A 110,826-nucleotide genomic window follows, 5' to 3' on the forward strand; every position below is an offset into this window, starting at 1 on the left:
GCAAACCTGGCGGATCGGCTCTGGACCGCTGGGTCCACAACCGCTTTCCCGGACCCAGGCGCGAGGCCCTGCGCTTCGCCAAGACCCTGATGGACGACCTGGATCGGCGCTTTCCCGAGGCGGAGCAGACCATCGCGCCGACCAGGCGGCTTCAAGCCCGGCTGGCCGACTGACAGTAGAGAGACAACCATGAAGACCAGAGTTGGCATCAACGGTTTTGGGCGCATGGGCCGCCTGGCGCTACGCCTGGGCTGGGACAATCCCGACCTGGAATTCACCCATATCAACGAGCCCAAGGGCGGCGCGCGCGTCTCGGCCCACCTGACCAAGTTCGACTCCGTCCATGGTCGTTGGCCGCATCAGGTCGAGGCCGCCGAGAACGCCATCGTCATCAACGGCAAGTCCGTCACCTTCACTGAGTCGAGCACCGTGGAGGGCATCGGCTGGCGTGACGTCGATGTCGTCCTCGAATGCAGCGGCAAGTTCCGCACGCCCGCGACGTTGCAGCCGCACTTGGCCGGCGGCGTGCGCAAGGTGATCGTCTCCGCGCCGGTCAAGGAAGACGTGCTCAACATCGTCATGGGCATCAACGACCATCTCTACGACCCCGACGCCCATGACATCGTGACCGCCGCGTCCTGCACCACTAACTGCCTGGCCCCGATCGTCAAGGTGATCCACGAGAACCTTGGCATCCGCCACGGGGTGGTCACCACCATCCACGACATGACCAATACCCAGGCCGTGCACGATACGCCGCTCTCGGATCTGCGGCGCGCCCGCGCCGCCAGCCTGTCGCTGATCCCCACCACGACCGGCTCGGCGACCGCCATCGCGTTGATCTATCCCGAGCTTCAAGGCCGGCTGAACGGCTTGGCTGTCCGAGTGCCCCTGCTCAACGCCTCCCTGACCGACGCCGTCTTCGAGGTGGAAAAGCCGACGACGGTCACGGAGGTGAACGCCCTGTTCAAGACGGCTGCGCAAGGATCGCTGCAGGGCATCCTCGGCTACGAGGAGCTGCCGCTCGTCTCCGTCGACTTCAAGGGCGATACCCGGTCGACCATCATCGACGCGGACTCGACCATGGTCGTGGCCGGCACCCAGGTCAAAGTGTTGGGCTGGTACGACAACGAGATCGGCTACGTTTCCCGGATGATCGACCTCACCCGGAAAGTCGGCCACGCGTTGAGCCTCGACAGGCTGGCGGCGGAATAGCACCGCCGGGTCGGAGGGCGCGCTTTCAGACCTCCGTCGCCGGCTTGGCCTTCGATCCACGACGGATCGACAGCAGGCTGTTCTTCAGCGCGTCGTATCGTTCAAGGACGGCCGCTTCGCCGTATGCCCGCTCCAGCCGGCGCACGACGAAGTGACCTCGGGCCTTGCGTTCGAAATGGTCGGCGAAGGCGGAGTTGACGATCATGCCGGCGACGGCGCCGACCACGGCCACGCCCTGGCTCCCCAGCTTTGCGCTCACGAGAGGCGCGAACCGGCCCGAAACCCTCGCCGCGAGCGCCGGAACGATGTCGGCGATGGACTTCTCGACCAGCCGCGGCAGACCGGAGGCCAAGGCGACGCGCGTGGCGAAGTAGCCCTCGTTCTCCTCGTCGTCGCCCGAGCCCGGCCCACCGAAGGCGAACACCTTCAGGCACTCGAGCTTCGCCTCAGGCGTGGATAGGTCCTCCCCCTCGCTCGCCGCGATCTGGGCGATGCTTCGCATGAGGAGCGCCGTCGTGACGGGCAGCTCGACCAGTGTCCCCGGCAAACCGGCCAGACCGCCGCCGCCGCCGCTCAAGGCGACGCTGACGCGGGCAAACCAACTCGAAGAGGTCAGGCCCGATGGGTCCTGGTCCACCGTCAGCAGCACCTTGTCGAAGGTGAACTGCAGGATCTGGGCGAGCATGTCACCGAGGCCCTCACCGATCTTGGCGGGCACGATCGCGCTGACGCCCCTCATCCCGGCGCTGGCGGCGGCGCCGGCCATGCCCAGCAGGGTGTCGATGAACGTCTCCTTTTCCAGCAGCCCGACGGCCACGGCCAGCGACGTCTCGTCCTCAGCGGTCCACTCGCGCTCGGCCAAGCTCGTATCCTTCTGTTCGCGAGACATTCGCAGGCGCGATCCTAGCGCGGAAACAAGGCCTCCTGCGGCGCGATCTCCAGGCCCGCGCCGCCCAGTTCGCATGCCAACCGGAGGGTCGGCATCCTCAATGTAGCTCAGCAGGGTCTCGAGCGCGGCCAGCATGGCGACGCATCGAAAATCGCCGTCCGTCTTGCGCGCCCCGACGCCCACTCGCCGCGCGCTCAGGTCGACCTTGACCAGCCCACATCGCGCGAGCGCCTTTATGTTGAAGGTGACCGCGCTGCGTGTTGCGCCAGTCTCTCTGACGAGCTGGGCGCGATCCAACCCATCCGACCCCGCGACCAGCAAGGTCCTGAACATCTGTAGCCTATTGGGCTGGGCCAGGGCCGTAAGCTGCAGGACCGTGACGGCCAACCGAGGATCTTGCGAGCGATATCGGCGCCGCTTTACGGCGTCGAGAGCGCACTCCTCTTCATCGGCCTTCACGGGTCCTGCAGCCAGCGGCGGCGCCTCGACCCGGTTTCCGAGATGAACTCGAGCAAGACCCGTCGCCGCTCTGGCATGGTCGCGACCGGGAACGTCTTCACAACAAGGAGCAGCAGGTGGCCGGGCGGATCGGCGCGGCTGACGACCGTCGCTGACGAAGGCTTGAGGCCTAGGTTTCATCCCGCGGCTCCAAGCGCGCGGTCAGGAGGCGGCGGACACGCCGGTGAAACCGAATGGCTTCCACGAATGCCGCTTCGTGCGCCGCATCCGAGGCGCGCCATCGCCCTAGCGCCTCGGCGTCCCCGGGTGTAAACGCCCCCGACAGCAGCCGATTGACCCAGATTAGGCTCTCCTGTTCCAGCACGGAAAGCGACGGGGTGCTCGTGCTAGTCATCATCGCCTCCCAGCCCGGCCTCGCAAGCGGCGCGACCGCTCACGAAACGGGGCGCCAACGGGATCGCTTACCTAGCCGGCGCCGCCATGGGCGTCAGCTTGACGGCCGTCGTCTTGGTCGCCTGCTGCTGAGCCTGCGGCTCGGGCACCAGGCCGCGCGACTGCAGATAGCCGCCGCGGCCGATCGCGGCGTCGGATACGAATTCGGCCACGAACTCCCGCAAACCGGCGGTGATGCCGACATTGGCCTTCTTCACGTAGATGTAGAGCGGGCGAGACAGCGGGTAGGACCCGTCGATGATGCTCCGCGGGGTCGGCTTGACGCCATTGATCGCCGCGGCCTTCAGCTGCCGGCTGTGCTCGACGAGGAACGAATAGCCGAACACGCCCAGCGTGCCGGGGGTCTTCTGGATCGTGCCGACGATGTCCTCGTCATTCTCGCCGCCGTCGACCCAGCCACCGTCGGACCGCATCGGATCGACCCTGGCCTTGAAAGCGGCCGGATCCTGCGCGCGCAACGCCTCGTTGGTCGGAAACTTCCGGGCCCCCGGCTCGATCGCCAGGTCCAACCAGGCGTCGCGGGTGCCCGAACTGGCCGGCGGGCCATAGACGATGATCCTGCCGGCCGGCAGTTCAGCCCCGACCTCGTTCCACTGCTTATAGGGGTTCTTCACGACCTCGCCGTTGCGCAGGACGTTGGCGGAGAGGCCCAGATACAGGTGCTCCAGCTTGAAGGCGTAGTCCGGCGACTTGTCGTCGGTGGCGACCACGATGCCGTCCAGGCCGATTTTCAGCTCGACGATGTCCTTCACGCCAGCGGCCTGGCAGGCGGCGAACTCGGCCTTAGTCATCGGGCGCGAAGCATTGGCGATGTCGGGAAACTTGTCGCCGGCTCCGGCGCAGAAGCGCTTGAAGCCGCCACCGGTGCCCAGGCTCTCGATGCGGGGCGGCTTGCGGCCGGTCTTCTTGTGGAAGGCTTCGGCCACCCGGATGGACAGCGGATAGACCGTCGAGGACCCAACGGCCCAGACGGTGTCTCGGGCGGCGTGGGCGACCGAGGCGGTCATGGCCAGCGCCGAGGCGACGGCGAAGGCGAGAAGCTTGTTCATGGGACCTCTCCTAACGACAATGGAAAAGGGCGGCCCTTCCGGGCCGCCCTCCTTGCCTTGTTCTAGCTCTTGGGCGCGGCCATCGGCGGCAGCTTGCTCGCCGTGTCCTTGGCGGCCTGATGCTGGGCTGGCGGCAGCAGGATCAGGCCGCGGCCAGCCAGGTACCCGCCCCGGCCGGTGGCTGAATCGGAGACATACTCGCTGATGAAGTCCTTCAGGCCCGGCACGACGCCGACATTGGCCTTCTTGACGTAGATGTAGAGCGATCGCGACACCGGATAGGTCCCGTTGGCGATCGTCTGCGGGGTCGGCTTGACGCCGTTGACGCTGGCGCCCTTGATGCGATTGGCGTTTTCCTCAAGGAAGGAATAGCCGAACACGCCCAAGGCGCCGGGGGTCTTCTCGATGGTGCCGACGATGGCGTTGTCGTTCTCGCCCGCGTCGATCCAGCCGCCGTCGGTGCGCATCGGGTCGACCTTGGCCTTGAAGGCCTTCTCGTCGGCTTCCTGGAGCGACTTGGCGGTCGGGAATTTCTTGGCGCCGCCCTCGATGGCCAGTTCGACCCAGGCGTCGCGGGTGCCGGAGGTGGGCGGCGGGCCGTAGACGACGATGCGGTTGGCCGGCAGGTTCGCCCCGACCTCTTTCCAGGTCTTGTAGGGATTGGCCACGAACTGGCCGCTCTTGAGGGTGTTCTGGGCCAGGCCCAGATAGAGGTGCTCGAGCTTGAAGTTGTAGTCGGGCGCCTTCTTGTCCATGGCGATAACGATGCCGTCGAAGCCGATCTTGATCTCGACGATGTCCTTGACGCCCTTGGCCTTGCAGGCCTCGAACTCGGACTTCTTCATCGGCCGCGAGGCGTTGGCGACGTCGGGGAAACCCTCGCCCGTGCCGCCGCAGAACATCTTGAAGCCGCCGCCCGTGCCCAGGCTCTCGACCTTGGGCGTCTTCTTGCCGGTCTTCTTGGAGAAGTTCTCGGCCACGCGCGTGGTGAAGGGAAACACGGTGGAGGAGCCGGCCGCCCAGACATAGTCGCGGGCGGCGTGGGCGCTGGAGGCGCCGGCCAGCAGAACCAGGGACGCGGTGACACCGAGCAGAGTCTTCATAGCTTTGGTCCAGTCCTAGTTAGGGTTGGGCGGTCAAATGAACGACTTCGCCGTCTTCCTTGGTGAAGCTCTCGGGCTTGCGCTCGAGGAGTTCGAAGACGATTTCCGAGGGGCGGCAGAGCTTCACGCCCAGCGGCGTGACGACCAGCGGCCGGTTCACGAGGATCGGATGGGCGACCATGGCGTCGAGGATCTGGTCCTCGGAGACGCCGTCGCGCAGCAGGCCCAGTTCCTCGGCGGGCGTGCCCTTCTCGCGCATCAGCTGGCTTAGGGTCAGGCCGGCCTCGCCGGCCAGTTCGCGCAGCTGCTCGTGCGACCAGCCCGCTTGCAGGTACTCGATCACCTTGGGCTCGTAGCCCACCGACCGCACCATGGAGAGGACGTTGCGGGACGTGCCGCAGTTGGGGTTGTGGTAGATGACGACCGGAAAATCAGCGTCGCTCATGGGTCACCGGACTTCGGATTTGAGGGAAGAAACGTCGGCGGCGCGAGCATCGGCGACCTTGCGGACCGCCAGGCCGCGCTCGTACCAGGGCTTGGAAGCGTTCACGATGGCGACGATCGAGAGCATGACCGGCACCTCGATCAGCACGCCCACGACGGTGGCCAGCGCCGCGCCCGACTGGAAGCCGAAGACGCTGATGGCGGCCGCCACGGCCAACTCGAAGAAGTTGCTGGCGCCGATCAGGGCCGACGGACCGGCCACGCAGTGGGCTTCGCCGGTCACGCGATTGAGCAGATAGGCCAGGCCGGAGTTGAAATAGACCTGGATCAGGATCGGGACGGCCAGGATGGCGATGATCACCGGCTGCTTGAGAATCTGGTCGCCCTGGAAGCCGAACAGCATCACCAGGGTGGCGAGCAGGGCCAGCATCGACAGCGGCTGCAGCTTGGACAGCAGTCCGGTCAGCGCGGCCTGGCCGCCCGAGGCCAGCAGCGCCTTGCGGATCAGCTGGGCGGCGATCACCGGGACGAGGATATAAAGAACCACCGACAGGGTCAGGGTCGACCAGGGCACGGTGATGGACGACAGGCCCAGCAGAAGGCCTACGATCGGCGCGAAGGCCACGACCATGATGGTGTCGTTGAGCGCAACCTGGCTCAGGGTGAAATGCGGCTCGCCGTCGGTCAGATTGCTCCAGACGAACACCATCGCCGTGCAGGGCGCGGCCGCCAGCAGGATCAAGCCAGCCATGTAGCTGTCGATCTGATCGGCCGGCAGATAGGGTCGGAAGACGTGGGCGACGAACACCCAGCCCAGCGCCGCCATGCCGAACGGCTTGACCACCCAGTTGATGAACAGGGTGACGCCGATGCCGCGCCAGTGGTTCTTGACCTCGCCCAGGGCGGCGAAGTCGACCTTGATCAACATCGGGATGATCATCAGCCAGATCAGGCCCGCCATCGGCAGGTTGACCTGGGCGACCTCGAGCGCGGCGATGGCGTGGAAGGCCGGCGCGAAGAAGTGGCCCAGGGCGACGCCCACGACGATGCATAGCCCCACCCAGACGGTGAGGTAGCGTTCGAAAACAGACATGGAAAACCTTGGTCGAGTAAAGCCTTAGGCGGCGGATTCGTCGGGCGCTCTTGACTTGCCGATATCGTCCAGCCGCTTTTGCAGCGACAGACGATCAAACGAAGCCAGCGGCAGGGCGCAGAAGAGCGTGATGCGCGCGTTCAGCTGGCGATAGGCCTCGGCGAAAGCCAGGGCGACTTCCGCGTCGCTGCCCTCGGTGGAACCGGGATTGGGAATGCCCCAGTGGGCGCTCATCGGCTGGCCCGGCCAGATCGGGCAGACTTCCCCGGCCGCGTTGTCGCAGACGGTGAAGACGAAATCGAGTTCGGGGGCGTCCGGATTGTTCAGCGCGGCAAACTCGTCCCAGCCCTTGGACCGCAAATGATCGGTCTTGTAGTTGAGGTGCTGCAGCAGATTGATCGCGCGCGGATCCACGACGCCGCTCGGCATGGAGCCGGCCGAATAGGCCTTGAACCGCCCCGCCCCGACCCGGTTCATGATCGACTCGGCGATGACCGAGCGCGCCGAATTGTGCGTGCAGAGGAAAAGGACGTTCAGCGGGGGGCGTTGGGGGTCGGTCATGCCGTCTCCAATTCGGTAAGGCAGGTCCCATCGCACTCGGCAGCCCGGGTCACGATGGCGTTCAGCGGTGCGCAAATCTGCGGATTGCCGCCGCAGCAGTCTTCCATCAGGAAGCCGAGGAGATCGGTCATCACCCCGTACCCGGCCGAATAGATGATCGAGCGCCCTTCACGGCGCGACTCGATCAACCCGGCGTGGCTGAGGATGTTGAGGCTGGCCGACAGCGTATTGGGCAGGATGCCGGTCGCGCGGGCGATCTCGCCAGCCGCCATGCCCGTCGATCCTTGACGCACCAGCATCCGGAAGATGCCAAGGCGCCCCTCATGGGCCAGGGCGCTCAGCGCGGCTGCGGCGGCTTTCGATTCCATATTTCGACCTTACTAGAAATATGAGACACTCTTACGACGATTGGTCAGTGGCTGCAAGCTCAGCCTCGCCGACAATCTGGTTTCTAAGAGGGATTTCATGACCCAGCATCGCCACAGCTTCCTGGTCGGACTGGGCTTTTCGCTAGCCTACGTCGCGGCCATGACCGCCATGCTGGTCGTCGAGATGGGGCGACTGAATGCGCTGGCGCACGACCTTCTGCTGATGGCCTGCCTTCCAGCGTTCGTCGTTGGCGCGGCGCTTGTCCTAGTCGTCAAGCTGGTCCCGGTCCAGGATGACGGTTCAGCGGTTGTCACGCCGCGCTAGCGCCGGAGCGCCAGCAAGCACCCGAGGCCCAGGACGCACAGACCCGCGAACACGGCGATGGCCAAACTCGACGACGCCTGCATCAGCAGGGCGAAGGCGAATGGCGCCGCCGCCTGGGCGATCCGCCCAGGGATGGCGATCAGACCCAGGCGAGCGCCGTAGCCCGCCGGGCCAAACAGGGCGAGCGGAACACTGCCTCGCGCGATCGTAACGAGGCCGTTGCCGCAGCCGTAGAGAATCGCGAACGGCGCGGCGAATGCCGCGCCGCCGGCCAGCAGCAAAGCAGCGCCCACGGGAAAGAGCGCCAGGGCGATGCGGGCCGAGTCGAGCGGATGAATGCGCCGGACGATCACGAATTCCCCAAGTCGCGCGGCGACCTGTGCCGGCCCAACCAAGGTGGCGGCGGCCAGCGCGGCGAGCGGCGCAGCGCCTACGGCGATCAGCAGAGGCGGCAGATGGGCGGAGATCGCCGAGCCGACCGCCGCAGCGCTGGCGAAAGCCACGGAAAGCAGGATCATCGCGCGCATCTCGCCCGAGGCGGGCTGGGTACGGACGGGCCCCGGATCGTTGCCGCGGCGGGCGCCGCCGGGAGGCAGGCTTAGATGTAGCGGCAGGGCGATCAGCAGATGCGCTCCCGCCCAGAACAGGCACGCTCCTCGCCACCCCTGGTGGTCGGCGACCCAGCTGGTCAAGGGCCAGCCGATGGTGCTGGCGAAGCCGGCGATTAGAGTGACCCCGGTGATCGGCCGCCTCCCCTCCGCCGCGAACCAGTCGACGAGGGCGGCGAAGGCGATGTCGTAAAGACCCAGGGCCATGCCCAGCCCCATGATCATCCACGCCGCGCAGAAGGCGATCGGGCTGTCGCAGAGAGCCAAACCGGCCAGGCCCGCCGCGAACACCAGGCTGGACGCCACGAGCAAACCCCGGCCGCCGACCCGGTCGACGTGCCGACCCAGGGGCTGGCCAAGGAAGGCCAGCACCAGCAGAGCAGCGGAGAAGGCGCCGAAGACGAAGGCCGGAGAAACCTTCAGATCGGCCGCCATCCGCGTGGCGAGGATGGCCGGCAGATAGGTGCTGGCCGCGTAGGCGATCGTCTGGGTGACGCCGAGGGTCACGCCGGCCCGGCGCGACCCCCAGGCGAACAGATCCGTCACGCCGGCAGGGCGGCGCGCTCGTGGGACATCGCCGCCTCGCCCAGCGCGACGTGCTCGGGGATGCGGCCGGCCGCCTTGCGCTCGCTGTAGCGGTCGACGAGGTAGTCGGCGCGGTCGCGGGTCAGCAGGGTGAACTTGAAGAGTTCTTCCATCACGTCGACGACGCGGTCGTAATAGGCTGAGGGCTTCATGCGGTCGTGTTCGTCGAACTCCTTGTAGGCCATGGCCACCGACGACTGGTTGGGGATGGTGATCATCCGCATCCACCGGCCCAGCAAGCGCAGGGTGTTGACCGCATTGAACGACTGCGAGCCGCCGCTGACCTGCATCACCGCCAGGGTCCGGCCCTGGGTCGGGCGGACGCTGCCGATCTCCAGCGGGATCCAGTCGATCTGCGACTTCATGATGCCGGTGATGGCGCCATGGCGCTCCGGGCTGCACCAGACCTGCCCCTCCGACCATTCCGACAGGGCCCGCAGTTCCTGAACCTTGGGGTGGTCGGGGCCCGTCGCGTCCGGCAGCGGCAGGCCGGCAGGATCGAAGACGCGGGTTTCGGCGCCCATGCGCTCAAGGATGCGCTGGGCCTCGAAGGTCAGCAGCCGGCTGAAGGAACGCTCGCGCAGCGATCCATAGAGCAGGAGGATGCGCGGCGGATGCGTCGAGACTGTCGGCGGCTCCAGCTTCTGGAGGGTCGGACGGTCGGCATAGTCGGCGTTCAAGGCGGGCAGGTCGGACAAGTCGGCTCCTAACGGTATTCCCGATCGTGATGTCGGTGAGAGAAATGGGGTCAGGCCGCGGTCGTGACGCCGCACCCAAGGTCCAGGCCTACGCAACAGCTTTCGGTCAGATAGGCGGCCAGGGCGTTCACCCGCTCGTAGTCTGCGGTGCAGATGACTTCTCGGCCGCGCCGCGCCTGGCGGACCAGGCCGGCCCGCGAAAGGGCGGCCAGGTGGTGCGACAGGGTCGAAGCCGGCGCTTCCATCAGCCTAACCAGGTCGGTGACATTGGCCCCCGCCTCCCCGGCCCGCACCAGCAAGCGAAAGAGGCGCAGGCGCACCGGACTTCCCAGGGCGGCGAGGCCAGCGGCGGCGTCGGTTTCGATCAGCGTTGACATGAAATAACGATATTTCTAGTGATGTCGTTATGTCAACCTGAGCCGAAAGACGATCGCATGCCCGACACTCTCACCGTCAGACCCGCGACCCTCCAGGACGCATTGGGGATGACCGAGATCTACAACGAGGGGATCGCTGATCGCATCGCCACCTTCGAAACCAATCCCCGCTCGCTCGAGGATGTGGCGGCCTGGTCGTCGGGGTCAAAAACCGGCCGGACAAGCCAGTCCCGCCGCCGCCCCCGAAGATGCATACGGTTGGCGAGAGATTGATCGGTCGCAATGAGGGAAGGCGCTCTGGGATGCGTAGTGCCCAGCGTGTCTTAGCGCGCGGAAGGCAAGGCGGATGAGCGGTTCGAACTCGCACCAAGGCCATCATCCTGACCCCGTCGCCCCGGTTGGCGAGCATCGCGATCCCGTCTGCGGCATGAGCGTGGATCCGGCCACTGCCCCGGAGCACCGACTGCATGGGGGCCAGCATTATCACTTCTGTTCGGCCGGCTGCGCTCGCAAGTTCGACGGCGAGCCCGAACGTTACCTGCAAGACGTCGGCACGCCGACGGCCGCATCGTCCGAGGCCACGCCGGGCGCGATCTATACTTGCCCGATGCACCCAGAAATCCGGCGGTCCGGCCCGGGCAGCTGCCCGATCTGCGGCATGGCCTTGGAGCCGCTAACCGTCACAGCCGACAGCGGACCCAATCCCGAACTGCGCGATATGACGATCCGGTTCTGGATCGGTCTGGCCCTGGCCTTGCCCGTCTTCGCGCTGGAAATGGGCGGCCACGTCGGACTGATGGCGCTTCACCTGACGCCAGGGGTGTCCAATTGGGTCCAATTGGCCTTGGCCACACCCGTGGTGCTGGGCTGCGGCTGGCCCTTTTTCGAGCGTGGCGCGCGCTCGCTGGCGACGCGCCAGCTCAACATGTTCACGCTGATCGCCATGGGTATCGGCGTGGCCTGGACGTACAGCGTGGTCGCCACCCTCGCGCCCCAGTTCTTCCCGCCCGCCTTCCGCCGTCCAGACGGCTCAACACCGATCTATTTTGAGGCCGCCGCTGTGATCACGGTCCTTGTGCTGCTGGGCCAGGTGCTTGAGCTGCGCGCCCGCGAGAACACTTCGGGCGCGATCAAGGCCCTGCTGGACCTGTCGCCCAAGACCGCGCGCCGAATGTTCGACGGCGAGGATTTCGAAATTCCCGTCGAGGACATTCAGGTCGGCTTCCACCTGCGCGTCCGCCCCGGCGAGAAGATCCCCGTCGACGGCCGGGTGCTGATGGGCGAGGCCTCGGTCGACGAGTCCCTGGTGACCGGCGAGTCCATGCCTGTCCACAAAAAGCCCGGTGACAAGGTGATCGGCGGGGCCCTGAACAAGACCGGCTCTTTCCTGATGATCGCCGACAAGGTCGGCGCCGACACCCTGCTTTCGCAGATCGTGGCCATGGTGGCAGAGGCCCAGCGCAGCCGCGCGCCCATCCAGCGGATGGCCGACCGGGTATCGGGCTGGTTCGTGCCGGCCGTCATGCTTATCGCCCTGATCGCCTTCAGCGCCTGGGCGGCGTTCGGTCCGCCGCCGAGCATGGCCTTCGCGCTGGTGGCGGCGGTCTCGGTCTTGATCATCGCCTGTCCCTGCGCCCTGGGGCTAGCCACGCCGATCTCGATCATGGTCGGTGTCGGCCGCGGCGCGGCCGCCGGCGTGCTGATCAAGAACGCCGAGGCCCTGGAGCGCTTCGAGAAGATCGACACCCTCGTCGTCGACAAGACCGGCACGCTCACCGAAGGCCGACCGGCCGTCACGGCGATCCGCCCGGCGGCGGGCTTCACGGAGGAGGAGATCCTGCGTCTGGCCGCCAGCCTGGAGCGAGCCAGCGAGCACCCACTGGCCGACGCGATCGTTCGGGCCGCGGCGGCGCGGGAGATGCCGTTGTCGCATCCCGAAGACTTCGACTCGCCCGTGGGCAAGGGCGTGGTCGGCAAGGTCGAGGGACGCGCCCTGGCGATCGGTTCGGCCCGCTTCCTGGACGAGCAAGGCGTGTCGTCCGGACCGCTCGCCGACCAGGCCGAAGCCCTGCGCCAGGACGGCGCCACGGCGATCTATGTCGCCATCGACGGAGCGGTCGCCGCCGTGCTGGCCATCGCCGACCCGGTCAAGCCGACCACCCAGAAGGCCCTCGAAGCCCTGAAAGCCGATGGCGTGCGCGTGGTCATGCTGACCGGCGACAATCGCACGACCGCCCAGGCCGTGGCCAAGCGGCTGGGCATCGACGAGGTCGAGGCCGACGTCCTGCCCGACGAGAAGGCCGCCGTGATCAAGCGTCTGCGCGCCGAGGGCCGCAAGGTCGCCATGGCGGGCGATGGCGTCAACGACGCGCCGGCCCTGGCGGCGGCCGAGGTTGGCGTCGCCATGGGCGCGGGCTCGGACGTCGCTATCGAGAGCGCGGGGGTCACGCTGCTGCACGGGGATCTGGAGGGCCTCGTCAAGGCCCGGCGCCTCTCGCGAGCGGTGATGGACAACATCCGGCAGAACCTGTTCTTCGCGTTCGCTTACAATGTCGCGGGCGTGCCCATCGCGGCGGGGGTGCTCTTTCCCGTGTTCGGCTGGCTTTTGTCGCCCGCGATCGCGGCGGCGGCCATGGCCCTGTCCTCGGTCAGCGTCGTCGGCAACGCCCTGCGCCTCCGGGCGGTGCGGCTTTAGGCGCTGAATGGCGCGGGCGTTGTTGAGGGGTTGGCCCGCCGCCCGCGTAGGGACTTAGGACGAAGTCGCCCTTCAACAGGACCCGCCCCATGACCTATCGCGCTTTCCTCGCCACCGCCGTTCTGTCAGCCTCGATCCTGGCCGGCGGCCAGGCCAGCGCCCACGCCAAGCTGGTGGCCTCCGACCCCGCGGCCAACGCCACGGTCGCCGCGCCCAAGACCATCCGCCTGACCTTCAATGAAAAGCTCGCCCCGGCCTTCTCGAGTTTCGAGCTGGCCATGGCCGACGGCATGAAAATGTCGGTCAAGACCACCGTCTCGGCCGACCACAAGACCATCACCGGCATACCCAAGGGCCGGCTGATGGCGGGCGCCTACAAGCTCACCTGGCATGCGGCCGCCGCCGATGACGGCCACCGCATGGATGGGACCCTGACCTTCACGGTGAAGTAGCCGATGGAGACCGCGGTCGTCCTCGTTCGCTGGGCGCAATATGTGACGAGCTTCGTTCTGGCGGGCGGGGCGCTCTTCGCGCTCTACGCCCTGCCGGCCGCGGGTCCGTCCAGCGCCGTGGCGCTGGGCTGGCCGCGTCGACTCCTGGCGGGCTGCGCCGCGCTGCTGGTCGTGGCTAGCCTCCTGGGTCTTGTGCTGCAAACGGCCGTGGTCTCCGGGTCGTTTTCCGCGGCGCTGGATCCCTCGATCCTGACCTCGGTGATCAGCGAGATGGCGATGGGCGTGGCCTCACTCGCACGGGCCCTGGCCGCGGTCGTGGCGCTGCACGTGCTTCTGCTCGCGCCGCCCGGCCGGGCCGCCTGGATCACCGCGTCAGCGCTCGGCGCCGTCGCGGCGGCGAGCATGGCCTGGATGGGCCATGGCGCGGCCACCGAGGGTCCGGGCGGGGGGCTGCACTTAGCGGCCGACATCGCCCACCTCGCGGCGGCGGCCGTGTGGGTCGGCGCCCTGGTGTTCTTTCTGGGGCTGGCCCGGGTCAGTCGGCGTGACGCGCGACAGGCGCCGACCTTCCATGCCGCCTTGGCGGGCTTTTCGGGCATCGGCTCGGGCGTCGTCGGCGTGCTGGTCGCCACCGGCCTGGTCAACAGCTGGTTCCTCGTCGGCCCCATGGGCGTTGCGGCCCTGGTCCGCACGCCCTACGGGCTTCTTCTGCTTCTCAAGCTCGCTCTCTTCGGCGCCATGGTCGTGCTGGCCGCCGCCAACCGGTGTCGCCTGACCCCGGCCCTGCGCAGGGCTCTGGTCGAACCGTCCAGCCCCGGCGCGACGGTAAAGGCGCTGCGCCGCAGTCTCGTGCTGGAACTGAGCGCGGCGATGGCGCTTGTCGCGGTGGTCGCCTGGCTTGGGCGTCTCGCGCCGATCAGCGCGCAATAGCCGCAACGTTCAGAGCACCGGTTCGTGCGCCGGCTCGGGCGTGGGGCGCCGCGCGAAGGGATCGCGCCCCCGCAACCAGTTACGCGCCGGCCGTTCGACAAGATGGTAGGCGACCATCGCGGCCAGCTGACAGGCCACGAACGCTCCTGCCCAGGCCAAGGCGATCCCCGCGCCAGACAGGCCTGGCGCCAGCTTTTCCAGGGCGTGGAAATAGACGATGTCGACTGGAAGGTGGACCATGTAGAGGCTGTAGGAGACCTCGCCGAGGTAGACGAGCGCCGGCGCCGACATCGCTCGTGGCTTCGCGGCCTTGGACGTCTCGGCTAGGCAGAAGATCAGCATCGCCAGGCCCGGCCAGATATAGAGATCGCTCAGTCGCAGGCTGGCGGCGATCGCCACCCAGGCCGTCGCGGCGAGCGCGCCGAATCCGGCCATGGCGGCCGGCAGGCTCAGGCTCGATCCCAAGCGATGCAGGGCCGCGCCCATCAGGAAGGCCGGGATGATCCGCAAGGCGCCGATCTGGGCGCTCATGTCGGTGAACAGCACCCCGCGCTCCTGGGCCGTCAGGAACATGGCGACGAACAGGGCGAGTACGGCGAGGACGAAGAGGCGTGGCCGACGCCTCAGCGCCATCGAGGCGATGGCCGCGACCGGAAAGCCGAGGTAGGCGAACCACTCAGCCGAGATCGACCAGGAGGGGAAGTTCCACTGCACGGTGGGCGTCGTGCCCCAGGCATGCACCAGCAACAGGTGCTGGGGGAGCATGCGCGGATCGAACGCCTGGGGATCGAAACCGACGCCTAGCTTCAAGGCCGCGAGCCAGATGGCGATCGTCGCGGCCAGGGTGACCAAATGGACGGGATAGACCCGCGCCAGGCGCGCCCAAAGGAAGGAGCCGTAGTTGAACCGGCGCTCGGCCCAGGCCCGCGTATAGACGTGGCTGAGGATGAACCCCGACAGGATGAAGAAGAGGTCGACGCCCAGGTAGCCCTTGGCGACTAGGCCAAAGCGCTCGAGACCAAGATCCAGGTGGTTGCGGAAATGATAGACGAGCACCCACAGCGCCGCGCAGATGCGCAACGACGTGAGCGGACGGATGTCCGACGGATACATGGCCCCTCCCCCGAGGTGATGGTTGGGGCCGGCGAACGCCGGCCCGGTGGTCGCTAGAGCGCGGTCAGGCCGACGATGGTCTGGCCCTGTAGCTTGAAGCGCACCTTGATCCCGACGCTCAGGCCCTTCAGGAGGGCGGGATCAGAGACCTTGAAGGCCATGGTCATCGGCGGCCACTTCAGCGCCGGGATCGCTTCATGGGCCAGAGTGACCTTGGCGGCCTTGGCGTCGATGGCGCGCACGACGCCTACCGCCTCGACCGGCGCACTCGCCTCGGCCGCATGGCCTGCGTGGCCGGCATGATCGTCCATGCCGGCCATCTGCGCGGCGGCGGGCTGGCCGGCAAGCGCGAGCGTGGCGGTCGCGGCGGTGATGGTGAGTATCTTCATGAGCAGGCTCCTTGGGATCGTTGGCGGGCTAGAACCAGGCGCGCAGGCCGACAACCAGACTGGTGTCGGAAACGTCCCGCCCCAGGCCCCGCGCGTAGTCGACGCTCTGTCCGAAACGCTTGGCCCAGGTCACGCCGACATAGGGCGCCAAGTCGCGGCGGATCTCGTAGCGAAGGCGCAAGCCCAGCTCCGCGTCCGACAGGCCAGAGCCGGTCTGGGTCTCGGGGATGTCCTGGGCCGAGAGGTTGAGTTCGGCGCGCGGCTGCAGGATCAGGCGTTGGGTCAGGCGCCAGTCGATCGCCCCTTCGACCCGGCCTAGCACGTCGCCCTTGTTCGACAAAAACAGCGCGCCGCCGGCCTCGATCCAGTAGGGAAGCAGGGTCTCGAAACCGACCGTAGCGTAGCTGCGTGATTTGGGCTGGACGTCCTGGCGCACGCCGACCTGCACGTCGGTGTAAAGGCCCACGGCGCGGGAGTAGAGCGCCTGGACCTCGCCGGCCTCGACGCCATGGCGGTCGCCTTCGCCCTCGGACTTCAGGACCAAGCGGTTGAGATCGCCGCCGAACCAGGCCTCGCCATCCCAGTGATAACCGTCGCCGCCCGAGCGCGCCTGGTATTCGAGAAGATTGACCATCACCTGCGAGGCCTGGGCGCCGCCATGCTCCTGCCGAAGCACGGCGCGAGCCCGGTCCATGGCGGCCGGATCGAAGACCTTGTCGGCCAGGTGGTCGGCGGGCGGCTGGGGCGGGGCCGTTTCGTGATCAGGCAGAGGCGGCGGCCCCATCGCTTCGGCCTGGCTTCTCGACTGGCCGGGGACGCCCATGCCGGACATTGCGCCCATGTCATGGCCCGCGTGGGGATCAGCCACCGGCACGGTCTGCGTCTTGGCCATGGCCATGTCCGGCATGGCGCCCATGTCGTGTCCGGCATGGGGGTCGGCGGCCGGGGCCGGGCTCGCCGGCGCGGGTTTGGGGCTGGAACTCGGCGCGGCTGGCGCGGTGGTGTGACCAGCGTGCTGGGCCAGGGCCGGCGCCGCCCACAGGACCGGCAGGAGGGCGATCAGCGGGGCTTTCATCGCGCGCTCTCCGCTGGGGTGTCGCGCACGCTGAAGACCTGAAACATCCCCGCATGCATGTGGTAGAGCATGTGGCAGTGGAAGGCCCAGTCGCCGGTCTCGGGCGTGAAGTCGAAGCTGACGCGGCCACCTGGCAGCACGATGACCGTGTGCTTGCGCGGCATGTAGCCTGCCGGTCCGAACGCCAGCTCGAAGAAGTGGCCGTGCAGGTGGATGGGGTGGGCCATCATGGTGTCGTTGACCAGAGTGACCCGGACCCGCTCCCCGTGGCCGAAGGCGTAGGGAGGCGGCCGGTCGCTGAACTTGCGCCCGTCGAACCCCCACATGAACCGCTCCATGTTGCCGGTCAGGTGGATGTCGAGGGATCGCTGCGGGGCGCGGGTGTCGGGGTTCGGTTCGAGCGCCGCCAGATCGCGATAGACCAACACCCGGTGGCCGACGCTTTCGAGGCCCTGGCCGGGCTCACCGGTGCGATCCATCGGCATCGGGGCGATGGTCTGGACGCCCGGGCCAAGCTTGACCTGTGGCGCGTTGTCCGGATTGCGCATGGACATGTCCATGCCGCCCATGTCCATCTTGCCCATCACGTCGCTTCCGCGCTGGCGCGGCGGCGCCATGCCGGGCGCGGGGCTGGCGGCCTTGGCGCCGTGCCCCATGGCCGCGTGGTCCATGCCGGACATGTCCGTGGAGCCGTGGTCCATGGCGCCCATCTGCATGCCGCTCATATCCATGCCGCCCATATCCATGCCCATGTCACGCATGGTGGTCAGCGGCCGCTCCCGCAGCGGCGGAACCTCGGCGCTCATGCCCAGCCGCGGCGCCAGAGTGGCGCGGCCCAGTCCGGAGCGGTCGACTGACTCCGAGACGATGGTGAAAGCCTTGTCCTGCGTCGGTTGGACGATGACGTCATAGGTCTCGGCGTTGCCGATCTGGAACTCGTCGACCTCGACCGGCCGGACGTGCTGGCCGTCGGCGGCGACCACGGTCATGCGCAGGCCGGGAATCCGAACGTTGAAGACCGATTGGGCCGCGGCGTTGATGAACCTCAGGCGCACGCGCTCGCCCGGCGAGAACAGCGCCGTCCAGTTGTCCGCAGGGCCGTGGCCGTTGACCAGGAAGGTGTAGGCCGCGCCGGTGACGTCGGAGATGTCGGTCGGGTCCATCAGCATCTTGGCCCAGTCCAGGCGCTCGGCCAGGGTTTGATCCTTGCCGGCCATAAGCCCGCCGAGGGTCTGGCGCTGGTAGTTGAAGACTCCGCTCTGCTGCTTGAGCTTCTTGAAGATCTGATGGGGGTGCAGACGGCTGAAGTCCGACAGCACCACGACGTGCTCGCGGTCGAAGGCCACCGGATCAGGACCGGCCGGGTCGATGATGATGGGCCCATAGTGGCCCATCTGCTCCTGCAGACCCGAATGGCTGTGGTACCAGTAAGTCCCCGACTGGCGGACCTGGAATTCGTAGACGAAGGTCTCGCCCGGCTTGATCCCCGGGAAGCTGACGCCGGGCACGCCGTCCATCTGGAAGGGCACGAGCAGGCCGTGCCAGTGGATCGAGGTGTCCTCGTCAAGGTTGTTTGTCACCGAAAGGCGGACATTCTGGCCTTCCTTCAGCCGGATCAGCGGACCTGGAACCGTGCCATTTATCGTCACGGCGTGGGCGGCCTTGCCGTCTACCGTGACCGGCGTGTGGCCGATGGTCAGCTTGATGTCGTCGCCGGAAAGAGCGGCCGGCGCGCGGCCGGGATCGCCCGCCGCCTGCGCCCAGGACGGCAGGAGGCTCGCGAGCGTGGCGCCGCCGCCGAGTATGGCGAGCGATTGGAGGAAACGACGGCGATCGAAAGCCGCGCTGGATCGACGCATGACAGCCCTTTGACGATGACGCGCTGGCGCAGGCCATGACGGCCGCAACGCGATCTCAAGGGTGGCTACGCGCCGAAACTTCGCCCCCCTCATCGGCGGGCCAAAAAATCAGGAGTCGACCAGCCAGTCGGCCAGGCGCTTGCGGGCGCGGTAGGCGCGCGTTTCGATCGTCTTGACGCTGACGCCCAGGAACGCCGCGGCGTCCTGCTGCGAGTAGCCTTCCAGATAGGTGAGGATCAGGGGCTCCTTGAGCTGGTCGGGAAGACGCGCGATCGCCGCCTCCAGGCGCGACAATTGCTCGGCGCGCAGGCTCGCCGCCTCCGGGCCTGGCGTGGGGTCGGCAGGGTCGGGCGCGCCCGGCGCGTCGATCGACCGCTCGCCCAGGATCAGCCGGCGAACCAACAGGCGCCGCCCCCGGTCGCGGCACTTGTTGAGGACGATGGCCCGCATCCAGGCGCCGAACGGCCGGGCCGGATCATAGCGATCGAGCGCCTTCCAGGCGGCGACGAAGCTTTCCTGCACCACCTCATGGGCGGCTTCGGGTTCGCCGACATGGCGTCGGGCGAAGGCATGCAAGGGGCTCTTATGCCGGCGCATCAGCGTGCTGAAGGCGCGCTCGTCGCCCCGCGCCGCGCGCCTGGCCAGCGCGCCGTCTTCATCCTCGCCAAGACCGGCGGTCACGGCGTCTCGTTCGTGAGCGCCTCGCTGACGCGACGGTCGAACTTGGCCGCCTGCTCGGGGGTCAGTACTTTGCGCATCGCCAGGACGTGCTGGACCGTCTCCAACTGCAGCGCTCCCATGGCCGTATGGAAGCGCTCGACCGCGGCCTCGACCTCGGGCCCGTATTCGTGGCGCGCCTGGATGGCGGCGGCCAGTTGGGCGTTGGCCGCGCGCAGCTCGGCCTCCCGGGCGCGACGACGCACGGCGAAGTCCTGTTCGAGCGCCTCAAGCCGGCGATCCTGATCCGCGCTGAGCTTCAGCTCGTGGTGGACCATCTCATGCAGCGATTGGGCATGGGGCTTGGGCAGGAACCGGCCTGAGCCGAGCCAGCCTCCGGCGACCCCGGCCAGCAGGGCCAGGACGACGGTCAGCACGGCGCCGCGCGAGATCCGGCGCATGTCAGCGACCGCCCAACAGGGTCGATGGCGCTAAATGCGCGTCCACCGAAAACGCGGAGATCTCGGAGGGCGCGCGCGCGGCGGCGTTGGCCGCGAGGCTGCCGCCGACCATGCCCAGGCCCAGGGCCGCGACGATTGAGGCCGCGCGCAGCGGCACGAGTGCGTTCGCCGCGCGCCGGCCGTCGCGCCAGGTGTCGATCCTGGCCCAGACCTGACCTTCCAGGCCGTGCAGCTGAGCGTGCGGTTGTCGCCGCAACGCCTCGAAAAGTTCGTCGAGCTTGTCGCTCATCGCCGATCCCCTGACTCTACATCCATGCATACGCAGCCCGCGGTCCGATCCCTCGGGTGAAGGATGACGCGCCCCGACGCAGAGTGTGACCGACGGATGGCGGGCGGGAAACGCCCTATGCGCAAGGCGGTCGTGCAAAGCCACAAGAGTGCGGGCCTGCCGGTCCGGCGGGCCGCCAAGGATTAGCGGGCGCGCGCGAGCATGGCGCCCATCTGGTCGATCTCCTGCTGCTGGCCCTTGATGATCGTGGCGCAAAGGCGCCGGATCTCGGGGTCCTTCACAGGCGCGCGTCCGCACATCAGGATCGCGCCGGCGTGATGCGGGATCATCGAGCGCAGGAACTCGCGATCGCCGACCAGCCACTGGTGGCGGATGGCCGCGAAACACAAGACCCCGATGACGAGGCTGGACGCGACCAAGCCGCGATTGAGGCCCTTGCTCGGATACATCATGCCCATGAGAAGAAGTTCGAGCAGCACCATCGGCGCGGTCATCAAGCCGGCCATGTAGGCCTGGTTGAAGCTTGGATGGATGTTCGCGGCCCTGTCGACCATGGCGTACATCAGGACGTACATGGCCAGGAACGACAGGGCGGTCATGACCGCCAGGCGCAGGTAGGGCCTATGGTGTTGATGATTTTCAGGCGCGTGCTGCTCGGCCATGACTGTCTCCAGGAGACCCGAGCAGCCGCCGCCACGGTCGCGTCGCGCTGATGCCCAAACCGGGTCCGACGCTGCCAAAACCGGCGAACGGCGCCCCCGTTCCGCTTCTGAAAATATTCGCCACGATGGCGCGAAAGGGTCGAGGGATGATCCGGGCCAGCGCGTATTGGACCAGATCGGCGGCTTTCGGGGTTTGTCTCCAAGCCGTCACCAGTCCGCGCCGCGGTCGCGGCGAACCGCGTTCAGGAATTGTCCGTACATGACGACGCCGTGCGACTGCGCTAAGCTTACCCGATGCTAAGGCATGCGCTCGCTTTCCTGGCCGCCGTGGCCCTCGCGTTCAGTCCGCTGGCGGTCAACGCCGCGCGGGCCGATTGCGACATGGCTGGCATGGACGCGATGGCCATGGTCGCCATGGCCCCCGCCGGCGACGACGCGGCTCAGGCTGATCCTTGCTGTGACCACGGCAAGGCCATGTCGGCTAAGGATTGCGCCAAGGCTTGCGCGGTCAGTTGCGCCCTGTCCGTCGCCGCCCCCTGCGAGGGCTCGGCGATGCCGGTCGCCGTCAGCTATCGCGTCGAGACGAGCTGGTCGAACACCAGCGGTCGCACGCACCGGCTCATCCTCGAAGATCCGCCTCCACGAACGATCGCCTAGGACCGGCCCAAAGGCCGATCCACGTCCATCGCTCGTTTCATGCGCCCGCCCTGCCGGGCGCGTGTGATCGCCCGCGCTCTCGCGGGCTGGCTTTCCGATCTTCAAGGATGACCCTCATGTCTCCCCGCATCATCGCGCTGGCGCTCGTCGCCAGCCTTGCTTCCCTGGCGACGGCCTCGGCCGCCGCGCCACGCGCCTGCGGCCATCTGCAGGCCCTCCCCGCGCCCGCCAATCCCAAGGACGTCTTCCGGCGCGCCGCGTGGGTTTGCGACATGCCGGCCGATTGTATGCCGCACGCCGTCGCCGGCGTCGACGGCGCGTTCCAACCGGCCCGCTCGCCTCGCTAGCTCGGGTGGGACGGGCGGGGACCGATCCCCTGTCGTCGCCCGTCCCGTCCGGCCCCGGCGAGGCGGCTGCAAACGCCTCGCCGGGGCGCTGCCCCTTCACGGCTGCCTCCAGGATTTTCGTCCCCATGCGTATTCTTCCTCTTCTGGCCGGACTGAGCTTGGCCAGCGCCGCCCAGGCCGCGCCCCTCACCTACGCCCAGGCCCTCGACGCGGCCGCCGCCAACGCGCCGTCCCTGCGCGCCGCCGCCTTGCAGGTCGACGCCGCCAAGGCCTCGGCCAAGGCGGCCGGCGCCTTGCCGGATCCCAAGCTGGCCCTCGGCCTCGACAACTTCCCGGTCTCGGGTTCGCCGGCCGGGCGGTTCGGGGCCGACGAGATGACCATGGGCAGGGTCGGCTTCAGCCAGGAGATGCCCAGCGCCGCCAAGCGCCAGGCGCGTATCGGCCGGGCCGAGGCCGACATCGTCGCGGCCGGGGCCGAGGGCGCGGTCGAGGCCCGCCAGGTCCGTGTCGCCACGGCGCTCGCCTGGATCCAACTGCTCTATGCCCAGCGCAAGCTCGCCGCCCTGGATGGGGTGGTCGCCCAGCTGGCCCCGCTGTGGGACGCCGCGCCGTCCGGCGTCGCCTCCGGTCGCTCCAGACCCGCTCAGGCGCTGGAGGCCGCGCAGATGCGCGCCGCCCTGGAGGACCGCCGCAGCGAAGCGGTCTCCGAGCTGGAACGGGCCCGCGCCATGCTGAGCCGCTGGACGGGTGATGCTGATCCTCAGGCGATCGGCGAGACACCGGATCTGGACCTTGCCCCCGCCGGCCTCAGGACCGCGATCGACCGCAATCCCGCCCTGCTGGCCAAGGACGCCGCCGCCCGCCAGGCGCGGGCGGACGTCGCCCTGGCCAAGGCCGACAAGCGTCCCGACTGGAGCTGGGACGTGGCCTACCAGCGCCGCGACCCGATGTTCGGCGACATGGTCTCGGCCGGGGTCAGCATCAGCCTGCCGCTGTGGGGCAAGAGCCGCCAGGACCCGATGATCGCCGCCCGCGCCGCCAGCGCCAGCCGGGCCGACGCCCAGCGCGAGGATGCGCGCCGGGCGCTGGCCGCCCAGCTCGAAGCCGACCTCGCCGATCACGTCATGCACCACGAGCAATGGCTGCGGTCCCGCGACACCCTGCTGCCGCTGGCCAAGCAGAGGGCCCAGTTGGAGACCGCCGCCTATGGCGCCGGCACGGCCGCCCTGCCCAACGTGCTGGTCGCCTTCTCGGGCTTGGCCGACGCCCAGCTCACCACCCTCGATCGCGAGGCCGCCGTCGCCGTCGACGCCGCCCGCCTGACCCTGACCTACGGAAGCGACCAATGACCCCGTCCCCCTCGATGAAGGCGCTGCTCGCGGGCGCCGCCGCCCTGGTGGTGCTGGCCGGCGCCGGCGGCTATGGCCTCGCTCGCCTGACCGCCAAGCCGGCGATGTCGGAAGCCCCGGCCGACGGTCGCAAGGTGCTCTACTGGTACGACCCGATGGTCCCGGCCCAACACTTCGACAAGCCGGGCAAGTCGCCGTTCATGGACATGCAGCTGGTGCCCAAATACGCCGGCGAGGCCGAGGCGAGCGGTCCGGCGGCGGGCGTCCGCATCGATCCGTCGGCCGCGCAGAACCTCGGCTTCCGGCTGGCGACCGTGGAGGAAGGCGCGCTTTCCAGCGGCCTGACCGCCACCGGCATCGTCGATTTTAACCAGCGCGACATCGCTGTCGTCCAGGCCCGCAGCGGCGGGTTCGTGCAGCGCGTCTATGGCCGCGCGCCCGGCGACGTGATCGCTGCCGGCGCGCCGCTCGCCGACCTGCTAATTCCCGAGTGGGGCGGCGCCCAGACCGAATATCTGGCTGTGCGGAGGACCGGCGATGCAGCCCTGGTCGCCGCCGCCCGCCAGCGCTTGCGGCTGCTGGGCATGCCCGACGGCGTGGTCGCCGGTCTCGACCGCGACGGTCGGCCGCGCACCACGATCACCGTCACCGCCCCCTTGGGCGGGGTGATCTCCAAGCTCGACGTGCGGGCCGGCATGACCGTGGCCATGGGCCAGACCCTGGCCGAGATCAACGGCCTCTCGAAGGTCTGGGTCACGGCCGCCGTGCCCGAGGCGCAGGCCGGCCAGCTGCGGCCCGGTCAGGGCGTCGGCGTCACCCTGGCGGCCTATCCGGGCGAGACCCGGCGCGGAACGGTCCAGGCCGTGCTGCCCCAGGCCCAGGGCGACAGCCGCACCTTGCAGGCGCGGATCGAACTGGCCAACCGCGACGGCCGCCTCAAGCCCGGCCTGTTCGCCACCATCAGCTTCGACGCGGCGGCTCGCACCGCCCTGCTGGTCCCGTCCGAGGCAGTAATCCGCACCGGCGCGCGCGACGTGGTGCTGCTGGCCGCCGACGGCGGCCGCTACCAGGCCGTCGAGGTCCGGACCGGCCACGAAGCCGGTGGCCGGACGGAGATCCTGGCCGGGCTGGCTTCGGGCCAGAAGGTCATCGCCTCGGGCCAGTTCCTGGTCGACTCCGAGGCCAGCTTGGCGGGCCTGCAGGTCCGCCCCTTGCCGGCGTCAGGTCCTCAAGCACCCGCGGGCGACATGACCATGACCAAGCCCATGACGGCGGCCAAGCCGGCCCTGGTCGAAGCCACAGGCCGCATCGAGCAGGTGACCAAGGACGGCGTCACCCTGTCCCACGGCCCCGTGCCGGCGATCGGCTGGCCGGCCATGACCATGACCTTCCGCGCCGATCCGATGCTGCTGCGGGGCTTGAAGGTCGGCGACCAGGTCCGCTTCGCCTTCGATCCGCCGCCGGCCGACCCGACCGTCCGGCGCATCGCCAAGATCGGCGGTGGCGCATGATCGCCGCCCTGATCCGCTGGTCGGTCGCCAACCGCTTCTTCGTGCTGCTGGGGGCCCTGGCGCTGATCGTGGCCGGCGGCCTCGCCGTGCGCTCGACTTCGATCGACGCGCTGCCCGATCTCTCCGACACCCAGGTGATCATCCGCACCAGCTATCCGGGCCAAGCCCCGCAACTGGTCGAGAACCAGGTCACCTATCCGCTGGCCACCACCATGCTGTCGGTGCCCGGCGCCAAGACCGTGCGCGGCTACTCGTTCTTCGGCGACAGCTTCGTCTACGTGATCTTCGACGACAAGACCGACCTCTACTGGGCCCGCTCGCGGGTCCTGGAATATCTCAACCAGGTCCAGGGCCGTCTTCCGGAGAGCGCCCGTCCGGCCCTGGGCCCCGACGCCACCGGGGTCGGCTGGGTCTACGAATACGCCCTCGTCGACAGGACCGGCAGCCACGACCTCAGCCAGCTGCGATCCCTGCAGGACTGGTTCCTGCGCTATGAGCTCAAGACCCTGCCGGGCGTGGCCGAGGTCTCGGCGATCGGCGGCATGGTCCGTCAGTACCAGGTCGTGCTCGACCCACAGAAGCTGGCCAGCTTCGGGGTCACGCACCAACAGGTCGTCGCCGCGCTGAAGGGCGCCAACGCCGAGGCCGGCGGCTCGGTGCTGGAGCTGGGCGAGGCCGAATATATGGTCCGCGCCACCGGCTATCTGAAGACCCTCGAGGACTTCCAGGCCGTGCCGCTGAGGACGGCCGCCGGCGGCGTCCCGGTGCGCCTCGGTGACGTGGCGACGATTCAGGTCGGCCCGGAGATGCGGCGCGGCATCGCCGAGCTCAACGGCCAGGGCGAGGTGGCCGGCGGGGTGGTGATCCTGCGCTCGGGCGAGAACGCCCGCACGACCATCGCGGCGGTGAAGGCCAAGCTGGTGGAGCTGAAGAAGAGCCTGCCGCCCGGCGTCGAGGTGGTCAGCACCTACGACCGCTCGGGCTTGATCGACCGCGCCGTCCATAACCTGACCGGCAAGCTCCTGGAGGAGTTCCTGGTCGTGGCCCTGGTCTGCGCCCTCTTCCTGGGCCACCTGCGCTCGGCCCTGGTGGCGATCCTCTCGCTGCCGCTGGGCGTGCTGGCCGCGTTCCTGGTGATGAAGAGCCAGGGCGTGGACGCCAACATCATGTCCTTGGGCGGCATCGCCATCGCCATCGGGGCCATGGTCGACGCGGCCGTGGTGATGATCGAGAACGCCCACAAGAAGCTTGAGCGCTGGGCGCATGAGCATCCCGGCGAGACCCTGGCCAGCGAGACCCGCTGGACGGTGATCACCGAGGCCGCCGCCGAGGTCGGTCCGGCGCTGTTCTTCAGCCTCCTGATCATCACCCTGTCGTTCATCCCGGTGTTCACCCTGCAAGCGCAGGAAGGCCGGCTCTTCCGTCCCCTGGCCTTCACCAAGACCTACGCCATGGCGGCGGCGGCCATCCTGTCGGTGACCCTGATCCCGGTGCTGATGGGCTACCTGATCCGCGGCAAGATCCCCGACGAGGCGGCCAATCCGATCAACCGCGTGCTCACGGCGGCCTATCGCCCGCTGCTCGACCGGGTCATGCGTCGCCCCAGGACCACCCTGCTGGTCGCCCTGCTGGCCTTCGCCACCACGGCCTGGCCTCTGGCCCATCTGGGGGCTGAGTTCATGCCCAACATGGACGAAGGCGACCTGCTCTACATGCCCTCGGCCCTCCCGGGCTTGTCGGCGGCCAAGGCCGGCCAGTTGCTCCAGCAGACAGACCGGATGATCAAGACCGTGCCGGAAGTGCAGAGCGTGTTCGGCAAGGCCGGCCGGGCCGAGAGCGCCACCGATCCCGCGCCGCTGGAGATGTTCGAGACCACCATCCGCTTCAAGCCGCGCGACCAGTGGCGGGCGGGCATGACGCCCGACAAGCTGGTGGCCGAGCTCGACCAGCGCGTCCGCGTCCCCGGCCTGACCAATGTCTGGGTGCCGCCGATCCGCAATCGCATCGACATGCTGGCCACGGGCATCAAGAGCCCGATCGGGGTCAAGGTCTCGGGGGCCAACCTCGCCGAACTCGATCGCATCGCCCGCGAGGTCGAGGGCGTGGCCAAGGGCGTGCCGGGCGTCAGCTCGGCCCTGGCTGAACGGCTGACCGGCGGGCGCTATGTCGATGTTCGCATCGACCGCGCCGCCGCCGCGCGGTTCGGGCTCAATATCGACGACGTCCAGTCGATCGTCTCCGGGGCGATCGGCGGCGAGACCATCGGCCAGACGGTCGAGGGCCTGGCGCGCTATCCGATCAGCGTGCGCTATCCGCGCGAACTGCGGGGCAGTCTGGAAGGCCTGCGGACGCTGCCGATCCTGACCCCAGACGGCGCGCAGATCACCCTTGGCACGGTGGCGCAGGTCGAGATCGCCGACGGGCCGCCGATGCTCAAGAGCGAGAACGGCCGGCCCACGACCTGGGTCTATGTCGACGTGCGGGGCCGCGATCTCGCCTCGGTCGTCGGCGACCTGCGCCAGGCGGTCGGGCAGAAGGTCAGGCTCTCGCCCGGCGTCAGCGTCTCCTATTCGGGCCAGTTCGAATATCTGCAGCGGGCCGCCGACCGACTGAAGATCGTCGTGCCGGCCACTCTGCTGATCATCTTCGTCCTGCTGTACGTGATCTTCCGCCGCTTCGACGAGGCGGGGCTGATCATGGCCACCCTGCCGTTCGCCCTGACCGGCGGGATCTGGACGCTGTATCTGGCGGGGTTCCACCAGTCGGTGGCCACCGGCGTCGGCTTCATCGCCCTGGCCGGGGTCTCGGCCGAGTTCGGGGTGGTGATGCTGATCTATCTCAAGCACGCCATGGAGGCCCTGGGTCCCGATCCGTCGCCCGCCCAAGTCGAAGCCGCGGTGCGCGAAGGCGCCCTGCTGCGCGTGCGGCCCAAGGCCATGACCGTGGCGGTGATCCTGGCGGGCCTGGCCCCCATCCTCTGGGGCCACGGCGCGGGCTCCGAAGTGATGAGCCGCATCGCCGCGCCGATGATCGGCGGCATGCTCACCGCCCCGCTGCTGTCGATGTTCGTGATCCCGGCCGGCTACCTGCTGCTGCGCCGCCGGCAAGCCCGAACCGCACCTTCCGCTTTCCGCTCAGCCTAGGAGATCCCCCCATGAAGACCCTGTCCCTGACGCTCGCCGCCCTGCTGGCGACGACCGGCCTGGCCGCCTGCGACCGCAAGACCGAAGCCCCGGCCACCCCAGCGCCTCCCGCCGCCGCCGCCCCGGCCGCGAGCAACGCCATGGCCGGCATGGACATGGCGCCAGCCGACAAGATGGCCAAGGGCCTCGGCGTGGTGAAGGCGATCGACAAGACCGCCGCGATCACCCTCGATCACGAGGCCATTCCGGAAGCCGGCTGGCCGGCCATGACCATGGGCTTCAAGATCGCGCCGGCCCTGCTGGACGGGATCGCGGTCGGCGACAAGGTCGCCTTCGACCTGAAGCTCCACGACGGCGCGGGCGAAGTGATGGCGATCCGCAAGTCCTAGGCTTGGCCGGCTGAGGTGTTGATCGTTCTGCCCAACATCTCAGCTAGCGGAGGTTCGTCACGCTAGGGTCGCGCGGCGGCCTCGGATTGCTCTTGCCTGGCCGCGGTCCACACTTCGCGCGCCGCGTCGATGTTCATGGCCGCGATGCCAAGACCGACGACAACATCGGGCCAGAGTGATCGGGTCCACAGGGTCAGGCCGCCAGCCGCGATGATCGCCACATTGGCCAGCACGTCGTTGTGCGCCGAAAGGAAGGCGGCTTTGGCCAGGCTCCCGCCATGGCTTTTGAACCGCGCCAGCATGAAGGCGCAGGTCAGGTTGACAGCCAAGGCGCCGAGGCCGGTGACGGCAAGCTTCACCGGGTCAGGCGCGACGGGCGCGCCAAGCTTGCTCCCGCGCCCAGAGGAAGGCGAGCGCGAGCGCCAGGAGAACACAGGCCAGCGCCATGCCCACGCGCCCGCTGCGCTGCGCTCCAGGCCAGGGCCATGAAGATCAGGAAATTGACCGCCGCGTCCTCGAAGAAGTCGGCGCTATCGGCCAGCAAGGACACCGACCCGATATGCAGGGCCACGACGAACTCGACGAGGAAGCAGGCCAGGTTCAGCATCGCGGCCCATTGGACGGCGCGTCGGAAGTGTTGATCGTTCATCAAAGGCCCGTGGTGTTCGTCCGCGCGACGCCACGCGTCTTAGCGCACCGCCGCCGTGCCTGTCCCCGGCAGACCCGGTCGTCCGGTTTCAAGGCGCAGAGCCCACCCTCGCCCGTCTCGAACTGGAGCGTAGCGGGCTTACGTCAAAGCTTGTTCCCTCAACCTAAGTTGACGGCACCAACCATGGACGTGGCTTATGCGGCGCGCTAGAGCCGATAGGCTGGGTCGTTCAGCGGCCTAAGCGTGTCCGCAGTGTCTGCTTGCCCGCAAGACTATCACTATCGACTGGATTCTACATTTCGCGAATTCTGCTGGAGCAGTATTGCCTAGCCTTCGCCGATCATGCCGCCGTCGGCCCGCGTCTCAGTCTCGCTCTCGACGCCCTCGACGCTGGCCGCGCCCGCCTCACCCTCGCCGATCATTCCGCCGGGCTTGTCAACAACGGGAGGCGTGGCCTTGGGATCGCCGGGCGATGCGTCAGTAGGCGCGACCGGCTTGGCGCCTGCCGGCGCGGCGAGATCTTTGGAAGGTGCTGCGGGATTCATGAATGTGCTCCTTAGGCAAGGAAGGCCTCAACGCAGTCCAATGTTCCCCCGCCGTTCATCCACATTCATCCGCCGTGATGGCGGTGGCCGCCGTAGCCGACGACTTGGACTTTCTCCAAGGTCACCAGACCGATCTCGACGGACAGCTCAAGAGCTTCCACGAAGGCTTTCAGCTTGGGCTGAGCATCGACCAATTCGACGATGAGGTGCTGATCCGGCGCCAAGTCCCTCGCGTGAGCGCCATGGACGATCGCGGTGTCACCGTAGGCCTGCATGACCCGCAAAACCGCAGCGCTCGCGATCTTCATCTGGCGCGCTCTAGCGAGCAGCACGTCGTCATAGGCTTGGCCTTGAAATGTGAGCGCAGCGTCGAAATAGATCCGCAGTAGGTGCTGGCTGTCATTGGTCATTTGAATGAGCCTTGTCGTTGTGAGGCTGTCGCGGTGAGCAACCCTTAAATCCGGGTCCGCGGCCGCTTGCGCGCGCCGGTGGTGAGCGAAGCGTTGGTGGTCAGATAGCGGTCCAGGGCTTTGTCTGTGACGTCACTGGCCGTTCGCATATTGGCGACGAAGGGTTGGGCGAAGCGGAACAGGAACTCGGCCGGCCCCGTCATCTCGGTGCGATGGCGCAGCAAGGTGCCCCTTCGGCTTGGCGTCAGGAGATAAGACTCCGTATTTTTCAGCATCAGGTTGCCAGTGGCGAAGGCTATGGCCTCGCCTGGGATCAACGTGCTGATCCTGCCAGAATCCTTGCGTCGTCGCTCAAGGCTGGTCCTGACCAGCATCTTCACTTTTTCATTCAAGGCCAACTCACCCGACACCGTGCGGAATGGGTGCCACTTGGGATAACCAGGGAAGTCGGTAATAGCGCGCCAGACCTTCATGGGCGGCGCTGCGATATCGATCTCGGTTTCGATCATCATGGCGCAGTTCCTAAAAAATGCGCGAGGGCGGCGCGGCTTTCGAGGATGCCTCATCTAGCGGTTGGGCGGCAGGACACGGCCCCACAGTCCGTTGAGCGCACACGCGAGCGCTCTCGCCCGGACGCAGGTCACCGACGGTCGGCACGTCGAAGAACGTGCAACGGTGTTCATGTCCGCGCAGCCCTGACAGGGCGCGCGAGGTCGAACTCAGCAGCTGTCCCTTGGCGTCTACGCGATCGACCCGGATGCGTACTGGTGATGGCAATGATGATCTGCGGCAAGCTGCACCGTGGAACCGAACGCCGTTGGGCTCCTGGATCGCCTCGACCGATTTGAGAATGAAGCCTCGTGGCGCTGTGGCCTCAATCGGCGTCGAAAGCAACGCAGCCCCCGCATAGGCCACGCAGCCCCCCAGCCCGACCACCAAGCCGCCAGCCGCCAGCCACGCGGTAGGAACACGAAGAGGTTTGTGCGGACGGAAGATCATGTTCGATATCCAAGTTCGAGCGCAAGAAGGATGATCGCCAAGGCGAGGAAAAGCAGCGACACGATGATAGCGACTACGGCCCATGCCGAAGGCCGGTTGGCTTTGGACCTAGCGCGAGCCGACGGTGTGTGACGATTATGGCCGGTCATGACGCAAGCGTGCTCCAACCGCGGTCGAGATGGCGCAGTCGCTCATACGGTCTTGGCCCGATAGGCCAGCAAGCGCAGCGCGTTTGCCACGACCAGCAAGGTCGACCCTTCGTGGAAGATCACCGCCTCGCCGATCTTCAGACCCAGCAAAGTCGCTGGGATCAGGAAGGCGACCATTCCCAAGCTGACCCAGAGGTTCTGCTTGATGATGCCGCTGGTGCGGCGGCTCAGGCCAACGGCGAACGGCAGATGAGTCAGATCGTCGGCCATCAGCGCCACGTCGGCGGTCTCGAGCGCGACGTCCGATCCGGCCGCGCCCATGGCGATCCCAACCGTAGCGTTGGCCATGGCCGGGGCGTCATTGACGCCATCGCCGACCATGGCGGCCTTGCCAAACTTCTCCTTCAGGGCCTTGATCACCGCGACCTTGTCCTCGGGCATCAGGCCGCCCTTGGCCTCGTCCAGTTCCAGTTCCTTGGCAATGGCGCTGGCCACCGACTGGTTGTCACCCGACAGCATGATGATGTGCTTGATCCCCAAGGTGCGCAGACGCTGGATCACGACCTTGGCGGCTGGGCGCGCGGTGTCCATGAGGCCAAGGACGCCGAGATAGCGATCACCGTGTCGAACCACCACGACCGTGCGACCCGCAGCCTCCAATCGTTGAGCCTCGCTCCAGACCGCTGCGGGCGGCTTTGGCCCCTCCCCACTTTCGAAGAGGCCGGGCTTGCCGATCACCGCGGCCTTGCCGGACACGTCGGCCTGAACGCCTTGTCCGGTCAGGCTCTTGACAGCCTCGGCCTTCAGGCGAGGGGTCTGCCCCAGCTTTTCCTCGCCGTCGCGGACGACCGCGGCCGCCAGGGGGTGGTCGCTCAAGGCTTCGACGGCAACCGCCACGGCCAACAACTCGTGCTCCTCCACGCCATCGGCTGGCACCACATCGGTGAGCCTTGGCTTGCCCTGGGTCAAAGTGCCGGTCTTGTCGAACGCCAGGGCGGTCAGGGTGCCCAGATTTTCCAACGGGCCACCGCCCTTGACCAACACGCCGCCGCGACCGGCCCGAGCAACCCCGCTCAGCACGGCGCTGGGCACGGAAATGGCCAGGGCGCAGGGGCTGGCGGCGACCAGGACGGCCATGGCGCGATAGAAGCTGGCGCTGAACGGCTCGTCGATGACCAGGAACGCCAGCATCAACAGGCCAACGCCGACCAGGACCGCCGGCACGAAAATCCGTTCGAAGCGATCGGTGAACCTTTGGGTCGGCGATCGCTGAGCCTCCGCCTCGGCCACCATCTTGACCACTCGCGCCAGGGTGCTTTCCGAAGCTTTCTTGGCGACGCGGACATCGAGTGCGCCTGAGCCGTTGATCGTGCCGGCGAAGACACGATGCTCGCTGCTGGCTTTTGCAAAATCCAGATCGTGCTGCGCGGCGGCCCGCTTATCGACTGGGACGCTCTCCCCGGTCACCGGCGCCTGATTGACGCTGCTTTCCCCAACCACCACGACACCGTCCGCGGCGATCCGCTCGTTGGGGCGCACCAGCACGATATCGCCAATCTTGAGCGCTTCGACGGCGATGTCCTCGGTCTGATTGCCGCGTCGCACCGTAGCGCGTTCGGGCGCCAGTTGGGCCAAAGCCTCGATGGCGCGACGCGCCCGGCCCATGGCGTAGTGCTCCAGGGCATGGCCAATGCTGAATAGGAAGAGCAACAAGGCGCCTTCAGCCCATTGCCCTAGGGCGGCCGCGCCAGCGGCGGCCACCAGCATCAATGTGTCGATCTCGAACCGGCGCTTGCGCAGGTTCTCGAAGGCTTCCTTGAGGGTGAAATAGCCGCCGAACACATAGGCCGCGCCATAGAAGATCAACTGGACCACGCCGGGCAGCCGCTGGCCGATCAGCCAACCGGCCAAAAGCATTACACCGGAGAGAACCGCGAAGATCAGTTCGGTGCGTTCGCCAAAGACGCCGCCGTGGGCATGATCGTGGTCGCCCGCGGCGTGGTCGTGGCCTTCATGGCCCGTGGCGAGCTTGGCGGACGCACCGTGATCGTGTCTCTCGTGAGCTGGGTCGGGCACACGCGCCTTGTCGTGGACATGTCCGCTGCCGGAGCCGTGGTCGTGGTGCTCGTGCACCACGCCCTCGACATTGACGCCACTGGGTTGGCGATCCGTTGGAGCAGGGCGAACTAAGAGGCGAGCCCCTGCGGCGCGCACCGACGCGCGTAAGGCGTCTTCGTCGGTCTTGGCGCGATCGAATTCGACAAATCCGCGGCCAGTGGGTCCGACCTCGGCCGCTAACACGCCGACCTGCCCTCGAAGGCCATCGGCGATCCGGCGGGCGCTCCTGGCATGGACGCCGCCCGCCAGTTCGAAGGCGAAATGACCGAACCGGTCGTTGAGGGTCGCTCCGGCCTGCAGGGCGAAAGCCCGCAGTTGGCCCAGCCGGATTTGGCTCTCATCGTAGTGGATGCAGAGCGAGCCTTCGCCCGCCTCGCTCTTGTCGACGTGGGCTTCGGAAACGCCAGGACGCCCCTCAAGCACGGCGATCAGGCTCGTGACGCAGTGGTCGCAGGCGTCAGCGGCCTCGGGCAACAGGATCGGCAGTTCAAGTCGGAGCTTGTCGGTCATGGCGCGACTCCTGAAGTCTACTGATGGGGTTCGACGTGATGGCCGCCGTACCGGAGAACCTCGACCTTTTCGAAGGTGATGAGGCCTATGCCCTTGAGATCATCGAGAGACTTCAGGAAAACGCGCAAGCGCGCCTCCTCGTCGACAATCTCGATGACGACGGGGAGATTGTCGTTGAAGTCCAACGGCCTAGACTCGTGCATGCGCGCCGACTCGCCAAATCCCTTTCGGCCGCGCAGCACGGTCGCGCCGGCTAGCCGCTCCTGTCGAGCGCGCAGCACGATCACATCAATCAAGGCGCGGTCGCCAACCAGGGCGTTCTCATCGGTGTAGATACGAAGCAGGACAGCTTGCCCGGGGATTTGCATGGAAGTCTCCTTTGAGGCCGGTTCAGTGACGCGCGAAAACTTGTCGGCGGCCGCCCGAGAGCAGCAGCAGGGTGGAGTAGGCTTGGGGGACGACGCCGGGCACGGTCATGCCCGGCGAACCAATCGGCATGCCGGGCACGGCCAGGCCCACCGCCCGGAGGCCGCGCCGCAGCAGCGCCGCAACGTCTTGGGCCGGCACATGGCCTTCGATCGCGTAGCCGTGAATAACTGCGGTGTGGCAGGCGGCAAGATCCTCGGGAACGTTGAAGCGCCGTCGGACCGCCACCAGATCGTCGACCTCGACGCTCCTGGGGGCAAAACCTGCGGCGGCCATGTGCGCCATCCAGGCCTGGCAGCATCCGCACGCCGCCAAGCGATAGACGGTGAATGGCGTGGCCGCCGCCCTCCCTTGGCCCGCGATCGCGGTCAGGCCCGCCGTCAGGCCGGCCAGCGCTTGGCGGCGCGACCAGGGCGTCATCGGTGCGCCTCCGTGGGCGCGGGCTCGGAGACATTCAGGAGAAAGTCGTGCTGGTGATCGGCCTCGACGATGCTGAGCCTGGCGCCTTCGCGCGGCGCGGACTGCGCCGAGGTCGAGATCCACCCCCGGCCGTTGCGCCTGAAAATGATCGTCTCGCCGGCGGCGCTGAGCCCCACCCGTTGGGCGGTTCGCGGGGACACCGCATCACCGTTTGCGTCTAGAAACCGGATCATCAGACGCGGGTCGGCCGCCGCGCCGGTGCGTCGAAACTCCACGGTCATCCGCCGCGCCTTCGTCCGCCAGACCCCTGGAGCCGTCGGCTCCAAGACCAGGACGCGTTCGGCCCACGCGGCCTGGGCGAAACCCGCGCCAGCGACCCCGGAGACAACCAAGCCTGCGGCGATCATCGATCGCCGCAGGGGCGCCGGTCTCAAATCAGTGAGCCTAGGCGTCATCAGCTGCGCGCTCCGGGCTAGACTGGGGCCTGGCCAGTTGAAGATCGGCAACGGTGTCGGGTTTGGCCGTCAGGCTAAAGGCGGTGGACAGCAGGCCAGTGATGGCGCGCCAATTGAGCGCGAACAGCAATCCGGCCAGGATGAGGTAGCCCCAGGCCACAGACGTGAGCGCCGCGATATCGCGCGCTTCGTCTTGGCGCAGGGTCAGGGCGATCATCAGTTGGGCGACAAACAAGCCCAGCAAGGCGATCGCGCCGAACACCGAAAGCCGCAGCCGCAGCAGCAGGGCTAGGCCGAACAGAGACTGCGCGGCTGTGAGGAAAAATTCCTCATGCTGACGCGCGTCAAGCGGCAGCGCCGTCAGTTGCCCCGCACCCAGACTCATGGCCAGGGGCAGCATTCCGACCAGTAGCGTCCACTGGTTGATCTTGTCGCTGATCATGGCCACCAGACCCGCCGCCGCCCGCCCCGCAAGCACGAACAGCACCGCAATGACAACCGCTGGGGCCTCGCTGGCGATTGGCGCCAGCCACTGGATCAGCAAAAACTGGTCGATGCCGAGCGCGCGTCCGCCGTCGATCATCGACTCGGCGAACGGCTCGGCAACGGCCAAGATCACTCCGGCGGCGACCACGGTCATGCCGATCATCACCGTCCAGCGCGCCTTGGTCGACATCTTGGCGATGACTGCGCCGGGGCCAGGCTCTTCAGCCTCGTCTTCATCCTGCGCCTTGGGCAGCTTGCTGACACGCCAGAGGTAGAGGCCAAACAGCCCGACCAATACGATGGAGTCCCAGGCGCTGATCGTGTTCTTCAGGATGATGACAAAGGCGTAGGCGCTGGAGATGGCCAGCACGACGATCTCGATGGCGTTGACTGGCGCCAACTCAATGCCCGGTTGCCGGTTCTTCCACCAGTGCAAGAGGACCATGGCCGGCCAGGCCAGGCCGATCAGCAACCGGTTGGCGCCTGTCATGTTGGCGGCCGCGAAGGCGACATAGCCTTCACTGGGCGATCGCCCCGCCTGGAAGGCGTAGTAGATGTCGACGGCGTATTCGGGCAGCACCGTGACAAGAGCTACGGCCGCCAGGATCAGGCCTTGGGAGAGGTATTTTTCCGCCGCTTCCGCGCCCCAGGACAACAGGAAGCCCGCTGCCAGGATCGCGACGCCGAACACGGCGATATCCAGCACGGCATTGGGCCGCCAGCCTTCGATCCGCAGAGCAAGGGCGGGGATCATCACCGCGGCGGCCAGACCGACGGGTATCCAGAGTTGCCGTGCTTGAGAAGCCTTCAGGGACATCGCTTTTCTTTCGACAAGAGAGACACGCCGGCGTGGTGGGGGGACGGGCCACGCCGGCGCCCCGGATCAGTGCGTCGCCGGTGACGGCTCTGCCGGGCTAACATCTGGGACGGCCCGACCTCGGCCCAGTTGGAGGACCAGTTGAGCGATGGCCGGCAGCACGACGAGCGTGACCGCCGTCGCGGTGATCAGACCGCCGATAACCACCATCGCCAGCGGCTTTTGCACCTCCGCGCCAGTCCCATGCGCCAAGGCCATGGGAATAAAGCCGATCGCGGGCACCAGGCCCGTCATCAACACCGGACGGAAACGCTCGATCGAGCCCTCATAGATGGCTTGCGGGACCGGCATCCCCTCGTCGAGCCTCTGGCGGACGCTCGACATCACCACCAGGCCGTTGAGGACCGCTACCCCGGCCAGGACGATGAAGCCCACCGCCGCCGAGATCGAGAAGGTGATCCCGGTCAGGGCCAAGGCGAAGACCCCGCCCGACAACCCCAGCGGAATGGCCGCAAAGACCGAGGCGGCGGGCTTAACGCCTCCCAGCGCCATGTAGAGAATCAGGAAAATCAGCACAAAACAGAGCGGCACGACGAGCGCCAGGCGGGCGGTCGCGGCCTTCAGGTTTTCGAACTGTCCGCCCCAGGTTAGCCAGGAACCGGTCGGCAATGGCACGGCGTCGACCTTGGCCTTGGCCTCGTTGACGAACGAACCAATGTCGCGCCCCCGCACATTGACCTGGATGACCACCCGGCGCTTCCCGTCCTCGCGGCTGATCTGGTTGAGGCCGTCGGCGAACCGGAACTGCACCAGTTCGCGCAGCGGGACCGAGCGTTGAGCATTGCCGTTTTCGGACGGCAACATCACCGGCAAGGCGCCCATGGCGTCGAGATCGTCGCGCTGGGCCATCGGCACCCGCACGGTGATGTCGAAACGCTTGTCGCCTTCGAAGACATCGCCGGCCTGACGTCCGCCCATCGCGGCGGCCACCGTGTCGGCGACTTCCTCGACGGTCAGCCCGAAGCGCGCGATGGCGGCGCGGTCGAACCGCACGTCCAGGGTCGGGGCTCCAGCCGTCTGCTCGACCCGAACCCCGTCGGCGCCCGGGATGGCTTCCAGGACCGCGCCGATCTTGGCGGCCGATACGCCCATCTTGTCCAAATCATCGCCATAGAGCTTGATAGCGACGTCGCCGCGCACGCCGGCGATCAGTTCGTTGAACCGCATCTGGATTGGCTGGGTGACCTCGAAGCTGTTGCCCAGCAGCGGCGCGACCTTGGCCTCGATGCGCTCGACGACCTTGGCTTTGTTCTCCACGCCCTTGGGCCACTCCTTCTGCGGCTTGAGGATGATGAAGCCGTCCGAGACGTTGGGCGGCATGGGATCGGTGGCGACTTCGGCGGTGCCGGTCTTGGAGAACATCATCTCCACTTCCGGCAGCGAACTGACCGCCTTTTCCACCTGCTGCTGCATGGCGCGCGACTGTTCCAGCGCCGTGGAGGGAATCTTCAGCGACCCCATGGCGACGTTCTTCTCATCCAGCTGCGGGATGAACTCCTGGCCAAGGGTCGTGTAGACCACGCCTGCGACCAGGAAGAGGGCCAGGCCCCCGCCGATGAAAGGCCAGGGTTTGGCGATCGCGCGCTTGAGCACCGGGTCATAGTGACGCTTGGAGTAGGCGATCACCTTGACCTCCTTCTCCGACACCTTGCCGCGCATCAGGATGGCGACCATGGCCGGCACGAAGGTCAGCGATAGGATGAACGCCGCGCCCAGGGCCAGCATGATGGTAATGGCCATCGGCGAGAAGGTCTTGCCTTCCACACCGGTGAAGGTCAGCAGCGGCGCGAACACCAGGAAGATGATCGCCTGGCCAAAGACCGTGGGACGAATCATCTCCTGGGTCGCGTGCAGGACGGTCTCCAGGCGTTCAGGAAGATCCAGCAGCCGGCCGCGATGATGCTGTCGCTCGGCCAAGCGAAGCAGGCAGTTTTCGATGATAATCACCGTGCCGTCGACGATCAGACCAAAGTCCAGGGCGCCCAGGCTCATCAGATTGCCCGGCACCTTCAGCTCGTTCATGCCGATGGCCATCATCAGGAACGATAGCGGGATGATCAGCACGGCGATGAAGGCCGCACGAACATTCCCCAAGAGCAGGAAGAGTGTCGCGGCGACCAGGATCGCCCCTTCGGTCAGGTTGCGTTCGACGGTCGCGACCGTCGCGTTGACCAAGACCGAGCGGTCCAGCGTTGGGGTGACCTCCACGCCTGGCGGCAGCGACTTCTTGACCTCTGCCAGCTTCTCGCCGACCGCCTTGGCCACCGAGCGGCTGTTCTCGCCGATCAGCATCAAGGCGGTGCCGACGACCACTTCGTCGCCGTTCTTGCTGGCGGCGCCGGTGCGCAGGTCGCCGCCGACGCGAACTGTCGCGACATCCTTCACCGCGACAGGCACCGTCCGACGTGTGGCGATGATGGCGCTCTGGATTTCGTCGAGCGTGCGCACCCGCGCGTCGGCGCGGACCAGATAGGCCTCGCCGGCCCGCTGGATGAAGTTGGCGCCGACAGAGAGGTTGGCCGACTCCAAGGCCTTGGCCAGATCGGTGTACGACACGCCGTAGGCCGCCAGCTTGGCGGGGTCCGGCTCGACGACATATTGCTTCTCGTAGCCGCCGATCGAATCGATGCCGGCCACGCCCTTGACCGAGCGCAGTTGCGGCCGGATGACCCAGTCCTGCACGGTCCGCAGATAAGCGGCTTGGGAAATCTGATCGGTGAGCCGCTCGCCTTCGGGCGTCAGATAGGCGCCGTCGCTCTGCCAGCCGGGGCTGCCGTCGTGGGGCTTGGCGCCCTTCCCGCCGGGATTGGTGAACTCCACCGAGTACATGAAGACTTCGCCCAGGCCGGTGGTGACCGGCCCGATCTGCGGCTGGACAGACGCCGGCAGGGTGTCTCGCGCCTGGGTCAGGCGCTCGGCCACCTGTTGGCGGGCAAAATAAAGGTCCGTGCTTTCGGAGAAGATCGCCGAAACCTGAGAGAAACCGTTGCGCGAAATCGAGCGCGTGGTCTCCAGCCCCGGAATGCCGGCCAGGGCCGTCTCGACGGGAAAGGTCACCCGCTTTTCGATCTCGATCGGCGACAGCGCGCCGGCCACGGTGTTGATCTGCACCTGCTTGTTGGTGATGTCGGGAACCGCGTCGATCGGCAGCTTGGTCAGCTGCCACGCCCCGAACGCGGCGATGAGAACGGTGACGAGGAGGACGTACCAGCGTCCCTTCACCGACATAGAGAGAATGCGACCGATCATTTCGGCGTGTCTCCGGATTTAGGTGAGGGGATCATTCTTCTTCCGCGCTCTTGCCGAGCTCGGCCTTCAACAGGAAGGCGTTCTTGACCGCGAGCGTCTCGCCGCCCCTCAAACCCTGCGCGATGACCACGCGCCCGGCGCTGCGCTGGCCGACCGTCACCGGCTGGACCTTGAAGCCGGTTTTGGTGCGCACGAAGACCACGTCGCGCCCCTCCACCGTCTGCACCGCCTCCTCGGACACGACGAAGCCGCTGGACGTTGATTGGCGTGAGGTAATGCGCGCGCGGACCAATTGCCCAGGCTGCAGCACGCCCGCACCGCCCGTCAGGGTCAGGACCACGGTGGCCGACCGGGTCTCTTCGCTGACGCCCGGCGTCACGGCCCGAACGATTGCGGTGCGGGTCTCGCCGGTATTGGTCTCGATCACCGCCTGGTCGCCCGGCTGGATGCGACGCGCGTCGTTGGCGGTAACGGCCGCGTCCACCTGGATCTTGGCCGGATCGGAGATCCGGAAGAGCTCGGTCTCGGGTTGGACGAACGCCCCAAGGCTCGCCGCCATCGAGGTCACTCGGCCGCTGATCGGACTGATGACCGCCACATAGCGGCCGTCGCGTGACACCCCTGAGGCGCCGGCGGCTGTAGCCGCTCGTCGGGCCTCGGCTTCTGCCACCACCAGTTCGGACTGGGCGGTCTCGTAATCTTGGCGGGGGCTGACCTTTTGTTCGTAAAGGCGCTTCTCCCGAGCCAGGACCTTTCGCGCCAGATCGGCCTTGGCGGTCGCCACGCTACGATCGGCCGAAATCTGGGCCGCATCCCGACTGGAGACCAGGGCAAGCGTGTCGCCGGCCCTGACAGGGTCGCCGAGGCGCTTGGTGATTTGCGTGATCGAGCCAGCGGCGCGCGCTGTCAGTACTGCCTGGCCGGTCGGCTCGGCCTCGACCGTGGCCTGGGCGACGATCTCCGAAGCGAGGCCACCGGTCGTGACTGTCTGCAGTTGGACGCCTGACGCGGTGATCCGCTCCTGGCCCATGGTCAGGGTTTCGGCGGCATGAGCAGCCTCGGCGGGCGCGGCTGCTGGAGCTTCAGGGGCGGCGGGCTTGCCACTCGTGAATTTACCCGCTGAGAAGGCGACGACGGCGACAACGGCCAGGGCCGCGCCGGCCATCAACCATTGGCGATTGGCGGATGTGGTTTTGAGAGGCATCAACGGTCTCCGAAGAGGCGGCCTTGCAGGCGCGCCAGGCCCGCTTCGGCGCGCAGACGCGCCAGCTGGGCCTCGATGGTTTGGGCGCGCGCTTCGGCCAAAGACCGGCGCGCGTTGATGAGTTCGACGAGCGGCGACTTGCCCGCCTCATAGGCGATACGGGTCAGCCGGTAGGCCTCGGCCGCCGTCGTTTCGCCCTCCGTCGCGGCGCTCACCCGCGTCTGGGCCGCGTCGATCTGGAACAGGGCGGTGCGGGTGTCGGCTTCTGCGTCGAAGCGGGCGGCGTTGAGCCGGGCTTCGGCGGCCTGAAGTTCGCCTTGCGCCGCGGTTATGTTGCCGCGGTTCTGGTCGAACACCGGGATCGGGATCGAAAGCCCCGCCACCAGCGCGGTGGAGTCATCGCCACTGAACCGCCTAACGCCAGCCGAAACCGTTACATCGGGCACGGCTCGAATTTTCTCGATCCGGACGCGACGCGCTGCCGCCTCCCGTTCGGCTTGTGCCGCCAGGACGGCGGGTGTGGCCAGAACATCGATATCGCGCTGTTGGGATTTCACCTTGGAGCCGCTCAGCAGGCTTTCGGTCAACGAGGTGAATGGCGCCGCTGAGCCGGCCAGCGCCGTCAAGCGCGAGAAGGCTCCCGCCCGCTCGGCCCGCGCTTCATCGAGCGAGGCGCGCGCCGCCGTCAGGGCGGCTTGGGCCTGGAGGCTGCGAAGCTCGGCTTCCTTGCCGGCGTCAACCAGGGCGCGCGAGGCGCGGACGGTCTCATCCGACAGCGTCACCGCCTCCTGCGCCAAGCTCACCCGACGTTCGGCGGCTTCGGCCTGGGCGTACGCATCGGCCAAGGCGAAGGCGTAGTCAGCCTGTGATTGAACAAGGCGCGCCCGCGCCGCGTCCAAGTCGGCTCGGCCCGCCGCCATCCGCGCTCCGCGCTTCCCGCCCAGTTCCAGAGGCTGGCTCAGCGAGAAGGTGGTCTCCGCGTTATTGGAGCCGCTATAGACCCCGCTGCCACTGAAGTTCTCGACCCCAATATCCGCAGTGGGATTGGGACGAGCAGCGGCTTGCCGCGCTAAGCCTTCGGCCTGGCGCACTGAAGCGGCGGCCTCGGCGAGGCGCGGTGCATTGGCCTGGGCTCGAGCCAACAGGTCTTTGAAAGGCGGCGCCGGATCGGCGGCCGCGCCGCGTCCGGCCGCCAACGCGCCCAAGATCGCAGCCGCGCTGGCGGCCGCGTATCGCAGCCGTCCACGCATGATAAAAGTCATGAAGTTTAAAATCCCCAGAGTTTCGATGCAGTTTGGCGCGCCGTTCAGGGGCGCCGATAACGCATCAGACTCTGGGTGGGCGGTCCAAGAGGGCGGGACGCGACACCTGCAGCCACGGATCCTGGAACACAGACCAGACCGCGCGATGGACGAACGGGACGATTGCCAGGGCGGAGAAGGCGGGAAGCGTCAGAGTGTGGGCGACACAATGGCCCGTACAGAGGCCGGCGACGTCCTTCTTCTGTGGCGCTTTGTGATCGGTGGGTGTTTTTGCAAGGCTGTCGAGCGCTTGCAAGCTCACCATCGGTTCGCCCTCAAGCCACCGATGTGCGGCTGGGCTAGCCGCGATCGTCCCGAAAACGAACGCTAAAACAACGACCGCTGTCAGCAACTGGCGGATCGATATGGTTAGGCCACCGAAGAGAGCACGGCTCAGGCCCCGTCGAAGGTCGGCGAACGGCGCGGCGACGAGACCGCCCCGGAGACGCAAGCGTCCGGTGCTAGCGATCATGCCCAAAGGCCGATTTCGGAACGCCGTTCCTACCATGGTTGGCTCTATACCTGTCAGATTGGCCGATGGAAATGCGTTACAAGATCACGCAGCCCCGTCGGCCTCGGCGCTGCCCGCCCGCCGCGACCACCAGAAGCCCCCGACCAGGATGGCCAGCGTCACCGCCTGGGCGGCGACGCCCTCGATCGTCGGGAAGAAGCCCAGCAACTCGATGCGCGGTAGGGCCAGGGGGTGCAGGTCCAGAAGCCCCGCCTCCTGGAGGGCGGCCACGCCCTTGCCGGCCAGGACGACGGCGAGGATCGCCATCAGAATAGCGCTGTATTCGAAGAACTTGCCGATCGGCAGGCGCTTGGAGAACCGCAGCATGGCCCAGGCGATGGCGGCGAGGACGACGATGGCGCAGCCGACGCCGGCCAGCACGGCCCCTGCCCCGCCCTGCGTCCACAGGGCCGTCAGGAACAGGATGGTCTCGAACACCTCGCGATAGACGACGACGAAGGCCAGCAGGAACAGGAACCAGGCCGACTGCTTGGACAGGGCGTGCGACAGCTTCTCGCGGATGTAGACCTGCCAGGCGTCGGCCTGGGCCTTGCCGTGCATCCATAGGCCCACCGAGATCAGCACGGCGGCGGCGATGAGCGAGCCGAAGCCCTCGGTCAGTTCGCGGCTGGCGCCGCTGATCGAGATGAAGAAGGTCGCCGCCGCCCAGGTCAGGCCGCCGGCCGCCAGGGCCGCGATCCAGCCGCCGTGGACGTAAGGCAGCACGTCGGTCCGCTCGGCCTTGCGCAGAAAAGCGATCATGGCGACCACGATCAGCAGGGCCTCCAGGCCCTCGCGCAGCAGGATGGTGAAGGCGCCGGCGAAGCTCGACAGGCTGCTGGCCTTCTCCGGGGCCAGCGCCCGGCCGGCGGCGGCGAACAACGCGTCGAGGCGTTCGATCTGGGCGCGGACCTCGCTGGCCGGCGCGGCCTTGCCGATGGCGCCGCGCACATCGCCCATCGCACCCTCAATCCGACGCATCAGGGCCGGATCGCGCGCGCCCAGCGACGGCTCGACCGGTTCGAAGCCATCGAGATAGGCGGCCAGGGCCAGATCAGCGGCGGCCTTCCGATCGCCTGCCTCATAGGCCTTGAGGCTGGCGGCCAGCTTCTGGCGGGCGACATCGAGCGAGCCGCCGCCCGTGCGGGTGACGACCTCGGGATGGCGACGCAGATAGGCGGTCAGGGCGCGGGCCTTGGTCTCGCCCACGGCAGTCGCTAGGGCGGCGGGCGTGGTCTGGGTCAGGGTTTGCAGGTCGGGGAAACGGGCGCGGACGGCGGCGTCCTCGTTCCAGAGCTTTTCGCCGGCGGCGGCCTCGGCGTCGCTGAAGGCGAAGCGCCCGACATAGAAGGCCAGGTCCCATCGATCATCTGACGGCAGGTGGGCGTAGCTGGCCATGGCGGTGCCGTCGAGGCCCTGTTGGATGACCTGGTAGAGGCCAAACACGCTGCGCTGGCGGGCGCGATCGGCGTCGGCGAAGGCGATCGGCGGCGGGTCCAGGCCGGCGGCGTTCGGACCATCGGCCTTGCCCGTTTCGCCGTGGCAAGCCGCGCAGTTCTCTGCATAGAGGGCCGCGCCGCGCGCCAAGTCCGGCGTCCGCTTGGGGGCCAAGGGCGTGGGATAGGCGGCCAGCAGGTCGTTGGCCAGGGCGTGGGCCTTGGCCGAGACCACGGCTGGCTCTTGCTTGGCGGCGATCGTGGCCTGCAGTCTCTCGGCCTTGGCCAGTAGGTCCGGCTGGGCCTTGGTGGCCGGAAGGCCGGCGATGCGCTCGCGCACCTGGCCGGCGAACTCGTTCATCTCGGCATATTCGGACGGGCTGATGACCTTGCCGTCCTTCACCGCCCCAGCGTAGTCGACCGAGAGGTAGTCGAGCAGTCGCCAGGCGGTTTGCGAAGAACTGGCCTCTTGGGCCTGGACCGTCGGCGCGGCCGCCATGAGCACGACCGCCAACAGGCCGCCAACCATCGAGGCCAAGCGGCCCTTGAGAGCAGTAATCATTATCAATCCATGAGCGCGAAAAGGCGCTGCGGCAAGAGCTTGAGCATGTCAGGAGGTCTCGAGATCGGCGCGGTGTTCGTCGCGGGCCTGGCGGATGATCTGGTAGGCCGAACTCAGGAAGACCCCAGCCAGCAGCACGCCCACGATCAGGTCGGGCCAACGCGAGCCGGTCAGCCAGACGAGGACGCCGGTGGCGGCCACGCCCAGGCATTGGATCAGATCGTTGCGGGTGCAGAGCCAGACCGAGCGGACATTGGCGTCGCCGTCGCGGTAGCGGACCAGCAAGGCGGCGGCGGCGAGGTTGGCCAGGGCGCCAAACAGCCCCAGGGCCGAGATCGCCTCGCCGGAGGGCGCAGCCCCGCTCAAGGCCCGCCAGGTGGCGAAGCTCGCGACGGACAGCGCGACCGCGCCGAGGCTGAAACCCTTGAACAGAGCCGCGCCGGTGCGAACGCTCACCGACTTGCCGATGGCCCACAGGCTGATGGCGTAGGTGGCGCTGTCGGCCAGGAAGTCGAGCGCATTGGCCGACAAGGAGGCCGAGCCCTGGATCAGGCCACCGATCAGCACGACGACGAAGCCCACGAGATTGATCGCGATCACCCACGCCAGGGCGCGGCGATAGGCCGGGGTGGCGCCGTCGAACTTGACGTCGCTTCCACAGCCACAGCCCGAGGCGGCCGGCTTGCTCGAACAGGATTCGCTCATAGGGCCACCATGCATCCTCTAGCCACTTGAGGATCAAGGGCCTATTTGCGGGATCAAGGAGCGCCCTGCATGACCCTCTCCATCGGCCTGTTGGCCAAGGCCGCCGACGTCAAGGTCCCGACCATCCGCTTCTACGAGGAGATCGGACTGCTGCCCGAGCCGCAACGCGCCGCCAACGACCGCCGGGTCTATGATGTCGGCGCCGTCCGTCGGCTGGTCTTCATCCGCCACGCGCGTCAGCTCGGCTTCTCGGTCGAGGCGATCCGCAACCTGCTCGACCTCTCCGACAATCCCGAGCGCCCGTGCGGTGAGGCCAACGCCTTGGCCGCCCGCCAGCTCGACGACGTCGAGGCCAAGATCGCCCAGCTGGAAACCCTGCGCGGCGAGCTTCGGCGAATGGTCCAGGCCACCTGTGACGGACGGGCCGCCGATTGCCGGGTGATCGAGGCCCTGACCGGATAGGCGGCGAAACCAGTCAGCTCGCGGTTCGCCGCCCCAGCAAGATCACCGCCGCGCCCACCAGGCAGATCGCCGCGCCGGCGATGTCCCAGCGATCGGGTCGCACATGCTCGACGCGCCAGAGCCAGCCGATCGAGGCGATGATGTAGACGCCGCCATAGGCGGCATAGGACCGGCCGGCCGCTTCGCTGTCGACCTGGGTCAGCAGCCAGGCGAACAGCGCCAGGGAGGCCATGCCCGGGGCCAGCCACCAGATCGGCTTGCCCTCGCGTAGCCACATCCAGAAGCTGAAGCAGCCGGCGATCTCGGCGAGGGCCGCGCCGACATAGACAAAGGCGGTCTTGATCATGGTCCGGTCCGCAGGGTGCGCCTGGACACCGTGTAGCTTGCAGCGCCGCCCAAGTCCCCAAGGATCACGCAGTCCGGCCCCGGCCCGCCAGCGCAGGCGACGTCGCAGCTCGCGACCAGGGCGGCGATGCTCCGCTCGAGGGCTTTCAGCTCGATGAGCTTGACCTACCCAACGGCAACCCCGCGCCAGGTCCCAAGTTCGACTACAAGCTTGCCTGGTTCGAGCGCTTCATCGACCACGCCGCCGACCTGATGGCAAGTGGGGCTCCGGTGGTGTTAGCCGGCGACTACAACGTCATCCCCACCGACGCCGACATTTACCCAAAGCACTCCTACGCCGGCAACGCGCTGCTTCGGCCCGAGAGCCGCGTGGCCTTTCAGCGACTTCTAGGCCAAAGGTGGACCGACGCCTTGCGGGCGATGCACCCGGTCGGGCCGCTGTGGACCTTCTGGTCCTATCTTCGCAATCGCTGGGAGACCGATCACGGGATGCGGCTGGACCACTTGTTGGTGTCGACGAGCTTGGTCGATGACTTCGTGGCCGGCGGCGTGGATCGCTGGGTGCGGGCCGAAGAGAACGCCAGTGACCATGCTCCGGCCTGGATTGTGCTCGACCGGTGAACCAGATCCCCAAGACCCCAAGCACCTATCCAACGACGCCCGATGGTCGCTACTTCGTGGTCAAGGAGCGGCTGTGGCGGCTTTCCAATCCAAGGCTGGATGCGCAGGTTCGCGAAGGCCTGGTCAAGGCGTTGATGGACGCTCGACGCGAAGTGGGAGCGGCAGGGCGGCGCGGCGATGAAGAGGGCAAGGCGCTGGCGCGCTCCAGAGTGGATGAGGCCAAGCGAGGACTGGGCGAGCGAGGGCCTGTCTGGTGGTCGGATGGCGCGCCTGATTTCAATCGTCGGCTCGTGAAGAACACGCCTTATGCGCAGTGGTTTGATCGGTTAGGTCAGATGGGGGAGGCCTCCCCCTGAGCTTGAGCCGCAAGGCTCAATCTACCCCCTCTGCGGGGACACCCCGCAACGCCCCGTTCGTGACTGCATAGACGCCTAGACGACGTCTGGCGTCCCAAACAGCCTGACCACCAGGATGGCCTTGGGGTCACCGTCGTCGGCCAGTTCGAGCAGCTGGGGATAGCGGCGCTGCGGCGAGAAGATATCCAGGTGCGCCTCGTAGACGTCCGACCAGTCTTCGATGTCGCCGGGCATAATCACGCGCATGTCTGAATCAAACCGTTGCAGCTGGCCGATCAACGCGCCGACGGTCAGCGGGCCGTACGGCGGGCCGGCCCTCTCCCCTGTCGTCGAGCGACGCAGGTAGGCGACCAGGCGCCGCAGCCGGCCAAGAATGGGGCGCCTGGCCTTGCTCGGCGCGCCAGCCCGTAGGGCGATGGAGGTCATCGTGAGCTGCACAGGGGTGCTCCCGCGCCCGGCCGTGTCCCATCGCCCAGGGCCTCCACGGCAGTGGCGCTAAAGAGCGTCACCGCCGCCAGCGAGATCATCAAGGCGCGGTGCGGGCGGTCCGGCCGCAGGCGTTGAGCGGACCGCCCGGGCATGATCAGTGCGCGCTGCGTTGCAGGTAGGCTTGCACGGCATCAGCGCCGTTGCCGGCGGCCTTAACCGCCCGCTCGAGTTCTTCGCGCGAAACGCCGAACTTGTCGCTCCAGTAGCGGACCTCGTAGTCCTCGCTCAGGCTGATCTTGGAGGCGTCTTGCGGGCCGGTCTTGGTCTTGTCGTCGGTCATGGAAGTCTCCTTTCCACCCCAACCGGCGCGGGCGACTCCGGGTTCCCCTCGCGGGCGTCAGGTCAGGCTTTCAGCCGCAGCCCTGGCCCACCCTGTTGGCCGGCTTCCAGGAAGACGACGCCGGCCGCGTCCAGCGCCGCGCGAACGGCCTCGACGTTGGCGGCCGCGCGCTGGGCGGTTCCGATCTTGGGGTCTTCCATGCGCCGGATGCTCATCAGCGACAGGCCGCTGGCCTGCGCCAACTGGGGCTGGCTCCAGTCCAGTAGCGCCCGCGCCGCCCTGATCTGCCCGGCGGTCAGAAGCATGAAGAGAGCATAAAATGTTCAGGAAAGATCATTTGTAGTTATCCTGGCTATCGCGGTCGTGGTAGCAATCTGTTCTTAAGTGAACAGATGAGTTCAAGCCATGGCCTCACGTCGCAAGGCGGGAGACGCGGTCGCGCGCCTGCCTGCCCTGGCCCCCTGCGCTCCCCAATGCTATAATGGAGGGTGTTCAAAGGAGTTTAGCCATGAGCCGTTGGTCTTCATCCGACCCTGCGGACATAGCTTGGCGCCGCGAGCAGATGAGCGCGAGCAACGACATCGAAGGCGTGCGCCGCGATCCCCGGGGCGACCAGTTTATGGCGCGCCTGGACGCTCAGGGCAAAACTCCAGCCCAGAAGCGTGACGCACTGCGCGGTTATTTTGCCCAGAAGGCTTAGTGAGCGACCGCAAGGCGGACGAGCGTGCCGCGTTCGCGCGTCGTCTATTCTGACGGCCGTGTCCTGGTGAACGAGCTTGGCGCCCTGACGCGGCCGATTGCCTATCAACGATAGGCCGATCGAAGAAGACATGCCCCTCGCGCGGGCAGCCGGACTTATGCCGGGTTCAAAGCAATCCCGATCACCACCTCTTCTAGGGACCTCCATGCGTGGGGCGGACAGAAGCAGACTACGGCAAATCCTCGTTGACCGCCCCCGCCCGACCGAACTCCGCACACAGTTCGATGGAATCGGAAAGCTCGTTGCGAAGCCAGTCGCGCGACAGCCGGCATCATGCGGCTGTTGCGCATGCACGGCGGCTTAAGCGTTCACGGTAGTGCGACATCGCGCCATGGGAGGTGGAAGAGAGCAAAAAAGAACGTTGAAAAGCGAGTGCAGAAAATGCACACGAAACCCTATAAATATTTGATTATATTAGCAATTCACTCCAGTCCATCATAGGCGCCACGGCTAACCTATTGTTTTTATTATATTTTTTGGCGATGCGAATCATGGATGGGTTATGCTGTCTTTTCAGCTACTTAGCTGATCTCGTGTGCAGCCGAGGGCAATATCGCAGAAACGGCGGCGTTCAGCAAAGCGCTTCTGGCGTTGATTTTATTGACCTTTTCGAGTGCAGTCGGTCCCTTATCGGATTGGACGGATTGTCTCGCCTTTTCCGTGTCTTACCGAAATCCGTGTGCAATTGGTGTGGACGTGCACACACGTCCACGCGAATACGCGTGAACATGTCGCCGTGTGAACGCCCTGTCTAAGGGCCGTGTGAGCTTCGTTTTGGTGGAGCGTGCGCTGGGACGCCCCTGTCCGATGTCGACAATCGACGGCCAAGGTCGGCCCATGCCTCCAGGTCAGCCAGCGCGTAGACGACCCGGCCGCCGAGTTTCCGGTAGACCGGCCCGGTGCCATGGACCCGATGCTTCTCCAGTGTTCTCGGCGACAGGCCGAGGAAGGCGCCGGCTTCCCTGGTCATCATGAACGGGGCTGGACGCTCGCCAGGAATCAAAACCACGCCCGCAGCCCCACCACGAAGGCCGTTGACCGGACATCCTTGCCCGCGGCGCGGGCATAGTCCGCGGTCCGGCCGAAGCGGCGGTCGAACGAGACGCCGATGTAGGGCGCAAACTCGCGGCGGATCTCGTAGCGAAGGCGAAGGCCCAGTTCGGCGTTGGAGAGGCCGCTGCCTGTCCGGGTCTCGGCGGTGTCCTGGGCGGCGAAGTTGAGCTCGGCCCGGGGCTGCAACACCAGGCGCTGTGTCAGCCGAAGATCGTAGGTCCCTTCGACGCGGCCAAGGACCTCGCCCTTGGTGGAGAGGAAGGCGGCGGCCGACACATCGAACCAGTAAGGCATGAGCCCCTCGGTCCCGATCGTCAGGTAGGTCCGGTTCTTCGGCGCGAAGTCCTGGCGGACGCCGGCCTGCAGATCGAAGTAGGGCCCGATCGCCCGCGAATAGAGGCCCTGGACCTCCGCGGCGTCGACGCCGCCCTTGAATGAGCCCTCCCCTTCGCTCTTCAGCACAAAGCGGTTGATGTCGCCGCCCCAGAACGCCGCGCCCTCCCACCGGTAGCCGCCGCCGCCCCGGCGGGCCTGGTATTCGGCGAGGTTGCTCATCACCATCGAATAGCGGGCGCCGCCGTGCTCCTCGCGCAGCACGGCGCGTGCGGCGGCCATCCTGGCGGGATCGTAGAAGGTGTCCGCCGCGTGGTCGGTCGGCGCCGGCGGCGGCGTCAGGTGCGGGATCGGCGCTTCGTCTTCGCCGGCGGTCACCATCGCGTGGCCCGCGTGGTCGCCGCCCATGCCCTGCGACATATCCATGCCCGGCATGTTGTCTGGCGCCGGCGGCGAGGCGGGCGCGGCGGCGGGCTTGGGCGCGGCCTTGGGCGGGTCGGCCGGCATCGACATGCCGTGCATGGAGTGGTCCATCGTCTGGGCCAAGGTCGGCGAAGCGGCCAAGGCGGCGACAGCCGCTATCGCAATCAGGCGGCTCATGCGGCGGCTCCGTCCATGGGCCGTACGCTGAACACCTGAAACATGCCCGCGTGCATGTGGTAGAGCATGTGGCAGTGGAAGGCCCAGTCGCCAGGCTCGGCCGTGAAGTCCCAGGACACCTTGCCGCCCGGCAGCACCATCACCGTGTGCTTGCGCGGCCGATGCCCGGCCGGTCCCGTCACCAGCTCGAAGAAATGCCCGTGCAGGTGGATCGGGTGGGCCATCATGGTGTCGTTGACCAGGGTGACCCGCACCCGCTCGCCCTTCTCGAAGGCGTAGGGCTTGGTGGTCTCGCTGAACTTCTCGCCGTCGAAGCCCCACATGAACCGTTCCATGTTGCCGGTCAGGTGGATGTCCAGGGCGCGTGAGGGCGTGCGCGTGTCCGGGTTGGCATTCAGGGCGACGAGGTCGCGATAGACCAGCACCTTGTGGCCTGCGTTGGCGAGCCCCTGCCCCGGCTCGCCGGTGCGGTCGACCGGCATGGGTGCGATCATCTGCACGCCAGGTCCGAGCTTCACGCCGGGCGCGTTGGCCGGGTTCCGCATCGACATGTCCATGGCCGGCATCGCCACGTCTCCGCCGTGAGCGCCCATCCCGTGCATCGCGCCCATGTCCATGCCCATGCCCATGTCGCGCATGGTGGCGAGGGGGCGGGCGCGCAGCGGCGGCACGGGCGCGGTCATGCCGAGGCCCGGCGCCAGGGTCGCGCGGGCCATGCCCGAGCGGTCGACCGACTCCGCGACCAGGGTGAAGGCCTTGTCTTCCATCGGCTGTACGATGACGTCGAAGGTCTCGGCGTTGCCGATCTGAAACTCGTCCACCTCAACGGGCCGCACGTTCTGACCGTCGGCGGCGACCACGGTCATCTTCAGGCCGGGGATGCGCACGTCGAAGACGCTCTGGGTGCCGGCGTTGATGAACCGCAGCTTGACCCGCTCGCCGGGCTTGAACAGTCCCGTCCAGTTATCCGTTGGCCCATGACCGTTGATCAGGAAGGTGTAGGCCGCGCCGGTCACATCCGAGATGTCGGTCGGGTCCATCCGCATCCTGGCCCATTCGATCCGGTCCTTCAGCGACTGGTCCTTGCCGGCCAGCAGGCCCGCGACCGTCTGGCGCTGGTAGTTGAAGACGCCCGATTGCTGCTTCAGCTTCTCGAAGATCTTGTGGGCGTGGATGAAGCTGTAGTCCGACAGCATGACCACATAGTCGCGGTCGGCAGGCGCGGGCTCTGGCGCCGCCGGCTCGATGACGATCGGGCCGTAGAGGCCCTCCTGCTCCTGCAGCCCGGAGTGACTGTGATACCAATAGGTGCCGCTCTGTCGGACCGGGAACTCGTAGACGAAGGTCTCGCCCGGCGGGATGCCGGGGAAGGTCACACCCGGCACGCCGTCCATCTGGAAGGGCAACAGGATGCCGTGCCAATGGATGGAGGTGGTCTCGGCCAGCCGGTTGGTGACAGACAGCCTGACGGTCTGTCCTTCCTTGAGCCGGATGATCGGCCCCGGCAGCGATCCGTTGACGGTCACCGCATGACCGGATCGCCCGTCGATGGTCCAGGCCGCATGACCGATGGTCAGGGCGATGTCCGTGCCCGACACGACCGGGGGCTCTCCGGCGACCACCGCAGGCGCAGCCTGCGCCCAGGCCGGCAGCAAGGCGCTTGCCGCGAGGCCGCCTCCCAAGGCGACCGTCGATTGCAGCAACCGCCGCCTGTCCAAGTCCCGCATACTGACGTCCCAACTCCCGGCCGACTTCGATGTCCCGGCCTGTCCTTGCGTTACGCGCCGGCTCGAACCCGGCCCTCAAGTTCGAAGGCCGCTGGCGATCGAGGTCAGGTTGAGGGCGCGCCTGCTCCTGGCGCGTAACGCTTTCAACGGCCCATGCCGTCAGCGGAGTTTGAGCATGTCGAAGATCCTCGTTCGCGCCGGCCTCGGCGTCCTTCTGGCCGCGGCCCTGGCGGCCTCCCAGGCCTCGGCCCACGCCCACCTCGTCGCCTCCGAACCGGCGAACAACGCCATGGGCGCGGCCCCCAAGGCGATCGCCCTGCATTTCAGCGAAGCGCTGATGCCCAAGTTCTCGAAGGTCGAGGTCTCGATGGGCGACGCCGCCGTGCCGGTGAAGACGGAGATCGCCAAGGACACCATGACGGCGGTTCCCGCCGCGCCCTTCGCAACGGGAACCTACAAGGTGAAATGGCACGCGGTGACGGCCGACAGCCACAGCGTCGACGGGACCTTCAGCTTCATGGTCCACTGATCCGATGATGGACGTCGCCATCGTCGTCGTCCGCTTCGTCCAGTTCGTCGGCGCGGCGGTCCTGTTCGGGACGCCGCTCTTCTTCCTCTATGGGATCGAGCGCGGGACGCCCGCTCGGTGGCTCAGGCCGATGGCGGCCGCGGGCGCGGCGCTGGTCGCGGTCGCCGCGGTCGCCGGCTTCGGCCTGCAGACCGCCGCCATGGCGGGCGATCCCTCGGCGGTGTTCGACCGCGAGACCCTGTCCGCCGTAGCAACGGGCAGCGCGTTCGGCGCCGGAATCCTCGCGAGACTTGCCTCCGCCGCCGTCGCACTCTTCGCCTGCCTGGTCCTGCGGGGTGGCTCGCGCCTGTGGCTGATCCTGTCGGCGCTCGGCGCCGTCGCGATGGCGAGCTTCGCCTGGACCGGTCACGGCGCGGCCGAGGCCGGGGTCGCCGGCCACATCCATGCGGCGGCGGATGTCGCGCATCTGCTGGCCGCCGGCGTCTGGTTGGGCGCGCTCGCCGCTCTCGCCGGATTGCTCACCCCAGGCCGGGCCGAGCCGCCTGGGAACGCCGCGACGCTCCATCGCGCCCTGGCGGGCTTCGCCGGCGTCGGAACGGCGGCTGTCGCCGTCATTCTGGCGAGTGGCCTCGTCAACAGCTGGTTCCTGGTCGGCCCCTCCCATCTCCTGGACATCGGCGCATCGGCCTATGGCTGGCTGCTGCTGATCAAGATCGGCGCCTTCGTGCTGATGCTCGGCCTGGCGGCGACCAACCGCTTCCATCTGACGCCCGACCTCGAACGCGGCCTGGCGTCCGGCAATGCAGCGGTCGCCCTGGCGGCGCTGCGGCGCAGCGTCCTTGCCGAAACGCTTGTCGGCCTTTTGGTCCTGGCCCTCGTCAGCGTTCTGGGGACCTTGCCCCCGGTCGCCGCTCAGTAGGCTTGCGGGCCGATGGCTCGCCGAGGCGTATAGCGAGTGAGGATGTGGCGGAGGAGCAGCCGATGCAGGACGATCTGAATGAAGACCTCGCGGGGCTCGCCGCCGTCGGACCGGACCGTTCGATGGCCGGGTTCGAGGACGGCGTAATGCGCGGCATCGCCGAGCGGCGGGAAGCCGCGCGCCAGTCGCGCATCTCTTCGGCCTATCGGACCGCCACGGTCAGCGTGGCGTTGGCGATCGGGGTGACGGCCGGCGGCCTGGCCGCAGCGACGGCGGCGACGCAGCCTCGCGAGGTCAACCCGTTCTCGACGGCGGCCCACCTTGCGCCATCGAACCTGCTCGAAGGCCGCCCGTGAAGCCGTTGCGCAACCTGATCCTCACGGTGGCGCTGTCGGTCGTGGCTGCGACCGCCGGCGCTTGGGGCGTGGCCCACATGGTCCTGCACCGCGCCGAGCCGGCGACGGCGTTCCACCAGATGCTGCACAAAGACCTGCATCTGACCGCCGATCAGGATCGCCGGATCGAGGGGCTGGAGCAGGCCTACGCTATCCGTCGGCGAGCCCTCGAAGCCCAGATGCGCGGGGCCAACGCCGATCTGGCCGAGGCGCTGAAGCAGGGGCACGCCTACACGCCCGCCGTCCAGCAGGCCGTCGACCGCTCGCACGCCGCCATGGCCGAACTGCAGAAGGCGACGATCCTGCATGTGCTGGCGATGCGCCAGGTCCTGACACCGGACCAGGCCGCCCGGTTCGACGAGACCATGGCGAAGGCGCTCACCGAAGACACGCCGTGACCACATCCCCGGATCGCCCGGACGCCGAGCTGGCGCGCGCGGCGGCCAGCGGGGACGAGCGCGCCTATGCCGAACTGGTCCGGCGTCACAAGGATGGGCTCTACCGCCTGCTGCGCCGCTACGTCGGCGATCCCGACGACGCCTACGAGGCCGCCCATGAGGCGTTCATCGCCGCCTGGAGCGCCCTGCCTCGCTACGACCCGAACCGGCCCTTCGGCGCCTGGCTAAAGACGATCGCCATCAACAAGGCCCGCGACCGAGCCCGACGCCTCGCGGTCCGCCGCTTCTTCTTCGGCTCCAAGAGCCTGGAGGACAGCGGCGCTCTGGAGGTGGAGGATGGCGGCGAGGCCGCCGATGCGACGGTGATGGCGACCCAGCGCCGGGGCGCGCTCGACCAGGCGATCGCAGGCCTTCCCGACGGTTTGCGCGGGCCGCTGATCCTGACGGCGTTGGAGGGATGCTCGCACCAGGAGGCCGGCGACATCCTGGGGCTATCGGCCAAGACCGTCGAGATGCGCGCCTATCGGGCCCGCAAGCTCCTGGCCGAAACAGTTCCCGCCAATTACCGCGACGGCGATTAGTCGATGGGCCTGGCGCCGACCTCAGCTCTGAAACGCCGCGATGATCGGGCACGGGCCAGCAGAGCCGGCGCCGCAGGCCCGGGCCAGGCGCTCAAGCGACGTGCGGGCCGTCTGCAGCTCGGCGATCCTGGCGTCCAGGGCGGCGAGCCTCTCATGGGCCAGTTCGCGCGCCCGGGTCCGATCCTCGGTGGCGTCGAGTGCCAGGAGCTCGCCGATCTGCTCCAGGGTGAAGCCCGCGGTCTGCGCGGCCTTGATGAAGCGCAGCCGCCGGACCGCCTCGTCGTCGTAACGCCGAGCCCCACCTCCGAGCCCGCCGCTGTCTGGCCGGTCCGGCGTCTCCAGGAGGCCGCGGCGTTGATAATAGCGGACTGTCTCGACACCGACGCCGCCTTCGCGCGCCAGGGCCGCAATCGTTCGCGAGGCCATGCCTTGACTCCGTACTACGGTACGGAACCTACATGGGGCGGGTAGGATTGAAAGCAACAGGTGACGATCATGCCCAAAAGCCTTGCCAAGACAGCCACCCTCTATCGAATGGTGATGCCCGAGCACACCTGCCCCTATGGCCTGAAGGCCCGGGCCTTGCTGAAGCACAAGGGCTATGCGGTCGACGACCACTGGCTGAGAACACGTGCTGAGACGGACGCCTTCAAGGCGGAGCATGGGGTGAAGACCACGCCCCAGACCTTCATCGATGGCGAGCGGATCGGCGGCTACGACGACCTGCGCCGCCATTTCGGCCTGAAGGTTCGCGACCCCAAGACCGTGACCTATACGCCGGTGCTGGCGGTGTTCGCCGTCACCGCCTTGATGGGGCTGGCGCTGAGCTACGCGAGCTTCGGCTCGGCCCTGACCATGCGGGCCGGCGAGTGGTTCATCAGCCTGTCGATGATGGCCTTGGCGATGCTGAAACTGCAGAACGTGGAGAGTTTCTCGACCATGTTCCTAAACTACGACCTGCTGGCGCGGCGCTGGATCCCTTACGGCAAGATCTATCCCTTCGCCGAGCTTGGCGCAGGCGCGCTGATGACGGCCGGCGCCCTCACCTGGCTTTCGGCCCCGGTCGCGCTGTTCATCGGCGGGATCGGCGCGGTCTCAGTGGTCAAGGCGGTCTACATCGACAAGCGCGAGCTGAAATGCGCCTGCGTCGGCGGCGACAGCAACGTGCCGCTGGGCTTCCTGTCGCTGACCGAGAACCTGATGATGATCGCCATGGCGGTCTGGATGTTGGCGATGACGTTCGGATGAACCCGGCTGGATGCAGCTTCGCTTCGGCGTAAGCGTTGGTCTGCGAAGGCAAGCGGGGTCGAACCGCCCAGAACCGCTCTTGCTCGGACCAGCCCGAAGGAAAATCCATGACCAGACCCGCAAGCCGGCGCCAGCAAGCAGAAGCCAAAGCCGCCGCCGTCGCTGACGCCAAGTCGGTTTCGCCCGATGTGCCGGCGCGGATCGGCTCGACACCGGCCACGAAATTCCGTGGCAATCCGGCGATCTTCGGAAGACTGGTCGAGGATCATGACAAGCATCGGGCGCTTCTGGCGATGATCGAGGCGACGGGCCCCAAGGACCCCGCTCGAAAGACACTCTTCGAGGAATTCGTCCGCGACGTTCACGGCCATGCCGCGGCCGAGGAGCAGGCGCTTTGGTCCACCGTAATGCGCAACCCGGAGACCACCGAGTTCGCGCGCCATGCCGTCGGCGATCACCACAAGCTGGACAAGCTGGACAAGCTGATGGCTGACGCCGCCGCGCGCGACATCACCGGCGCGGGATGGCTGCGCCACTTCGCGGCGCTGAAGGCAGAGTATCTCGACCACATCCTCGAGGAGGAAACGGAGCAGTTCGTCGAAGCCGAAAAGACCCTATCGGACAGCGACCAGCGCTACATGCGAGGCGTGTTCAACCGGCGCAAAAAGGCCGAGAAGGCTGCCGCGGTGATAGAGAAGGAGATCGCGCTTACACCGATCGCCTGATGATCCGATAGAACCGCCCATCGCGATCTGGCTCAGCTTGCAAGTTATCGCGTTCGCCTATATATTGACCGTAATATCGGTCAAAGGAGCGGCAGATGACTCAAGCGGCGAAGGCGCCCCAGGGCCCGGCCCGAGCCCGTAAGACTGTCCGTCACGCCGCGACCGGGCGCTTCACCATCACCAGCCTGATGGACGAATGGGGCGCGGTGAAGGTCGATGACGTCGCTGAGGCCTTCAGCATGTCCAAGGCCCAACTCGCCGACACCGCCGGACTTGGCCGGGAGGTTTTCCAGAAATCGAGCCGCCGCGACGGCCCCAAGGCGCAGAGCCGGGTTCGCGAGATGCTGGAGATCATCAACCTCGTCCAGGGCTGGGCCGGCGGCGCCGCGCAGGCCATGGCTTGGTACCGCGCCGAGCCGATCCCGGCCTTCGGCGGCCGCACCGCCGAAGCCTTAGTGAAGTCTGGTGAGGCGACAGCCGTCCGCGACTATGTCGACCACCTGGCGACCGGCGGCTACGCTTAGACGCGCGCCTTCTATGCGGTTCAAAGGCGAGGCCTTCCGGGCGCACGACCCGAACTGGTCGTGGACGCCGCTTTCAGGCGCCGGCGCGGCGCTGAAGGGCCGACGCTTCAACTGGCCGGGCCTGGAGACTCTTTACCTCTCCCTGAGCTTCAAGACGGCCTTTCGCGAGGTCTCCGCCGGCTTCGCCCACAGGCTGACACCCTATGTCCTGTGCAGCTACGATGTGGACTGCGAGAACATCTGCGACCTGCGCACCGAAACGCTTCGCACCGACAACGCCGTGGCGCAGAGCGACCTTGCCTGCGCCTGGGGCGACGCTCTCATCGCCGGCCGCGAGCCCGCGTCCTGGGGCGTGGTCCGACGCCTGATGGCGAACGGCTCCGCCGGCATGCTTGTCCCCAGCTTCGCCAACGGCGCGACCGACGACGACCAGAACCTGATCCTATGGCGCTGGGGTTCCGTCCTGCCGCACAAGGTCACGGTCTACGACCCGACCGGAAAGCTGCCCAGGAACCAGCTATCTTGGTCGTAGCGAGCTTAATTTTGAACCTATAGGTTATCGGCGCGACGCGAAGACATAATCTCTGGGTTATCGCTTTGGGTTATCCTGCGGTCTCCAGTCGCGCCGGCAGCCCCACGCTTCAACCTCCCGTTCCAAGGCGCTTTCAAGTGCGTTCAGGCGCCTCCCGAGGCGCGCCAGCCGACGTAGGCGGCAGTGGCTAGCACCATGACCGCGAACACCCGCCGCGCAGCGTCGGCGTGGCCGGCCAGGGCCTTCGCCAAGGGCATGCCGGCGATTGCGCCAGCGACGCCGCCCACAACCAGCGCGCCCAGAACGGGGACATTCACGAAGCCGCCTGCAGCGTAGCTTACGCTGGTGGCGGCTCCGAACAGGACGACGGAGACGAGGGAGGACGCAGCCGCGTTAGCCAGGGTCATACCCGTCGCGGCCATTAGGCCCGGCACGATGAGAAAGCCGCCACCGATGCCGAAGAAACCTGCCGCCAGCCCGGTCAGGAGGCCTGCGGGCGCAAGCTTGAGCGTGAGGGATGACGTCAGATGGGCGTCCGGATTTCCCGCGACCTTTTTGGGGAGCATCATCGAGATGGCGACGATCGCCATGGCGCCGGCGAACCAGAACAGCAGTCGCTCCCCGTTCATCTGCTTGGCCAGATGCGCGCCCGCCAGCGACCCAGCGAGTCCCGCCCCGCCGAAGACGAGGGCGCACGGCCATTTCACTCGGCCCGCACGGGCCTGGACGGCCAAGCCGGCTGCGGCGTTGACCGCAACCGCTGCAGCCGCGGTGCCGATCGCCACATGGGGATCGCGGACGCCAACAACGTAGACTAGCAGAGGGGTGGCCAGGACCGAGCCGCCACCGCCGAACACCGTCAGCAGCAGTCCGATGCCAGCGCCGCCGGCGACCGCCGCGACGTATGACCAGACGGCGGGATCCATTGGTTTAGACCCGCGCCGGCCGGTTCCAAGGCATGATCTGCAGAACGCTCGCCATGCCGCAATGTCCAGTGACCCCGGCGAACATCAGGCCTGCCCCGACGAACGCTGAGACGCCGAAGAAGGCGGGGTGGACGGCAAAGCCGAGGCCGACGCCAGACAGGATAAGCACCCCGGCGGAGATCTGGACTTGGCGCATGATCTCCAGCGGCGCCTTGCGATCTTCGACTACAGGCAGGCCAGCGGCGGCCCAGCCATCGACGCCGCCCTCCAGAACATAGGCCTGACCCTCGACGAGCGCGGCAAGGCGATCATCATGGGCGCCGGTGCGCATTCCAGAGCGGCAGGTGAACACCACCTCGATGCCGTCACTCAGCGCGGGCGGCGCCGCGTTCAGATCGCCTAGGGGATGCGACCGGGCGCCCTTCACATGTCGACGGGCGAATTCGTCAGGCTCGCGGATGTCCACAAGGACGGCGCGCCCCGCCTTCAATCGTTCAGCGACGAGGCTTGGATTCAGGGCGAGGAGTTGGGTCATGGGGCGTCTTCATGTCTGGAGGACAGAAGATCTCGGCGAGCGTCGCCACCACCTTGATCGCGGCAGGGTCTGAGATTCGGTACCAGATCGTCTGGCTTTCGCGACGCGTGGCCACGACGCCTTCCTCCCGCAGCACCGCGAGGTGTTGCGACAGCGCGGACTGCGACAGACCGACGAGAGGCAAAAGCTCTCCCACCGAACGTTCGCCATCCGTCAGTTGGCACAAAATCATCAGCCGCCGTTCGTTGCCGAGCGCGCGAAGAAGCTTGGCGGCTTCTGCGGCGCTGGCCTCGAACCGGGTGATGTCGAAGTTCGCAAGATCGAACATGGGCCCCATATATTCAATATTGCTAATTTAGCAAGATTGCATATTATTAGGTCGGCAGAGGATGCTTCCGACATGAATCCCCAGATCCAGGCCTCCTTCGATCACGCGACATCGACCGTCACCTACCTGGTGTCCGATCCTAGCACCCGAACTGCAGCGGTCATCGACCCGGTGCTCGACTTCGAACCCCGGGCCGCCAAGCTGTCCACCACCTCGGCGGACACGCTACTTCGAGCCATCGCCGACCAAGGTCTGACGCTGGCCTATGTTCTCGAAACCCATGCTCACGCCGACCACCTGTCGGCCGCCGACCATCTGAGGCGAATGACAAAGGCCAAGGTCATCATCGGGGCTGAGATCACCAAGGTGCAGGCGGTGTTCGCGCCGCTGTTCGAAGACGAAGATGTGGCTCTGGATGGGCGCGCCTTCGATTGCCTGGTCAAAGAGAACGATGTCTTGCCCTTGGGCGAATTGAGCATCCGGGTCTTGCAGACCCCGGGCCACACTGTTGCCGACGTCACCTACTTGATCGGCGACGCGGCCTTCATCGGCGACACGCTGTTCATGCCCGACTATGGAACGGCGAGGGCCGATTTTCCAGGCGGGAGCGCACCGACGCTCTATCGATCCATCCGCAAGATCCTGGCGCTGCCCGACGAAACTCGCCTGTTCGTGGGGCATGACTACCTGCCCAGCGGCCGGTCATCGTTCCAGTGGGAGACGACGGTGGCGGAGCAGCGCGCCGCGAATGTCCACGTCCATGACGGCGTCAGCGAAGAGGCTTTTGTCACCATGCGGGAAGCCCGAGACCAGACCCTCGCGCCGCCCACGCTCATCTTCCCTTCTTTGCAAGTCAATATCCGAGCCGGTGGCCTGCCTGCCCCTTCCAAATCGGGAACGACATTTCTCAAAGTTCCGGTGACCATCACGTAGAGCCCGCCGTACCGGGGAAGCTACATCCGGCCTGGACATCAGCCGAGGAACTGCAGTGGCGTGGGCGCCTTGAGTCCCGGCCTCCAGGAACCACGCCATGCTCATCGAAAAGTTCGTCCACTCCTGCCTGCGGCTGACCGTCGGCACAGACGCCCTGCTCTTCGACCCGGGCAAGTTTGGTTTCATAGATGGCCGGGTCGATCCCAAGACGCTGGCGGGCGCCAACGTCGTGGTGATCACCCACGCACATCCGGATCACCTCGACCCGGCGGCCCTGAAGACCATCCTTGCCGGTGGCCGCCAGGTCGTCGGAAATGCTGAGGTTCGCGATAAGTTGGCCGGCGAAGGCATCACGGTCGAGGTGTTAGAAGAGGGTGTCCGGCGGTTCGGCGCCTTCGAGTTGCGCGCCATCCCTGTCCCTCACGAACCGATCCTGGCCAAGGAGACGCCGCAGGTGACTGCCTTCCTGATCAACGGCCGCCTGCTCAATTGCGGCGACTCCTTCGACGATGCGCTGCTCGCCCATGCCGGCGTCGAGGCGCTCGCCCTGCCCGTCATGGCCCCTTACCTGACGGAGCTGAAGGTCATGGCCTTCGCCAAGGCCATGCGGCCCAAGTTCGCCCTGCCCCTCCACGACGGCCACGCCCGCGATTTCTTCGTGGAGCAGCGCTACGACACCTACGAGCCCTTCTTCCGTGACGCCGGCATAGAGTTCGTGGGTCTGGCCAAGCCGGGCGACGCGTTCGAGCTAGCCGAGTGACCGGCCGCTAGCGCTGGATTTGCACCACCATCCCGAGTTCATCTGGCTTGCCTTCGGCGATCACCAGATAGCGGCGCGGCGCGGGCGTGTCGGCGCTGACCACATTGCGCAATGGTCCCACCGCGTTGACCACGGCCGACCCCGACGGGCTTGTCATGAAGCCGGCCAGGGGCTGTAGCTTTCCCTCACCTTTGGGATTGTCGGCGATCGCCAGCACATAGGCCGCCTTCGGCTTGAGGCCCACGGCTGCCGCCTGCAGGATCTGCACCTGGCCCTGGTCGAACAACGTCACCTGGGTGGGTGGTCCGCCCGCAGCGCCGGCGAGAGTGAGGCTGTCGGACTCAGCGGCCATCCCGAGTGGCTGCAGGTTAGCGGTGCCTGGACCAGTGGGAACGGCGTTGGGGACATAGGCCACGCCCTGAGGCGCCTGGCCGATCGGGATGGTGGCGATCACGGTATTGGTCGCCGTATCGATGGCCGCCACCGCGTCACCGTTCTCCAGGCCGACATAGACGCGCGAGCCGTCACCGGACGGCCAGAGGCCATGCGGCAGCGCGCCGACCTTGATCTCGGCCACCTGGGCGAAGCTGTCGGTCCGGAACACTTTCACCGCGTTCTGCGTGCCGACGGTGACGTAGGCAAACTGGCCGGCGCCGTTGCGCACGATGTTGACGTGGTTGGTGATCGGGCCGGTGTCGAGCGTCTTGAGAACCGCGAACGGCGGCTTGGCGTCGAACACCATCACCTTGCCGATGTCCTTTAGCGTCAACCAGACCTGCTTGCCGTCCGGCGTGGCGGCGATGTCCGGGCAGAACGGGCTCTCCTGTTTCACCCGGCCGACGATCGCCTTGGTCTTGGTGTCGATCACCACAGTCTCCGGGGTGAAGCTCGAGCACACATAGGCATACTGGCCATCGGGGGCGAAGATGGTCATGCCCGGGCCGTTGGGCACCTTGATCCGTCCGGTCTCCCTGTAGGTCGCGCCGTCGAGCACCTGCAGATAGTCCTCGCCGCGCACCGCGACCCAGACTTCCTTGCCGTCGGGGGTGAAGAAGGCCTCGTGCGGCGAGCGGCCGACATAGGCGGTGTGCTTCACCGCGTTGGTCGCCGTGTCGATGAAGGTCACTGAATTGGAGCCGATGGAGATCACCGCCAGGGTCTTGTGGTCCGGCGAGAACCCCATGCCATGGACCAGCAACTGGCCCTTGTAGAGCGGGCTCAAATTCATGGGCGTCTGGTCGCCCAGCTTGATGACGCCGAGCAGCTTGTTGGCGGCCGGGTCGATCACCGAGACGGTGTTTGAGAACTGGTCCGACGTATAGAAGCGGTCGCGGCTGCTCACCGCGATGTCGGGCGCACTCGCAGGTCCAGGCGCTTGCCCGGCGAAAGCCGGCGCGGCGCTGGCGAGCAACAGGATGAGGGCTAGACTGCGGGTCATTGCGGGTGTCCTTGCGGATGAGTGGCGGGGGTCTCGTCCAAAATCTGCTGCATCACGGCGACCTCCTGGGCCTGTTCGACGATGATGCCCTGGGCCAGCCGGCGCAGGCGCGGGTCCTTGCCGTACTGCAGCTGAAGCCGAGCCATATCGATGGCGCCCTGGTGATGCGGGATCATCATCCGGGCGAAGGCGCGGTCCACGTCGCCCGTCGGCGGCAGCATCATGGCGTGGTGCATCCGCTCCATCGCCTCGGTCATCGCGGTGTCGAAGGCGTTGGGCTGCGCCGCAGCCCATGACGCGGTCGCGACGAGCGTCGTCGCCAACGCGGCCACGCCGAGGCGTCGATATCCGATGCGGGTCATCCGAGGCTCCGGGTGTGAGATCGCGACGATCGTGCGCTGTCTACACCGGCGCCTCCAACGCAAATGCCTGACCGAACCGTTCGATCCAGCCGAATGGTCTCGACGCTTTGTCGAAGAGGCCTAAGTTGGGCGCATGACCCTGGAGCAGCTCCGCATCTTCATCGCCGTCGCCGAGCGCCAGCACGTCACGCGCGCAGCTCAGGCGTTGAACCTCACCCAGTCGGCGGTCAGCAGCGCCATCACCACCCTGGAGGGCCGCCATGGCGTCGCCCTCTTCGACAGGGTTGGGCGCAGCATCGTGCTCAACCGCGCCGGCGAGGTGTTCCTGGCCGAGGCGCGCAAGGTGCTGGGCCAGGCCGAGGCCGCCGAGGCTGCGCTCGCCGACCTCAGCGGCCTGGAGCGGGGCCGCCTGTCCATCCAGGCCAGCCAGACCATCGCCAGCTACTGGCTGCCGCCGAGGCTGGCCCGCTTCCACGATGCGCACCCAGGCATCGAACTGGAGGTCGCCATGGGCAATACCGCACAGGTCGCGCGCGCTGTCGCGGAGGGCGAGGCAGAGCTCGGCCTTGTCGAAGGCGAAATCGACGATCCGGGTCTGAGCCGCAGCGTGATCGACGCCGAGGCGCTCAGTCTGGTCGTCGCGCCCGACCATCCGTGGGCGAAGGCCAAGCCAGGGCCGGACCTCGATCTTCGCACCAGCCGCTGGGTGCTGCGCGAGCCCGGTTCCGGCACGCGAGCGGCTTTCGAACATGAACTCGAGCGGCGCGGCCTCAAACTCGACGACCTGACCATCGCCATGGTGCTTCCGGGCAACGAAGCGGTGCGATCAGCGGTCGAAGCCGGCGCGGGCGCGGGCGTCATGTCCCGCACGGTCGCGCGCCTCGGCGTCGCGCGGGGCGCCCTGGTCGAGATCGACCTGGCCCTGCCGGTTCGGCAGTTCTACCTGCTGCGCCACAAGCAGCGATACCGCAGCAAGGCCGGCGACGCCTTCCTGGCGATGGCGAAGACCGTCGAGGCGTCACGCTGAGCCCGCGGCGCAAAGCGCGGCGATGATGGCGGGGGCGACGCCGGGACTCGTGTTGACGAACGTCGGGCTCGGATGCGGGCACTCCAAGATCTTAAGCCTGGGCTTGATCCGCTCGATTGGACCGCGCGCCATCTGCGCGACGCGCCCCATCAAGACGACTGACTTGAGATCGTCGAACGCCGCGATCAGCTCGGGAAGTCGAGCAAGACCCGCCACGATGTCTGCTCGCGACGGTGGCTGATTGCGACTTCCTGGTGGCGCCAGGACCCACGGTACGGTGTTCCACAAGGTCACGGCGCTCCGGTCGATCTTGGCGGCTTCCAGGAACCGACGCAGGTTCCGTGCGGTGCCCGTGGGATTGTCCAGGGAAGCGAAACGGACAGCCGCCGCGCTGGGGCCGGGGTTCTGGAGCAGAATGAGTACTTCCGCGTCCGAACCTGCGCTGTTCGGGTCGAAATGCGGCGCCGCGAACGGACGATGGCCGAGGTTCAGGCGGTACGCCTCAAGCCCCGCGAAACGGGACGCACCAAGAGCCTCCAGTCGCGGATCGATCTCTTCGGCCAGGGTCGCACTCCCAAAATAGAAAATGTTCGATTTCATCGAACGAACAGTGCGGAAACTCGCGTTGGAGCGAAACGACGCTAGGCGCGATTGTGTTCACAAGGAGCGCGCCATTTCGGCCTCCACTCCAGATGGAGGATACCGTGCTCGCTTTCACCCCCACCACCGACTTCGTCCCCGCCCGTCGGGCCGGCCGCGCCGCCGCTGCGGCTGCTACCGCCATTCGCGCCACCGAACCTCGCAGCTTCGAAGAACTCCGTCGCGACGCCGCCGACCTTGGCGTCAGCGGCGTGCATCCGACAGCGGTCAAGGCGCTGATCGGCGCCTATGCGGCTTTGCTGCTGGTGTTCTGGCTGTTCTTCGGCGGCCCGGAAACGGCGCTCACTCTCGGCATCATCACCGTGCTGGGCGTCATGTTCTTCGGCGGCCTGGGCGGCGGCATCCTCCTGGCCGACAGCGTGCCACGGGGCGTCCGGGGCCGCAGCTTTGGTGACTTCCTCGAAGGCCGCGCCCTGATCGCCACCGGCTGGATCTCGGGCCGCGAAGCCTTCGCTCAGATCATCGCCCTGCCCCTGACCCTGCTTCTGGGCGGCGTCGTCTTCGGGACGATCTGGCGGCTCACCGCCGGCTGACGCAACGCCGCCGTCCCTTCACGCCTTTTCCTTCCAGCTTCGCCTTGGATCGCCCCCAATGACTGACCTCGCCCACACCCGCGCCGTCGCCTTCGGCCTCAAGCCGCTCGCCAGCCTTGCGAGCCCACGCGAGGTGGTGCGCCAGTTCACCCCCAACTGGTTCGCCGCCACCATGGGCACCGGCATCCTGGCGCTGGCCCTGGCGCAGTTCCCGGCCAAGGTCCCGGGCCTTCACGCCGTCGCCGAAGGCCTGTGGGTCTTCAACATCGGGCTCTTCAGCCTCTTCACCCTGCTCTACGCCGCCCGCTGGATCTTCTACTTCGACGGCGCGCGGCAGATTTTCGGCCACTCGGTGGTGTCGATGTTCTTCGGCTGCATCCCCATGGGGCTGGCCACCATCATCAACGGCTTCCTGGCCTTTGGCATCGGACGCTGGGGTCAGGCGGCGGTCGACATCGCCCAGGTGCTCTGGTGGGCGGACGCGGCCATGGCGCTGGCCTGCGGCGTCGCCATCCCCTTTATGATGTTCACCCGCCAGACGCACAGCATCGACCAGATGACCGCCGTCTGGCTGCTGCCAGTGGTCGCCGCCGAGGTGGCGGCGGTCAGCGGCGGCCTCCTGGCCCCGCATCTCGCCGACGCCCATCACCAGCTCACCGTCATCGTCGCGAGCTACGCGCTCTGGGCCTGCTCGGTGCCGCTGGCCATGAGCATCCTGGTGATCCTGGTGCTGCGCATGGCGGTCCATAAGCTGCCGCACGCCAGCATGGCGGCCTCCAGCTGGCTCGCGCTGGGGCCCATCGGAACCGGCGCGCTCGGCCTGATGGTGCTGGGCGGCGCGGCCCCCGCCGTCTTCACCGCCAACGGCCTTGGCGAATATGCCGCCGCCGCGCACGGCATCGGCCTCGTCGGCGGCCTGCTGCTCTGGGGCTACGGCTTCTGGTGGGCGGCGATGGCGGCCCTGATCACCGCCCGCTACCTGCGCGAGGGCCTGCCCTTCAACCTCGGCTGGTGGGGCTACACCTTCCCGCTCGGCGTCTACGCCGTCGCCACCCTGAAGCTCGCCACCCTTCTGCCCATCGGCGCCTTTGCGGTGTTCGGCGGTGGCCTGGTAATCCTGCTGGCCATCATGTGGCTGGTGGTCGGCGCCCGCACGCTGCGCGGCGCCTGGCGTGGCGAACTCTTCGTCGCGCCCTGCCTCAAGTCCGCTGCCTGATCCGCCCCGTTCGAAGGACAAATCTATGACCAAGTTCCCGCATCTCCTCGATATCGGGCGGCGCCGGTTCCTCTCCGGGGCTGGCTTGGTGGCGGCCTCCGCGCTCGCGCCCCGCGCCCTCGCGCAGGCCACCGTCGACCTTCGCCTGCCGGGCGGCCCGTCGTCGCGCCCGACGACCGACACCTTCCCGGGCAAGCGCGGGATGATCCTGCAGCGCACCCGGCCGCCGCTGCTGGAGACGCCGATGAGCGTCTTCGACCAGGGCGTCTTCACCCCGAACGATCAGTTCTTCGTCCGTTGGCACTGGGCCAACATCCCGACCGAGATCGACGCCACCACCTTCAAGCTCAACGTCCACGGCGCGGTGAACAAGCCGGTGTCCCTGTCGCTCGCCGACATCCTGGCCATGCCGCGGGTCCAGATGGCCGCCGTCAACCAGTGCTCGGGCAACTCGCGGGGCTTGTTCGTCCCGCGGGTCCCTGGCGCGCAATGGGGCCACGGCGCCATGGGCAACGCCAAGTGGCTCGGGGTCAGCCTGCGCCATATCCTCGATCTGGCCGGCGTGAAGGCCGGGGCGACCGCGGTGCGGTTCAACGGCCTCGACCAGCCGGTGGTCGATGGCGCGCCGGACTTCTCGAAGTCGCTCAGCCTCGACCATGCCCGGGACGGCGAGGTGATGATCGCCTTTGCCATGAACGGCGAGCAGCTCCCGCTGCTAAACGGCTTCCCGATCCGCCTGATCGTGCCGGGTTGGTTCTCCACCTACTGGGTCAAGATGCTCAGCGATATCGAGGTGCTGGCCGGGCCGGACGACAGTTACTGGATGGCCAAGGCCTACAAGATACCGACCACGCCGCTGGCCAATGTTGCGCCCGGCGCCAAGGATTTCCCGACCGAACCGATCAACCGCATGGTCCCACGCGCCTGGATCACCAGCCTGGCCGATGGCGCCAGCGTGGCCTACCAGCCGCAACTGCCCGTCGGCGGTATCGCAATGGGCGGCGACACCGGCGTCGCTCGGGTCGATCTCTCCGCCGATGGCGGCCGCACCTGGGCGCCGACGCGCCTCGGACCCGACGAGGGCAAGTACAGCTTCCGGCGCTTCGACGGCGCCGTGCCGCTGGCCGCCCGTGGACCCGTCGCTCTTATGGCCCGCTGCACTGGCGCCAACGGCGTCGTGCAGCCTCTGGCCGCCAACTGGAACCCCGGCGGCTTCATGCGCGCCGTCGTCGAGACAACCCACGTGGTGACGGCATGAGCGGCAACCCCAAGCCCACCTCCTACGGCAAGGCGCTGTTGCAGATCGCCGGCGCGGTTGGCGGCTTCGCCCTGGCGCTCGGTCTCGGCCGTTACGCCTTTGTGGAGAGCCTGAAGCCGCCACCGCCGCCCCCCGCTCCCGAAGCGCCGCCGCCACCGTCGGTATCCGGCGGCGGCTTCACCCTGACCTCGTCCAGCATCGCCCTGCCGGACGACGACCCGCCGTACCCTGACGGCGCCGGCGCCGACCTGATGAACGCCAACTGTACCGCCTGCCATTCCGCCGCCATGGCGCTCACACAGCCGGCGCTGTCGGAAGCCCAATGGACCGCCACGGTCGTCAAGATGCGCGACACCTACAAGGCCGCGATCGCCGACAAGGACGTCCCGGCCATCGTGCAGTACCTGACGAAAGTCAGCGCGCAGACCAAAGGCGGCGAGGCCCCAACGGCAGCGTCGTCCGACGCCGGCGGCGCCAGCGGGTGAGCCGCCCTTCGGCACTCGGCCTCGGCAAGGGCGTTGTCCTGTGCGGAGGCCGGCATGCGTATTGAAAAGTTCGTCCACTCCTGCTTGCGGATCACGGTTGGTGGCGAGAGCTTGCTGTTCGATCCCGGCAAGTTCTCGTTCGTCGATGGTCGCGTGGATCCCCACCAACTCGCCGGTCCGAGCCTTGTCGCCCTGACGCACGACCATCCCGACCACATCGACTTCGACGCCTTGCGGATCATCCTCGGTCAACGGCCCCCGACCATCCTGGCCAATGGCGAGGCGGCCAAGGCGCTACGCGAGAAGGGATTTTCGCCGACGATATTCGAACATGGTCAGCAAACCTTCGGCCCCTTCAGGCTGGTGGCCATTCCGACGCCGCATGCGCCGATCCTCGCCAAGGAGACGCCGATCGTCACCGCATTCAAGGTCAACGAGGGTCTGCTGAATGTGGGCGACTCGCTGGATCCGGGTCTCCACCGCTTCGCCGATACCGAAATCCTTGCGATGCCGGTCATGGCGCCCTTTCTGACCGAACTTGACGTCTTCGCCTTCGCCAAAGCGATGCGTCCCCGGACGCTCATTCCGCTGCACGACGGCTACGCGCGGGATTACTTTGTCGAGCAACGCTACGACACGTACGAGCCGTTCCTGAAAGGTGTCGGAATCCGGCTTTTGCGGATGTCTGACCCAGGCGCATCGGTCGAGGTCTGAGCGCGTCCGACTGAAGCCCACCCGAGGGTCAGAGCACGGGCCGGCCCTCTTCCGCATCTTCTTCCTCCTGCAACGCCCGCCGGTAGAAGTCGCCTCTGCTTTCATTAGCCGGAGGTGCGACGACGCGCGCGATCCAGTCGCCCGCCTTCGGATGGATCATCTTGCGAGCGACAAGCGTGTCCGGGGCAAGTTCGTAGACGAACAGGTCCCCGGTAGGCGCTTCCAGATTCTCCACGGCCTGTGGCGACAGCCCATCGAGCACCATCATCAAGGCGCGCAGGCTGTTGCCATGCGCCACGACCAGCACCGTGCGCGACTGCATCAGCCGCGGCAGGATCGACCGTAGATAGAACGGAAGCACCCTGGCCGTCGTGTCACGGAGGCTTTCGCCGCCAGGGGGCTGTTCAGCATAGGCGCGCCGCCATCGCGCGACCTTCGCCTCGCCCCACCGTTCTCGCGCCTGGTCCTTATCAAGACCTGAGAGCTGCCCATAATCGCGCTCGTTCAGCGCGGGATCGCTGAAAGCTTGGACGCCGTGCAGGTGAAGCTTATCGCGCACAACATCCGCGGATCGGATGGCGCGCTGCAGGCTTGAACTGAAGATATCGTCCACCTTCACATTCGATTGGCGCAAGACCTCAGCCGCCGCTTCCGCCTCTGCGACGCCAGCGTCGGTCAGCGGCGGATCATGGAGCCCCGTGAAGCGGTTGGCGGCGTTGTAGGCGCTCTGCCCGTGGCGCATCAGGATGAGGCGGCGATGCGGATGACTGAACAGGCTCACGGCTCGCTCCGATGGCTTGTGGATGGCGGCGGCTTCATGCTTTCAACGCGACGAGGATCGCGCCGCCGCCGATCATGGCGATCCCCAGCCAGTTGCGGCCCGACAGCCGCTCGCCCAGGAAGGCGACTGCAAACAGGGCGACCAGCACCACGCTCAGCTTGTCGATCGGCGCGACCATCGATGCTGGGCCAAGCTTCAGCGCCCGATAGTAGCAAAGCCATGAGGCGCCCGTGGCGAGGCCGGACAACACCAGGAAGGCGTAGGTTTTCCCCGTGATCGTGTTGATCGGCTGGAAGGCGCCTGTAGCGGTCACGATCGCGACGAGGACGACGAGGATGACGACTGTCCGGATCAGGGTCGCATAGTCGGAGTTGACCCCTTCCACGCCGACCTTGCCGAAGATCGCGGTCAGCGCTGCGAAGCTAGCGGAGAGGACCGCCCAGAAGGTCCAGTTGGCGAGAAGGCTGCGCATCATCCGACAGGCTCCTGGCCGGGAATGATCTCACAGGCTTCCACCGCGCTGGCCTCCAGCCGCCATCGCTCCAGATGCTTATAGATGATGACCTTGTTGGTGAGCATCGCGCCTTGCGCTTTGCAAAACATCTCCAGCTGACCGCGCTCCCCGATCAGCTCCACGCACATCGTCAGTTCTGGATTGGCGATCTCGACGCCCTCGTCCTGGATGCGGCCGTGGTTGCTGTATCCGTAGTGCCCATGGTGAGCCACGGCATTCAGAAGGCCCGCGGCTTTCGCGGCCTGCACGATCTGGCGGTAGAGCTGTGGCCGTCCAGCGAAGAGCGATTTCACGCCACTTCCGCGGCCCCGCTCGCCAGGTTTCATGTAGATGCGGACCATGCCGACCTCGTCGGCGCTCATGGTGTGTGAGGAGGTCATGGGCGGGCTTTCTTTTTGTCGGGCTGACTGACAGGACGCGGCTGCCTGGTGGATGCTCGGAGTTCACGGATCTGTCGCAAGGCGAGATCCGCCGGCGGTTGGGCGGCGGAGGTCTTGGGGACGCCCAGCCTTTGGGAGAGGTAAATCCCCGAATGTCCGCTGCAGAGGTAAGCGGTGAAGCAGGCGACAGCGATGTAGGCCGTGTGCTCACCGCCGAAGAGCTCGATCCCCATGAGGGTGCAGGCCAGCGGCGTATTGGCCGCGCCTGCGAAGACCGCCACGAAGCCCAGGGCGGCGAACAGATCGGTCGGGCCGCCGAGCGGGGCCGAGAGCGCATTACCCAGCGCCGCGCCGATGAAGAACAACGGCGTCACCTCGCCGCCCTTGAAGCCGGCGCTGAGCGTCACGACCGTGAAGAGAATCTTCAACAGCCAGCTCCAGCTGTCGATCCGGTCGGCGGCGAAGAAGCCAAGGATTGTCGGGTCGGCCGGGTTGGGAGACCAGACGCCGAGACCCAGGTAGCCCCGGGTCTGGAAGAGGTAAACCATGCCGACGATCGCCAGGCCGCCCAAGAAGGGGCGCAGCGGGCCGTAGGGCACAAGGCGCTTCAGGGTGGCGCTCAGGCGATGTTGCGCCTCGGAGAACAGCAGGCTGACCAGCCCGAACGCCACGCCAGCGACCGCGACCTTGGCCAGCAGGACGGGGTCGAGGCCGTACTTGCCGCCAGGCGCCTGGAAGTGAACCGCATACAGGGTGTGCTCGATGCCCCAGGCATGACACGTCCAATCGCCGATAAGGGCGGCGATGAGGCAAGGGATCAAGGCCTCGTAGTTGACCCGTCCAACAGTGAGCACCTCAAGCGCAAAGACCGCGCCCGCCACCGGCGTTCCGAACACCGCGCCGAAGCCGGCGGCGATGCCTGCCATCAACAGGATGCGCAGCCTGGCCGCCTCCAGGCGGAACAGCTTGGCGAAAGCGCTGGCCAGGCTGCCGCCCAATTGGACCGCCGTGCCTTCGCGTCCGGCCGAACCGCCGAACAGGTGGGTGACGACGGTGGAGACCAGAATCAAGGGCGCCATGCGCAAGGGCACGCCGCCGCCTGGTTCGTGGATCTGGTCGACGATCAGGTTGTTGCCCGCTTCGGCTGAGCGGCCTTTCCAGTGGTAAACCAACCCCACCAGAAAGCCGGCCACCGGCAGGCCGAACAGCAGCCAGGGGTGCGCGAACCGCGCACGGGTGGCCAGATCAAGGCTCCAGAGGAACAGGGCGCAGAGCGAGCCGATCGCTGCCGAGGTGGGCGCAAGGATCGCCGCCCACAGAGCCGCAGCCTTCAGGTGAGACAGGCGCGCCTGAACGAACGGCCGGACATCGGCCAAGGTAAAACGGGGCGGCTTTGACACGACTCCTCTTTCTCGCGGCAAGCCGCGCCAAAGTAGGAATCATCGGCTCCTTCCTGAGGAGCGGTTCGGCATGACGCCAGGCGGAAATCCATCGCCAGCGGCGCTTCTAGGTGCGGCTCCTGCGACTGTCAAACGGGGCGACATCAGCCTGCCTCTGACTTCCTCAACGAAGCGCGCGCGGTCCGAGCAAAATGATGCCGGCGCCGACAAGACAGACGACGGCGCCTAGTGTGTCCCAACGGTCGGGCTTCACGCCTTCGACGGCCCAAAGCCACGCCAACGATGCACCGATGTAAATCCCGCCATATGCGGCGTAGGCGCGCCCGGCGTTGTCAGCATCTACCAGCGTCAGGAGCCAGGCGAACAGGGCCAAGGAGACCATGCCGGGCGCGAGCCACCACAGAGGTTTGCCCTCTCGCAGCCACATCCAGAAACTGAAGCAGCCTCCGATCTCCGCCAGGGCTGCGAACGCATAGACCAAAATCGATTTCGTCACGCCGCCCCCTTCGCCAGCCTCCTCGTAGCGTCTGCGGCGGCGACCTCGCAAATTCGGAAAGCCCTTCGGATTTCACCGCATCGATTGGGGTCACAGAGGACGCGAAAGCACGAACGAAAACGAAAGAAAACACGAACGTGAGTGCACGGAATTTGCACCGGAGTCCGTATAAGTCACTGAAAATACACGACTATCTATCCAGTCCATCATCGGCGCGACAGAAAACCTATGCGGTCGAAATTGCTGCATCTTTTTCGTAGTTTCAACGAGTTCGGTCATGCCGAAACGTTCCTAAAATTGCGCACGTTTTCGCCGTTTGTTCCCGTGGTTTCCTTCCTGAGCGCACACACAGAGCACACGAAATTGGCCACGTTCACGAGACTCCCATCGGGCTCCTGGAGAGCCCAGGTTCGCCGGAAGGGTCGCTATATAGGCGAGACCTTCGCGTACCGCGAGGACGCGCGTCGATGGGCCACCGAAGCCGAGCGGACCATCGACCAGGGCAAGGCGCCCAAAACCACGAGGATTGCCGACAAAACCACCTTCGGTCATCTGATCGATCTGCACATCGATGAGCGGAAGGACGTAACCAAGCCTATCGGCCGGACCGAGCTCGAAGCCCTTAGCTGATCGAGGAACAGCGCGCCTTCCGGTTGCCCGGCAGAGGTCAGATCAGCCGGCGAGCGCGTGGTCTTTCGGTACGGTAGCCAGGGTCTCAGCGATGGCGGCGAAGAGGACAGCGACGTCGATCGGCTTGCTGACATGGGCATCCAGGCCCGCGGCAAGATAGTCGTGCCTCTGGTGGTCCATGGCGTTTGCGGTCAGAGCGATGATCGGCGTTCGGACGCGCGCGCTGTCGCGCTCTTCGGTCCGGATGGCGCGCGTGGCGCTGACCCCATCCATGACCGGCATATTGATGTCCATCAGGATCAGATCGAAGGTGCGCTGGCGCCAGGCTTCCAGCGCCAGGCGACCGTCCTCGACGACCTCAAGGTCGATTCCCGCGCCGCCGAGCAGGCTGCGAAGCACCAGTTGGTTAGTGGGATTGTCCTCGGCGACCAGGATGGCGAGGCGTTCCTCCGCGACGGTAACCGAGCGTGCGGCCCCTGGCGTCGCCGATGACGCAAGAACCGGCGAGCCGGCGCGCGCCAAGGGCAAGGCGACGCGAAAAGTGGATCCGGCTCCCAGACGGCTTTCGACCGTGATGTCGCCGCGCATCAATCGGGCTAGGTCGCGCGAGATCGGCAGGCCAAGGCCCGTGCCGCCAAACCGCCGGGTCGTGGTGGCGTCTCCCTGGCTGAACTTCTCGAAGAGGCTGGCCCGGGAGGCCTCGGAGAAGCCTACTCCGGTGTCTTCAATCGTGAAGGCAAACCCCGCCGCCTCATAAGCCAGCAGCACATCGATGCGCCCCCGATCCGTGAATTTCACGGCGTTGCCAATAAGATTGTAGAGAATCTGTCTCACGCGCGTGGGGTCGCCCCGGTAGAGGCTATGCGTCCCCCGCGCCACGAACGCCAGGACAAGACCCTTTTCCGCCGCGATGACGCCGAATGCATCGCACGCGTCGCGGCCGAGCGCCTCGGGGTCGAAGTCGAGGACCTCGAGCTCGATCTTGCCGGCCTCAATCTTGGCCATGTCCAGCATGTCATTGAGCAACGTCAGCAGGGTCGCGCCCGACTGTTGCAGCACCCCAAGGCGCTCCTGTTGGTGACGGCTCATCGGCTCGCGCGCCATAGCCTGGGCCATGCCCAGGATGCCGTTGAGCGGCGTGCGGATCTCGTGAGAGACCGTGGCCAGGAAGGCGCTTTTGGCCTGGTTGGCCGCTTCGGCGTTGAGTTGGTCCTGGATCACGTCGTCATAGGACTCGGCGTTGGCGAGCTGCAAGTCACGAGCGTTGACCGCAAAACAAGCAGCCAGCGCCGCAAGGATCCAAACCTCCACGCCCGACTGCATTCGGGTGGCGCTGTAGAGAAGCGCGATGGCTGGGGCCGGCGCGGTCCACAGGATCATGCTGCGCGTCAGCGTGTGCTGAGCCGCGCAGGTCATCAGAATCCCTGCGCTGACGAGCACAAGGGTCACGACCGCCGTGCTGGTGGTCGGATGAGCCAGAAGAAGGGGCGCCGCGGAGGTCGACGTCAGCAGGGTGGTTATGGCGATCAGCTGGTTCTGAAAGATCCGGAACTCTTCCTGCGTCGCTGTCGCCAAGCGGGGCGCCACCCGCCGCCACCAAGCCATGGTCGCCACCTCGGACGACACATAGGCGGCGACCCAGCCCAGCGCGATCCACACCGACATCGCCTTCAAGAAGAGCAGCACCATCGCCACCAACGCGATGCTGCCGATCCGCATGGAAACGTGACCAGAGTAGGTTCGAGCGTAGTACGTCTCGAACGCCTGCTGTGAATAGGGCCTCTCGGGGCGCGAAGTCATAGCAACACCTTGAGTGCATGAGGCTTTACAGGCTAATGGTCGATCGCCTCATGGGGTTGCGACATGGCGCCACAGGGTCCAACGAACCGGGGCGCCAGAACCTCCAAGCCTCGCCGCAGCGAAGACATCTTAGCGACCAGAAGTCGATTTCCCCCTTACATGCCGCTGGCGCGGAGGAACTTTCGAGGTTGCGCCAGGAGCGGCCTCTCAGGTCGTGCCAGGAACACCCCCGTCACATCGGCCTGGACGCCCTCCGCTGCTGATCCCGGCGCCCCCTCGCCGTCAGGGCCCGAAACGCCAGCAAGGGCATGGGTCCCTTTCCTACCTGCCCCGCGCAACTCCGATCCCGGCCACGCATTACGTATGTCCCCCATACAAGTGGGTCCTACTCGGTCGGCCGCTTCGGTCGTGCGCTCTATCGGCCCCGCCGCCGAGCCAATTCCTCTGAGTGCGGGATGTCCCTGCTTAGGCGCCGCAACCCCGCGGTCACATCTGGAGACACGCATGCAACTTCCCAAGGGCGCCACCGTCGCCGTCGCTGATGGCGAAAAGTTCAATCTCTTTCGCAACGCTGGCGATGAAGCCGAGCTGAAGCTCACGGCCGTCGATCACGCGGCCGTCGATGCCGACCACCAAGGCGCGACGCCGGGTCGCCACGGCAGTTCCGCCAATCCCGACGGTGGGCAGGATGATGAGGACGGCTTCTCGGCGGGCGTCATCAGCCTGCTCAACAAACAGGTCCTGGATGGAAAGATCACCGCCCTGTTGATCATCGCCGCGCCGCGAGCCCTGGGCGCTATCCGACCTCAGTACCACGCCAAACTCAGCGCGATCCTCGTGGGCGAAATCGCCAAGGACCTGACGGGCCACGCATTGCACGACGTCGAGAAGGCGATCGCGGCAGCCTGACGCTGGGCGCGCCGGGCGGGCAAACGCCCGCTCGACGCAGCGCGTCGCTCAAGGCTTCGGGCACGCCCAGCAAGGCGACCTTGAAAAGCGATGGCGGCGTTGCGCCAGGACGGGCCTGCTCGCGGAGCGACTGGGGCGGTTCGATCGACACGGCAGGAGTCAGGCGCCTAAGCCTGCGTGTTGCGCGGCGGGTCCTGCACGAGGGCCAAAGCATAGCGGCGGCAGTGCTCGAGATAGGCCGCCTCGTGCACCGCTGTCAGATCCACAACGCTCGACCATAGCCACGAGGGCGCATCAAGCGTCCCGGTTCGATTGCGGGCTAGGTCCGCAATCCAGGCCTTGCGCGTGGCCCCGTCCATCTGGCGGCCATGGGCGTGACCCACGACCCGGGCCAGAGCCTTGGCCGCGTGCATCGCCTCGGTGGGCGACAGCCCGACGATTTCCAGTTTCATGTCCTGCGGCATCAACTCGCGCACGAAGACGGCCTTGTCGAGGAGCCGTCCGGCGGCCATGCGCTGGCCAAGATTAGGCGACAGGGCCAGCGCTCCGGCCACGACTCGCTCGGCGTTGTCGCGCGGCATAGCGGCCTTGGGCTCGCGCGGCGCTGCGGCCTTGATCGCCTCCTTAAGGTCTAGGAAGCAGATATCGGGCGCGCCCTCCCCGCCGTCCACCTCCAGCAAGACGGCGAACCGCAGTCGACCCAGCGAGCTGCAACCCTTGACCCAATAGGCCGCATCCAGGACGCGGATGTCGTCCTTGCGTCCCCGCGACTTGAGGCTCGTGACGAGATCGCGCACCGTCTCGCTCTGGCATATCGCCTCGATCTCGTGGCGCTCCGTGCGGGTGATCGGCCAGAAGCGTCGGCCGATCGGAATCTCGGGCCGCACGCCGCGCAGCCGCTCGCCGGCCAGATGTTTCCAGGTCCGCCGCTCGGCCTCGCGCACGACCGCGCCGATCATCGGCGGATGCGGCGGCTCGATGTTAAAATCGCCAGCGAGCGCGTCCTCGTAGCCCTCGATCATCGCCTCCAGCATCTGGGCGGTGATAACGCCGGGCAGGTCCGAGCCGCGCGCGGCGGAGGCCAACGACAGGCCCAGGCGGATCAGGTCATGGGCCGGGTTGCCGACCACGGTCTGGTCAAGATCGCGGATCTGAATGTCGACCTGGCCTTCGGCGCTGGCCAAAGGCCCAAGATTGCCCAGGTGGCAATCGCCGCAGATCCAGACCGGGGGACCGCTAGGCAGACTCGTTCGCCGGCCCTCCAGCCACTCGTAGAACTTGACGGTGCTGCCCCGCACATAGGCGTGGGCCGAGCGCGCCATCTTGAGGTTCCGCGTCCGCAACAATACGGGCGCACGCATGGCAGGCCGCGCGGCCAGCGCCTCGCGCGCGGCGCTCTTGGCGCGGTCGTTACGGTCATCCTTGGCCATCAGGACAGCGCCTCGTCGGGACGGATGCGTCGGAAGGCCGCTTCGACGAAGCCGAATAGGCCGAAGGCGACGAGACCCAGGGCCAGCAGGGCCAGCACCCACGACCCGAATGGTTGGCTCTCCACCGCCTGCAGCGCTCCACCCCAACTGTGGGCGTCGCCGCTGCGCGCGTCCAGTCCCGCCTCGATCAGGAAGACGCCCGCCGGCAAGGTCGCCAAGCCTCGCGCGCCGTAGCCGATCTTGGCCATGGGCACGACCCAGCGACAGACCGTTTCATCGCAAGACAGCCGCTTGGCGAAATCCTGTTTGAGGCCCTGAATGATGTTTCCGAGCGCCACGCCGACCAGCGCCGCCCCGGCGAGCAGCAGAAGGATCTCCCCGTGGGGCAGGGCCAGGACTGTGGCCGCTGCGCCGTGCGCGGCCTGCTCCTCGTCCGCCTCACCGACGTCCTCGACCTCGTCGAGCAGTTCCAGCGCCCACAGGCCGAGACCACCATAGATCAGCCCGCTGATCGCCTGGCCGATCCGCACGGCGATGGCCTTGGGCGAGCTCCCATGGCGGTCGGCGTCAAACACCGCCTGCAACGCCCGCCATAGCGCGAAACCCAGAAGGCCGACCGCGACGAGCGCCACCAGGACCAGCCCGAGGGGCCAGTCGGCCCAGGCCGCCAGCATGGCCTTGGCTCCGCGCGCCCTCGGCGTCAGATCCGCGGCGGCCAACAGCACGATCGCGCCGAGGCCGAGATAGACCACGCCCCGCGCCGCGTAACCCAGGCGCGAGGCCCACTCGAGCAGTCGCGCCAGATCGGGCCGCATCACCCAACTCGGCAATTTCAGTCCTGCCACAACGGCCCTGCTGCGCCCCACGACCCCGTCCTCATGCAACCAGCAGCGGCCAAGCGCTGCGGTCGGGCAAGCTGAACGGCGCCCTGGCCTTCAACGTTCCGCGAACCACGCTGCGCTTCTCAAAAGATCGCCGAAAGCGCTCGCATCACCCAGAGGCCCAGGTCGCCCAAGCCGGTCTGCAACTTCCCTGGCCATCGGGTGTTTTGGCCCTGCTCGCGGTTGAGCGAGCGTCTGACCTCCGAAGAGTTGCGCATGTCCGAGGCCGTCATCCCGCCCCCGACCGTCGGCGAGACCCTGGCACCGGGGGCGCGGCCCCACCGCGACGACAAGCCGGCCAGCGTCCAGGCGCCGGCCTCGGCCGCGGCCCTGGCCTTGGCGCGCAAGGTCGGCGCCGGGCGCGGCGCGCCACTCGTCCACCTGGCGTCGAGCGAGCGTCGCGCCGAGGAGATCGGCCGGGCGCTCGCTGGCTTCGCGCCCGCGCTCAAGGTCCTGGTCCTGCCCCCCTGGGACTGCCTGCCCTATGATCGCGCCTCGCCCTCGCGCGACGTCATGGGCCGGCGCATGCGCGTGCTGCAGCAACTGGCCGGGAGCTGCGGACCGCGCGTCCTGATCACCTCGCCCGAGGCGCTGGTACAGAAGCTGCCGCCGCAAGAGACACTCGCGGCCGCCTTCCAGGACCTTGAGCGCGGCCAGACTGTCGATCGCGAGGCCCTGGCTGCCTTCGCCTCGGCTGTCGGTTACGTCGCCGACGATCGGATAGACGAGCCTGGCGAGATCGCGTTCCTGGGTGAGGTCATCGATGTTTTTCCGGCAGACGCGGCCCGTCCCGTGCGCATCGTGATCGACCAGGATCGCATCGCCGAGATGCGGACCTACGATCCCCTGACTCAACGGTCCGAAGGCGAGATCGAGATCCTGCATCTGGGTCCGGCCAGCGAACTGATCCTCACGCCAGGCACGGACGGCGCGTCGTCCGAACGCCCGCCTGGCGCCGAGCATGCCATGGGCGAGCACTATGGCGCGCTGGTATCGCTGTTCGATCTACTGCCGAAGGCGCGCCTGTCGACCGACGCCAAGGCGCTGGCGCGGCTGACCGAGGTCGAAGAGCATGTGCTGGACGCCTTCGAAGCGCGAAGGAGCCTGGGCGGCGGTGTGGAGCCGCCCTCGCCCGAAATGCTCAACGTGCTTGGCGCAGACTTGAAGAGCGCCATGTCAGCGTGGTCGAACGCGCGCCTGGACCTTCGCGGGTTCGAGCCTGTCACCAATCTGGCCCTGCAGCGCAATCCTGGGCGGGCGTTCTGCGATCTGGTCGACAGTCATCGCCAAGCCCACCGCCGCGTGGTGCTGACCGGACTTCGCCAGGAGCTTCGCCCCCTGGCGCGGGCCCTGGCGCGGGGCCTGGATCTCAAGCCCGAGCCGGTCGCCGACTGGTCGGCGGCGCTTTCGGCAGAACGCGGCGCCGTGGTCAGCCTTGAGCTGGACCTCGACACGGGCTTTGTCGAGCCCGCCAGCGATCTGGTGGTCATCGCCGCCAGCGACGTGGCCGGCGGCCGGACGGCGGCTCGCGCGGCCACCAGCGTCCAGGACCTGCTGGCCGAACCAGACCTGCGGCCGGGAGACGTCGTTCTGCACGAGGACCACGGAGTCGGCGTCCTGCGCGAGCTGGCCCGCATCGAGATCGACGGAGTCGGCCGAGATACGCTTCAGCTGGAATATCACGGCGGCGACATCCTGCAGGCGCCGGTCGAGGAGATCGGCCGGATCTGGCGCTATGGGGCCGAGGAGAGCGCAGTGACCCTCGACCGCCTGAAGGGAGACGGCTGGGCCAAGCGTCGGGCCGAGGTCCATCGCCATCTCGATGCCGCCGCCGAACAGCTGGTGGCCCTGGCCAAGGCCCGTCAGGAGCGCCAATGCGCGCCGATCGTCCCGCCCAAGACGGCCTACGCCAGGTTCGCCGCCCGCTTCGCCTATCCCGAGACCCCCGACCAATCGGCGGCCATTGAGGCTGTGCTGACCGATCTTGCCTCGGGTCGCCCGATGGACCGGCTGGTGTGCGGCGATGTCGGCTTCGGCAAGACCGAGGTGGCGTTGCGCGCGGCCGCGGCCGTGGCGCTGAGCGGCCGCCAGGTCGCCGTGGCCGCCCCAACCACGGTGCTGGCCCGCCAGCACGTGGAGACCTTCAAGCGCCGGTTCGCCGGCACGGGAATCGGCGTTTCGCACCTGTCGCGACTCGTCACGTCCGCCGAGGCCCGGGCCGTCAAGCAAGGCCTGGAAAGCGGCGAGATCCATATCGTCATCGGCACCCAGGCCTTGGGTGGCAAGGACATCGCCTTCGACAATCTTGGCCTGATGATCATCGACGAGGAACAGAAGTTCGGCGCGGCGATGAAGACCCAGCTGCGCGACCTGGCTGAGGATGGCCACAGGCTCACCCTGACAGCCACGCCCATCCCGCGCACGCTGCAAGCGGCCATGGTCGGCGTGCAGGATGTCTCGGTGATCGCCAGCCCCCCGGCCCGCCGCCGGCCGATCCGAACCTTCCTGGCCCCCTTCGACGCGGCCAGCCTGCGCATGGCTCTACGTCGGGAAAAGCGTCGCGGTGGCCAGAGCTTCCTGGTCGTGCCGCGCATCGAGGACATCACACCGATCGCCGAACAGCTGGCCAGCCTCGTCCCGGACCTACACATCCGCGTAGCGCATGGGGGGCTGGCCGCCGATGCGGCCGATGCGGTGATGGTCGGGTTCGCCGATGGCGAAGGCGACGTGCTCTTGGCCACCAACATCATCGAGAGCGGGCTCGACGTGCCGCGCGCCAACACCATGATCGTCTGGCGGCCCGACCGCTTTGGGCTCTCACAGCTGCACCAATTGCGGGGCCGGGTTGGTCGGGGACGCATCCAGGGCGTGGCCTATCTGCTGTCCGACCCGCAGGACGATCTGTCCGAAGCCACGCGCGCGCGCCTGTCAACCCTGGAGGCCTTCGATCGACTTGGCTCGGGCTTGGCGATCAGCGCTCGCGATCTCGACTTGCGCGGCGGCGGCGACCTGGTGGGCGAGGACCAGGCCGGGCACGTGCGGATGATCGGCGCGGGCCTCTACCAGCGCCTGCTGACGCGTGCCGTGCAGGTCGCGCGCGGCGAGGCCGAGATCGCCGACTGGATGCCCGACATAAGCTTGGGGCGTCCCGGCGCGATCCCGGCCGACTACGTCCCCGACGCTGTCACCCGGATCAATCTATATGCCCGGCTGGCCAGGCTCGAAGATCTCGCAAACATCGACGCCTTCGAGGAGGAGCTGGAAGACCGCTTCGGAAACCTTCCTGTGCCGCTGACGGACCTTATCGACCAGGCGCGCTTGCTGCATCTCGCCAAGGCGACGGGCGTTCGCCAGCTGCGGGCGGGTCCTAAAGGGCTCTCGCTCGCCATGCCCGAGGCCTTGATGTCCTCCGCCAAAAAGAGATTGGCCAAATGGGCGGATCGGATTTCGCAGCGAGAAGACAAGCTCATTGTCAGTGTCGCGACACACACCGACGAAGAAAGGCGCGATCTGATTCAGGGCGTGCTCTCGGCGCTCGCCTGACCGCGTCTTACATGAGTGAGCGCCAGGACCGACGGTCAAGGCGCCCGGTCGTCGATCCAGAAACCCGCCAAATGGCTCCTGTTAGCGCCGCCAGAACCTAGACCCTATTGGCCTCGCCTATGGACGAGATCGAAGGTCGCCGACCTCGGAAGGCTGCTCCCATCTCGGGTTGAGGCCGGATCACCCACCCGTTGGCGGCGCCCCACCAGTAGGTCAGTCCGCCTTCCTCGTCCAAAGCCGCCAGACTGATCCAGCCGTTGGAGAACCAGGCCTTCAGGTCGGGGTGGCGGTCGAGGATGGTGGTCAGCGCCTGCCGGGGCGCGTCGGCGACAACGACCAGTCGGCGCGGCTGGTGGATGTCCTTTTCCGCCCGGAGCGATTGCCACGGAATCCCCGGCCTCGGATCAAGACGCCGCCCTTCGCCGACGGCGAAGCCCCCGACCACATTGTGCAGGAGCTTGTCGCCGCCGCCGTAGATCTCGGGGGCCAGCTGAGCGCCGAAATAGGCGAGATTGATCCAGCTGGCGACCACCACCGGCGCGGTGAGGATCGCCTCCAGCTGCGCGAAGTCCGGGTCGCGCTTCGCGTCGTAGTCGTGGAGGAAGACCGCGCCGTCGAGGTCCAGGCCCCGCGTGCGTGCGCGCGGCGCGGCGATGAAGCCGTGACAGCCCGCTAGCCCCCATTCAGGCCGGACCTCCGCGAAATGGCGCGCCGCATCGGTCGACTGGACGACGGCCGCGGCGCCAGGCCTGCGGCGCGCGCGCTCTTGCCGCGCGGCTCGCGACGCGGCCTCCAGCCAGGCCTTGGCCTGGTCCAGTCCCGGCGCCGCGCCTGCGTCAAGGAGGGTGACGGAGTCGCTGGCGGTGTCATGCAGGGCGGCCACGAAGCGCGTGTCGTCCGGAATGACCAGACCCCGCTCCGCCAGACCCTGGCGGATCGCAACGTCGTTCAAGAGATTGGCCAGCAGCCGGGCGTTGATGTCCCCGGCGTGGCCGCCGCATGCGCCACATTGCAGGCCCGCAGCGTGAGGATTGTTGCGCACATGCGCGCCGTGCCCCACCAGCAGCACGATCGGCGCGAAGTCGCGATCCAGCGTCATCCCTTTGAGCGCGCCGTAAGCGATGTCGATGCGCGTCTCCAGCGACACCTGGGCGTCAAGCACCGGAGCGGCCGAGGCTGGACGCGCGGCGCTCCCGCCGAGCAGGCCGGTGAGCGCGGTGAAGCCCAGCGACTCGACATAGGCAAAGGCGGCGACGGCCCCGGACTTGAAGCGCTCGACCGCGCGTGCTGCGCGGGCGTCCAAGCGCGACGTTTGCATGGCTTCCGACCCTAGATCGGCGGCGCGGCCGTGGACCTGCGGCCGTAGCAGAACCGGCAGGCGATGCTCGACGACGCCATCCGACGCCGAGGCATAGCCGACGCCGACGCCGAAGAAGCCGGCGAACCCCAGCGTCGCCACGCCGGCGTCCTGGGCTTCGAGGTGGCGGCGCAGAACCTCCGAACGTACGTCGATGCAGAAGACCGCCTGCAGGGCCGGGCGCGTGGGCACGGCGGGCGGGGGCTCCGGGCGGGCGGCTAGCGCGCCCGCGAGCCGGCGGCGCTGGGCGTGCTCATAGGCCTGATGCAACAAGGCGTCGGTCTGCGCTTCAAGATCGGGCGCGAAGACCCGGCTGTAGGATTCGTGAACGATCGGCCAGTCCACAAGCTTTCCGCCGTGGCCGCGCATCTGGAAGAAGAGCTCCCAGGCCAGGCGCACCGCGAGCAGACCTTCCAGCGTGGCGTCCCCGCGCCCGTCCCGGCGCGCGGTCCAGCGAGCATGGGACGCGACTTGGCTCCACCCGTTCATGGCGTGGAGGAGGCGCAGGAAATAGGCCCGTTGCGCCTCAACGCTCAGGCCCAGTTTTTCGACAGCTGTGCGGATCAAGGCCGCCGGCTCACCGGGCAAATCGGCAATGAAGCCGCGGAAGCTCCTCAGTCCCACCAGCTCTGTCGCTAGATCATGGCCGGCGAAAGCGCGCCAGTCGGCGAACGCCGTCACGGCGTGCGCCGGAGCCCATAGCGCCTGGCCGTGATCAAAATAGCCCGCCGCCCAGACGTCGATCCGGTCGGCGACAAAGGCGCTCCAGTCGGGTTCGCCGGGAGCGCGCGCCAAGTCGGTGACCAGCGGCAGCGGCCGCGGAGCGGGTCGATCCGCGCGCGCGGCGACCCGCAGGCTCTCCACCGCGCCGAGCGCGATCTCGCCCGCGCCCTCCGCGATAGCCACGACGAGGTCGTGCGTGGTGATTTCACCGTCCGCGATCCGCTGGCCATACCACGTGCGGGGTGCGGTCAGTCTGGCCCCCCCGGTCTTGTCCAGGATCGCCGTCGTTTGCGCCAAATCCTGGCAAGCGAAGCCCAGCACGGGATTGACCGCCACGCTGGCGGCGAGCGGAAACGCCGGGGGGATGGCGTCCAGCGCCCAGGTCAGGGCGGCCTGGTCGAGCCCCACGATGGGATATGAACCGTCCATGTTCAAGCCTCCTTGGCCAGCGCGCGACGCGCCAGGCGATTGAAGATCAGGTCGAGATAGAGCCCGCTGGCGAAATGCACGCGCAGCCTCGAAATCCAGGGGTGGTTTCGCCATCGCGGCAGGGCGGCCTGGAAGACGACGAGGGCCGCGAAGGTGATGATCGAGAGGGCCAGAATGGCGATCTGCAGCGGCCCGGGAGCCGGCGGCCGCGCGAAGGCGTCCACGGTCAGGCGCCAGGCCAGGGTCTGCAGCGCGAAATAGGCGACGAAGGTCGCAAGGCTGACGCTCACCAGACGTAGCGTTAGCCCCGCCGGCGCGGCGTCGGCCAGGCCTTGCGCCAGAAGATAGCCTACCCCCAAGACCAGGATCATGCCCATGACATGCGCCTGAAGCGGGCGCTCGGCGGCCCCCATCAAGGCGTCGGCGAGGCCATAGGCCGCCATCGCGATCGCCAGTGCCCCGAGGATCGCGCGGGGACCCGGCGCGGCCACAGGACCAAGGCGGCGCTGGGTGGATACGAGGTCGACGGCGTTGGACGCCCAAAGGAACGCCTTGGCCTTGTAGAGGCCGTGCGCGAGGATATGCAGCAGGGCTAGCGGATAAAGGCCAAGTCCGCACTCCAGCAGCATGAAGCCCATCTGGGCGATCGTGGACCAGACCAGGGCGGTCTTGGCTGCGGGCTGGGCGGTCTGGACCAGCCCAGCAAGGAGCGCGCTCGCGCCTCCGACCAGCGCCAGCGCGGCCATGACCAGCGGCGCTTCGCCCATCACCGAAGATAGGCGCATCAGCAGTAGTCCGCCCGCGCTGATCAGGCCCGCGTGCAGGATGGCCGACACCGGGGTCGGGGCCTCCAGCAGCTCAAGAAGCCAGCCCTGGAAAGGAAGCTGCGCGGAGCGCAGGATCACCGCCCCGGCGACTAGCCCAGCCACCCAAGGCGTCCACGGGCCGAGGTTTGCGGCCTGGCTGCCGATCGCGCCGAAGCGCCCATCACCGACCTTGGCCAGCAGGATGACGATCGCGGTCGCCAACAGGCCCTCGGCGATCCGGTCGATCCAGAACTTGCGCTGCGCGGCGAGGCGGCTGGCGGCGCGCGTGGCGCGGAAACGGATCGGCGCGTGCAGGCTAAGGCTCGCCAGCACCCAGCCCAGCAGGGTCAGCACGATGTGGTCGGAGAACGCGCTCAAGAGACCGCCTGCGAGGGCCAGCAGCAGCCATCCCGAAAACGCACGCGCACCGGGCTCGCCGCGCAGCTGGACGCGAGCGAACCGGAGGCTGGCCCATCCGACGATCGTCACGAGCAGCCCGACCGCCGTCGCCACCAGGTCAATACGAAGCCAGAGCCCGGTCCGAGGCGAAGCCGGCCAGGCCAACGCGCTAAGGCCAGCGCCGACCACCATGATCGCGCTGACCGCCGCGATCCATTCGGCGCAGCGCTGTTCTGTCTTGCTGTCGGACTGGCGCGTCAGCACAGCCCACAATCCGCCCGTCACCGTCACGGCGATCGCCGCCGTCGCGCCAAGCCAAGGCTCCAACCCCATCGGTAACTCCCGCAATGGATTTGGCAGGAGACCTATAGCGGCGCTTTTGTTTCACATAATTGATTGTCTAGATCAGACTCTTTTATAAAAGCGATATGTCAAGCCTCAACTACAACCACCTTCGCTATTTCTGGGTCGTCGCGCAGGAAGGGGCCATGGTCAGGGCCGCACGCAGGCTCAACGTGTCTCAGTCCGCCCTTTCGGTGCAGTTGCAGAAGCTTGAACACCAGCTGGGCGTGGCGCTTTTCGATCGGGCCGGGCGCCGGCTCGTCCTGACCGAAGCGGGCCAGATCGCCCTGGATTACGCCAACACGGTGTTCGGCGCCGGCGAGGAACTTTTCGACACCCTGAAGGGCAGAAGCAGCGCGGCCCACAAGCGCCTGCGTGTCGGCGCGCTGACCACCCTGTCCCGGAACTTCCAGCTCACCTTCCTGCGGCCGCTGCTGGCCCGATCGGATGTGGAGCTGATGGTGCAATCGGGCGGCACGCGCGAACTCTTGTCGCGACTGGAAGATCGAAGCCTGGACCTCGTGCTGGCGAACTCCCCCGCTCCGCTCGACGCGCGCAGCGCCCTGCGAAGTCACCTCATCGCCCAGCAGGTCGTCAGCCTGGTGTCGCGGCCGGGTCAGGCCAGCACGCCATTCGCCTACCCTGACGATCTGCGGAGCAGTGCGCTGATCCTACCCGGACCCGAAAGCGAAATTCGCCGCGCCTTTGACCGCGCCATGCACGAAGCGGGCATCGCGCCTAACATCCACGCGGAGGTCGATGACATGGCGATGCTGCGTCTCTTCGCGCGCGAGCACGACGGCCTGACCCTGGTCCCGCCCATTGTCGTCCGCGACGAGCTGGTGCGGGGAGATCTCATCGAGCGCTGCCAGGTCCCCGGCCTAGGCGAGACCTTCTACGCCATCGTCCAAAATCGCCGATTTCCAAACCCTCTACTGTCGATCCTTCTAGAAAGCGCCGCACAGGGACATTACGCGCCCGTGTAGGACGCCTCAGCCGAAACTGCTCCGGCAGCGTGGATGGGCGCCCCTCAAATAGGCTGTGGCGAGTCCCTGGGAGCCACCACACGCCGTACTGTCGGTGCTCAACGATATCAGTTTGCCTCTACGGTCCGAGATGCGTCCATGTCATCGACCCGACTCCAAGTGAGCATCATCACTGGCGCTTGGCCAATAAGGCCAGCGCAGAGCCTATCCGGACCTCGTTCGCTCCGCTGATGACTAGCCGCTAGAGCGTGCGAGCCATGTCGCGTCCAACCGTCCTTTCGAGCTTGGCGAGCAACCGATTGTACGTCGATTGCCGTATCGGTCTCCCATCGCGCAGAGACCGCCAAGTCGTCTCGCTCACGCCCAGCACTTCCTGGAGCCAGACCTTGGTCACCGCCGGCAGCGCGCGGCGAAGGACCAGGACCTTCTCTTGATCGACGAGCACCATGTTCATGTTTCAGGTTCCACGAATGAGTCTCTAGGCGCATGCCGGCGGCCGGCCGCGAGCGGGGACATCAGGGTTTCAGGGTCGCGCCCTTGAGGTCGGCGGCGCCCTTTAGGGCCAGATCGTCGGAGGCCGCGCCGACCGCGACCTGGTAGCTGCCCCTGTCGATCACCCAGCGATTGGTCTTGACGTCGAAGCGGCCCAGCAGCCGCTCATCGGCGGCAAGCGTGACGCGGCGGGTCTCGCCGGGTTTGAGATCGATCTTGTCGAAGCCGATCAGGCGCTGCAGCGCCTTGCCGCCCGCACCGGTCAGATAGACCTGCGGCGCCGCCTTGCCGGCTCGCGCGCCCGTGTTGGCGACGTCGAAGCTGACCGTCAGGGTGTCGCCGCCAGCGACCTTCAGGTTCGAGAAGGCGAACGTCGTGTAGGAAAGACCGTGGCCGAAGGCGAAGAGCGGCTTGTCACCCGTCTTGGCGAAACGGCGATAGCCGACCTCGGCGCCCTCGACATAGTCGACGTCGAAGCGGGTCTTTTCGGGCGCGCCCAGGCCCGGGAGGCGCTCGCGCGGATATTGGGCTAGCGAGGCTGGGAAGGTCACGGGCAGGCGGCCGGAGGCGTCGACCTGGCCAAACAGCACGTCGGCGATGGCGTCACCACCCCGCGCGCCCGAGTACCAAGCCTCGACAACCGCCCCGGCCTGCTTCAGCCAAGGCATCGCCACGGCCCCGCCGGTCTGCAGCACGACCACGGCCCGGGGATTGGTGGCCGTCACCGCGGCGATCAGCGCGTCCTGGCCATCGGGCAGAGACAGATCGACGGCGTCCTCGCCCTCGCCCATCCACTGGTTGCCGAACACCACCACCACGTCGGCGGCCTTCGCCGCGGCCACCGCCGAGGCGACATAGCGGCCGTCGTCGAAGGTCACCTTGGCTTGCGGCGCCATCTTGCGGATGGCGGCCAGCGGCGAGGACGGGTGGAAGTACTGGCTGCGGAACTGGGCCATCATCCCCTCCCCGCCCAGGGGAATGATCGTCTTGGCGCCGCCGGGCGGCACAACCTGGGAGGAGCCGCCGCCTGACAACACGCCAGCGTCGGCGTGGCCGCCGATCACGGCGATCGACCGGGCGGTCTTGGCCAGCGGCAGCAGGCCTTCGGTGTTCTTGAGGAGCACGATGCCTTCTCGCGCGGCCTCAAGGCTTACTGCGCCATTGGCGGCGTAATCGATCTCGGACTTGGCGGCGGGGCGGTCGAAGAGGCCGGCGGCGAACATCGAGCGCAAGATCCGACGGCTCATATCCGAAACACGCGCCGCGGAGATTTCCCCCTTCTCGACGGCCGCCTTCAGCGGTTCGCCGAACCAGGTGGTCCCGTCCAGTTGCTCGCCGGACTGCTGGTCCAGGCCCTTGATGGCGTAGTCGGTGGCGTGGACCGCGCCCCAGTCCGACATCACCCAGCCCTTGTAGCCCCAGTCTCGCTTGAGCACGGTGTTGAGCAGGTGGCTGTTGCCGCAGCTATAGTCGCCATTGACCAGATTGTAGGCGCACATCACCGAGCCGGGCTGGCCCTTCTCGATGGCGATCTCGAACGCCAGGAGGTCGCTCTCGCGGTGGGCGCCTTCCTCGATCACCGAGTTGGCGGTCATGCGGCCAGTCTCCTGACCGTTCAGCGCGAAATGCTTGATCGTCGATATGACGCCCTGGTCCTGAATGCCCTTGATCGCCGAGCCAGCCAGAGAGCCGGCGAGCCACGGGTCCTCGCCCAGATATTCGAAGTTGCGGCCATTGCGCGGATCGCGCGCCAGGTTGACGCCGCCGGCCAGCTGCACATTGAACCCCTTGGCTCGGGCCTCGCGGCCAACAACCGCGCCGCCTTCGTAGATCAGGCGGGCATTGAAGGTCGCCGCCTGCGCCAAGCCGGAAGGCAGGGCGGTCGCGCCGTCTCCTGGCCGCACGTTCAAGGGATTGGTCACACCGAGGCTCGCGTCGCTCTCCTGCAGGGCTGGAACGCCCAGGCGCGGGACGCCAGGGATATAGCCGGCCGAACCGATCGCGCCGTGCGGAACCTGGAAGCCCATGACCGGCATAGCCATCGGCCCATGCAGCAGGCTGATCCGCTCATCCAGCGTCAGTTCCTTGTCGAGGAGCGCCGCGCGTTGGTCAGCCGAAAGCTTAGCGTCAGCCCACGGACGGTCGGAAGGCGCGGCGGCTTGAGCGGCGAAGGCGAATGCCAGAACGGCGAAGCTTGAGGCAAGTGTCAGGGAGCGATGCAGGGTCATGATCCTTCGGCGTTCAGGGGACGAGTCCGACAGGGCGGCGCGCGCCGCGGACCTGACAAGCCTGGGCGCAGGCAAAGAGGCCTGACCAATTTTTGCTGGATGTCGTGCGCTTGGCATGAATCCCCTCGTTTCCCCCGGGCCCTCCGATGAAGGCCTCGTGTTTCATCGCTTCTGTGGCGGCGACGCGTTGTTGTAGCGCTGTACGAAAACGTTTTCTACAATAATCGAAATTGGTCAGGCCTCTTTTTGGCGATCGATGCCTAGACGCGTGTGAAAACGGGAACTTAGTCGCCGGGTGGCGCGGCGGACTGACGGGAAACCAGTCGATAGTCGAGCTTGCGCTCCAGGATCCGCGCGCGGAATCTCTTGTCGCCAAAGCCCGCGATAAGCATGTCCACCGCCGCCTCGGCCATCTCCGCGATGGGCTGGTGAACCGTCGTCAGCGGCGGCCAGGACGTTTGCGCCGCCATCGAATTGTCGAAGCCGACGACCGACATGCGCTCGGGCACGCCGATACCGTGCTTGGTCAACGCCGCCAGGACGCCGATGGCCATTTCATCATTGCCAGCGAAGATGGCCGTAGGCGGCGGATCCAAGGCCAAAAGTGCTTCCGCCGCGCTGAAGCCCGACATGCCGAAGAAGTCGCCGAGGACGATCCACTCATCGGGAACCGTGACGCCACAGTCTCGCATGGCGGCGAGATAGCCCTCCCGTCGCTGTACGGCGGCGCGGTGATCGGAGGGGCCACCGATGAAAGCGATGCGGCGATGCCCCATTTCCCACAGGCCCAGGGTCTGCTCGCGTGCGGCTTCCTGATCGTCGATCCAAACATAGGGCGAGCGCTCCACATCGCTATTGGGCGCCAGGCGAATGTAGGGGATGCCTGCATCTTCGACCGCGGACAGCAGCTGCGGATCGTCACAGAGCGGGGGGGTCAGGACGAGGCCGTCAAAAGCCGCGTCGCGCAGGATCATGCCCAAGGCTTCAGGCGTGGTGACCCCTTCGGGCGTTTCGACCTGCTCGACGACGAGATGGTAGCCGGCGCGACGACAGGCGTTCATCGCGCCGAGCTGAACCTCCCCGACATAGTGGTAGGCGCCCATACGAAGAAACATGACGCCGATGAGGTAGCTGCGCCGCCCCGACAGCGCGCGCGCGGAAACGTTCGGTCGGTAGCCCAATCGTTCGACGATTTCGAGGACCCGGGCGCGAACCTCTGGCCCGGCGCCTTCTCCGCGATTGAGAACGCGAGAAACCGTGGCGATCGAGACACCGGCTTCGCGCGCGATGTCGATGATCGTGACACCCTTGTTGTTGTTTTTCGCCATCGCTGACCGTCTAGCAGGAATCGCCGCAGGGAGGAGTCCCGGCCACGCCAAGCGCCCGCAGCGACAAAAAAAGCGGCGCGCCATTCAGGCGCGCCGCCGGTCGCAGAGGCGACGAGGATCCCAGGAAGAGGGAGGAAATCCCGGGAGGGCGCGGTGCAATCGACCGCGCTAAGATTCGCGCCTAGAAGCCCATCCGCGCGCGGATGCCGACATAGCGCTTGGAGTTTCGCGGCAGCAATTGAGCGACCGCGCCGGCGTTGGACGAGCCGGTATAGCCGAGAGAGCTGGCATAGTGCTGGTCGAACAGATTGTTGACGAACAGAGCCACCCGGTAGTTGCCCTCGTCGCGGCCGGCGACGCCGATGCTGGCATTGACCACGCCATAGGCCTTCTGACGCGAGATCGGTGTCCCCAGGAGGTCAAGCATGACCGCGCTCTGATGCGTGTACTCGGCCGTCACGAAGCCGTCGAAGGGCAGGCTCGGCAACGCGACATCGTACGCGCCAGCCAGCGAGTACTTGAACTTCGGCGAGTTGGCCAAGGACTTGCCCGACAGGTCCTGGAAGTTCGAAGCGCCCACGGGCCGGCAACCCAGCGCGAGCGTCTGATTGGTGTAGCAAGGCGCATTGGCGAATTCACGGATCGTCGCGTCGGTATAGGCGGCCGAGGCGTCGATGCGCAGGGCGCGCACCGGCTTGGCCGAGATCTCGACCTCGACGCCCTTGCTGCGCAGCGAACCGACATTGCTCAGCTGGGGCACGATCGTGCCGTCGGGCTGGGTGACACCGCCCTGGGCCTGGAAGTCGGTGAAGTCGGTCAGGAACCCCGTGACATTAAGCTGGACGCGGTTTTCCAGGACCCGGCTTTTAAGGCCTAGCTCGTAAGCCTTGCTCGTCTCGGGACGCACCGGCTTGGCCGCCCGCCCAGGATTGAAGCCGGTGGAGATGTCGAAACCCTGGCCCTTGTAGCCCGTCGACAGCGAGGCATAGGCCATGACGTTTTCAGCCAGGTCCTGGCGCAGCGCCACCTTGTAGGTGACGTGGTCGTCCTTGGCCTTGCCCGAACAGACCGACAGACATGAGGCGTTGTTGGCCGGCGGCGTCGCCGTCGGCGTGCTGTTGACGAATGTCGCCGCGATGACCTCGTGGTTGAAGCGCACACCGCCGTCCAGGTGGGTCTTCTCACCGATGTGGTAGGTCATCTGGGTGAAGGCGGCCATGGTCTTGGTGCTCGCGGTCGCCGCCCAGCTCGTCGCTGCGTTCGGGCCGCGCGCGTAGGAACGATCGGAGTCCCCGTCGGCGTAGAACAAGGCGAACAGGTAGTCGAGCTTGCGCGCGCCGCTCGAAACCAACCGCAGTTCCTGCGTGAAGTTCGTCGAGTGGAACGGGCCGCCGGCCGTGGAGCCGCTAGGCAGGATGCTCGTCGGGTCGGCCGCGTTCAGCAGCGTCGGCGAGCCGAGCGTGTCCAGGTCCTCCAGGAAGCGGAAGCGCCAGTCCTGGTAGCTGGTAATCGACACCAGGTTGGCGCCGCCCAGATCGAGGCTGGCGCGACCGTTCAGCATGGTCTGCTTGCTGGTGTTCTTCGGCTCGGTGTCGATGCGGATCTTGTAGTTGTCGTCTCCTGGCGTCAGGCCCACGGCCGACAGGGCGAGCGGCGCGCCGAAGGCGACGGCGCCCGGATTGATGCTCCGGAACGTGCGGACCTGGCCATCGGTCTTGGTGTTCGTGTGCGAAGCCGTCAGGGCGATGTTGAGATTGTCGGTCGGGTCCAGCTCGAGACGGCCGCGCACGCCGTAGGACCGGTCGCCGTTCAGCTTGTGGCCGGTGTTGAGGTTGCGGATATAGCCGTCACGATCACCATAGAAGGCGTTGAGGCGGAAGCCGGCCTTGTCGGAGATCGGGCCCGAAACCATCCCTTCCACGCGCTTTTCGCCATCGCTGGTCAGGGTTCCGCCGACCGAGCCGGTCAGGGTCTTGGTCGGCTTCTGGGTGACGATGTTGATGACGCCGGCGGCGGCGTTCTTGCCAAACAGCGTGCCCTGCGGGCCGCGCAGGACTTCAAGTCGGGCGATGTCGTTGAGGCCGGAGAAGGCCTGAGCCTGCTGCAGCAAGGCGACGTCATCGACCACGACCGCGACGCTGGGTTCGATGCCGATGCTGAACGAGAAGGTGCCGATTCCGCGCAGGTTGATGCTGTTGCCGGTGGCGTTGGTGTTTTCCGTGACCGTCAGGCTGGGCGAGACGCGGACCACATCCGTCACTTGGACGACGTTCCGCGCTTCCAGTTGCTCGCTGCTGACGGCGCTGACGGCGGCGGGCACGTCCTGCAGGTTCTGTTCGCGCTTTTGCGCGGTGACGATGATCTCGTCGAGCGCCACGGCCTGGTTGGCCGGCTGTTGCGCGGTCTGCGCCAGAGCCTGGCCGGAAGCCGCGATCATGGCGGCGCTCGCCATCCAAAGAAGACGCCTGTTCATTTCCCCTCCTGTTTTTTAGCGAACGGTCTATCCGATCGATCGCGCTTAATCTGTCTTACCAATTCTTGGGGTTACGGATGAGCGTCAACCTCTTTTTGCCTGACAACTGGGGCGATCCAGACCACTATTGGTGGGCGCGCCGACCGGCTGACTGCTCGGACGCGCCCAAGCAACGCTGACGATGACGGGGGAGACACGGGATGATGGCTCGCGCAAAGGGGGGCGCCGAAAGGACGATCCTCGCCGCTGACAGCGCCGCGAGCGGAGATCGCATCTACCAAAGATTGGCCCGGCGCATCTTCGATGAGCTGATCGCTGGGCGTTACGAGGTCGGCAGCCGGCTGCCCGCCGAGCGCGAGCTCTGCGCTGAGTACGGCGCCAGTCGCCCCGCGGTGCGCGAGGCGCTGATTGCGCTAGAGGTCCAGGGCTACATCGATATTCGCGTGGGCTCAGGCGCCTATGTTCGCCGCCTGCCCGGCCGGGAAGATCACCCTGGCTTCGCGATCACCGCCTTCGAGCTCACCGAGACGCGCCTGGCGTTCGAGGGGGAAGCGGCGGCCCTGGCCGCCAATCACATCAACGACGACGAGATCGCCCATCTTGACGCGCTGCTGGATGACATGGCGGCCGAAAACCTCCGCCCCAAGGTGACCGAGGACGCCGACCGGGCGTTCCACATGACCATCGCCCGGGCCACCCGCAATGCGGGGATCGTCCTGACCATCGAGGAATTGTGGCGCCTGCGCTCGACCTCGCCGGCTTGCGCGCTGCTCCACAACAAGGCCCGCAGCGCCAAGATCCGCCCCGTCGTGGCCGAGCACCGCCGCATCGTCGAGGCGCTCAAGGCCCGGGATCCGCAAGCCGCCAGGGCCGCCATGCGCGCCCACCTCGCCGCCGTGATGGATCACCTGCTTTTCACCACCGAGGAGCTGGCGCTGGAGGAAGCGCGCCGGACGGCCGCTGGCGTACGAGCGCGCTTTTCGGCCACCACCCAAGAAACCTGACTGACCAATTTCCAAAATTGATCTGGCAGATTTAATCGCAGGCGCTAAGCTCGACCCAACGCCTCCATGAAGGTGGCGACTGGGAGGGCGTGCCGATGAAACGACTGCTGCTGGCCACGGCGATGCTGGGCCTCATCACGCCGGCGATCGTCCGGGCCGAGTCGCCCGCTCCCCCGCGCGCACCGTGACCGCCCTGACCGAGAACTGGCGCTTTCGCCAGGACGACGCCCTGAGCGGCGCGGAAAATCCGGCCTTCGACGATCATGACTGGCAGTCCGTCGCCGTGCCGCACACCTGGAACCGGGTCGGCCTCTATCTGCCCGGTCCGACCGAGCGCACGCACAAGGCCGAGACCATCAACAAGACCCAGGGCGTGGGCTGGTACCGGCTAGCGTTCGCCGCGCCCAAGCTGGAGGGCCGCCGCGCCTACCTGCAGTTCGACGCGGCCAGCCGGGCCGCCAAGGTCTGGCTGAATGGGGTGTATCTGGGCGAACATCAGGGCGGCTTCTCGCGCTTCCGCCTCGACGCCACCGACGCCCTGCGCGGCGAGGGCCAGAACCTCCTGGTCGTGCGCACCGACAACAGCAAGCCCGCGCCGGGGGCCTCGACGGCCGACAACCTGCCCCTGACCGGCGACTTCTTCCTGCACGGCGGCCTCTACCGACCCGTCAGCCTGGTCCTCACCAACGCCGCCCATTTCGACATGCTCGATTTCGGCGGCGCCGGCGTCTATGCGAGCACCATCAAGCTTTCGCCCGCGAAGGCCGAAATCCAGGTTCGCGCCAAACTCAGAAACGAGATGGCGGGGACCTTGGCCGCCCGCGTGATCACCAAGCTGTATGACGCCGCGGGTAGGGTGGCCGCTCAGGCCAGCGCCACCGCGGCCCTCCCCGGCAAGGGCGCCCAAGAGGTCCCCGTCACCCTGTCGCTGACCAATCCGCATCTGTGGAACGGCGTGGCCGATCCCTACCTCTACCGATTGGAGACCGATCTGGTCGCCGCCGACGGCAAGGTGCTCGACCGGGTGTCGACGCCGTTCGGCGTGCGCCAGATGGCGTTCGACCACGATCGCGGCTTTCTGTTGAATGGAAAGCCCTATCGGCTGCACGGAGTCGGCTACCACCAGGACCGCGAGGGCAAGGGCTGGGCGATCAGCCCCGCCGATGTCGAGGACGACATGGCCACCCTGCGCGAGATGGGCGCCAACACCCTTCGCCTGACGCACTACCAGCACGGCCAGGTCATCCACGACCTGGCGGACAAGTATGGCTTCGTGCTTTGGGACGAAATCCCGCTGGTCTCGGCCTGGACGCTGGGCGGGGCGCTCGAGCCGACCCCTGCCCTGATCGAGAACGCGCGCCAGCAGCTCAAGGAACTGATCCGGCAGAACTACAATCACGCCTCGGTCGCCACCTGGGGCATCGCCAACGAAGTCGACTTCGGCAACTCCTTCCCCGCCTTCCTGACCGGCTACAAGGACGGCAAGGCGCCCGATCCGATGCCCCTGCTGAAATCGCTGAACGCCCTGGCCCATGAGGAAGACCCTGGCCGCCCCACGGCGCTGGCGACGTGTTGCGAGGGCCGGGTCTTCGCCGCCGGTGTCGACGTCCCGACCACCGCCGAGGCCGCCGACCTGGGCGGCGCCAATCGCTATTTCGGCTGGTACTTCGGCGCGCCCGATGACCTGGGTCCCCACCTGGACGCCCTCCGCGCCAAGCGTCCGCGCCAGCCGCTGTCGGTGACCGAGTATGGCGCCGGCGGCGGCGTGACCATCCATACCGACGACGTTCTGGGCGGCCCGATCGATTCCCGCGGTCGAGCGCAGCCCGAGGAGTATGAAAGCTACATTCACGAGACCGCCTGGGCGGCCCTGTCGCAACGCCCCTATCTTTGGGGAACATGGCTTTGGAACGCCTTCGACTTCGCCACCACGATCCGTCACGAGGGCGACGCCGACGACATCAACACCAAGGGCCTGGTCACCTACGACCGTAAGATCCGCAAGGACGCCTGGTACTTCTACAAGGCCAATTGGGCGACAACGCCCACGGTGCACATCAACGGCCGGCGCTATGTCGATCGCGCCTATCCCGTCGCCGATGTGCGGGTCTACTCGAACGGCGTGGCGACCGAGCTGACGCTGAACGGCCGCTCGCTGGGATCGCTTCGCGACTGTCCGCAGCGGATCTGCGTCTGGCCGGCCGTGCGCCTGGCGCCGGGCGACAACGTCCTGACCGCCCGCGCCGATTTCGGCGGCCGCTCCGTCGAGGACCGCATCACCTGGAAGCGCCCCGCCGACACCGCTGCGCCTTTCCGCATTGACGCCGGCGCGATCGTCGGCGCGGGCAAGTCCGCGACCTTCGGCTCAGACGCGTTCTTCAAGGGCGGCGAGGCTCAGTCGGCCAACGCCCCGGCCGACTACGGACGTCCCGCCGCGCGAGCCCAGATCAGCGGCGCCGACGAGATCGACGTGGCTGCCAGCTATCGCCAGGGCCGCTTCGCCTATGCGATCCCGGTCGCGCCGGGCCGCTATCGCGTGAGCCTGACCTTCGTTGAGCCCAAGCTGGCGAGCGACGAGCGGCGCTTCGACGTCGTCGCCAACGGCGCGCCGATGCTGAGCGATCTTGACGTCTCCGCGCAGGCCGGTGGTCCGCTCAAGGCGCTGATCAAGACGTTCGAGACCAACGCCGGCGACCAGGGCCTGACACTGGCGTTCAACCCCACCAAGGGCGAGGCGATCGTCTCGGCGATCGAGGTCACCCCCCTTCCCGCCTCCAAGCCATAGGAAGCCCTGACGTATCGATGACGCAAACCATGCGCTGGTCCGGGTCCCGCCGATCCGGTCTAGCTGGCCGGTATCCGACAGGCTGCGCCACGGTGGTCACGGCCCTGCACGAGATCCCTAACCACGCTGCGTGGCCCGCGCCTGATCGCGAGCGCCGCGCCATGATCGAGGCCGCCGGGCTGGGCTGGGCGGTGCTCGAGAGCCCGCCAGCCCATGAGGACCTCAAGACCGGCGCTCCCCGATGGGACGAACTTGTCGAGAACTACAAGAGTCCGTCGCAGGATCGCTATCTGGCCGAGACCTTCACCCGTGCAAGGACGCGGAAGCCTGGTCGATCTCGTAAGTCGCGCGCGCCGGGCAACGATCGGCTCGTGAGAACGCTATCCCTCGCGCGACGCGGCGGCCCAGGTTGTTGGGGCGGCCCGGACGCCAGCCGACGGAGGATCGACCATGGAAAAGACCGAAGCCAAGAGTTCCGAGATCCTCGGAATGGACCTGACGGGTCTGAAAGGCGTGAAGCTGGGAACGGTGCGGGAGTTCTTCATCGAACCGTCCATAGGCCAGATCACGTTCCTGATCGTCGAACGCTCCAGCTTCATGGGCGGATCGGGCAAGTATCACCCCGTGCCCTGGTCGGTTGTCCGCCATGACCCGATCGCCAAGGCGTTCCAGGCCGAACTTTCGAAGGACCAGTTCAAGGCCTCTCCCAGCTACGACCGCGCCCAACTGGCCGCTGACGGCTACGGCTGGGACGACCAGTCAGCCAAATACTTCGAAGCGGCGCTGAATCCCGACCCTGCTGTGGCCATGGCGCCCAGCTAGGCGACCTTTACGACCTTCGACTTTGACCACTGGGACAAGTTCTAGAACCAGTAGCCGGCCGTCGAACTGTCGTCGGACTGTCATACCCGCTCGCTAAGGAAACCTCGGCTTTGAGCCGCGCGCCCTCCCGCTTGGCATGTCCCCGACCTTACTCCCTTGCACGATCGGGCTCGCCCTGCTGGCTGCGTCGAGTGGGGCGCAGGCCGCGCAGAGCGGGCTTGGCGACAGCCTGAACAGGCTGGCCGCCGAAAGGAACGTGCAGATCCTCTTTCCGCCTGATCTTGTCGTCGACCGCGCGGGGCGAAAGCCGCCGCGCTTCGTCTCGACGCGCCGGGCGATCGAACTGCTGCTGGCCGACGCGCCGGCCCGCGTGCGCGAGGTCCGTCGAGGCGTCTTCGTGGTCGAGCGCTCGGCGGCCGTCGAAGCCGTTCGCCCGAAGCTCCCGGAACCTCAAACCCAGACCGAGGTCGAGGCCGTCACGGTGGTCGCGGCCTATGCCGCCAGCCTCGACCGGTCGCTGGCCCTCAAGAGGACCGCCACTTACGGGCTGGACGCGGTCAGCGCCGAGGATATCGCCCGCCTGCCCGCCGGCAACGCCGCTGAGGCGCTGCAGCTGGCGCCCGGCGTCAGCCTGGAGCGCCATCGCGGCGTGGGCCTCTATGTCAGCGTCCGAGGCCTGGGGCCGCAGTTCCAGAACGTGCTGCTGAACGGTCGGCCCATCGCGCTCAATGATCTCGTCGAGAACGGCGGCTTCCGGGGGCGTCAGTTCCGCTTCGAGGTTCTGCCCGCCGACGTCATCGACCAGATCGAGGTGGTCAAGACCACCACCGCCGACATGGACGAAGGCGCGCTGGGCGGCGACATCGACGTGCGCACGTTCAAGCCGCTGGATCGCGGCAAGCGCTCGGTGATGTCGGTGCGCGCCTCCGAGGGGCGCGTCGGCAAGGTCGATCCGTCGGTGTCGGGGGTCTGGAGCTGGGTCGACGCGAGCGGCCGCCTGGGCGTGCTGGCCAGCGGTGTCGTCGATCGACGGCGAATCCGCAACGACCGGCTCTATCAGACCGGCTGGAACCTGGACCGCTTCACGTCCGTGCTGGGTCCCGGACTCTACACCCCGACCCGCACGCGCCCGACCGTCGAGCTGGAGGACCGGCGCATGGCGTCGGGCGACTTCACCCTGCAGTGGCGGCCGACGAACAGCGTCAGCCTCGATATCGATCTGCTGGCCACGCGGCTGGACGCCCACTACGACGAGTACGGTCTGGACATCTATCCGGACGATCCGTCGGTCTCGAGCCCGCGCTTCGTGGCCGGCAGCCAGACGATCAAGGGCGACACCGTCCAGGCGGGGACGATCGAGAACGTCCGCTGGATGGCCTCGCACGAGATCAGCCTGAACCGCCACGACCTGGTCGCCCTCGGCGGCCATCTGCGCTTGACGCCCGGCGCCTGGACGGTCGATGGCGACTGGGGCTATTCGCGGGCGCGCAGCTACCACCCCGACGGTCGCGGCACGGTCCGCGCGCGCGTCGCCTTCTTCGCGCCCCTGACCTACGACTTCAGCCACGGCCTGGCGGGCGGCCCGGACCTGCGAACCTCGGTCGACTACGCCAACCCCGCCAACTTCGTCGGCCAGTCTTTCGACTACACCTTCAAGGACTCCCGCGACGTCGACGAAACCGTCAAGCTGGACCTCGCCCGGCCCATCGGCGCCTTCGACCTGAGGCTTGGCGTCGAGCACCACCGGCGGGCCCGCGACTATCGCCGACGCGACTGGACCCTGGACACCCTTCTGGGTCAGCCGCTGACCAGCCTGGGCCCCGCCGCCTACGGCCCGACGCCGTTCTCGAGCTTCCTGGCGGATGTCGGGTCCGACCTGCCGCGCGGCTGGGTCGCGCCGAACGCCCAGGCCTTCTATGACCGGCTGTACACGCCGGACGTCGCCGCCCGCCCGCCCTCCACCGCCGACTTGCGCAACTCCTTCGTGGTCGAGGAGAAAATCCGCTCGGCCTATGCCCGGCTCGACTTCCAGGCCGCCGCGTTCGGCTGGCCGATCGACGGCAATCTGGGCGTACGCTACGCCGCCACGCGCCAGGTCTCCCGGGGCGTGCTGTCCAGCGGCTCCGATCCCCTGCCCGCCGAATGGCGCAAGGCCTATGGCGACTGGCTGCCCAGCGCCAATCTGAAGATCGAACTGTCGCCGCGCCTCTATCTGCGCCTGGCCGCCTCGCGGGTGGTCAGCCGGCCCAACGTCATCGACAACGCCCCGCGCATCACCGTCGCCCGCGACACCCCAACGGCCAATGGCGGCAATCCCGAGCTGGACCCGTTCCTGGCCACCCAGTTGGACGCATCGGTCGAGTGGTATTTCCCGGCGGGCGGGGCCCTGTCCCTCGCGGCCTTCGACCGGCGGCTGGACGACTACATCACCGCCCAGAACACCTTCATCGAGGTGCCCGGACGCGGCCAGGTGCTGCTATCGACCAACGTCAACGGCGGCCAGGCGCGGATCCAGGGTCTGGAGTTGACGTTCAGCCGGGTGTTTCGCGACCTGCCCCAGCCCTGGGATGGCCTGGGCGTGCAGGGCGCGGCGACGCTGGTGCGCAGCCAGGCCAACTACTTCGCCGGCGACCGCGTGATCAGCAACGCGCTGCTGGGCCTGTCGCGCGCCACCTGGAGCGCCCTGGTGTTCTACGAGAAGGGTCGGGGCTCGGTGCGGTTCGGCTACAACTGGCGCGGATCGTACCTGACCTCGATCGGCAGCTCGATCACGGCGCCGGCCACCACGGCGGCGTTCGGATCGCTGGACGGGGCGGCCTCGTGGCGGCTGAACCACCGCGCCACCCTTTCCCTGGAGGGCGTCAACCTGACCGACGCCCGCCGCTACGTCTATGGCGAGACCCGCGACCAGCCGATGGAGATCCATCACTGGGGCCGGTACCTGTCCGCGAGGATGAGATGGGCGTTCTGACCTTCCGTGGCGCGGGCACGCGCGCCGATCCGCCCGATGGGCCCAGCGAGTCGGCCCGGGCCAATCCGCCGCTGGAAGCGCCGCGCTTCGAGGCGCTGGTGTCGCGCTATCGTCGTCCGTTGCTGCGCTTCTTCCAGCGCCGGTCGGTCGGGGTCGAGGACGCCGAGGACCTGACGCAGGAGGTCTTCATGCGACTGTCGCAGCGGTTCTCGCGCCTGCACTGGGGCAATCCGGACGGGCTGGTGTTCACGGTCGCGGCCAACGCCCTGGTCGACCACGAACGCCATCAGCGCTCACGCCAGCGCGGACGTCACGTCGAGGTCGATCCCGCCCTCCCAACCGACGAGCCCACGGCCGAGGCGGCCCTGGCCGGACGCCAGCGGCTGGCCAAGCTGGTGGCGGCCCTGGACGATCTTCACCCGAACGCGCGCGCGGTCTTCGTGCTGTGCCGCTTCGAGAACCTGACCCAAGCCGAGGCGGCGGCGCGCCTGAACCTGTCGATCAGCGCCGTCGAGAAGCACATGATGAACGCCCTGACGCGCCTGCGCGAAGCCATCGAGACCGCGCATGACGCCTGACGACGACATGGATCCTCGCCGCCTGGCGGCCGCCAGCCTGACCCGGCCGCTGAGCGCCGCCGAACAGGCCGCGCTGGACGCCTGGTCGGCCTCTTCCGCCGAGGCGCGCGAAGAAATCGCCCGCACGCGCGAGGTGTGGCTGGCCATGGGCCTGGCGGCCGAGGATCCGACCGTCCGCGCCCTGCGCCGCGAGGTTCGCCGCGAAGCCCGCCTGGATCGTCCGGCCGGGCCGGACCGTCGCCCGCTGATCGCCGGCCTGGCCCTGCTGGCCGCCGCCCTGGTCGTCGGCGTGGTCCTGAAGGCCCCTGCGCGGGTCGAGACCTACGCCGCCCCCGCCCACGCCTCGGCCCGACTGACCCTGGCCGACGGCAGCCACGTGGTGCTCAGTCCGGGCGGCCGGCTGACCACGCGCTTCAAGGCGCGCGCTCGAGACGTTTCGCTGGACGCCGGCGACGCCTTCTTCGAGGTCGCGCACGACAGGACCCGACCGTTCGAAGTGGCGACGGCGGGCCGGACGCTTACGGTGCTGGGCACCCGCTTCAACGTGGCTGGCGGCGGTCACCTGACCGTTTCGCTTGTCGAGGGCTCACTACGCGTCAGCCAGGCCGGCGCGGCCAGCGTGCTGCTGCGCCCAGGTCAGCGGTATATCGGGGCGGACGGGGTCGGTGGCGACGCCCAGGCCGGCGACGTGAAGGGCGATGCGGCATGGACCGACGGCCGCGTGGTGCTGGCCGATGTCAGCCTGTCCGAAGCGGCCGAGCGGCTGTCGCGTGCGTCCGGCCGCCGCGTGTCGCTGACCGATCCTACTCTGGCCCATCTGCGCCTGTCGGGCTCGCTGGACATCGGCCGGATGGATGATGTTGGCGCCGCCCTGGAGGCCCTGCTGCCCGTGCGAGCGCGGCTCACGTCCAGCGGAGACCTGACGCTGTCTCCCGCCGCCAGTTCGTCTCGGCACGGATAAAATCCAGACTTTTCAACAGGATCGTCGCAAATATTTCACCGGCGCCGGACTGAGGTTCGGCGTCGCCCCCTCCGTTCTTCTGCCCTGACCCGCGCCTCCCCGCGGGCCCAGCAAAGACCGGGGGATACCATGTCCAACTCGAAGTTCCTGTCCGCGCCGTGCGCGGGCGCCGTCGCCGTCCTCGCCTTCGCCGCCCTTGGCGCGGGCCAGGCCCAGGCCGCCGACACCGCTGCGGCTGCGCCGGCCGCGCCAGCCGCCGCAGAACCGGCTGACGCCGTCGACGCCGTCGTCATCACCTCGTACGGCAAGAGCCTGCAGGCCGCCGCCGCCCTGAAGCGCTCGGCCGCCTACGGCCTGGACGCCGTCAACGCCGAGGACATCGGCAAATTCCCGACCCGCAACGCCGCCGAGGCGCTGCAGCTGGTCACCGGCGTCACCATCGACCGCCAGCGCGGCGCGGGTCTGTATGTCAGCGTCCGGGGCCTGGGCCCGCAGTTCCAGTACACCGAGCTGAACGGCCGCTCGATCGCCGTCAACGACCTGATCGAGAACGGCGGCGCCAAGGGCCGTCAGTTCCGCTTCGAGGTGCTGCCCGCCGAACTGATCTCGCAGATCGAGGTCGTGAAGACCCCGACCGCCGACATGGACGAGGGCGCCCTGGGCGGCAATATCAACATCAAGACCTTCAAGCCCCTCGACCTGGGCAAGAAGGCGGCCTTCTCGGTGCGCGAGACCTATAGCGACGTGCGCAAGAAGGCCGACCCGTCGGTCTCGGGCCTCTACAGCTGGACCAACGCCGACAAGACCCTGGGCCTGCTGGCCTCGGGCCTCTACGACGAGCGCCACGTGCGCAACGACCGCCTCTACATGGTCGGCTGGAACCTCGATAAGTTCAAATCGGTGCTGGGCTCGGGCCTCTACACGCCCACCCGCACGCGTCCGACCGTCGAGACCGAGCACCGCAAGCTCTATTCCGGCGCCATCTCGGGTCAGTGGAAGCCCAACAGCGACTTCCAGACCGACGTCGACCTGCTCGTGACGCGCCTGGACGTCGGCTACGACGAGTTCGGCCTCGACATCTATCCGGACGACAGCACCTTCGCGACGCCGCAGTTCGTGGCCGGCAGCCAGAAGGTCGTCGGCGACACCGTCATGGCCGGCACGATCAACAACGTGCGCTGGATGGCCTCGCGCGAGACCAGCATGAACCGCCACGATCTGACGGTCTTCGGCATCAAGCAGGCCTGGACGCCGGGCGCCTGGGCGTTCAACGCCGAGTACGGCTATTCGCGCGCCCGCAGCTACCATCCGGACGGCAAGGCCACCACGCGCGACCGCATCGCCTTCTTCGCGCCGCTGAGCTTCGACTTCTCGCGTGGCTCCACGGCGATCCCGCAACTGACCACCAATGTCGACTACACCAACCCGGCCAACTACGTGGGCCAGGCGTTCGACTATACCTGGAAGGACTCGCGCGACAGCGACGAGACCTTCCGCCTGGACGGCTCGCGCGTCTTCTCGGGCTGGTTCACCAAGATCGCGTTCGGCGCCGAACAGCACAACATGAACCGCACCTTCCTGCGTCGCGACTGGGTGCTGAACGATATCCTGAATGTGCCGCTGACCACCTTGGGCGCCAGCTTCTACGAGACCATGCCCTATACGGGCTTCCTGAAGGACTTCGCCGGCAACACGCCGCGCACCTGGGTCACCCCGACCAGCGACGCCTACTACAACAAGATGTACACCTCGGCCGTGGCGGCTCAGCCGTGGTCGGCGGCCGACCTGCGCAACTCGTTCATCGTCGACCAGAAGATCCACAGCGCCTACGTGCGCGGCGACTTCAAGTTCGACCTGGGCGGCGTGCCGGTCAGCGGCAATCTGGGCGTCCGCTACGCCGAGACCAAGCAACTGGCGAGCGGCACGCTGACCAGCGGCTCGACGCCGGTGCCGGTGGGCTATCTGAAGGAATACAAGAACTGGCTGCCCAGCCTGAACGTCAAGCTCGACCTGCGTGACGACCTGGTCGGCCGCCTGTCGGCCTCGCGTGTCGTCAACCGTCCCAACGTCACCGACAGCGCCCCGCGCATCACCGTCAGCCGCGACTCGCCGACGGCCTCGGGCGGCAACCCGGACCTGGATCCGTTCCTGGCCGACCAGTACGACGCCTCGCTGGAATGGTATCCGGCCCCGACCACGGCCGTGACCGCCGCGGTGTTCATCAAGACGATGGACAACTACATCACCGCCCAGAACACCACGATCCAGGTGCCCGGCCGCGGCGATGTGCTGCTGTCGGCCAGCGTCAACGGCGGCGACGCCGAGGTGCGCGGCTTCGAAGCCGCCTACAACCAGTCGCTGTCGTTCCTGCCCGGCCCCTTCGACGGCTTCGGCGTCCAGGCCTCGGTGACCCTGGTGGACAGCAAGGCGAACTATTTCGCCGGCAACCGCCAGATCAAGGACGACCTCGTGGGCCTGTCCAAGCAGAGCTACAACCTGGTCGGCTACTATGAGAAGGGCCCGATCAGCGCCCGCCTCGGCTGGTTCTGGCGCTCGCGGTATCTGCAGTCGATCGGCAGCACCACCACCGCCCAATCCTATATCGCCCCCTACGGCTCGCTCGACGGCTCGCTCTCCTACCAGATCACCCCGCAATACGCGGTGACCCTGGAAGGTTCGAACCTGACCGACGAGGTCCGCTTCACCTACGGCAAGACCAAGGACCAGCCGATGGAGATCTATCACTGGGGCCGCACGGTCTCGCTGACGCTCCGCGGCAAGTTCTGATCCCTCCCCTGAACGCCCTCTCCTTTTAGAGGTCGTCACCTCGCGCGGACCGGTCCAACACCGGCCGGTCCGCGCCTTTTCCTTCCCATGAGGTCGCCATGCGCCCGCTGTTTCTCGCCGCCGCCCTGGCCGTCGTCGCCTTCGCAAGCCAGGCGGCCGAAGCGCCGAAGATCAACAGCCTGCATTGGCTGGGCTCGCACAACAGCTACCGCCCAGAGCTCGATCCCGCCGCACTCGCGCACCAGCGCCAGGTGATGGGCGAGCGCTCGCGCGGCGTCGAATACGGCCATCCGCCGATCGCCGCCCAGCTGGACCTGGGCGTCCGACAGCTGGAATTCGATCCCTATGCCGACACCGGCGGCGGCCTCTACGCCGCCCCCTACGCCAACGACCCGGCCAAGCTCGCGATCATGACGGCGCCCGGCGCCAAGGTGCTGCACGCCCCGGTCGTCGACGCCCGCACCCTGTGCCTGCGCCTCTCGGACTGCTTCGCGCAGGTGGCGACCTGGTCCAAGGCTCACCCCGATCACCAGCCGATCGTGATCTTCGTCAACACCAAGGAAGAGCCGTTCAACAACCCGGCCATCCCGAACCCGCCGCTCTGGACGGAGGCTGACTTCGCCGGCCTGGACGCCGACGCGATCAAGGCGTTCGGCCGTGACCGGATCATCGCGCCGGACGACGTCCGGGGCGCGCGCGCCACCCTGCGCGACGGCGTGACGGGCGGCGGCTGGCCCTCGGTCGACGGCGCGCGCGGCAAGGTCCTGCTGGTGCTGGACGCCAATCCCCGCATCGAGGAGGCCTATCGCGCCGGCCACCCGTCCCTGAAGAACCGGATGCTGTTCGGCCTCTATGCCGACGACCAGGCCGAGGCGGCGGTGTTCAACATCCAGGACCCGCGCCCGGCCCAGGCGATGATCAAGGCCCTGGTCGCCCAGGGCTTTCTGGTCCGCACCCGCAGCGACGCCGACACGACCGAGGCCCGCAACCACGATCTGGGCCGTCTCGAGGCTTCGGTCAGCTCGGGCGCCCAGATCATCAGCACCGACTACTATCCCGGCGCGCCTGACCCGCTGGGTCTGGGTTTCGTGATCCGCCCGGCGTGGTTCGACGCCGGGCATTGAGGGCCGCGCCGGCCCGCGCCTTGAGGAGAACGTCGGCGGCCAGCGTTCGCCGCCGACGGGATCCGGGGCCTCAGCTCGCCGTCGAGGGCGTGTTCAGGAAGCTCTTGCGACGGCCGTAGAGCAGGTAGACGACGATGCCGACCACGTTCCACACCAGGAACCGGCCCAGCGTCGCCGGCGGCAGACTGATCATGAAGTAGAGGCAGCCGACCACCGCCAGCGGACCGACGACCCACACCGCCGGGCAGCGGAACAGGCGCGGCAGGTCGGGCTTGGTCACCCGCAGCACCATCACGCAGACGGCCACGCAGATGAAGGCCAGCAGGGTGCCAGCGTTCGACAGCTCGGCGATCTCGTCCAGCCGGAACAGGCCCGCGACCACCGCCACAAAGGCGCCGACCATCAGGGTCAGCGCCACCGGCGTCCCGCGACGGGGATGCAGTTTGCTGAGGCCGTGCGGCAGCAGGCCGTCACGCGACATCACGAAGAACACCCGCGTCTGGCCGAACATCATCACCAGGATGACGCTGGGCAGGGCGATGACCGCCGCCGCCGCGATGGCGACCGCCGCCCAGGGGTGGTTCAGGCTGCGCAGGATGAAGGCCAGCGGCTCTCCGCTGCGCGCGAACTCGCTATAGGCCCAGGCCCCGACCGCGCAGGTGGCGACCAGCATGTAGATCAAGGTGCTGACGACCATCGAGCCGACGATGCCGATGGTCAGGTCGCGCTTGGGGTTCTTGACCTCCTCCGCCGAGGTCGAGACGGCGTCGAAGCCGAAGAAGGCGAAGAATACGATCGCCGCCGCCGCCATCACGCCGCGCGTATGGCCGTTCACGGTCTCGGAGGCGAAGCCGTAGGGCATGAACGGCTGGAAGTTCTCGGGCTTCAGTACCGTGATGGTCAGGAACACGAAGACGGCCAGGGCCAGGATCTTGATGGCCACCAGGACGATGTTGACCACCGCGCTGTCCTTGGCGCCGCGGATCAGCAGGGCGGTGACCGCCAGCACGATCAACACCGCCGGCAGGTTGACGATACCGCCGCCGTGCGGTCCGGCCAGCAGGGCCGCCGGCAGGACGATGCCAGCGCTCTTGAGCAACCCGACCATGTAACCCGACCAGCCCACCGCCACGGCGCTGCAGGTCACCGAATATTCCAGGATGAGGCTCCAGCCGACGATCCAGGCCAGCCCTTCGCCGAGCACGGCATAGGCGTAGGTGTAGGCGCTGCCGGCCGCCGGGATCATGGTCGCCATCTCGGCATAGGTCAGGGCGGCGAACACGCAGAGCACGCCGCAGGCCGCGAAAGCCAGGATCACGGCGGGACCGGCGCGCTCGGCGCCGATGCCGGTCAGGGTGTAGATGCCCGTGCCGATGATCGCGCCGATGCCCAGGGCGATCAGGTGCGGCCAACTGAGCGTCGGCTTGAGGCGGCGGCTTTCCTCGACCCGGAGCACCGCGTCCAGCGCCTTGCGGCGCGTCCAGAAGGTCATCAGTCCAGTCCCCTGTTGTTGGCGCGCCCGGCCCCCTCGCCGGTTCGCGCTTTACGAAAACGGCCTGTCGATCGAGGCCGAAGGCTTGGTGAACCAGGCCGCGCCGTCGGGCGTGACGTGGAAATGGTCTTCGAGCCGGACGCCGAACTGGTCAGGCAGCACGATCATCGGCTCGTTGGAAAAGCACATGCCGACCGCCAGCGGGGTCGTGTCGCCGCGCACCAGGTACGGGCCTTCGTGGATCGAGAGACCGATGCCGTGGCCGGTGCGATGGGGCAGGCCCGGCAAGGCGTAGTCGGGCCCCAGGCCGTGGCGCTGAAGCACGTCGCGCGCCACCTGGTCGATCACCTCGCACGGCACGCCCGGCTTCACCGCCGCGAAGGCGGCCGCCTGGGCCTCGTGTTCGATCGCCCAGATCCGGCGATGCTCGGCGCTGGGCGTGCCGAAGACATAGGTGCGGGTGATGTCGGAGTTGTAGCCGTCGATCTGGCAGCCGGTGTCGATCAAAACGAGGTCGCCTTCGGCCAGGCTCTGCTCGCCCGGCACGCCGTGCGGATAGGCGCTGGCGACGCCGAACTGCACCGCGCAGAAGGTCGAGCCGTTGTCGGCCCCGCAAGCGCGGTGGGCCGCGTCGATGAAGCGCTTGACCTCACCGGTGGTAATCCCCGGACGCAGGATCGCGGCGGCGCGACGGTGGACCTCCAGGGTCAGGCTCTTGGCGTATTGCAGCAAGGCCAGCTCGGCCGGCGACTTGATCCCCCGGCAACCATCGACGACCGGCGCGGCGTTGAGCACGGTGAGATCGGGCGCGGCCTTTCGGACATCGTCGAAGGCCTGGAACGACAGGGCCGGGTCGAAGGCCAGGGTCGTGACCCCCAGCGCCTTCAGCATCTTGGCGACCAAAGCGCCGGGCGCCTCGTCTTCTTGCCAGAGGCGGATCTCGGCCTCGAGCCCTAGGCTGGCCTGCAGCGAACCCAGCTCGAAGGCCGGGCAGATCATGATCGGCTCGCCCTCGACGGGCAGCAGCATGGCGACAAGGCGCTCGGTCGCGCCCCAGGCCACGCCGGCGAAATAGCGCAGGCTGGCGCCGGCCCCGATCAGCAGCGCCTGGGCGCCCAGGGCGCGCGTCAGGTCGCGCGCCTTGGCCAGGCGCGCTAGGCGCTCGGCGGCGTCGATCGGCGCGGGCCGGCCGGGCGGCGGCGAAAGGCCGGCGAGTTCCTGTTCGGCGGAGGACCCGCCAATGTCGGTCGTCATGCCGCGATCTCCTTGGCGCGCCGCGTGGCGCCGGGCGCGAAACGGTCCAGGTCGAAGGGCGTCAGGTCAACCGGCGTCGCACCGCCGCCCGCTAGGGCGGTGACGATCTCGCCGGTCGTCGCCGCCAGGGTCAGGCCCAGATGCTGATGTCCGAAGGCGTAGATCAGGTTGGACGCGCGACGGCTGACGCCGATGGCCGGCAGATAGTCGGGCAAGGTCGGGCGCGCGCCCATCCACTGGCTGCGCGGCGCCGCCATCGGCAGGCCCAATTCGTCGACATGCCGGTGCAGCCGCGCCCACTTGCGCGGGTCGGCCGGCGAATCCTGGCGGGCGAACTCGACGAAGCTGGCCGCCCGCAGCCGGTCTCCGAAGCGGGTGACGATCATCGAGCGGTCCTCGAAGACCACCGGCGGCAGATCGCCCCACGCGCCGACATCGCCTTCGATGTGATAGCCGCGCTCGGCGACGATGGGCGCAACGTGGCCCAGCCCTCTCATCAAAGCGCCGCTGCCGACGCCGGCGGCCAGGACGAGCTGATCGGGCCGCAAAACCTCGCCGTCATCCAACGCGACGACAGCGCGACCACCCTCGCGCCGGAGCGCCGTGACCCGCGCCGACCGTATCGTCCCGCCCAAGGCCGTGAAGGCCTCGCGCAGGGCCCGCAGCGCCAGGCCCGGATCGCTGATCTGGCCGCTGTTCTCGAAACGCAGGCCGCCCGCCGGGGCGATGGCCAGGCGGCTGGCGACCTCCAGCAACTCAACGCCTTGCAGATCGCGCGTGCGCGCCTGGCCGATGTCCGTGGCGCCCCAGGCCGCCCTGCCCTTTTCGGCGCTGGCCAGGGTTTCCCAGACGACGATGTGGCCGCGCTCTCGCAGCAGATTCGGCCGGCCGGCCGCCTCGGCGAGCCGTCTCCAGGCTGGAACCGCGTCTTCCAGCAGCGCGCCCAGCGCCGCCTTCCCATGATCGAAAGCGTCCGGCGCGCAGGCCTGGACATAGCGTCCCGCCCAGCCGCTCCATGAGAGAATGTCGGCGAATCTGAAGTCCAGAGCTCCGCCGCGCGGAAACCACCGCGCTGGCGCCGATTTCAGCGCCTTCATGGAGGCGATCGGCTCGACCTGTTCGATGGCGATATGGCCGGCATTGCCCCACGACGCCGACGGACCAGCGCTCTCATCGATGAGCAGCACCTCGACGCCCGCGCGCCGAAGATCCAGTGCGCAGGCAAGCCCGACGACACCTGCGCCGACAACGACGATACTCATTGGATAGCCACCAGGCCTTTACCTCCAGATCTCATATCGTATATGGTAGACGAACATCACAGAGGTGCAAGCGGTATGAATTCGATCTCCTGGCGCGGCGTCTATCCAGCGGCGACCACTCAATTCAATGCGGACTCGTCGATCGACTTCGAGGCGAGTCAGGGCGTCCTCGACGCCCTGATCAAGGACG

General features: G+C 67.4%; 110 protein-coding genes, 2 pseudogenes and 1 riboswitch (2 of these 113 only partly in view). Of the genes and pseudogenes, 47 read left to right on the forward strand and 65 right to left on the reverse strand.

All coding sequences use genetic code 11. The annotated features are described in order from the left end of the window. Both CSW62_RS15060 and CSW62_RS15065 read left to right on the forward strand, forming a co-directional pair. Positions 1-173, forward strand: the 3' portion of a protein-coding gene (locus CSW62_RS15060; RefSeq protein WP_099579133.1) for a heavy metal translocating P-type ATPase. 2,644 nt of this gene lie to the left of the window's left edge; 173 of the gene's 2,817 nt are visible here — the last part of the coding sequence; the start codon falls outside the window, past its left edge; the stop codon is at positions 171-173. 16 nt (positions 174-189) lie between these two features. After that, positions 190-1,215, forward strand: a complete 1,026-nt coding sequence (locus tag CSW62_RS15065) for an ArsJ-associated glyceraldehyde-3-phosphate dehydrogenase (RefSeq protein WP_099579135.1) — start codon at positions 190-192, stop codon at positions 1,213-1,215. 25 nt (positions 1,216-1,240) lie between these two features. Here CSW62_RS15065 and CSW62_RS15070 read toward each other — a convergent pair whose 3' ends face one another. The 8 genes from CSW62_RS15070 to CSW62_RS15105 form a co-directional block, all read right to left on the reverse strand. After that, positions 1,241-2,491 (reverse strand): EcsC family protein, encoded by a 1,251-nt coding sequence (locus CSW62_RS15070; RefSeq protein WP_143324409.1) that lies wholly within the window; start codon positions 2,489-2,491, stop codon positions 1,241-1,243. 241 nt (positions 2,492-2,732) lie between these two features. Next, the gene (locus CSW62_RS27500; protein ID WP_099579140.1) at positions 2,733-2,960 is read right to left on the reverse strand and encodes a DUF4880 domain-containing protein; all 228 of its coding nucleotides are present in this window, start codon (positions 2,958-2,960) and stop codon (positions 2,733-2,735) included. 64 nt (positions 2,961-3,024) lie between these two features. Further along, positions 3,025-4,065 carry a substrate-binding domain-containing protein gene (locus CSW62_RS15080; protein WP_099579142.1) on the reverse strand — a complete coding sequence of 347 codons (1,041 nt, stop codon included), beginning with the start codon at positions 4,063-4,065 and terminating at the stop codon, positions 3,025-3,027. 62 nt (positions 4,066-4,127) lie between these two features. Next, positions 4,128-5,168: a substrate-binding domain-containing protein gene (locus CSW62_RS15085; protein WP_099579144.1), complete on the reverse strand. Its 1,041-nt coding sequence runs from the start codon at positions 5,166-5,168 to the stop codon at positions 4,128-4,130. A 19-nt stretch (positions 5,169-5,187) separates the two neighbouring features. Next, a complete protein-coding gene (gene arsC / locus CSW62_RS15090) occupies positions 5,188-5,613 on the reverse strand; it encodes an arsenate reductase (glutaredoxin) (RefSeq protein WP_099579146.1) in 426 nt (141 codons plus the stop codon). 3 nt (positions 5,614-5,616) lie between these two features. Continuing rightward, positions 5,617-6,705 carry an ACR3 family arsenite efflux transporter gene (arsB, locus tag CSW62_RS15095; RefSeq protein ID WP_099579148.1) on the reverse strand — a complete coding sequence of 363 codons (1,089 nt, stop codon included), beginning with the start codon at positions 6,703-6,705 and terminating at the stop codon, positions 5,617-5,619. Between the two features lie 24 nt (positions 6,706-6,729). Further along, on the reverse strand, positions 6,730-7,266 hold the full coding sequence (locus tag CSW62_RS15100; protein WP_099579150.1) for an arsenate reductase ArsC: 537 nt from the start codon (positions 7,264-7,266) through the stop codon (positions 6,730-6,732). Beyond that, complete coding sequence (locus CSW62_RS15105; RefSeq protein WP_099579152.1) at positions 7,263-7,634, reverse strand: helix-turn-helix transcriptional regulator; 372 nt, start codon at positions 7,632-7,634, stop codon at positions 7,263-7,265. The genes CSW62_RS15100 and CSW62_RS15105 overlap by 4 nt, the downstream gene beginning before the upstream one ends. 97 nt (positions 7,635-7,731) lie before the next feature. Between CSW62_RS15105 and CSW62_RS15110 the strand changes: the two genes are divergently transcribed. Then, complete coding sequence (locus CSW62_RS15110; protein ID WP_099579154.1) at positions 7,732-7,959, forward strand: hypothetical protein; 228 nt, start codon at positions 7,732-7,734, stop codon at positions 7,957-7,959. On the opposite strand, the gene CSW62_RS15115 is transcribed toward CSW62_RS15110, so the two are convergent. From CSW62_RS15115 to CSW62_RS15125, 3 genes are read right to left on the reverse strand one after another with little or no spacing between them, the layout of a single operon-like run. Beyond that, positions 7,956-9,113 (reverse strand): MFS transporter, encoded by a 1,158-nt coding sequence (locus CSW62_RS15115; RefSeq protein WP_199170610.1) that lies wholly within the window; start codon positions 9,111-9,113, stop codon positions 7,956-7,958. The genes CSW62_RS15110 and CSW62_RS15115 overlap by 4 nt on opposite strands. Next, complete coding sequence (gene arsH / locus CSW62_RS15120) at positions 9,110-9,850, reverse strand: arsenical resistance protein ArsH (protein ID WP_099579156.1); 741 nt, start codon at positions 9,848-9,850, stop codon at positions 9,110-9,112. The genes CSW62_RS15115 and arsH overlap by 4 nt, the downstream gene beginning before the upstream one ends. 50 nt (positions 9,851-9,900) lie before the next feature. Then, complete coding sequence (locus tag CSW62_RS15125; RefSeq protein WP_099579158.1) at positions 9,901-10,227, reverse strand: helix-turn-helix transcriptional regulator; 327 nt, start codon at positions 10,225-10,227, stop codon at positions 9,901-9,903. Between the two features lie 346 nt (positions 10,228-10,573). On the opposite strand from CSW62_RS15125, the gene CSW62_RS15135 reads away from it, so the two are divergent. The 3 genes from CSW62_RS15135 to copD (CSW62_RS15145) all read left to right on the forward strand — a co-directional run bounded on the left by CSW62_RS15135 (position 10,574) and on the right by copD (CSW62_RS15145) (position 14,304). After that, on the forward strand, positions 10,574-12,922 hold the full coding sequence (locus tag CSW62_RS15135; RefSeq protein WP_099579160.1) for a heavy metal translocating P-type ATPase: 2,349 nt from the start codon (positions 10,574-10,576) through the stop codon (positions 12,920-12,922). Positions 12,923-13,011: 89 nt separating this feature from the next. Continuing rightward, on the forward strand, positions 13,012-13,374 hold the full coding sequence (gene copC / locus CSW62_RS15140) for a copper homeostasis periplasmic binding protein CopC (protein ID WP_099579162.1): 363 nt from the start codon (positions 13,012-13,014) through the stop codon (positions 13,372-13,374). Positions 13,375-13,377: 3 nt separating this feature from the next. After that, on the forward strand, positions 13,378-14,304 hold the full coding sequence (gene copD / locus CSW62_RS15145; RefSeq protein ID WP_099579164.1) for a copper homeostasis membrane protein CopD: 927 nt from the start codon (positions 13,378-13,380) through the stop codon (positions 14,302-14,304). Positions 14,305-14,313: 9 nt separating this feature from the next. On the opposite strand, the gene CSW62_RS15150 is transcribed toward copD (CSW62_RS15145), so the two are convergent. The 8 genes from CSW62_RS15150 to CSW62_RS15185 all read right to left on the reverse strand — a co-directional run bounded on the left by CSW62_RS15150 (position 14,314) and on the right by CSW62_RS15185 (position 20,809). After that, positions 14,314-15,417, reverse strand: coding sequence for an acyltransferase (locus CSW62_RS15150; protein WP_099579166.1), 1,104 nt, complete (start codon positions 15,415-15,417; stop codon positions 14,314-14,316). A gap of 53 nt (positions 15,418-15,470) precedes the next feature. Then, a complete protein-coding gene (locus CSW62_RS15155) occupies positions 15,471-15,806 on the reverse strand; it encodes a copper-binding protein (protein ID WP_099579168.1) in 336 nt (111 codons plus the stop codon). A 28-nt stretch (positions 15,807-15,834) separates the two neighbouring features. Then, positions 15,835-16,881 carry a copper resistance protein B gene (locus CSW62_RS15160; protein WP_099579170.1) on the reverse strand — a complete coding sequence of 349 codons (1,047 nt, stop codon included), beginning with the start codon at positions 16,879-16,881 and terminating at the stop codon, positions 15,835-15,837. Next, positions 16,878-18,740 (reverse strand): copper resistance system multicopper oxidase, encoded by a 1,863-nt coding sequence (locus CSW62_RS15165; protein ID WP_099579172.1) that lies wholly within the window; start codon positions 18,738-18,740, stop codon positions 16,878-16,880. The genes CSW62_RS15160 and CSW62_RS15165 overlap by 4 nt, the downstream gene beginning before the upstream one ends. A 108-nt stretch (positions 18,741-18,848) precedes the next feature. Continuing rightward, a complete protein-coding gene (locus tag CSW62_RS15170) occupies positions 18,849-19,421 on the reverse strand; it encodes an RNA polymerase sigma factor (protein WP_099579173.1) in 573 nt (190 codons plus the stop codon). Beyond that, positions 19,418-19,858, reverse strand: a complete 441-nt coding sequence (locus CSW62_RS15175; protein ID WP_099579175.1) for a periplasmic heavy metal sensor — start codon at positions 19,856-19,858, stop codon at positions 19,418-19,420. The genes CSW62_RS15170 and CSW62_RS15175 overlap by 4 nt, the downstream gene beginning before the upstream one ends. Position 19,859: 1 nt before the next feature. Beyond that, complete coding sequence (locus CSW62_RS15180) at positions 19,860-20,147, reverse strand: hypothetical protein (protein WP_099579177.1); 288 nt, start codon at positions 20,145-20,147, stop codon at positions 19,860-19,862. Between the two features lie 182 nt (positions 20,148-20,329). Continuing rightward, on the reverse strand, positions 20,330-20,809 hold the full coding sequence (locus CSW62_RS15185) for a DUF305 domain-containing protein (protein WP_099579179.1): 480 nt from the start codon (positions 20,807-20,809) through the stop codon (positions 20,330-20,332). Between the two features lie 294 nt (positions 20,810-21,103). On the opposite strand from CSW62_RS15185, the gene CSW62_RS15190 reads away from it, so the two are divergent. From CSW62_RS15190 to CSW62_RS15215, 6 genes are all read left to right on the forward strand, one after another. Continuing rightward, on the forward strand, positions 21,104-21,466 hold the full coding sequence (locus tag CSW62_RS15190) for a hypothetical protein (RefSeq protein ID WP_099579181.1): 363 nt from the start codon (positions 21,104-21,106) through the stop codon (positions 21,464-21,466). A gap of 116 nt (positions 21,467-21,582) precedes the next feature. Further along, a complete protein-coding gene (locus tag CSW62_RS15195) occupies positions 21,583-21,813 on the forward strand; it encodes a hypothetical protein (protein WP_233206696.1) in 231 nt (76 codons plus the stop codon). A 125-nt stretch (positions 21,814-21,938) separates the two neighbouring features. Beyond that, positions 21,939-23,162 carry a TolC family protein gene (locus CSW62_RS15200; protein ID WP_099579186.1) on the forward strand — a complete coding sequence of 408 codons (1,224 nt, stop codon included), beginning with the start codon at positions 21,939-21,941 and terminating at the stop codon, positions 23,160-23,162. Further along, positions 23,159-24,673 carry an efflux RND transporter periplasmic adaptor subunit gene (locus CSW62_RS15205; RefSeq protein WP_099579188.1) on the forward strand — a complete coding sequence of 505 codons (1,515 nt, stop codon included), beginning with the start codon at positions 23,159-23,161 and terminating at the stop codon, positions 24,671-24,673. The genes CSW62_RS15200 and CSW62_RS15205 overlap by 4 nt, the downstream gene beginning before the upstream one ends. Beyond that, complete coding sequence (locus tag CSW62_RS15210) at positions 24,670-27,816, forward strand: efflux RND transporter permease subunit (RefSeq protein WP_099579190.1); 3,147 nt, start codon at positions 24,670-24,672, stop codon at positions 27,814-27,816. Before CSW62_RS15205 ends, CSW62_RS15210 begins: the two co-directional genes overlap by 4 nt. Positions 27,817-27,827: 11 nt before the next feature. Then, complete coding sequence (locus CSW62_RS15215) at positions 27,828-28,205, forward strand: copper-binding protein (RefSeq protein WP_099579192.1); 378 nt, start codon at positions 27,828-27,830, stop codon at positions 28,203-28,205. Between the two features lie 62 nt (positions 28,206-28,267). Here CSW62_RS15215 and CSW62_RS26605 read toward each other — a convergent pair whose 3' ends face one another. The 15 genes from CSW62_RS26605 to CSW62_RS15285 all read right to left on the reverse strand — a co-directional run bounded on the left by CSW62_RS26605 (position 28,268) and on the right by CSW62_RS15285 (position 45,217). Then, positions 28,268-28,564, reverse strand: coding sequence for a cation transporter (locus CSW62_RS26605; RefSeq protein WP_199170611.1), 297 nt, complete (start codon positions 28,562-28,564; stop codon positions 28,268-28,270). Next, positions 28,561-28,854: a cation transporter gene (locus tag CSW62_RS26610; protein ID WP_199170612.1), complete on the reverse strand. Its 294-nt coding sequence runs from the start codon at positions 28,852-28,854 to the stop codon at positions 28,561-28,563. The genes CSW62_RS26605 and CSW62_RS26610 overlap by 4 nt, the downstream gene beginning before the upstream one ends. A gap of 326 nt (positions 28,855-29,180) precedes the next feature. Next, the gene (locus CSW62_RS26165; protein ID WP_143324410.1) at positions 29,181-29,399 is read right to left on the reverse strand and encodes a hypothetical protein; all 219 of its coding nucleotides are present in this window, start codon (positions 29,397-29,399) and stop codon (positions 29,181-29,183) included. A 65-nt stretch (positions 29,400-29,464) separates the two neighbouring features. After that, complete coding sequence (locus tag CSW62_RS15225; RefSeq protein ID WP_099579194.1) at positions 29,465-29,809, reverse strand: DUF190 domain-containing protein; 345 nt, start codon at positions 29,807-29,809, stop codon at positions 29,465-29,467. Positions 29,810-29,853: 44 nt separating this feature from the next. Next, on the reverse strand, positions 29,854-30,321 hold the full coding sequence (locus tag CSW62_RS15230) for an SRPBCC domain-containing protein (protein ID WP_099579196.1): 468 nt from the start codon (positions 30,319-30,321) through the stop codon (positions 29,854-29,856). Between the two features lie 678 nt (positions 30,322-30,999). Next, positions 31,000-33,585 carry a heavy metal translocating P-type ATPase gene (locus CSW62_RS15235; protein ID WP_369827484.1) on the reverse strand — a complete coding sequence of 862 codons (2,586 nt, stop codon included), beginning with the start codon at positions 33,583-33,585 and terminating at the stop codon, positions 31,000-31,002. A gap of 17 nt (positions 33,586-33,602) precedes the next feature. Next, on the reverse strand, positions 33,603-33,953 hold the full coding sequence (locus tag CSW62_RS15240; RefSeq protein WP_099579198.1) for a DUF190 domain-containing protein: 351 nt from the start codon (positions 33,951-33,953) through the stop codon (positions 33,603-33,605). A gap of 22 nt (positions 33,954-33,975) precedes the next feature. Beyond that, entirely contained in the window at positions 33,976-34,431 is a 456-nt protein-coding gene (locus CSW62_RS15245) for a DUF411 domain-containing protein (protein ID WP_099579200.1), read from the reverse strand. Beyond that, entirely contained in the window at positions 34,428-34,838 is a 411-nt protein-coding gene (locus CSW62_RS15250; RefSeq protein ID WP_099579202.1) for a hypothetical protein, read from the reverse strand. Before CSW62_RS15250 ends, CSW62_RS15245 begins: the two co-directional genes overlap by 4 nt. Positions 34,839-34,875: 37 nt before the next feature. Continuing rightward, the gene (locus CSW62_RS15255) at positions 34,876-36,189 is read right to left on the reverse strand and encodes a sodium:proton exchanger (protein WP_099579204.1); all 1,314 of its coding nucleotides are present in this window, start codon (positions 36,187-36,189) and stop codon (positions 34,876-34,878) included. A 66-nt stretch (positions 36,190-36,255) separates the two neighbouring features. Next, the gene (locus tag CSW62_RS15260) at positions 36,256-39,498 is read right to left on the reverse strand and encodes an efflux RND transporter permease subunit (protein ID WP_099579206.1); all 3,243 of its coding nucleotides are present in this window, start codon (positions 39,496-39,498) and stop codon (positions 36,256-36,258) included. 31 nt (positions 39,499-39,529) lie between these two features. Further along, positions 39,530-40,702: an efflux RND transporter periplasmic adaptor subunit gene (locus CSW62_RS15265; RefSeq protein WP_099579208.1), complete on the reverse strand. Its 1,173-nt coding sequence runs from the start codon at positions 40,700-40,702 to the stop codon at positions 39,530-39,532. Continuing rightward, the gene (locus CSW62_RS15270) at positions 40,702-41,964 is read right to left on the reverse strand and encodes a TolC family protein (RefSeq protein ID WP_099579210.1); all 1,263 of its coding nucleotides are present in this window, start codon (positions 41,962-41,964) and stop codon (positions 40,702-40,704) included. Before CSW62_RS15270 ends, CSW62_RS15265 begins: the two co-directional genes overlap by 1 nt. A 595-nt stretch (positions 41,965-42,559) precedes the next feature. Beyond that, positions 42,560-44,512: a cytochrome c/FTR1 family iron permease gene (locus CSW62_RS15280; RefSeq protein ID WP_099579214.1), complete on the reverse strand. Its 1,953-nt coding sequence runs from the start codon at positions 44,510-44,512 to the stop codon at positions 42,560-42,562. A gap of 48 nt (positions 44,513-44,560) precedes the next feature. Further along, a complete protein-coding gene (locus CSW62_RS15285) occupies positions 44,561-45,217 on the reverse strand; it encodes a cation transporter (RefSeq protein ID WP_099579216.1) in 657 nt (218 codons plus the stop codon). Positions 45,218-45,286: 69 nt separating this feature from the next. Here CSW62_RS15285 and CSW62_RS15290 point away from each other — a divergent pair, with 69 nt between their 5' ends. Then, positions 45,287-45,679 carry a helix-turn-helix domain-containing protein gene (locus CSW62_RS15290; RefSeq protein ID WP_099579218.1) on the forward strand — a complete coding sequence of 131 codons (393 nt, stop codon included), beginning with the start codon at positions 45,287-45,289 and terminating at the stop codon, positions 45,677-45,679. Positions 45,680-45,692: 13 nt separating this feature from the next. Here CSW62_RS15290 and CSW62_RS15295 read toward each other — a convergent pair whose 3' ends face one another. Beyond that, the gene (locus CSW62_RS15295) at positions 45,693-46,025 is read right to left on the reverse strand and encodes a YnfA family protein (RefSeq protein WP_099579220.1); all 333 of its coding nucleotides are present in this window, start codon (positions 46,023-46,025) and stop codon (positions 45,693-45,695) included. A 143-nt stretch (positions 46,026-46,168) separates the two neighbouring features. Here CSW62_RS15295 and CSW62_RS15300 point away from each other — a divergent pair. Both CSW62_RS15300 and CSW62_RS15305 read left to right on the forward strand, forming a co-directional pair. Then, positions 46,169-46,645: pseudogene (locus tag CSW62_RS15300) on the forward strand (exodeoxyribonuclease III); the annotation flags it as partial. Further along, positions 46,642-47,001, forward strand: coding sequence for a hypothetical protein (locus CSW62_RS15305; RefSeq protein WP_233206697.1), 360 nt, complete (start codon positions 46,642-46,644; stop codon positions 46,999-47,001). The pseudogene CSW62_RS15300 and the gene CSW62_RS15305, both read left to right, overlap by 4 nt. 75 nt (positions 47,002-47,076) lie before the next feature. Here CSW62_RS15305 and CSW62_RS15310 read toward each other — a convergent pair whose 3' ends face one another. From CSW62_RS15310 to CSW62_RS15320, 3 genes are all read right to left on the reverse strand, one after another. Next, positions 47,077-47,439 carry a hypothetical protein gene (locus CSW62_RS15310; protein WP_143324413.1) on the reverse strand — a complete coding sequence of 121 codons (363 nt, stop codon included), beginning with the start codon at positions 47,437-47,439 and terminating at the stop codon, positions 47,077-47,079. Positions 47,440-47,584: 145 nt separating this feature from the next. Then, the gene (locus tag CSW62_RS15315; protein ID WP_099579224.1) at positions 47,585-47,770 is read right to left on the reverse strand and encodes a DUF3606 domain-containing protein; all 186 of its coding nucleotides are present in this window, start codon (positions 47,768-47,770) and stop codon (positions 47,585-47,587) included. Between the two features lie 62 nt (positions 47,771-47,832). Next, on the reverse strand, positions 47,833-48,075 hold the full coding sequence (locus tag CSW62_RS15320) for a helix-turn-helix transcriptional regulator (RefSeq protein ID WP_099579226.1): 243 nt from the start codon (positions 48,073-48,075) through the stop codon (positions 47,833-47,835). A gap of 203 nt (positions 48,076-48,278) precedes the next feature. On the opposite strand from CSW62_RS15320, the gene CSW62_RS15325 reads away from it, so the two are divergent. Then, a complete protein-coding gene (locus tag CSW62_RS15325; protein ID WP_099579228.1) occupies positions 48,279-48,470 on the forward strand; it encodes a hypothetical protein in 192 nt (63 codons plus the stop codon). Between the two features lie 811 nt (positions 48,471-49,281). Here CSW62_RS15325 and CSW62_RS26990 read toward each other — a convergent pair. Genes CSW62_RS26990 through CSW62_RS15340 form a run of 3 tightly spaced genes read right to left on the reverse strand, consistent with a single transcriptional unit; the run spans position 49,282 to position 52,243 of the window. Continuing rightward, positions 49,282-49,503 carry an AlpA family transcriptional regulator gene (locus CSW62_RS26990; protein WP_099579230.1) on the reverse strand — a complete coding sequence of 74 codons (222 nt, stop codon included), beginning with the start codon at positions 49,501-49,503 and terminating at the stop codon, positions 49,282-49,284. A 26-nt stretch (positions 49,504-49,529) separates the two neighbouring features. Continuing rightward, the gene (locus tag CSW62_RS15335; protein ID WP_099579232.1) at positions 49,530-50,516 is read right to left on the reverse strand and encodes a copper resistance protein B; all 987 of its coding nucleotides are present in this window, start codon (positions 50,514-50,516) and stop codon (positions 49,530-49,532) included. Next, positions 50,513-52,243, reverse strand: a complete 1,731-nt coding sequence (locus CSW62_RS15340; protein WP_099579234.1) for a copper resistance system multicopper oxidase — start codon at positions 52,241-52,243, stop codon at positions 50,513-50,515. The genes CSW62_RS15335 and CSW62_RS15340 overlap by 4 nt, the downstream gene beginning before the upstream one ends. A gap of 175 nt (positions 52,244-52,418) precedes the next feature. On the opposite strand from CSW62_RS15340, the gene copC (CSW62_RS15345) reads away from it, so the two are divergent. From copC (CSW62_RS15345) to CSW62_RS15365, 5 genes are all read left to right on the forward strand, one after another. Further along, positions 52,419-52,772, forward strand: a complete 354-nt coding sequence (copC, locus tag CSW62_RS15345) for a copper homeostasis periplasmic binding protein CopC (RefSeq protein WP_099579236.1) — start codon at positions 52,419-52,421, stop codon at positions 52,770-52,772. A gap of 4 nt (positions 52,773-52,776) precedes the next feature. Beyond that, positions 52,777-53,691, forward strand: coding sequence for a copper homeostasis membrane protein CopD (copD, locus tag CSW62_RS15350; protein ID WP_099579238.1), 915 nt, complete (start codon positions 52,777-52,779; stop codon positions 53,689-53,691). A 62-nt stretch (positions 53,692-53,753) separates the two neighbouring features. Next, the gene (locus CSW62_RS15355; RefSeq protein ID WP_099579240.1) at positions 53,754-54,047 is read left to right on the forward strand and encodes a hypothetical protein; all 294 of its coding nucleotides are present in this window, start codon (positions 53,754-53,756) and stop codon (positions 54,045-54,047) included. Continuing rightward, on the forward strand, positions 54,044-54,484 hold the full coding sequence (locus CSW62_RS15360) for a Spy/CpxP family protein refolding chaperone (RefSeq protein ID WP_099579242.1): 441 nt from the start codon (positions 54,044-54,046) through the stop codon (positions 54,482-54,484). Before CSW62_RS15355 ends, CSW62_RS15360 begins: the two co-directional genes overlap by 4 nt. After that, complete coding sequence (locus CSW62_RS15365; protein WP_099579244.1) at positions 54,481-55,065, forward strand: RNA polymerase sigma factor; 585 nt, start codon at positions 54,481-54,483, stop codon at positions 55,063-55,065. Before CSW62_RS15360 ends, CSW62_RS15365 begins: the two co-directional genes overlap by 4 nt. 21 nt (positions 55,066-55,086) lie before the next feature. On the opposite strand, the gene CSW62_RS15370 is transcribed toward CSW62_RS15365, so the two are convergent. Further along, positions 55,087-55,491 (reverse strand): MerR family DNA-binding protein, encoded by a 405-nt coding sequence (locus CSW62_RS15370; RefSeq protein ID WP_099579246.1) that lies wholly within the window; start codon positions 55,489-55,491, stop codon positions 55,087-55,089. A gap of 69 nt (positions 55,492-55,560) precedes the next feature. Between CSW62_RS15370 and CSW62_RS15375 the strand changes: the two genes are divergently transcribed. From CSW62_RS15375 to CSW62_RS15390, 4 genes are all read left to right on the forward strand, one after another. Continuing rightward, positions 55,561-56,313, forward strand: coding sequence for a MauE/DoxX family redox-associated membrane protein (locus tag CSW62_RS15375; RefSeq protein ID WP_099582318.1), 753 nt, complete (start codon positions 55,561-55,563; stop codon positions 56,311-56,313). Positions 56,314-56,420: 107 nt separating this feature from the next. Then, positions 56,421-57,038 (forward strand): hemerythrin domain-containing protein, encoded by a 618-nt coding sequence (locus tag CSW62_RS15380; RefSeq protein ID WP_099579248.1) that lies wholly within the window; start codon positions 56,421-56,423, stop codon positions 57,036-57,038. Positions 57,039-57,133: 95 nt separating this feature from the next. Next, entirely contained in the window at positions 57,134-57,562 is a 429-nt protein-coding gene (locus CSW62_RS15385; protein WP_099579251.1) for an antitoxin Xre/MbcA/ParS toxin-binding domain-containing protein, read from the forward strand. Between the two features lie 13 nt (positions 57,563-57,575). Beyond that, positions 57,576-58,094, forward strand: coding sequence for an RES family NAD+ phosphorylase (locus CSW62_RS15390; protein WP_099579253.1), 519 nt, complete (start codon positions 57,576-57,578; stop codon positions 58,092-58,094). Between the two features lie 143 nt (positions 58,095-58,237). Here the strand turns inward: CSW62_RS15390 and CSW62_RS15395 are convergent, their stop codons facing one another. Genes CSW62_RS15395 through CSW62_RS15405 form a run of 3 tightly spaced genes read right to left on the reverse strand, consistent with a single transcriptional unit; the run spans position 58,238 to position 59,883 of the window. After that, complete coding sequence (locus CSW62_RS15395) at positions 58,238-59,020, reverse strand: sulfite exporter TauE/SafE family protein (protein WP_099579255.1); 783 nt, start codon at positions 59,018-59,020, stop codon at positions 58,238-58,240. 4 nt (positions 59,021-59,024) lie between these two features. Then, entirely contained in the window at positions 59,025-59,555 is a 531-nt protein-coding gene (locus CSW62_RS15400; RefSeq protein ID WP_099579258.1) for a rhodanese family protein, read from the reverse strand. After that, the gene (locus tag CSW62_RS15405) at positions 59,515-59,883 is read right to left on the reverse strand and encodes a helix-turn-helix transcriptional regulator (protein ID WP_199170613.1); all 369 of its coding nucleotides are present in this window, start codon (positions 59,881-59,883) and stop codon (positions 59,515-59,517) included. The genes CSW62_RS15400 and CSW62_RS15405 overlap by 41 nt, the downstream gene beginning before the upstream one ends. Positions 59,884-59,955: 72 nt before the next feature. Here CSW62_RS15405 and CSW62_RS15410 point away from each other — a divergent pair, with 72 nt between their 5' ends. Together CSW62_RS15410 and CSW62_RS15415 are read left to right on the forward strand one after the other, a co-directional pair. Continuing rightward, entirely contained in the window at positions 59,956-60,816 is an 861-nt protein-coding gene (locus CSW62_RS15410; protein ID WP_099579262.1) for an MBL fold metallo-hydrolase, read from the forward strand. A 97-nt stretch (positions 60,817-60,913) separates the two neighbouring features. Next, entirely contained in the window at positions 60,914-61,576 is a 663-nt protein-coding gene (locus CSW62_RS15415; protein WP_099579264.1) for an MBL fold metallo-hydrolase, read from the forward strand. Positions 61,577-61,583: 7 nt separating this feature from the next. Here CSW62_RS15415 and CSW62_RS15420 read toward each other — a convergent pair whose 3' ends face one another. After that, complete coding sequence (locus tag CSW62_RS15420; protein ID WP_099579266.1) at positions 61,584-63,014, reverse strand: YncE family protein; 1,431 nt, start codon at positions 63,012-63,014, stop codon at positions 61,584-61,586. Continuing rightward, the gene (locus CSW62_RS15425) at positions 63,011-63,376 is read right to left on the reverse strand and encodes a DUF305 domain-containing protein (RefSeq protein ID WP_099579268.1); all 366 of its coding nucleotides are present in this window, start codon (positions 63,374-63,376) and stop codon (positions 63,011-63,013) included. The genes CSW62_RS15420 and CSW62_RS15425 overlap by 4 nt, the downstream gene beginning before the upstream one ends. A 133-nt stretch (positions 63,377-63,509) precedes the next feature. Between CSW62_RS15425 and CSW62_RS15430 the strand changes: the two genes are divergently transcribed. Then, the gene (locus tag CSW62_RS15430; protein WP_099579270.1) at positions 63,510-64,403 is read left to right on the forward strand and encodes a LysR family transcriptional regulator; all 894 of its coding nucleotides are present in this window, start codon (positions 63,510-63,512) and stop codon (positions 64,401-64,403) included. Here the strand turns inward: CSW62_RS15430 and CSW62_RS15435 are convergent. Further along, positions 64,395-65,003 (reverse strand): uracil-DNA glycosylase, encoded by a 609-nt coding sequence (locus CSW62_RS15435; RefSeq protein WP_099579272.1) that lies wholly within the window; start codon positions 65,001-65,003, stop codon positions 64,395-64,397. The genes CSW62_RS15430 and CSW62_RS15435 overlap by 9 nt on opposite strands. Positions 65,004-65,107: 104 nt before the next feature. Between CSW62_RS15435 and CSW62_RS15440 the strand changes: the two genes are divergently transcribed. Genes CSW62_RS15440 through CSW62_RS15460 form a run of 5 tightly spaced genes read left to right on the forward strand, consistent with a single transcriptional unit; the run spans position 65,108 to position 69,269 of the window. Then, positions 65,108-65,596 (forward strand): hypothetical protein, encoded by a 489-nt coding sequence (locus CSW62_RS15440; protein WP_143324414.1) that lies wholly within the window; start codon positions 65,108-65,110, stop codon positions 65,594-65,596. Positions 65,597-65,654: 58 nt separating this feature from the next. Beyond that, complete coding sequence (locus CSW62_RS15445; RefSeq protein ID WP_099579276.1) at positions 65,655-66,812, forward strand: TDT family transporter; 1,158 nt, start codon at positions 65,655-65,657, stop codon at positions 66,810-66,812. 25 nt (positions 66,813-66,837) lie between these two features. Further along, entirely contained in the window at positions 66,838-68,070 is a 1,233-nt protein-coding gene (locus tag CSW62_RS15450; protein WP_099579277.1) for a molybdopterin-dependent oxidoreductase, read from the forward strand. After that, the gene (locus CSW62_RS15455; protein ID WP_099579279.1) at positions 68,067-68,555 is read left to right on the forward strand and encodes a hypothetical protein; all 489 of its coding nucleotides are present in this window, start codon (positions 68,067-68,069) and stop codon (positions 68,553-68,555) included. Before CSW62_RS15450 ends, CSW62_RS15455 begins: the two co-directional genes overlap by 4 nt. Before the next feature lie 54 nt (positions 68,556-68,609). Further along, complete coding sequence (locus tag CSW62_RS15460) at positions 68,610-69,269, forward strand: MBL fold metallo-hydrolase (protein ID WP_099579281.1); 660 nt, start codon at positions 68,610-68,612, stop codon at positions 69,267-69,269. Positions 69,270-69,297: 28 nt separating this feature from the next. On the opposite strand, the gene CSW62_RS15465 is transcribed toward CSW62_RS15460, so the two are convergent. The 5 genes from CSW62_RS15465 to CSW62_RS15485 form a co-directional block, all read right to left on the reverse strand. Continuing rightward, positions 69,298-70,050: a 2,3-bisphosphoglycerate-dependent phosphoglycerate mutase gene (locus CSW62_RS15465; RefSeq protein WP_199170614.1), complete on the reverse strand. Its 753-nt coding sequence runs from the start codon at positions 70,048-70,050 to the stop codon at positions 69,298-69,300. A gap of 34 nt (positions 70,051-70,084) precedes the next feature. After that, the gene (locus CSW62_RS15470) at positions 70,085-70,525 is read right to left on the reverse strand and encodes an EamA family transporter (protein WP_199170615.1); all 441 of its coding nucleotides are present in this window, start codon (positions 70,523-70,525) and stop codon (positions 70,085-70,087) included. Further along, entirely contained in the window at positions 70,522-70,944 is a 423-nt protein-coding gene (locus CSW62_RS15475; protein ID WP_099579283.1) for a DUF190 domain-containing protein, read from the reverse strand. Before CSW62_RS15475 ends, CSW62_RS15470 begins: the two co-directional genes overlap by 4 nt. After that, positions 70,941-72,344 (reverse strand): voltage-gated chloride channel family protein, encoded by a 1,404-nt coding sequence (locus CSW62_RS15480; protein WP_099579285.1) that lies wholly within the window; start codon positions 72,342-72,344, stop codon positions 70,941-70,943. Before CSW62_RS15480 ends, CSW62_RS15475 begins: the two co-directional genes overlap by 4 nt. 26 nt (positions 72,345-72,370) lie before the next feature. Continuing rightward, positions 72,371-72,449, reverse strand: a riboswitch (Fluoride riboswitch). A gap of 58 nt (positions 72,450-72,507) precedes the next feature. Further along, positions 72,508-72,840 (reverse strand): YnfA family protein, encoded by a 333-nt coding sequence (locus CSW62_RS15485; RefSeq protein WP_099579287.1) that lies wholly within the window; start codon positions 72,838-72,840, stop codon positions 72,508-72,510. Between the two features lie 228 nt (positions 72,841-73,068). Between CSW62_RS15485 and CSW62_RS15490 the strand changes: the two genes are divergently transcribed. Continuing rightward, the gene (locus CSW62_RS15490) at positions 73,069-73,470 is read left to right on the forward strand and encodes a hypothetical protein (protein ID WP_099579289.1); all 402 of its coding nucleotides are present in this window, start codon (positions 73,069-73,071) and stop codon (positions 73,468-73,470) included. A gap of 42 nt (positions 73,471-73,512) precedes the next feature. Here the strand turns inward: CSW62_RS15490 and CSW62_RS15495 are convergent, their stop codons facing one another. Then, on the reverse strand, positions 73,513-75,270 hold the full coding sequence (locus CSW62_RS15495) for an ATP-binding protein (protein WP_099579291.1): 1,758 nt from the start codon (positions 75,268-75,270) through the stop codon (positions 73,513-73,515). Between the two features lie 504 nt (positions 75,271-75,774). Between CSW62_RS15495 and CSW62_RS15500 the strand changes: the two genes are divergently transcribed. After that, positions 75,775-76,179: a host attachment protein gene (locus CSW62_RS15500; protein WP_099579293.1), complete on the forward strand. Its 405-nt coding sequence runs from the start codon at positions 75,775-75,777 to the stop codon at positions 76,177-76,179. Between the two features lie 167 nt (positions 76,180-76,346). Here CSW62_RS15500 and CSW62_RS15505 read toward each other — a convergent pair whose 3' ends face one another. Both CSW62_RS15505 and CSW62_RS15510 read right to left on the reverse strand, forming a co-directional pair. After that, complete coding sequence (locus CSW62_RS15505; protein ID WP_099579295.1) at positions 76,347-77,609, reverse strand: DUF2252 family protein; 1,263 nt, start codon at positions 77,607-77,609, stop codon at positions 76,347-76,349. Then, a complete protein-coding gene (locus CSW62_RS15510) occupies positions 77,609-78,424 on the reverse strand; it encodes a DUF1206 domain-containing protein (RefSeq protein WP_099579297.1) in 816 nt (271 codons plus the stop codon). Before CSW62_RS15510 ends, CSW62_RS15505 begins: the two co-directional genes overlap by 1 nt. Positions 78,425-78,706: 282 nt before the next feature. Here CSW62_RS15510 and CSW62_RS15515 point away from each other — a divergent pair, with 282 nt between their 5' ends. Next, the gene (locus CSW62_RS15515; protein ID WP_099579299.1) at positions 78,707-82,033 is read left to right on the forward strand and encodes a DEAD/DEAH box helicase; all 3,327 of its coding nucleotides are present in this window, start codon (positions 78,707-78,709) and stop codon (positions 82,031-82,033) included. A gap of 97 nt (positions 82,034-82,130) precedes the next feature. Here the strand turns inward: CSW62_RS15515 and CSW62_RS15520 are convergent, their stop codons facing one another. After that, on the reverse strand, positions 82,131-84,542 hold the full coding sequence (locus CSW62_RS15520; protein WP_233206797.1) for a putative inorganic carbon transporter subunit DabA: 2,412 nt from the start codon (positions 84,540-84,542) through the stop codon (positions 82,131-82,133). A gap of 2 nt (positions 84,543-84,544) precedes the next feature. Then, positions 84,545-86,080 (reverse strand): proton-conducting transporter membrane subunit, encoded by a 1,536-nt coding sequence (locus CSW62_RS15525; RefSeq protein ID WP_099579303.1) that lies wholly within the window; start codon positions 86,078-86,080, stop codon positions 84,545-84,547. 95 nt (positions 86,081-86,175) lie between these two features. On the opposite strand from CSW62_RS15525, the gene CSW62_RS15530 reads away from it, so the two are divergent. Next, on the forward strand, positions 86,176-87,075 hold the full coding sequence (locus CSW62_RS15530; RefSeq protein WP_099579305.1) for a LysR family transcriptional regulator: 900 nt from the start codon (positions 86,176-86,178) through the stop codon (positions 87,073-87,075). A 241-nt stretch (positions 87,076-87,316) separates the two neighbouring features. Here the strand turns inward: CSW62_RS15530 and CSW62_RS15535 are convergent, their stop codons facing one another. From CSW62_RS15535 to CSW62_RS15550, 4 genes are all read right to left on the reverse strand, one after another. Continuing rightward, positions 87,317-87,529: a hypothetical protein gene (locus CSW62_RS15535; RefSeq protein ID WP_099579307.1), complete on the reverse strand. Its 213-nt coding sequence runs from the start codon at positions 87,527-87,529 to the stop codon at positions 87,317-87,319. Positions 87,530-87,590: 61 nt separating this feature from the next. Continuing rightward, a complete protein-coding gene (locus CSW62_RS15540) occupies positions 87,591-89,795 on the reverse strand; it encodes a beta-glucosidase (RefSeq protein WP_199170616.1) in 2,205 nt (734 codons plus the stop codon). A 284-nt stretch (positions 89,796-90,079) separates the two neighbouring features. Beyond that, positions 90,080-91,123: a LacI family DNA-binding transcriptional regulator gene (locus tag CSW62_RS15545; RefSeq protein ID WP_099579309.1), complete on the reverse strand. Its 1,044-nt coding sequence runs from the start codon at positions 91,121-91,123 to the stop codon at positions 90,080-90,082. A 181-nt stretch (positions 91,124-91,304) separates the two neighbouring features. After that, positions 91,305-93,596 carry a TonB-dependent receptor gene (locus tag CSW62_RS15550; protein WP_099579311.1) on the reverse strand — a complete coding sequence of 764 codons (2,292 nt, stop codon included), beginning with the start codon at positions 93,594-93,596 and terminating at the stop codon, positions 91,305-91,307. Positions 93,597-93,796: 200 nt separating this feature from the next. On the opposite strand from CSW62_RS15550, the gene CSW62_RS15555 reads away from it, so the two are divergent. The 9 genes and pseudogenes from CSW62_RS15555 (at position 93,797) to CSW62_RS15595 (ending at position 106,628) form a co-directional block, all read left to right on the forward strand. Further along, positions 93,797-94,600, forward strand: a complete 804-nt coding sequence (locus tag CSW62_RS15555) for a FadR/GntR family transcriptional regulator (protein WP_099579313.1) — start codon at positions 93,797-93,799, stop codon at positions 94,598-94,600. 184 nt (positions 94,601-94,784) lie between these two features. After that, positions 94,785-97,385, forward strand: coding sequence for a glycoside hydrolase family 2 TIM barrel-domain containing protein (locus CSW62_RS15560; protein WP_199170617.1), 2,601 nt, complete (start codon positions 94,785-94,787; stop codon positions 97,383-97,385). A gap of 29 nt (positions 97,386-97,414) precedes the next feature. Then, positions 97,415-97,645 (forward strand): annotated as a pseudogene (locus tag CSW62_RS27505) (mannonate dehydratase); the annotation flags it as partial. Positions 97,646-97,835: 190 nt separating this feature from the next. After that, positions 97,836-98,207, forward strand: coding sequence for a PRC-barrel domain-containing protein (locus CSW62_RS26995; RefSeq protein ID WP_099579318.1), 372 nt, complete (start codon positions 97,836-97,838; stop codon positions 98,205-98,207). Positions 98,208-98,343: 136 nt separating this feature from the next. Then, positions 98,344-101,178 (forward strand): TonB-dependent receptor, encoded by a 2,835-nt coding sequence (locus CSW62_RS15575; RefSeq protein ID WP_099579320.1) that lies wholly within the window; start codon positions 98,344-98,346, stop codon positions 101,176-101,178. After that, positions 101,166-101,756, forward strand: a complete 591-nt coding sequence (locus CSW62_RS15580; protein ID WP_099579322.1) for an RNA polymerase sigma factor — start codon at positions 101,166-101,168, stop codon at positions 101,754-101,756. Before CSW62_RS15575 ends, CSW62_RS15580 begins: the two co-directional genes overlap by 13 nt. Then, complete coding sequence (locus CSW62_RS15585) at positions 101,746-102,717, forward strand: FecR family protein (RefSeq protein ID WP_099579324.1); 972 nt, start codon at positions 101,746-101,748, stop codon at positions 102,715-102,717. The genes CSW62_RS15580 and CSW62_RS15585 overlap by 11 nt, the downstream gene beginning before the upstream one ends. A gap of 129 nt (positions 102,718-102,846) precedes the next feature. Beyond that, positions 102,847-105,504: a TonB-dependent receptor gene (locus CSW62_RS15590; RefSeq protein WP_099579326.1), complete on the forward strand. Its 2,658-nt coding sequence runs from the start codon at positions 102,847-102,849 to the stop codon at positions 105,502-105,504. 98 nt (positions 105,505-105,602) lie between these two features. Beyond that, entirely contained in the window at positions 105,603-106,628 is a 1,026-nt protein-coding gene (locus CSW62_RS15595; RefSeq protein ID WP_099579329.1) for a phosphatidylinositol-specific phospholipase C domain-containing protein, read from the forward strand. 70 nt (positions 106,629-106,698) lie between these two features. On the opposite strand, the gene CSW62_RS15600 is transcribed toward CSW62_RS15595, so the two are convergent. The 3 genes from CSW62_RS15600 to CSW62_RS15610 are packed head-to-tail and all read right to left on the reverse strand — an operon-like array spanning position 106,699 to position 110,636. Continuing rightward, a complete protein-coding gene (locus tag CSW62_RS15600) occupies positions 106,699-108,120 on the reverse strand; it encodes an amino acid permease (protein WP_099579331.1) in 1,422 nt (473 codons plus the stop codon). Positions 108,121-108,171: 51 nt separating this feature from the next. Continuing rightward, a complete protein-coding gene (locus CSW62_RS15605; protein WP_099579333.1) occupies positions 108,172-109,374 on the reverse strand; it encodes a Xaa-Pro peptidase family protein in 1,203 nt (400 codons plus the stop codon). Further along, positions 109,371-110,636, reverse strand: a complete 1,266-nt coding sequence (locus CSW62_RS15610; RefSeq protein WP_099579335.1) for an FAD-binding oxidoreductase — start codon at positions 110,634-110,636, stop codon at positions 109,371-109,373. The genes CSW62_RS15605 and CSW62_RS15610 overlap by 4 nt, the downstream gene beginning before the upstream one ends. A gap of 75 nt (positions 110,637-110,711) precedes the next feature. Here CSW62_RS15610 and CSW62_RS15615 point away from each other — a divergent pair, with 75 nt between their 5' ends. Then, positions 110,712-110,826, forward strand: partial view of a dihydrodipicolinate synthase family protein gene (locus tag CSW62_RS15615; RefSeq protein WP_099579337.1) — the beginning only. The gene runs 785 nt beyond the window's last position; 115 of the gene's 900 nt are visible here — the first part of the coding sequence; it begins with the start codon at positions 110,712-110,714; the stop codon falls past the right edge of the window.

The organism is Caulobacter sp. FWC2 (genome assembly GCF_002742625.1).
Taxonomy (GTDB): Bacteria; Pseudomonadota; Alphaproteobacteria; order Caulobacterales; family Caulobacteraceae; genus Caulobacter.

Excerpts from the sequence above, each read along its gene's own strand:
- CSW62_RS15470 (WP_199170615.1), bottom strand. The coding sequence starts at position 70,525 with ATGATGCGCAGCCTTCTCGCCAACTGGACCTTCTGGGCGGTCCTCTCC.
- CSW62_RS15395 (WP_099579255.1), bottom strand. The coding sequence starts at position 59,020 with ATGGATCCCGCCGTCTGGTCATACGTCGCGGCGGTCGCCGGCGGCGCT.
- CSW62_RS15255 (WP_099579204.1), bottom strand. The coding sequence starts at position 36,189 with ATGTCCCTGAAGGCTTCTCAAGCACGGCAACTCTGGATACCCGTCGGT.
- CSW62_RS15555 (WP_099579313.1), top strand. The coding sequence starts at position 93,797 with ATGATGGCTCGCGCAAAGGGGGGCGCCGAAAGGACGATCCTCGCCGCT.
- CSW62_RS15125 (WP_099579158.1), bottom strand. The coding sequence starts at position 10,227 with ATGTCAACGCTGATCGAAACCGACGCCGCCGCTGGCCTCGCCGCCCTG.
- CSW62_RS15510 (WP_099579297.1), bottom strand. The coding sequence starts at position 78,424 with ATGCGGCCCGATCTGGCGCGACTGCTCGAGTGGGCCTCGCGCCTGGGT.
- CSW62_RS15270 (WP_099579210.1), bottom strand. The coding sequence starts at position 41,964 with ATGACTTTTATCATGCGTGGACGGCTGCGATACGCGGCCGCCAGCGCG.
- CSW62_RS15400 (WP_099579258.1), bottom strand. The coding sequence starts at position 59,555 with ATGACCCAACTCCTCGCCCTGAATCCAAGCCTCGTCGCTGAACGATTG.
- CSW62_RS15515 (WP_099579299.1), top strand. The coding sequence starts at position 78,707 with ATGTCCGAGGCCGTCATCCCGCCCCCGACCGTCGGCGAGACCCTGGCA.
- CSW62_RS15135 (WP_099579160.1), top strand. The coding sequence starts at position 10,574 with ATGAGCGGTTCGAACTCGCACCAAGGCCATCATCCTGACCCCGTCGCC.
- CSW62_RS15240 (WP_099579198.1), bottom strand. The coding sequence starts at position 33,953 with ATGCAAATCCCCGGGCAAGCTGTCCTGCTTCGTATCTACACCGATGAG.
- CSW62_RS27500 (WP_099579140.1), bottom strand. The coding sequence starts at position 2,960 with ATGATGACTAGCACGAGCACCCCGTCGCTTTCCGTGCTGGAACAGGAG.
- CSW62_RS15460 (WP_099579281.1), top strand. The coding sequence starts at position 68,610 with ATGCGTATTGAAAAGTTCGTCCACTCCTGCTTGCGGATCACGGTTGGT.
- CSW62_RS15210 (WP_099579190.1), top strand. The coding sequence starts at position 24,670 with ATGATCGCCGCCCTGATCCGCTGGTCGGTCGCCAACCGCTTCTTCGTG.
- CSW62_RS15160 (WP_099579170.1), bottom strand. The coding sequence starts at position 16,881 with ATGAAAGCCCCGCTGATCGCCCTCCTGCCGGTCCTGTGGGCGGCGCCG.
- CSW62_RS15190 (WP_099579181.1), top strand. The coding sequence starts at position 21,104 with ATGCTAAGGCATGCGCTCGCTTTCCTGGCCGCCGTGGCCCTCGCGTTC.
- CSW62_RS15235 (WP_369827484.1), bottom strand. The coding sequence starts at position 33,585 with ATGACCGACAAGCTCCGACTTGAACTGCCGATCCTGTTGCCCGAGGCC.
- CSW62_RS15590 (WP_099579326.1), top strand. The coding sequence starts at position 102,847 with ATGTCCAACTCGAAGTTCCTGTCCGCGCCGTGCGCGGGCGCCGTCGCC.
- CSW62_RS15230 (WP_099579196.1), bottom strand. The coding sequence starts at position 30,321 with ATGATGATCGAAACCGAGATCGATATCGCAGCGCCGCCCATGAAGGTC.
- CSW62_RS15385 (WP_099579251.1), top strand. The coding sequence starts at position 57,134 with ATGACTCAAGCGGCGAAGGCGCCCCAGGGCCCGGCCCGAGCCCGTAAG.
- CSW62_RS15420 (WP_099579266.1), bottom strand. The coding sequence starts at position 63,014 with ATGACCCGCAGTCTAGCCCTCATCCTGTTGCTCGCCAGCGCCGCGCCG.
- CSW62_RS15225 (WP_099579194.1), bottom strand. The coding sequence starts at position 29,809 with ATGACCAATGACAGCCAGCACCTACTGCGGATCTATTTCGACGCTGCG.
- CSW62_RS15105 (WP_099579152.1), bottom strand. The coding sequence starts at position 7,634 with ATGGAATCGAAAGCCGCCGCAGCCGCGCTGAGCGCCCTGGCCCATGAG.
- CSW62_RS15380 (WP_099579248.1), top strand. The coding sequence starts at position 56,421 with ATGACCAGACCCGCAAGCCGGCGCCAGCAAGCAGAAGCCAAAGCCGCC.
- CSW62_RS15320 (WP_099579226.1), bottom strand. The coding sequence starts at position 48,075 with ATGCTTCTGACCGCCGGGCAGATCAGGGCGGCGCGGGCGCTACTGGAC.
- CSW62_RS15410 (WP_099579262.1), top strand. The coding sequence starts at position 59,956 with ATGAATCCCCAGATCCAGGCCTCCTTCGATCACGCGACATCGACCGTC.
- CSW62_RS15525 (WP_099579303.1), bottom strand. The coding sequence starts at position 86,080 with ATGGGGTTGGAGCCTTGGCTTGGCGCGACGGCGGCGATCGCCGTGACG.
- CSW62_RS15585 (WP_099579324.1), top strand. The coding sequence starts at position 101,746 with ATGACGCCTGACGACGACATGGATCCTCGCCGCCTGGCGGCCGCCAGC.
- CSW62_RS15450 (WP_099579277.1), top strand. The coding sequence starts at position 66,838 with ATGACCAAGTTCCCGCATCTCCTCGATATCGGGCGGCGCCGGTTCCTC.
- CSW62_RS15535 (WP_099579307.1), bottom strand. The coding sequence starts at position 87,529 with ATGAACATGGTGCTCGTCGATCAAGAGAAGGTCCTGGTCCTTCGCCGC.
- CSW62_RS15085 (WP_099579144.1), bottom strand. The coding sequence starts at position 5,168 with ATGAAGACTCTGCTCGGTGTCACCGCGTCCCTGGTTCTGCTGGCCGGC.
- CSW62_RS26165 (WP_143324410.1), bottom strand. The coding sequence starts at position 29,399 with ATGAATCCCGCAGCACCTTCCAAAGATCTCGCCGCGCCGGCAGGCGCC.
- CSW62_RS15185 (WP_099579179.1), bottom strand. The coding sequence starts at position 20,809 with ATGGCCGAGCAGCACGCGCCTGAAAATCATCAACACCATAGGCCCTAC.
- CSW62_RS15295 (WP_099579220.1), bottom strand. The coding sequence starts at position 46,025 with ATGATCAAGACCGCCTTTGTCTATGTCGGCGCGGCCCTCGCCGAGATC.
- copD (WP_099579238.1), top strand. The coding sequence starts at position 52,777 with ATGATGGACGTCGCCATCGTCGTCGTCCGCTTCGTCCAGTTCGTCGGC.
- CSW62_RS15250 (WP_099579202.1), bottom strand. The coding sequence starts at position 34,838 with ATGATCGCCGCAGGCTTGGTTGTCTCCGGGGTCGCTGGCGCGGGTTTC.
- CSW62_RS15430 (WP_099579270.1), top strand. The coding sequence starts at position 63,510 with ATGACCCTGGAGCAGCTCCGCATCTTCATCGCCGTCGCCGAGCGCCAG.
- CSW62_RS15490 (WP_099579289.1), top strand. The coding sequence starts at position 73,069 with ATGCGGTCGAAATTGCTGCATCTTTTTCGTAGTTTCAACGAGTTCGGT.
- CSW62_RS15245 (WP_099579200.1), bottom strand. The coding sequence starts at position 34,431 with ATGACGCCCTGGTCGCGCCGCCAAGCGCTGGCCGGCCTGACGGCGGGC.
- CSW62_RS15065 (WP_099579135.1), top strand. The coding sequence starts at position 190 with ATGAAGACCAGAGTTGGCATCAACGGTTTTGGGCGCATGGGCCGCCTG.
- CSW62_RS15390 (WP_099579253.1), top strand. The coding sequence starts at position 57,576 with ATGCGGTTCAAAGGCGAGGCCTTCCGGGCGCACGACCCGAACTGGTCG.
- CSW62_RS15100 (WP_099579150.1), bottom strand. The coding sequence starts at position 7,266 with ATGACCGACCCCCAACGCCCCCCGCTGAACGTCCTTTTCCTCTGCACG.
- CSW62_RS15600 (WP_099579331.1), bottom strand. The coding sequence starts at position 108,120 with ATGACCTTCTGGACGCGCCGCAAGGCGCTGGACGCGGTGCTCCGGGTC.
- CSW62_RS15550 (WP_099579311.1), bottom strand. The coding sequence starts at position 93,596 with ATGAACAGGCGTCTTCTTTGGATGGCGAGCGCCGCCATGATCGCGGCT.
- CSW62_RS26995 (WP_099579318.1), top strand. The coding sequence starts at position 97,836 with ATGGAAAAGACCGAAGCCAAGAGTTCCGAGATCCTCGGAATGGACCTG.
- CSW62_RS15415 (WP_099579264.1), top strand. The coding sequence starts at position 60,914 with ATGCTCATCGAAAAGTTCGTCCACTCCTGCCTGCGGCTGACCGTCGGC.
- CSW62_RS15530 (WP_099579305.1), top strand. The coding sequence starts at position 86,176 with ATGTCAAGCCTCAACTACAACCACCTTCGCTATTTCTGGGTCGTCGCG.
- CSW62_RS15520 (WP_233206797.1), bottom strand. The coding sequence starts at position 84,542 with ATGGACGGTTCATATCCCATCGTGGGGCTCGACCAGGCCGCCCTGACC.
- CSW62_RS26610 (WP_199170612.1), bottom strand. The coding sequence starts at position 28,854 with ATGAACGATCAACACTTCCGACGCGCCGTCCAATGGGCCGCGATGCTG.
- CSW62_RS15290 (WP_099579218.1), top strand. The coding sequence starts at position 45,287 with ATGACCCTCTCCATCGGCCTGTTGGCCAAGGCCGCCGACGTCAAGGTC.
- CSW62_RS15595 (WP_099579329.1), top strand. The coding sequence starts at position 105,603 with ATGCGCCCGCTGTTTCTCGCCGCCGCCCTGGCCGTCGTCGCCTTCGCA.
- CSW62_RS15080 (WP_099579142.1), bottom strand. The coding sequence starts at position 4,065 with ATGAACAAGCTTCTCGCCTTCGCCGTCGCCTCGGCGCTGGCCATGACC.
- CSW62_RS15355 (WP_099579240.1), top strand. The coding sequence starts at position 53,754 with ATGCAGGACGATCTGAATGAAGACCTCGCGGGGCTCGCCGCCGTCGGA.
- copC (WP_099579236.1), top strand. The coding sequence starts at position 52,419 with ATGTCGAAGATCCTCGTTCGCGCCGGCCTCGGCGTCCTTCTGGCCGCG.
- CSW62_RS15175 (WP_099579175.1), bottom strand. The coding sequence starts at position 19,858 with ATGCGCCGGATCTCGCGCGGCGCCGTGCTGACCGTCGTCCTGGCCCTG.
- CSW62_RS15545 (WP_099579309.1), bottom strand. The coding sequence starts at position 91,123 with ATGGCGAAAAACAACAACAAGGGTGTCACGATCATCGACATCGCGCGC.
- CSW62_RS15180 (WP_099579177.1), bottom strand. The coding sequence starts at position 20,147 with ATGAGCGACAAGCTCGACGAACTTTTCGAGGCGTTGCGGCGACAACCG.
- CSW62_RS15215 (WP_099579192.1), top strand. The coding sequence starts at position 27,828 with ATGAAGACCCTGTCCCTGACGCTCGCCGCCCTGCTGGCGACGACCGGC.
- CSW62_RS15425 (WP_099579268.1), bottom strand. The coding sequence starts at position 63,376 with ATGACCCGCATCGGATATCGACGCCTCGGCGTGGCCGCGTTGGCGACG.
- CSW62_RS15610 (WP_099579335.1), bottom strand. The coding sequence starts at position 110,636 with ATGAGTATCGTCGTTGTCGGCGCAGGTGTCGTCGGGCTTGCCTGCGCA.
- CSW62_RS15315 (WP_099579224.1), bottom strand. The coding sequence starts at position 47,770 with ATGACCGACGACAAGACCAAGACCGGCCCGCAAGACGCCTCCAAGATC.
- CSW62_RS15265 (WP_099579208.1), bottom strand. The coding sequence starts at position 40,702 with ATGCCTCTCAAAACCACATCCGCCAATCGCCAATGGTTGATGGCCGGC.
- CSW62_RS15335 (WP_099579232.1), bottom strand. The coding sequence starts at position 50,516 with ATGAGCCGCCTGATTGCGATAGCGGCTGTCGCCGCCTTGGCCGCTTCG.
- copD (WP_099579164.1), top strand. The coding sequence starts at position 13,378 with ATGGAGACCGCGGTCGTCCTCGTTCGCTGGGCGCAATATGTGACGAGC.
- arsC (WP_099579146.1), bottom strand. The coding sequence starts at position 5,613 with ATGAGCGACGCTGATTTTCCGGTCGTCATCTACCACAACCCCAACTGC.
- CSW62_RS15165 (WP_099579172.1), bottom strand. The coding sequence starts at position 18,740 with ATGCGTCGATCCAGCGCGGCTTTCGATCGCCGTCGTTTCCTCCAATCG.
- CSW62_RS15580 (WP_099579322.1), top strand. The coding sequence starts at position 101,166 with ATGGGCGTTCTGACCTTCCGTGGCGCGGGCACGCGCGCCGATCCGCCC.
- CSW62_RS15405 (WP_199170613.1), bottom strand. The coding sequence starts at position 59,883 with ATGTTCGATCTTGCGAACTTCGACATCACCCGGTTCGAGGCCAGCGCC.
- CSW62_RS15445 (WP_099579276.1), top strand. The coding sequence starts at position 65,655 with ATGACTGACCTCGCCCACACCCGCGCCGTCGCCTTCGGCCTCAAGCCG.
- CSW62_RS15110 (WP_099579154.1), top strand. The coding sequence starts at position 7,732 with ATGACCCAGCATCGCCACAGCTTCCTGGTCGGACTGGGCTTTTCGCTA.
- CSW62_RS15285 (WP_099579216.1), bottom strand. The coding sequence starts at position 45,217 with ATGAGCGAATCCTGTTCGAGCAAGCCGGCCGCCTCGGGCTGTGGCTGT.
- CSW62_RS15575 (WP_099579320.1), top strand. The coding sequence starts at position 98,344 with ATGTCCCCGACCTTACTCCCTTGCACGATCGGGCTCGCCCTGCTGGCT.
- CSW62_RS15455 (WP_099579279.1), top strand. The coding sequence starts at position 68,067 with ATGAGCGGCAACCCCAAGCCCACCTCCTACGGCAAGGCGCTGTTGCAG.
- CSW62_RS15340 (WP_099579234.1), bottom strand. The coding sequence starts at position 52,243 with ATGCGGGACTTGGACAGGCGGCGGTTGCTGCAATCGACGGTCGCCTTG.
- CSW62_RS15540 (WP_199170616.1), bottom strand. The coding sequence starts at position 89,795 with ATGACCCTGCATCGCTCCCTGACACTTGCCTCAAGCTTCGCCGTTCTG.
- CSW62_RS15475 (WP_099579283.1), bottom strand. The coding sequence starts at position 70,944 with ATGACCTCCTCACACACCATGAGCGCCGACGAGGTCGGCATGGTCCGC.
- CSW62_RS15325 (WP_099579228.1), top strand. The coding sequence starts at position 48,279 with ATGAGCCGTTGGTCTTCATCCGACCCTGCGGACATAGCTTGGCGCCGC.
- CSW62_RS15495 (WP_099579291.1), bottom strand. The coding sequence starts at position 75,270 with ATGACTTCGCGCCCCGAGAGGCCCTATTCACAGCAGGCGTTCGAGACG.
- CSW62_RS15435 (WP_099579272.1), bottom strand. The coding sequence starts at position 65,003 with ATGAAATCGAACATTTTCTATTTTGGGAGTGCGACCCTGGCCGAAGAG.
- arsB (WP_099579148.1), bottom strand. The coding sequence starts at position 6,705 with ATGTCTGTTTTCGAACGCTACCTCACCGTCTGGGTGGGGCTATGCATC.
- CSW62_RS15195 (WP_233206696.1), top strand. The coding sequence starts at position 21,583 with ATGTCTCCCCGCATCATCGCGCTGGCGCTCGTCGCCAGCCTTGCTTCC.
- CSW62_RS15205 (WP_099579188.1), top strand. The coding sequence starts at position 23,159 with ATGACCCCGTCCCCCTCGATGAAGGCGCTGCTCGCGGGCGCCGCCGCC.
- CSW62_RS15155 (WP_099579168.1), bottom strand. The coding sequence starts at position 15,806 with ATGAAGATACTCACCATCACCGCCGCGACCGCCACGCTCGCGCTTGCC.
- CSW62_RS15200 (WP_099579186.1), top strand. The coding sequence starts at position 21,939 with ATGCGTATTCTTCCTCTTCTGGCCGGACTGAGCTTGGCCAGCGCCGCC.
- CSW62_RS26990 (WP_099579230.1), bottom strand. The coding sequence starts at position 49,503 with ATGATGACCAGGGAAGCCGGCGCCTTCCTCGGCCTGTCGCCGAGAACA.
- CSW62_RS15280 (WP_099579214.1), bottom strand. The coding sequence starts at position 44,512 with ATGATTACTGCTCTCAAGGGCCGCTTGGCCTCGATGGTTGGCGGCCTG.
- CSW62_RS15505 (WP_099579295.1), bottom strand. The coding sequence starts at position 77,609 with ATGGCCAAGGATGACCGTAACGACCGCGCCAAGAGCGCCGCGCGCGAG.
- CSW62_RS15370 (WP_099579246.1), bottom strand. The coding sequence starts at position 55,491 with ATGGCCTCGCGAACGATTGCGGCCCTGGCGCGCGAAGGCGGCGTCGGT.
- CSW62_RS15150 (WP_099579166.1), bottom strand. The coding sequence starts at position 15,417 with ATGTATCCGTCGGACATCCGTCCGCTCACGTCGTTGCGCATCTGCGCG.
- CSW62_RS15605 (WP_099579333.1), bottom strand. The coding sequence starts at position 109,374 with ATGACGACCGACATTGGCGGGTCCTCCGCCGAACAGGAACTCGCCGGC.
- CSW62_RS15375 (WP_099582318.1), top strand. The coding sequence starts at position 55,561 with ATGCCCAAAAGCCTTGCCAAGACAGCCACCCTCTATCGAATGGTGATG.
- CSW62_RS15500 (WP_099579293.1), top strand. The coding sequence starts at position 75,775 with ATGCAACTTCCCAAGGGCGCCACCGTCGCCGTCGCTGATGGCGAAAAG.
- CSW62_RS15260 (WP_099579206.1), bottom strand. The coding sequence starts at position 39,498 with ATGATCGGTCGCATTCTCTCTATGTCGGTGAAGGGACGCTGGTACGTC.
- copC (WP_099579162.1), top strand. The coding sequence starts at position 13,012 with ATGACCTATCGCGCTTTCCTCGCCACCGCCGTTCTGTCAGCCTCGATC.